Below are 88485 nucleotides of genomic sequence, written 5' to 3' on the forward strand. Positions count from 1 at the left end.
TGCGCGCCCCCGGTTCCAGCCGGGTCGAGCTGGAACGCGCCATCGTCGCCGCCGTGGCACTGAAGCCGGAAAAACACCACTTTACCCATGGCGAGGAGCCCGAGATCCTGCGCTTCATGAACATGACCGGCGGCTAGGCGCCCCCGGCTAGCCAGCCCGACGAGGTATCCCATTGCACACCCAGAATTTCCCCCAGCTGGCCTCCATTGAGGTCATCGAACAGGGCTTTGAGTCCTTTGGCTACATCTGCAGCCCGAAGATTGCGACCGCGGTGTTCCTCGCCTTCCAGCTGCGCAAGCCCATTCTGGTCGAGGGCCCTCCGGGGGTGGGCAAGACCGAACTGGCGAAGACCACTGCCGCGCTGCTGGATGTGCCGCTGATCCGGCTGCAGTGCTACGAGGGCCTGGACGAGGCCAAGGCCCTGTACGAGTGGAAATACGGCAAACAGCTGTTGTACACCCAGGTGCTGAAAGAGAAGCTCGGTGACCTGCTGCAGGGTGCCCAGGGCCTGGCGGAATCGGTGGAGCGTTTGCACCAGTTCGGCGACATTTTCTACTCGGAACAGTTTCTGGAACCGCGGCCGCTGCTGAAGGCCATGCAGCAGGAGCGCGGGGCGATTCTGCTGATCGACGAGGTGGACAAGTCCGACTATGAGTTTGAGTCGTTGTTGCTGGAAATCCTCTCGGACTACCAGGTATCGATCCCGGAAATCGGCACGGTCAAGGCCAGCGTCTCGCCGATGGTGTTTCTCACCAGCAACAACACCCGCGACATCAGTGACGCCCTCAAGCGCCGCTGCCTGCACCTGTACATTCCCTTCCCCAGCGTCGAACTGGAGGAGCGGATCGTACTCAGCCGGGTGCCCGACATCGATCAGCAGCTGCGCCACCAACTGGTGGCGTTCGTGCACTCCCTGCGCGACCTGGATCTGAAGAAAGCACCGGCCATATCCGAAACCATCGACTGGGCCCGCAGCCTGCTGCTGCTGCACGCCCGCGAGCTGGACCCGGAGATCGTCCACAGCACGCTGAACGTGCTGCTGAAATTCGAGGACGACATCGACATGGCCAATGCCGGCCTGCGGGAGCTGTTGCCCCGCCGCACGGCCTGACGAGCCAACAGCAGCCGCCGTGCAAAGCTATCTGGTCAGCTTTATCCGCCTGCTGCGCAGCCACGACGTGCGGATATCACCGGCGGAGACCCTGGATGCGATGGATGTCGCCGCGACCCTGGGCTACGCCCGGCGGGAGCGACTGCGAGACGGGCTGGCCATCGCGCTGGCAAAAACGCCAGCGGAAGAGGCGGTGTTCCAGCACTGTTTTGACCGTTTTTTCGACCAGCAGCTGGCGGACTTTGCCAGTACCCGTGAGGAGCGCAACGCCCTGCAGGATGAGCAGGAGACGCCGCTTGCCTCCGGCCAGGGGGAAAAGCCCGAGGCGGCCGACCGGGCCAGCCCCGATGACAGCCTGCTGGACGCCGCCGCCGAGGACGATGCCGGGCTGCAGGCGCTGCTGGACAGTGAGCTTCTGCAGCAACTGCGCAACAACGACCGCACCGCGCTGAATCTCGCCATGGGCGAGGCGGCCGCAGGCGTCGGCCTGAGCCAGATCCAGATGTTCACCCAGAAAGGCCAGTACCTGCGGCGCATGCTCGACGCCATGGGTGAGGAGCAGATCCGGCGCGCCGTCGCCGATCTGGAGCAGCGCCAGAGCCCGGCCCTGGAGCCTTTGAAACGCTATCGCGACATCCTGCGGGAACAGGTGCGCGACTATGTCGCCCGCCAGTACCTGCTGCAGGCCGAGGGCGACAATGCCCGCTTCATGGATGAAATCCTCAAGACCACCCGGCTCAGCCACCTGGAGCAACGCTATATGCAGCGGGTGCAGGAACTGGTGCGGCGCATGGCGCGCAAGCTGGCGGAGCGCCACGCCCGCAAGCGCCGGCTATTCCGACGGGGACGGCTGGACATGGGCAAGACCCTGCGCCGCGGCATCGCCAATGATGGCGTCATGTTCCACACCTACTGGCGGCGGGTGCGCAAGGACAAACCGCAATTACTGGCGATCTGCGACGTCAGCGGCTCGGTGGCGGCCTATGCCAAGTTTCTGCTGCTGTTCCTCTACAGCCTGCAGGATGTGCTGCCACGCGTGCGCAGCTTTGCCTTCTCCAGCCACCTCGGTGAAGTCAGCGAGCTGTTCAGCCAGTACCCGGTCGAAAAGGCCATCGAGCTGGTGAACTGGCGCTATGGCGGCGCTACCGACTACGGCAGCAGCCTGCAGGATTTCGCGAAACTGGCCCTGGATGATATCAACAGCAACACCACCGTGATCATCCTCGGTGATGCCCGCAACAACAATGGCGAGCCGCGGCTGGACATTCTGCGCAGTATTTACCAGCGCAGCCGGCGGGTCATCTGGCTCAACCCGGAGTCGCGCCGCGCCTGGGGCACGGGGGACTCGGAGATGCTGCGCTATCAAAGCGCCTGTCATTTCGCCGCCGAGTGCAATAATCTTGTGCAACTGGAGCGGGTCGTGGACCGGTTGCTGAAACTGAATCGGTGAACTGGCATGCGCTATCACTGTCGGGAATGCAGTTATCGGGGCGCCAGGGTCGACAGCCGCGGTGGCTGTCCGGCCTGTGGCTCCCTGGATATTCACATTTCAGTGGGCGAGAAAGCGCCGGAGCCGCCAAAGTCGCGCAAGCTCCAACTCAGCGTGCTGGTGCTTCTCTGGGTGACGTTCGCGGCACTGGTGCTGTGGAAGCTGTGGTCCTGAGGGACCGCGCAGTCAAAACGCCCGCGGCGGCTCATCCTCGTCGTCCAGGCTTTCGAGGCTCAGATTGAGGCTGCCATCTGGCGCTTTCAGCCCACCCTCCTTGGCAAACTTGATCTTCAGGCGCACGTTGTTGGGTGAATCCGCGTTGCGCAGCGCTTCGTCTTCGCTGATCAAGCCCTCCCGGTAGAGGTCGAACAAGGCCCCGTCGAAGGTCTTCATGCCGATATTTTCCGACTTGGCCATGACTTCCTTGATGCCGTCGATATCGCCCTTGAGGATCAGGTCCGCAACCATGGGTGTGCCGAGCAGGATCTCGATAGCCGCGGCGCGCTTGCCGTCCACGGTCGGTATCAGGCGCTGGGAGACAAAGGCCTGGATATTCAGCGACAGGTCCATCAGCAGCTGCGGCCTGCGCTCTTCCGGGAAGAAGTTGATAATCCGGTCCAGGGCCTGGTTGGCGTTGTTGGCGTGCAGGGTGGAAATGCACAGGTGCCCGGTCTCGGCGAAGGCGATGGCGTGTTCCATGGTCTCGCGGTCGCGGATCTCCCCGATCAGGATCACGTCCGGCGCCTGGCGCAGGGTGTTCTTCAGGGCATTGTGCCAGTTCCGGGTATCGACTCCGACTTCGCGCTGATTGATGATCGACTTCTTGTGCTTGTGTACATACTCCACCGGATCCTCGATGGTGACGATGTGGCCGGCGCTGTTGGTGTTGCGGTAGTCGATCAGCGCCGCCAGCGAGGTGGACTTGCCGGAGCCGGTGGCGCCCACAAACAGCACCAGGCCGCGCTTGCGCATCATGACCTCGGTGAGAATCTCCGGCAGGCGCAGATCCTTGTAGTTGGGGATTTCGGCGACGATATTGCGCGCCACGATGCTGACTTCGTTGCGCTGCATGAAAATGTTCACCCGGAAGCGGCCGAAACCGTGGATCGAGGTCGCCAGATTCATCTCCAGTTCCTGCTCGAAATCCGCCCGCTGGGTGGCATCCATCAGCTCGTTGGCAATCTCCTTGATCTCGCCAGGCTGGAGCCGCTCACTGGCAATCGGCCGCAGCTGCCCCTGGAACTTGGCACAGGGCGGCGCCCCGGTACTCAGGTAGAGGTCGGAGCCGCCCTCGGTCGCGAGCGTTTTCAGCCATTCGGTAATGCGCACAGTGTCCCCCTTGGGCACCATATTGTTGACGCATCACTCTAGCATTCTGAGCGCACCGGACAAGGAACGACTACACAAAACTCTACTCTGCCAGCTTACTCGAACTAACGAACAGTAGTCACATGCACCCGGCTCCCCTACACTAGGCGGCAACCACCCCGACAGGAGCCGACCCGTGGACAACACCCGCCCCACCCCACTGCTGGAAGACATTGAAGGTACGCGCCACAAGCTGGAACAGTGGTTCCAGGAGCGCGGCGGGCACCCGGTCACCGTATCCAGCCTGAAAATTCCCGAAAGCTCGGGCATGTCCAATGTGACGCTGCTGTTTACCCTGCACTGGGACGAGAACGGCACCTCCCGCGAGGAGGCCTGCGTCGGCCGGCTGCAGCCGGAGATTGCGCGGCCGGTATTCCCCTCCTACGACCTCGCTCCACAATACCGGGTGATGGAGCGCCTGCAGGCACACAGCGACATCCCGGTGCCGCCGCTGCGCGGGCTGGAAACCGACACCGATTTGCTTGGCGTGCAGTTCTACATCATGGAGCACATCCCGGGCCGCATCCCCACCGACATGCCGCCCTACAACATGGACGGCTGGCTGCTACAGGAAACCAGCGAACCAGAGCGCGCCGCCCTGTGGCGGGCTGCGGTGGACACCATGGCCCGTTTTCACCAACTCGACTACCAGGCTCTGGGTTTTACCGACCTGGCGGTGCCGGGGCAAACGCCGCTGCAGCAGCAACTGCGCTACTGGCAGGACTATCTGGACTGGGGTCTCGAGGGTCAGGGCCACCCGCTGGGCCAGGCCGCGCTGGACTGGCTGACCGCCAACCAGCCGGCCGCGGAACCGGTGGTACTGTGCTGGGGCGACGCGCGTATCGGCAACATGATCTTCACCGAATCACTGGACAGCGTGGCGGCGGTGCTGGACTGGGAGATGGCGGCGCTGGGCAATCCGCTGCAGGACCTGGCCTGGTTCAACTACATCGATTCCACCTTTGCCGAGGGCCTGGGCATGCCGCGGCTGCCGGGGCTGCCTACCTACGAGGAGACCGTCGCCCAGTGGCAGCAGGCGACAGGCTTCGATGTCGCCGACTACGATTACTACCTGCTGTTTGCCGCCATGCGTTACGGCCTGATCATGTCGCGGATCATGCTGGCGACCGGCCAGGATGCGGAAGTGCAGGGGAACTTTGCCTGCCAGCTTTTGCGCAAGCATCTGGAACGGATTGGCGGCTAAAACCTATCCTTGACGGTAAACAGGATCTGGCCGCCGCTGACGTCGTCGTCCGTGACAAAGGGAAAGGCAAAATCGACGTGTACCACGCTGCCCTTCTCGGCGCGGCTGGAGTTGAGGCGGATGCCGAACCCGACATTGGCCAGCACGCCGCCATTACTGCCGTTGTCCTCGCTCTCAAACCAGGCCCGGCCGACATCAATGAAGGCCGCGAGGCCGATCTGGACCAGCCTGAACAGGTGCCAATCGGAGTAGTAGCGCTGTTCCAGGTTGAACACCAGGGAGCGGTCCCCCACCTGGTAGTTCAATTCATAGCCGCGCAGACCATTGGCGCCGCCCAGAGTCAGCTGGCGTTCGCCGGTGAGCCCATCGGTGTAATCTGCCCGGAACCGACTGAACAGTGCCCATTGCCGCGATTGCTTGTGGTGGTAACGCGTCTCTGTAGTCCACCAGAGATTCTCGAACTCGCTGCCGTCGACGCCCCAGAAACCGCTCAGGTTGGTATCGAGCTGCCACAGGCGGCGCTCATCCACCAGCAGGGTATTGCCATAGTTGCCGCGCACCACCACCTGGTCCTGACTGGCCCCCAGGGCATCCGACGACCAGCCCAAAGCCCAGGAGAAGCGCTCCCCTACGTACACGTCCTCGGTGCGGCCCAGATAGTTGACGTTGTGCAGCTCGATGAACTGGTCGCGGGTGGATTCGTAGCCGATATAGGGATAGCTGTACTCCCGTTCCTCCGGCAGCTCCGCTGGCGGAATGGGGGAATCGCTGAAGTCAAAGCTGTGGGTTTCCAGTGTGTAGCCGAACAGCCAGCGCCCCACGCGCTTGTCTTTGCGCACATTCGCCGCAATCCCGCCAAACACATTGGCAAACTCGATCTTGTGGTCAAACTCGGCGACCTCATCACCCCGGAACCAGAGCGCTTCTTCCAGCTTCATCCTGTTCAGGTCGACCCCGGCCGCCCAGCTCTCGTACACGGAGAAGAACGGGCGCACAAAACGCACTCCGTGCTCATAGCCGTCGTCGTTGTCCGCCAGGGACAGCCGCATGCGCCAGCGCGAACCCGCCAGCGCTGGATCGACATAGCGGATGGTATTGCCGGAGCGCTCCTCGTCACTGTCGTGCTGGATGATTATCTGCTTGCCGGTACCGAGGAAGTTGGCGTCGCGGAAGCCCACTGCGTACTTGTTCTCGCCGCCACTGCGGCCAAAGGACAGCATGGGGGTGAAGGTCCAGATATCGCGAGTGATGACCTCCAGGTCAACCACGTCGCCGCAGACCCGCCACGGCCGCACGGTGGCATCGTAGATAAAGCCCAGATCGCGCAGGATACGTTCCGATTCATCCACCCGGGCCTGGTTGTACTCCTCGCCTTCCTTGACCAGCAGATGATCCTCGATCACCCAGTCCCGGGTCACGCTGTGGAAGTCGTTGGCCCAGCGAAAGAGGGCCTTGTCCTCTTCCGGGTCCTCGGTGTCAAAGACGGTAAACCGCTGCTGGCGGATGCTGCCGATGCGGGCGCCCGGGGGAACTTCACGGGCAAACTCGTCATGGGCGGGCGATTGTTCGAAGCGGAAGCTGGCGGACTCGTCCTGCAGCGCGACCTCGCGACAGGCCTGGTCATTTTCGTTGGCCGCTGCAGCTGCCGCAACCAGCAATAATGGTGGCAGGCAGACCGTGAGGCGCCTGCGGGCCAGGAAACTGGTACACCGTTTGAGTTTCATTCTCCTAAGATAGCCGCTAGGCCCTGTTCACCACAATAACCGGAAATCTGTACTCGTTCACAATAGGCGGCTAAACTTGGCCCCGCCCTGGCGGCGGAAGACGCTGCCGGCGTACCTGCACCCCCAACAAGGAGTTCCGCTTGACCCCTCATTTGCAGAACCAGTTGCAGACTCTGGCCGGTCCCGGTTACCGCGAACTGCTACAGCGGATACAGCGCGGCCTGGAAAAGGAGAGCCTGCGTATCACGCCGGAGGGGCGGCTGGTGCAAACTCCGCATCCAGCCGGGCTGGGCTCGGCATTGACCCACCCGTCCATCACCACGGATTATTCCGAGGCGCTGCTGGAATTCATCACTCCGGTCGATCGCAGCATCGAACACTGTCTGGAGACCCTGGCCGACGTCCACAGTTACACCTACAGCAAGATCGGCCAGGAGCTGCTGTGGGCCACGAGCATGCCCTGCATCGTCAATGGCGACGACAGCATTCCGGTGGCCGAGTACGGCAGTGCCAATGTTGCGCGAATGAAAGAAGTTTATCGGTATGGCCTGGGCCACCGCTACGGCCGTCTGATGCAGACCATTGCCGGCATCCACTACAACTTCTCGCTGCCGGACGAATACTGGCAGCGGGCCTGGGACGACGCGGGCCGGCCGGAGCCACTGCGGGACTATATAACCAACCGCTACCTGGGTCTGATCCGCAATTTTCACCGCCACTCCTGGCTGCTGATCTACCTGTTTGGTGCCTCGCCGGCGGTGTGCGCCAGCTTTCTCCGGGGCCGGGGCAGCCACGGCCTGGAACCTTTTGACGACAAAAGCCGCACCCTGCACCTCCCCTACGGCACGGCCCTGCGGATGGGCGACCTGGGCTACAACAGTGATGCCCAGAAGGGCCTCAAGGTCTGCTACAACTCGCTGGGCAACTATGTGCAGGCCCTGCGCAATGCCATCATGCAGCCGCACCCGCCCTACCAGGTCTTCCCCGCTGGCCAGGGTGGTGACTACCAGCAACTGAATGACAGCCTGCTGCAGATCGAGAATGAGTTTTACAGCACCATCCGCCCAAAGCGCGTCACACGCCCCGGTGAAGCACCGCTGGCAGCCCTGTGTCGGGCCGGCATCGAATACGTAGAGATTCGCTGTATTGATGTCAGCCCGTTTACACCGCTCGGTATCGACGCCGGCCAGATCCGCTTCCTCGACACCTTCCTGCTGCATTGCCTGCTGGAGGACAGCCCCGCCTGTGGCGACAGCGAACAGGCCATGCAGGCCGCCAACCTTGAGGCGGTGGTCAACCGCGGCCGCGAGCCCGGCTTGCAGTTGCAGACCCCCGGCGGCAGCGCGTCCCTGACAGAGCTCGCAGGTGGGCTGCTGGCAGCCATGACTGGCATTGCCGACCTGCTGGACGACGCTCACGACAGCCGTCTGTACCGGGAGTCACTGGCGGCGCAGCAGGCGCGCGTGGACGATCCCGAGCTCACCCCATCGGCCCGGGTCCTGCGGGAGATGCGCGAGCAGGACCTGCCCTTCTTCCGCCTGGCCATGAACTACAGCGAAACCTGGGCCCGCCACTTCCACCAGTGCGCCCTGCCCACGGACACGGTGCGGCGTCTGGAGGAAGAGACCCGGCAGTCACTGGCGGCGCAGCGGGAGATCGAGGCCGCGGACGAGCTCAGCTTCGAGGAGTACCTGGCACGCTTTTTCGGCCAGTACCGGACGCTGTTCTGAGAACCGCAGCAGGCGGTCCATTAGCGCAGCGCCAACTGTCCTTGCGGGACATGATCAAACCGCCTAACGTACCAGCCCAGGCACCACGACAGCTTCAGTCACGAGGAACCTCTCCGCCATGTTGCAAACCCTGACCCCTCGCCTGGTGTATTTCGGACTCGCGCTGCTGGCATTGTTCGCCATGCTCTTCGCCTGGTACCTGGAATATCAGGTGGGCCTCAATCCCTGCCCGCTGTGCATGACCCAGCGGGTATTCGTGGTCGCCGGTGGCCTGGTCGCGCTGCTGGCCTTTCTGCACAACCCCGCTGGCTGGGGCCGCAGGGTCTACGGCCTGCTGTGCATTGCCAGCGCCGTTACCGGTGGCGCCGTCGCCGCCCGCCATGTCTGGCTGCAGCATCTGCCGCCGGACCAGGTGCCCGCCTGCGGGCCCAGCCTGGAGTACATGCTGGAAACCCTGCCCTTCCGCGATACCCTGAACATGGTGCTGATGGGCGACGGCAACTGCGCCGAAACCCACTGGACCCTCCTCGGATTCAGCATTCCGGAACAGACCCTGATGCTGTTCGTGGTGATCACAGTCGTTAGTCTCTGGCAGACCCTGCGCAAATCCTGACCGACAGCGCCGCCGCGCTTGCGGCGGTGGCGGGCCTGTGCCTATAGTGGTCCCTCAGGAATGGACCCGGGAGTCCGCACACAATGCCGCAACGCAGTAACAGCCCCGTCGAACAATTCAATACCGTGGAGAGCCTGCTGACCAACTGGCTCAGCGAGCGCCGCGCAGTGTTGTCACGCTACACGGCACTGGTCGTTGCCAGTGACGACACTCCCGCCTCAGCGCAGCTCGCCCGGCGCCAGCGCGGGCTGTGCGAGCTACTGGTGGACTACATCTCCGCGGGGCACTTTGAGGTGTTTACGGAACTGCTGAACGAGGCCGAGGTGTTCGGCGACAACAACGCCGCGCTGATCGCCGGCCTCATGCCGGCCATCACCGATACCACGGACGTGATCCTGGCCTACGAAGAAAAATACAGCAGCGGCGAACACTATCCAGAGACCTTGCGGCGGGATCTGTCAGCGCTGGGAGAAATGCTGGAATCGCGATTTGTACTGGAGGACCGGCTGATCGCCGGCCTCCACAATCATCACCGGCGCCGGTTGCAGGCGCCGGAACAGGCAGGCTGATCAGCCCTCGTCGGAGGGCTCGTCTGACGTTTCTTCCGCCGCGGCCTCTGCGTCCGGGCTGGCAATATCGATCAGCTCGACTTCAAACACCAGCGCCGCGTTGGGGCCGATCAGATTGCCGGCACCGCCGGGACCATAGGCCAGATCAGACGGGATATACAGGTTCCACTTGGCACCGGGCGCCATCAGCTGCAGGGCCTCGGTCCAGCCGGCAATAACCTGGCTAACGCCGAAGGTGACTGTCTCGCCGCGCTTGTAGGAAGAGTCGAACTCGGTGCCGTCCACCAAAGTACCGCGGTAGTGCACTTCAACGGTATCTTCCGGACCGGGGCTATCACCCTCACCGGCTGCAATGACTTCGTACTGCAGGCCGGACTCAGTGACCACCACGCCCTCGCGCGCAGCGTTCTCCGCCAGGAAGGCCTCTGCGGCCGCCTGGTTGGCTTCCGCCGCCGCTGCTGCCAGCTCCTGCTGCTCCTCCATGGCTTTCTGCTGGTACGCGGTCATTTCCTGCTGAATTTCTTCCTCGGTCATGCGCGGCTCGGCGCCTTCCAGGGCATCCTCCAAACCGGCGGTGAACGCGGGCACATCCATTGGCACACTATCGGCTGCCATGCGCTGGCCCAGACCGTAGGCGATACCATAGCTCAGACGCTGGGTGGAATCCTCCAGCATGACTTCGTCGGCGGCGGCGGTGTCGGTGTCGGCTTCGGGAGCGGATTCCTGATTACAGGCTTGCAGGGTCACTGTGGCAACCAGGGCAAGCGGGAGTGCGAATTTCTTCATGATGAGTTCCATTGCTGTGTAAGTGAATAAGTTACAGGAGGCAGATCATACTACCCGCAGGCGCCACTGCGCCACCCCTGGCCGGCCACCCTATTTCAGCAGCGTTAGCAGGCGCTGCAGCAACAGCCGCTGCTCGCCAGTATCCTGCATGGGAGCGGACCCCAGCAGGAAGGCCAGCGCCCGCGGCAAACTGTCTGCCCGGGCCGGTTGCAGCACCTGCTGCCGGTGCCAGGCGAGGATTTGCGCCTGCTGCGACTGCTCCGCCGCCAGTTCCAGCACCTTGACCTGCTCACGCAGGGCCGCAGCGGCGGGCAGGGCTCGCCAGTCACGGCGCAACGCCCGCAGGGGTTGAACGACCCTCTGCCGCCATTCCGCCACGCTGGCGGCCAGCGCCCGCCATTGATTCTGGTCCAGCTCAAGGCCCTGGCGCGCCAGCCACGCCGCGTACAGCAGCAGGTTAACATCCGCCGCACAGCAATCCTGGGCCTCGATGCAGGCCACGGCCACTCCGGATCGAGCGTAAAGCGCAAGCGAAAACTCCCACAGCGGATTATTCATGATCGCTCCGGCTGGTTACAGATAAAGGCTGCGAGTAGAATGCGCGGCCTGATGATCATATTACGCGATATCGAACTGCGCCGGGGCAGCAAGCTGCTGCTGGAAGGTGCCAATGTGACCCTGCAGCCGGGCCAGAACCTGGCGCTGATCGGGGCCAATGGCAGCGGCAAGTCCAGCCTGTTTGCCATGTTGCTGGGGCAACTGCAGGCGGATGCCGGTGCCATCGAGGGCATGAACAACCTGCGCCTGGCACACATGGCACAGGAAGTGGCAACCACTGATGAGACCGCGGGGCGCTACGTCATGCAGGGCGATGCGCGGTTGGCACAGCTGACCGCGGACCTTGCGGCGGCGGAAACAGAGGGCGATTTCCAGCGCGCCGCGACCCTGCACACGGCAATGGAAGATGCCGATGGCTACAGCGCCGAGCGCCGGGTGGGGCGTCTGCTGCAGGGCCTGGGGTTCGCCGACGATGCCGCCGGGCGCCCGGTGAGCGACTTTTCCGGTGGCTGGCGCATCCGCCTGAACCTGGCGCGGGCGCTGATGACGCCCTCGGACATGCTGCTGCTGGACGAACCGACCAACCACCTGGACCTTGACGCCACCCTGTGGCTGGAACAGTGGTTGCAGAGCTACCCCGGCACCCTGCTGATGATTTCCCACGACCGGGATTTCATCGACGCCACCTGTGAGCGCATCCTCAGCATTGAGGGCGGCCAGCTCCAGTCCTGGAAAGGCAATTACTCAGACTACGAACGCCTGCGGGCGGAGATGCTGGCCAATCAGCAGGCCAGTTTCGAGAAGCAGCAGGTGAGGATCGCGCACATCGAGGACTTCGTGCGCCGCTTTCGCTACAAGGCCACCAAGGCGCGCCAGGCCCAGAGCCGGATCAAGGAACTGGAGCGGATGCAGCAGCTGGCGCCGGCGCACATCGATTCGCCGTTTGATTTCGAGTTTCCCCCGGCGGGGAAAAGCAGCGACCCCCTGCTGCGGCTGGATGAGGCGACCCTGGGGTATGCGGGCACGCCGATCCTGCGCGATGTCAGCCTGATGCTGCGCCCCGGTTCCCGCATCGGCCTGCTGGGCAAGAACGGCGCCGGCAAGTCCACCCTGCTGAAAAGCCTGATCGGCAAGTTGCCTTTGCTGGCGGGCACCCGCGCACCGGGTGAGCACTGCCGCGTAGGCTATTTCGACCAGCAACAGCTGGAGGCCCTGGACCTGCGGGCCAGCGCCGCCCTGCACATCCAGCGCCTGAGTCCGGAGGCCCGGGAGCAGGAAATTCTCAATTTTCTGGGCGGTTTCAACTTCCGCGGCGACTTCGCCACCAAGGCAATCGCCCCCTTCTCCGGCGGCGAGAAAGCCCGCCTGGCACTGGCGCTGGTGGTCTGGCAGCGGCCCAATCTGCTGGTACTGGACGAACCGACCAACCACCTGGATCTCGACATGCGCAATGCCATGGAGATGGCCCTGCAGGGCTATGAGGGGGCCCTGATCCTGGTCAGCCACGACCGCCACCTGCTGCGCAATACCGCCGATGAACTGCTGCTGGTGCACGACGGCCTGGTAGAGGAATATGAAGACGACCTCAAGGCCTATGAAAAGTGGATCCTGGCCAGCTATCGCAGCAGTGACAAGCCCGCCGGCAGCGCGGCCCCGGCGGCGGAAGTCAGCCGCAAGGAGAAGCGCCAGCAGGCCGCGGCCCAGCGCGCCAGGCTGCGGCCCCTGCAGCAGGACGTCACCAAAACGGAGCGGGCCATGGCCGCGGCGGAGCAGGCCCTGGCAAAGCTGCAGGAGCAGCTCGCCGACCCCGAACTGTACACGGACAGCGGCAAGACAGAGCTGGGACGACTACTGAAGAGGGAGGGTGAGCAGAAAGCACAGGCAGAACAGCTGGAAGAACACTGGCTGGAACTGCAGCAGGCGCTGGAGGAGCTCAACGCCGAACTGGCAGCGGAGTAGGCCCTGCCACATTCTCCCGCAATTGCAACTTGGCGCTTCGCGGCAAGCGCTTGATCGCCGCCTCCCGCTGCTGGGCCGCGCCGCGGTCCGCCGCCGGCTCCCACCACAACAGCTGCACCGGGCGCCTGCCGCGGGTGTAGCGCGGGCCGCCGACGCGCTCGCCGTTGTGCTGCGCCAGGCGGCGCTGCAGGTCGAGCGTCACGCCCGTGTACAGGCTGCCATCGGCGCACTGCAGCAGGTAGACCGCCCACTGCGCCGCCGTTGTCACCGGCTCAGCCACGCCAACGCGGCCGCTGCGGGGAATAAGGTCATAGCTAAAAACTCCTGGGCGCCGGTTGTACCCAAATCAGCCAATGGTATCATTGCGCCTTTATTGCACCCCGCCAACTGGAGCACACAATGAGCCAACACATCGTACATGTGAGCGATGCAAGTTTTGACGCCGATGTCCTCAACTCTGACATCCCGGTACTGGTCGATTTCTGGGCAGAGTGGTGCGGCCCCTGCAAGATGATCGCCCCCGTGCTGGAGGAAATCGCCACCGAATACGCCGGCAAACTGAAGGTCTGCAAGGTAGATGTGGACGCGAATCCCGACATTCCGCCAAAGTTCGGCATCCGCGGCATTCCCACCCTGATCCTGTTCAAGGGCGGCAGCGCAGAGGCTACCAAGGTTGGCGCACTGTCCAAGAGCCAGCTGGTGGACTTCATCAAGGAAGTACTCTGAGCACTCGCCCGCTTCTACGCACACAGTGCCCGGGCACGGCCAGGTCAGGCTGTGTCCAGCCAGCCTGAGGGATTGCCTGGCGGTACCAAAAAGCGGTAGACGCCCCCCGCACGTCGTGCTACATTTCACCTCGTTGCACGGCCCCGTGCCGCAATAATAACTCTGCCACCCAAAGATTAAACGCTGCATTCACGTCGCCCTGACCGGCAATCCCGGTCACTACGTCCGTCTGCATTGCATTTCTTCCTCGAACAACAACTCAGCACTCTTCTATGAATCTAACTGACCTCAAGACCAAGTCCACGCAGGAATTGATTGATATTGCGAAGGAGATCGGCCTCGAAAACATGGCCCGGTCCCGCAAGCAGGACATCATTTTCGCCATTCTCAAGCGCCACGCGAAAAGCGGCGAGGACATCTACGGCGACGGTATCCTGGAAATCCTGCAGGACGGTTTCGGTTTCCTGCGCTCGGCAGACAGCTCCTACCTGGCCGGTCCCGACGACATCTATGTGTCTCCCAGCCAGATACGCCGCTTCAATCTGCGTACCGGCGACACCATCTCCGGCAAGATCCGCCCCCCCAAGGACAGCGAGCGCTATTTTGCCCTGCTCAAGGTCGGCGAGATCAACTTCAACCGGCCCGAGAACGCCAAGCACAAAATCCTGTTCGAAAACCTGACTCCGCTGTTCGCCGACAAACGCCTGAAGCTGGAAAAGGGCAATGGCAGCACCGAGGATCTTATCGGCCGGGTCATCGATCTGGTGGCGCCGATCGGCAAGGGTCAGCGCGGTCTGCTGGTGGCGCCGCCCAAGGCCGGCAAGACGGTGATTATGCAGAGCATCGCCCAGGCGATTCTCACCAACAACCCCGAGTGCTACATCATCGTGCTGCTGATCGATGAGCGCCCGGAGGAAGTGACCGACATGCAGCGCACCGTCGGCATCCGCGGCGCGGAAGTGGTCGCCTCCACTTTCGACGAACCCCCCTCGCGCCATGTGCAGGTCGCCGACATGGTGATCGAGAAAGCCAAGCGCCTGGTCGAGCACAAACGCGACGTGGTGATCCTGCTGGACTCAATCACCCGCCTGGCCCGCGCCTACAACACCGTGGTACCCAGCTCCGGCAAGGTACTGACCGGCGGTGTCGACGCCCATGCCCTGGAGCGCCCCAAGCGCTTCTTCGGCGCCGCGCGCAATATCGAGGAAGGCGGCAGCCTGTCCATCATCGCCACCGCCCTGGTGGACACCGGTTCGAAAATGGACGAGGTGATCTACGAGGAGTTCAAGGGTACCGGCAACATGGAACTGCACCTGGACCGCAAGATCGCGGAAAAGCGTGTCTACCCGGCCATCAACATCCGCCGCTCCGGCACCCGCCGCGAGGAACTGCTGACCGCCGAGGACGAACTGCAGCGCATGTGGATCCTGCGCAAGCTGCTGCACAGCATGGAAGACGGCCCGGCGATTGAGTTCCTGCTGGACAAGCTCAGGGACACCAAGACCAACGAAGAATTCTTCCTGTCCATGAAGCGCAAATAGAAACTGCCCCGCAGCCGCAGCTGCCGGCGTTGCCGTTGCCCGCGGCGCGTTATACTGTCCCATGCCCGAACCCGGAAGCAAGGACAGCCCGTGAAGTACAAAGACCTCCGCGAATTCATGGCCGCCCTGGAACAGCGCGGCGAACTGGTGCGCATTCGCCAGGAAATTGACCCCTGTCTGGAAATGACCGAGATCGCCGACCGCACCCTGCGCGCCGGCGGCCCGGCCCTGCTGTTCGAAAACCCCAGGGGCAGCCGCATTCCGGTGCTGGCCAACCTGTTTGGCACCCAGACCCGGGTGGCCCTGGGCATGGGGGCGGAGAACGTGGCGGCACTGCGCGAGATCGGGGAAGTCCTCGCTTACCTGCGCCAGCCCGATCCACCCAAGGGCTTGCGCGACGCCTGGGACAAGGCCCCCCTGCTCAAGCAGGTGATGAACATGGGGCCGAAGCTGGTGCGCAACGCGCCCTGCCAGTACCACGCCCGCAGCGGTGACGAGGTCGACCTGTACCAGCTGCCGATCCAGACCTGCTGGCCAGGCGACGCGGGTCCCCTGGTAACCTGGCCGCTGGTGATCACCCGCGGGCCCAACAAAAACCGGCAAAACCTCGGCATTTACCGCATGCAGCTCATCGGCCGGAACAAGCTGATCCTGCGCTGGCTGTCGCACCGGGGCGGCGCTCTCGATTACCGCGACTGGCAGCTGCAAAACCCCGGCAAGCGTTATCCGGTTGCCATCGCGCTGGGGGCGGACCCGGCCACCACCCTGGGTGCAGTGACCCCGGTGCCGGACAACCTGTCGGAATATGCCTTTGCCGGCCTGCTTCGGGGCAGCAAGACCGAGCTGACCGAATGCTACACCCAGGGTTGCCGCGAGCATGGCCTGCAAGTGCCGGCGACGGCGGAGTTCATCCTGGAAGGGTACCTTGAACCCGGGGAAATGGCGGACGAGGGCCCCTTCGGCGACCACACCGGGTACTACAACGAGGTCGAGCGCTTCCCGGTGTTCACGGTCGAGGCCATCACCCACCGGGAGGAACCGATCTACCACAGCACCTACACCGGCCGGCCACCGGACGAGCCGGCGATCCTCGGCCTGGCGCTGAATGAGGTGTTCGTGCCCATCCTGCAGAAACAGTTCCCGGAAATCGTCGACTTCTACCTGCCACCGGAGGGTTGCTCCTACCGCCTGGCCATCGTGACCATGCGCAAGGAATACCCGGGCCATGCCAAGCGCGTGATGCTCGGCGTCTGGTCCTTCCTGCGCCAGTTCATGTACACCAAGTTCGTCATTGTGACCGACGCTGATGTCAACGCCCGCGACTGGCAGGATGTGATCTGGGCCATGACCACCCGCATGGACCCGCAGCGGGACAGCGTGTTTATCGAGAACACGCCCATTGATTACCTGGATTTCGCATCGCCGGTGGCCGGGCTTGGGTCCAAGGTGGGCTTTGACGCCACCAACAAATGGCCCGGAGAAACCAGCCGCGAGTGGGGTACACCCATCGCCATGAGTGACAGTGTGAAAGCGCGGGTCGACGCTCTGTGGGATGAACTGGGCATTACCCGCTGACCAGGTATTCAGCCGTGCTCGGCGGCGCGCTCCGGCAGGGGCAGCTGCGGCAGGCTTTTTTCCCGAAGTAACAACCCCTCGCGAAAGCGGGCGGCGCTGGCCTTCTCATCACCCAGCGCGGCGAGCAGGCGACCCAGCTCGGCACAGACTTCCGGGCTGCGCCGCTGCTTGTAGCTGGCCTCGAAGAAGTCTCGGGCCTTGCCCCAGAGCTGATGCCGGCAGGCCAGGCGCCCGAGACACAGCAGCAGCTGTGGATCCCGCGGATGCGCCGCCAGCCAGGACTCAGCCTGCGCCAACTGGCGCCCGGGGTTGTCCAGCTCGACATAACCATACAGCCGGGCCAGGTCACTGTCCCACTCCTGCTTGAGGGCACGCTGGATGGTCTTGTCAGCGCCAGCATGGTCTCCTTCCCGGATCAACAGGCCCACATAGAGTTGCAGCATGGCCTGGTCCTGGCGCAGGTTGTTGGGCATGGCCTGCCAGCGCTGGTGCAGGTGTGAGCGCCCATCGCTGGCGGCCGCATCCTCCGCCACACTCGCCTGCAGTAGCTGGGTGTAAACCTGGCGCTCCAGTTGCAGCACCTCGTCCTCCGGCAGCACATGGTAGTTGCGCAATTCCGGCAACAACTTCAGCAGGGCCTCCCAGTCCTCGAGCCCGAGGTAGGCCGTGCTCAACAGTTTCAGCACATGCGGGTGCTTGCCGGCGTTGCGACGGGCGCGCTCCAGCGTGGCGACTGCCTGCTCGTACTGCTTGCCGCGCAGCTTGAGCTCAGCCTGGGTCAGCTCCACAGCGATTCCGGCTTCGGAATCCGACTGTTCGGCAGCGCCGAGGTACTCCCGCATCCGGTCGTGCTCGCCCAGCTGGAAACTGGCGCGGGCGGCTACCAGATAGTTCAGCAGCGGCACCTCACTGTGGTCGGCGCCACGCAGCAGCTGGCGCCGCGCAGGCTCCCAGTTGCCTTCAATAAAATTGATCAGGCCGCGGTGGGTGAGCCGCGAAGCGCGCCTCGACTTGCGCTGCTCCAGCCAGCCAGCGAGGGATTTCTGGCCGCTGAAGAGTCTGCGCAACAGGGCAAAGGCGGCATACAGGACGAGCGTGAGCAGCAGCAGCAGAACAATGCCCACCCAGAGGCTGGTCTCTAGCGTGTAGTGGCCATAGGCGATCAACACGTAGCCGGGATGGTTCTCGATCAGGGCGACAACGCCTACGCCGAGTAGCAGCGCGAGCAGGGCCAGCAGCAGCAGTTTGCGCATCGCTTACTCGCCCTCGTCCCGTTGCAGGCGCTGTTCCATCACCGCGTCCAGCTCCCGCAGTGAACCGGAGATATCGGGCAGCTCCACCGCAATCGCCTGTGCCGCGAGATCATCCAGTTCCCGTGTCGCCGCGGTAGCCGCCTCTTCGGCGAGATAGTACTCGGTGAGCCAGCGCCGGGCTCGCTGCAGGCTGGCGTGGTACAGCGGCTGGTTGCCGGACAGCAGCGCCACCTGGGCCTGCTGCAGCAGCATCACCAGATTCTGGCGCAGCAGGGCCTCCCACTGTGGGTCCACCAGGGCCTCGAAGAGCATTTCCCGGCGCCGTACCGTGACGTACTGGGACAGGGTGTGCAGGGCCTCTTCGTAGCCCTGCCGCAAGCGTTGTTGCCAGCCGTCGGCCGCCGCCGCTGCCGGGCCGCTTGCGCGCTCGGGCAGTTCAAAAATCACCAGCTCGGCGACCTGGTCCACGAGTGCCGACAGGCGCAGATAGAGCCCCTCGGTGTCGACCTCCGGCAGGGCCCGCAGGGCGGCAATATCCGCTGCCACAGCGCGCCGGACCGGGTGCAGGGAGGTATCCTCAAGTTGGCGCAGGATGGTGTCGGCGCTCTGCAGCAAACCGCGAGCGGAAACCGCGTCACCCGCCATCAACAGGCGCTGGTTGGCCAGGCGCAGCAGGTATTCGACCTCCGCCAGTAGCCAGGCCTTCTGGTCGCCACCGCTGAGGCTCGCCAGCTCCGTGCGCTGCCCGCGCAACTGGGCCTCCAGGGTCTGCAGGCGCGCAGCCTGCTCCTGCAGGGCCTGCCGCTGCTGCTGTTCAGTTTGCCGCTGCGCCTGCAGCTGCGGTTGCAGGCTGCCAAACTGCCGCTCCAGCGCCTCCACCCCGGCGCGCACCCCACTGACGTCAGCGTCGCTGACCGCAGGGGCTGGAGCCGACCGGTCATCCTCTTCCAGCGCCGCCAGCCGCTGCAGCAGATCCGCCTCACGCTCCTGTGCCAGCCACAGCAACCAGCCGGCGCCGCCGGCCAGGCCCAGCACCAGTAACAGTGCCAGCCAGGCGACCCCGGTGCCGCCGCCAGATTTGCCGGAGGAGGATTGTGCGGCAGTATCCACTGCGGCAGTATCCACGGCGGCAGTATCCACGGCGGCCGCGTCCGAGGCCGGCATCGGCTCGCTGGCGGGCAAGGGCGCGGGTTCGGCCTGTTCTCGCTGTGCCGGATCTTTGTCTTCGTTCACTCACTCATCTCCCGTGTCCGCAACCCATGCGTCCAGGGCGCGCAACATGGCGTTGTCAGAGGCATTGGCCGCAACCAGACAATGCCTGAAGCCCGCCGCTGCCGCTGCTTCCGCCACCCGCGCGGAGGGCAACACCAGGCGTACATTCTGTAAGTTAGAGGTTTCTTCCGGGCTAAGCAACGCCAACATATTGGCCAGCCCCTCGCCGCTGCTGATCATGATCAGCCCGATGTCCCAGCGCGCCAGCGCGGCGGCGAACTCCCCGGGCGCCAGGGCCGGTACCACCCGCCGGTAACAAGCCAGGGTTTCCACCCGCGCGCCGCGCGCCGCCAGTTCCCGCGCCAGAGCGTCGCGCCCGCCTTCGCCCTTGACCAGCAGCACCCGCTCGCCGCCACAATTGCGCAAGCCGGGCAGTGCCAGCAGGCCCTCGCTGGTCATCTCGGGGCCGGGCGTCTGCGCGGTCACCCCGAAAGCAGCCAGCGCCCGCGCAGTGCCGTCGCCGACCGCATACCAGTTGAGACCCAGCGGCAGTTGCGGCCAGAAATTCTCGATTACCGGCATACCGAAACGCACCGCATTGGCGCTGATGAAAATGATATGGCGGAATTCGTCCAGTGCCAGCACCCGGCTGCGCTCCGCGGCGGGCAGCTCGGTGAGCGGCTCCAACACCAGCAGCGGCAGCTGCTGGGCGCGAAACCCGCGCGCGTTTATACCCTGGCAGAGCGCGTCCCCCTGCCCTGCCGGGCGCGTAACCAGTACGCTCCTAACTGCCATACACCTCCGCCAGAATGGCCCCGGCGCCCTGTGCCAGCAGGTCCTCGGCCAGCGCCACCCCGAGCGCCTCGGCCTCCGCGACCGGCGCCCGCCCCTCAGCCCGCAGCAGCAGGCTGCCGTCCGGTCTGCCCACCAGGCCGCGCAGCCACAGTTCAGTGTCACTCGACTCCAGCTCGGCGTAGCAGGCAATCGGAACCTGGCAGCCGCCTTCCAAACGCTTGTTGAGGGCGCGCTCGGCGGTGACCCGGAGGGAGGTCGGTTCGTGGTGCAGCGCCTGCAGCAGGGCCAGCAGCTCGCTGTCGCCACTGCGCAGCTCGATGCCCACCGCGCCCTGGCCGCCGGCGGGCAGAGAGTCGGCAACGGCCATCCGCTGGCGGATGCGGCCCTCCATCTCCAGCCGCACCAGGCCCGCGGTGGCGAGCACAATGGCGTCGTACTCGCCAGCGTCGAGCTTGCGCAGGCGCGTGTTGACATTGCCGCGGAGAAAACGGATTTCCAGGTCCGGGCGGGCGGCCCGGAGCTGGCACTCCCGACGCAGGCTGGAAGTGCCAACCACACTGCCGATCGGCAATACGGCAACGCTGTCGAAATGATTGCTGACAAAGGCGTCCCGCGGATCCTCGCGGGCGCAGATCACGCCCAGGCAAAGGCCCTCGGGGAAGGTCATGGGCACATCTTTCATGGAGTGCACCGCGATATCCGCGCTGCGGTCCAGCAGCGCCGTTTCCAGCTCCTTGACGAACAGGGCCTTGCCGCCCACTTTCGACAGCGGCACATCCAACAGCTGGTCGCCGCGGGAGGTCATGCCCAGCAGCTCAACCTGCAGGCCTGGATGTGCCCCTTGCAGGGCGTCGCGGACAAATTCAGCCTGCCACAGGGCAAGCGGGCTTTCTCGGGTGGCAATCGTGATGGTGCGAGGCATGCGCAACGGTTCCTTGTTCTGAACCGGAATCATAACAGCACCCTCACGGTGCGGCGACCTCGCGCCCGTGTCAGGGTACTAGCCTTGCTGCAACCGCGCCTTGACCGCGGCCAGATGGCGGCGGCTGACCTGGGGCCGGGTGGCCACGCCGTCCAGTTCCACCCACCAGGAACCGTCCGCCTCCCGGCGCAGGCGCCGGATGTGGGCCAGGGCCACCAGCGCGTTGCGATGGACGCGGATGAAATCCGCCGCCAGTTCCCGCTCCAGATCCTTGAGCGCATCCTGCAGCAACAGCTCGCGGCCCGGGGCGATGGCGGTCACATACTTTTGCCCGGCAAGAAAACAGCGCACCTCGGCGATAGCCAGGGATTCAACACCCCGGTGGCCGTTGCTGCTGACCTGGCTACGCCCCGGCGCATCGCCGCCGGCCAGGGCCGCCAGTTGCACCCGGTTCACCCGCCCGGCGCCCGCCAGTGCCCGGGCCAGCTCCGCCTCCCGCACAGGTTTCAGCAGGTAGGCGACGGCCTGGTGCTGCAGGGCTTCCAGCGCATATTCATCGTAGGCGGTGCAGAAGATCACGGCCGGAGGCTGTGGCAGCCGGTCCAGCTCCGCCGCAACTCCCATCCCGTCCATCCCCGGCATGCGGATGTCCAGCAGCAGCAGGGAAGGTTCTTCCCGCGCCAACAGCGCCAGCGCCTCGTCGCCGGAAGCCGCCTCCAGCACGGCCGCGTCCGGGCGCAACTTGCCCAGCAGCCGCCGCAGGCGCTCGCGGGCCAGCGCTTCGTCGTCCACCAGCAGGATCTTCACGCCGACGCTTCCAGGGGATAGCGCAGCTCTACCCGGAAGTATCCCGGGACCGCCACCCGCTGCAGGCTGGCCCCATCCCCGAACAATGCCTGCAGGCGCTGCTCAATGTTATTGAGCGCCATCTGCTCACCGTTGCTGGCGCCCGGGCGTTCCGGTACGGGATTCTCAACCACCGCAAGCAGCTCGCGGCCCTGCCGCGTCAGGCGCACGCTGACCGTCCCGCCCGCGGGTATCAGCGACACGCCGTGGTAGACCGCGTTCTCCACCAACGGTTGCAATACCAGGCCGGGCATGGGCAGCGCTGCCAGGCCCTCCTCGATTTGCCACTCCAGCCGCAGGCGCTCACCCAGACGCAGCTGCTCGATGCCCAGGTAAAGCTCGCACAGGCGCAGCTCGTCGGCCACTGTGGCGTCCCGCCCGGACTGGCGCAGGCTGGCCCGGAACAGTTCGGCCAGATCTTCCACCGCCTCCTCGGCACGCTCGGGATACGACGCAATCAGGCTGGCGATGCTGTTGAGGGTATTGAACAGGAAATGCGGGCGGATCTGGGCCTGCATGGAATCCAGCCGCGCCTGCAGCTCGGAGCGCTCGCGCAGGGTCAACTGCTGCTGCAGATAAAAATAGCGCAGGGCGATACCCGCCACCAGCGCCGCCACCAGCAGGTTGCGCAGCAGCCACCAACGCTGCTCCCCTGCACCCAGCCACTGGGGGTAGAAGCGGATGACCAGTTCGCTGGACAGGGCCGTCACCAGCAGCACCAGCACGATGCTGCCCGCAGCGGCCACGGCCAGGCTGCGGCGGGCAAACCAGCTGCGCAAGGCACACAGCAGCGCCGCGCTGGACAACACCAGCCACTGCACCAGCAGCGACCCGGTGGCAAACACCGTCCAGTCGAAGATCGGCAGCTGGCTGACCGCCAGGGTGTGGATCAATACCACCAGTTCCGACAGCAGCACCAGAAAAAATACCGGCCGTGGTGCGCAGAGGTCGGGAATAAAGAACTCGCCGGAAGCTCGCGCACCCGCGGCTACTGCCTGCTGTTCCCTCGCATCCCGCATCTGCACAATCCCTGCCTTCGCCGATGGTATACTTGCACCCTTGCGCGGCGGGAACAAGCGCCAGCCATACCGCAATCGCACGCCTCCGGGCCCCAGGGACAACAGACAGGACAGCATGAGCAAGCATACGGATACCAGCAAATTGTGGGGCGGACGCTTCACCGAGGCCACCGATCAGTTCGTCCAGCGGTTTACCGCGTCGGTGCAGTTCGACCAGCGCCTGGCGGAGGAGGACATTCGCGGCTCCCTGGCTCACGCCGACATGCTCTGTGCCGTCGGCGTACTCAGCGAGGAGGAACGACAGCAGATTCACCAGGGCCTGGGGCAGATACGCGAGGAAATCGCGGACGGCGAGTTCCAGTGGTCAGTAGAGCTGGAAGATGTGCACATGAACATCGAATCGCGGCTGACCCAGCTCATCGGCAACACCGGCAAGAAGCTGCACACCGGGCGCTCGCGTAACGACCAGGTGGCCACCGACATCCGCCTGCACCTGCGCAGTGCCATCGACCTTATCGGCGCCGAACTCACCCGCCTGCAGCGCGGCACGATTGCGCTGGCCGCCGACAACTGCGACACCATCATGCCCGGCTTCACCCATTTGCAGACCGCGCAGCCGGTGGTGTTTGGCCATCACCTGCTGGCCTGGAACGAGATGCTGGAGCGGGACCATGGCCGCCTCATGGACTGCCGCGCCCGGCTCAACCAGTCGCCGCTGGGCGCCGCGGCGCTGGCAGGCACCACGTACCCCATCGACCGGGAGCTGACCGCCAGGGCGCTGGACTTCGACCGCCCCACCGAGAATTCCCTGGACTCCGTGTCCGACCGCGACTTCGCCATCGAATTCTGCGCTTTTGCCGCGCTGCTGATGACCCACCTGTCGCGAGTCTCGGAGGAGCTGGTCCTGTGGACTTCCGCCCAGTTCAATTTCATCGAGCTGCCGGACCGCTTCTGCACCGGCTCATCGATCATGCCGCAGAAAAAGAACCCCGACGTGCCGGAACTGGTGCGTGGCAAGGTAGGCCGGGTCAACGGCCACCTGGTGTCCCTGCTGACCCTGATGAAGAGCCAGCCGCTGGCCTATAACAAGGACAATCAGGAGGACAAGGAGCCCCTGTTCGACACCATAGACACGGTGCTGGGCAGCCTGCGGGCCTTCGCCGACATGGTGCCGGCGATCCGACCGAAAGCCGAACCGATGCGCGAGGCGGCGCGGCGCGGCTTTTCCACCGCCACCGACCTGGCCGACTACCTGGTGCGCACAGGCCTGCCCTTCCGCGATGCCCACGAAGTAGTGGGCAAGGCCGTGGCCCACGGCGTGGCCAGCGGCACCGACCTCGCCGACATGAGTCTGGCAACACTGCAGGGATTCAGCCCGGATATCGGCGCCGACGTATTCGAGGTACTGACGCTGGAAGGTTCGGTAGCCGCGCGCAATCACCTGGGAGGCACTGCGCCGCAACAGGTGGCGGCCGCGGCCGGGCGCGCCCTGGCCCGGGTGGATGCCCGGAGCTAGCGCGGACGGTAGCGCAAGCTGGCCTGGAAAGTCACGTCCGGCGCAGTCTCCACCCGGATGTCTTCGGCAAAAGCGAGGTCCAGCGCCCAGTCCGGGCTGAAGCGCCAGCGCGCGCCTGCGGTCAGCAGCAGGGCGGTTCCGCCCAACGCGGTCAGGCCGCTGTCCAGCGGTGCGCTGTGGCTATCAACCTGCAGCAGCAGGGACAGCGAATCCAGCCAGGCCCAAGCCACTCCCACGCCGGCAAACCACAGATCCCGCTCCTGGGCAGGGCCCAGCAGGCCCGAGCGACCCGCGCGCAGGTAACCCGCCTGCCCCTGCCAGCCAAGGCGGCTGCCGGGCGCTGAGCGCTGAGCGCGCAACACCACGAAGGCGTCCTCTGCGCCGCTGCCGAGGAAATCCCGCTCCCGGCCGCTGGCAAATTTGTAGCCGGCCCCGGCGCTGAGCTGCCAGCTGTCGTCGCGGTACAGGGCGCGGTGCAGCGCCAGGGTGATATCGCCGATGCCGCCGGAGGAATCCTGCAGGGCAAAGCTGCCGGAGGCCGACCCGTAGCGATAGTCCAGCAGGTCCCGGGCTACGTCCTTGCGACCACCGTCCGGCATGCCCCAGAGATCGTGCCAACCGTCAATCAGGCCGTCCAGGGAGCCGCCATCCTGGCTCAGCACGGGCAGCTCCAATTGCAGTTCCCAGTGTTCAGCCAGGCCGTAGCGAAGGTCGAAAGCGAGGCGCCAGGTCTCGCCGTCCAGGTTCACCGCCTCGCGGCTGTTGCTGTCCACCGCGAACTGGCTGGCGATGCCGGCGTGGGCGGCGAACTGCCAGCCGCCGGGTGTGGCGAGTTCCACCGCTCGCGGCGACGGCAGCCCGAGCAGGCCGGCAACCGGGCTGAGGTTCTTCGCGTATAGCGGTTCAGAAGCCGCGGCGGGAAATGGCAGAGCCAGCAGGCACCCCAAAAGCCCGGCCAACTGCCGTTTCTGCTCGTACATCCATGCTCTCCCCGACTGTTTTATGCCCGGATAGTACAACGGGCAGGTGACAGATTCTGCCGCAGATTCAGGTATACTGCGCCTTTTTTGAAGCCGGACTAAGCTCCCATGCGCACCCTGTTGCCCACTACTGCTCTCGCCCTGGCGCTGCTAGCCGCGGCGGGCTGCGGCCAGACCGGGCCCCTGCAACTGCCGCCCGGGGAAGCGCCGGCACCAATTGCTGAGCCACAGCCGCAAACGGATGACACAGAAGCTGCGCCCGCGGCGGCAGCGGACCGCAACGGATAATCCAGATCATGAGCAGCTTCCACTATCGCGACGGCGTGCTGTACGCCGAGCAGGTCAGCGTCGACGACATCGCGGCCCGGTTCGGTACACCCTGCTACGTCTATTCCCGGGGCGCCCTGGAGTCGGCCTTGCGCGCCTACCAGAACGCGCTGGCGGACTGGCCCCACCTGATCTGCTACGCGGTCAAGGCCAATTCCAATATTGCTGTGCTGGACGTGCTGGCGCGTCAGGGCGCGGGCTTTGACATCGTCTCCGTGGGCGAACTGGAGCGGGTGCTGGCCGCGGGCGGCGACCCGGCCAAGACCGTTTTTTCCGGTGTCGCCAAGACCGCGGAGGAAATGGCGCGCGCACTGGAGCTGGGCATTCACTGCTTCAACGTCGAATCCGCCGCAGAGCTGGAGGTACTGAATCGCGTCGCCGGCAACACGAACAAGCTGGCCCCTGTATCCATCCGGGTCAACCCGGACGTCGACGCCCGCACCCACCCCTATATCTCCACCGGCCTGCGGGAAAACAAGTTCGGCCTGGGCGTGGCCGACGCCCTGCCCCTGTATCGCCGGGCCGCGACGTTGCCGCACATCGATGTGCTGGGCCTGGACTGCCATATCGGGTCCCAGCTCACCGAATTGAACCCCTTTATCGACGCCCTGCGGCGCCTGCTGCTGCTGGTAGACGAACTGGCAGCGGAGGGCATTGCCATCCGCCATCTGGATCTGGGTGGCGGCCTCGGGGTGCGCTACCGGGACGAGGAGCCGCCGGCGATCGCCGACTACATCGCCGCCATTCGCACCGAACTGGGTGAGCGGCAGCTGCCGCTGGTGTTCGAGCCGGGCCGCTCGATCTGCGCCAACGCCGGCCTGCTGCTGACCCGGGTGGAATATCTCAAGCAAACACCGGAGCACCACTTCGCGCTGGTGGATGCGGGCATGAACGACATGATCCGCCCCGCCCTGTACCAGGCCTGGCTGGACATTCGGCCCAGCCACCCGGCCACTGAAGGGGTGTCGGCGCTGTGGGACATTGTCGGCCCGGTGTGCGAGACCGGGGATTTCCTCGGCAAGCAGCGGCAGCTGACCCTGGCCCAGGGCTCCCTGCTGGCAGTTTTTGGTGCCGGTGCCTACGGCTTCAGCATGAGTTCGAACTACAACAGCCGGCCCCGCGCTACCGAGGTCATGGTCGACGGCGCTGCCGTGTACCAAGTGCGGGCACGGGAAACCCTGGACGACTTGTTGCGGCTGGAAAGCCGTCTCCCGGCCTGAACCGGTGGTGTCGGAATGCTGCTGAACTTCACCAAGATGCACGGCGCGGGCAATGACTTTGTGGTCATCGACCTGATCAGCCAGCGCTACCGGCCGCGGGAGCAGGATATCCGCCTGCTTGCAGACCGCCATTTCGGCATCGGCTGCGACCAGGTGTTGCTGGTCGAGCCCCCGGACAGCCCGGATGTGGATTTCCGCTACCGGATCTTCAACGCCGATGGCAGCGAGGTAGAAAACTGCGGCAACGGCGCCCGCTGCTTTGCCCGTTTCGTGCGCGACAAGCAGCTCACCGGCAAGCGCGTCATCCGCGTCCAGACTGCGGGCGGCGTACTGGAACTGCGGGTGCGTGACAAGCACCGGGTCGAGGTGGATATGGGCGTGCCGGTGTTTGCCCCCGCCGCCATCCCGTTCGCCGCCGCAGCGCAGGCAGATCACTACCCCCTTACCGTCGCCGGCCGGCTGCTGGAGATCGGCGCCCTGTCCATGGGCAACCCCCACGCTGTACTAACGGTGGATGACGTGGACACGGCGGCAGTCGCCACCCTGGGGCCCGCCATTGAGCGCCACCCGGATTTTCCGCAGCGGGTCAACGTCGGTTTCATGCAAGTAGTCTCTGACACGGAGGTCCGCCTGCGGGTGCATGAGCGCGGCGCCGGCGAGACCCTTGCCTGCGGCACTGGCGCCTGCGCCGCGGCCGTGTACGGGATACTGCGCGGCTGGCTGCGGGATACCGTGACAGTGCAGCTGGCCGGCGGTAAGCTTGAGATCACCTGGGCCGGTGCGGGCCATCCCGTCACCCTGACCGGGCCCACCGCCGTCGTGTTTGAAGGCAGTATAAAAATCTGACGCCGCGCTGCGGCCAGTGGAAGCGGAGAGATAACAGACCATGCCAGCGAGAAAGGAAACGGCAGTCCCCTTGGCCAGCCCCGAGTTCAGCGATGAGGCGGTGCGGGAGTACCTGAAAAACCACAGCGATTTCCTCCAGCGCCATCCGGACATGCTGGACTTCCTGCATGTGTCCCACGCCTCCGGCAGCGCGGTGTCGCTGGTGGAAAAACAGGTCAGCGTGCTGCGGGAACGCAATATCGAGATGCGCCAGCGCCTCAATGTTCTCACCGCCAACGCCCGCCACAACGACCGGCTCTATGAGCAGACCCGGCGCCTGGTGCTGGCGCTGCTGGACGCACCATCCCTGCCCGCCCTCTGTGCGGCCTTTACCACGGCCATGCACGAAGACTTCGAGGTGGAGCACGCCAGCATCATCCTGTTCGGCGACAGGCACCAGGCTCCAGAGGGTGTCCGGGTCGAAAGTGCCGAGCGCGCGCGCATCGAAATCGGTGCCCTGCTGCGCGGCCGCAAGGCGCTGTGCGGCCCGCTGCGCAAGGAAGAGCTGAAGTACCTGTTCCCCGATGCCGGTGCGGTCGGCTCCGCGGCGGTCATGCCCCTGGTCGGTGGCGAGGAGCTTGGCGTAATCGCGGTGGGCAGCTCCGACGCCCACCGCTACAGCAGCAGCATGGGCACCCTGTTCCTGCAGCACATCGCCGAGGTGCTGGTGCGCCTGCTGCCACACCTCCGTGCCGACTCCGGCGACTGATGCCCGGCGCGGCCATGCTACTGGCGGATGCCAGCGCTGCCTTCATCAGTTATTTGCGGGATGTGCGGCAACTGTCTCCACATACCATCAGCAACTATCAGCGTGACCTGCTCTCCCTGGTGGACTACTGCGCCGCGCGCCGGTGCGATGATGCCGGCGCCATTCACGAGGCCGATATCCGCGGCTGGGTGAGCCAGCTGCACCGCCACGGCCTCGCTGGCAGCAGCATCCAGCGGGCGCTGTCGGCGGCGCGCTCCTTCTTCAACTACCTGGGCCGGGAGCAGGGCCACAGCCGCAATCCCGCCGCCGCGGTGCAGGCACCGCGCCAGTCCCGGCGCCTGCCCAAGACCCTGGATGCGGACCAGGTCAACAAGTACCTGCAGTTTGCCGCCGACGACCCCATGGCCCTGCGCGACAGTGCGATCGCCGAGCTATTCTATTCCTCCGGCCTGCGCCTGGCGGAACTGGTGGCAATCAATCTGGATGATATCGATCACCCGGCGCAACTGGTGACCGTGACCGGCAAGGGCCGCAAGACCCGCACCATCCCCGTTGGTTCCGTAGCCCTGACGGCAATCGGCCACTGGCTGGCGGTGCGCCCACCCAGTGCCGAGCCGGCCCTGTTTACCAGCAACCGCGGCCAGCGTATCAGCGTGCGCAATGTCCAGGCGCGGCTCAAGCTGCAGGGCCGCCGCGCGGGCATGTACCAGGACGTGCATCCACACATGCTGCGCCACTCTTTCGCCAGTCACATGCTGGAATCCAGCGGTGACCTGCGCGCGGTACAGGAACTGCTGGGGCACGCCAATATCGCCACCACCCAGATCTACACCCATCTGGACTTCCAGCACCTTGCCAAGGTCTACGATGCGGCCCATCCGCGGGCCAGGCGCCGCAAGGCCAAGCCGGACTGAGACCTTGAAGATCGCCGTCATCACCTTTGATCTGGACAACACGCTCTGGGACGTGGAGCCCGCCCTGCTTCGTGCGGAGCAGGCCCAGCGCGAATGGCTGCTCCGGTATCGCCCCGGCTGCATCGAACACCACGATCACGACAGCTTGTGGGAGTTCAAGAAAGCCGTGTGGAAACGCCACCCCGAGCTGGCCCACCACGTCAGCCAGATGCGTATCCGCATGCTCGGGGAACTACAGCGGGCCGCGGGATACAGCGAGGCGGACAGTGAGCGCGGCGCCCTGGGCGCCTTTGCCGCCTTCCTGGAGGAGCGCCACAAGGTGGAGCTGTACGAGGAAGCACTGGACATCCTGCGGCAACTGGCCGGCAGCTACCGGCTCGGGGCGCTCACCAACGGCAATGCCGATATCTACAAGACCGATGCCGCCGAGTACTTTGATTTCGCGTTCCTGGCGGAGGAGATTGGCGCAAGCAAGCCCGCCCCGGACATGTTCCGGGCGGCACTGGCGAAAACCGGGGTGGAGCCCGGGCAGATCGTACACGTGGGGGATAACCCGGAGCATGACATCGTGGGAGCCAGCCGCGTTGGCCTGCGCACTGTCTGGGTCAACCTGCAGGGAGCTTCCTGGAACCGTGCCGACATCGCCCCCGATGCAGAAGTTCTGCGGCTGAGTGAGTTGCCTGCGGCCATCCGCAGCATTGACAGCCCCGGAGCGTGAAAAACAAAAAAAACGGAGGCACATAAGTACCTCCGTAAAGGGGAACCGTTAAAACCTGTGTTTAGTTGGGCGCGTGCTCGGGCAGTGCCTCCAACGCTTTCTCATCCATATCAATAGTGAGCGTGATGTCATCGCCTTCAACGACGCGATCCATCTGATCCCAGTCAATGGCGACATTCCGCTGGCCGCCACCCTTCATGTCACTGCGGCTCACCAGGATCGCAGTGACATTGCCGTCCTTGTCGATCACCAGGTTGGACACTTGGCCCACCTCCTTGCCACTGCGACGATTCTGGACCCTGTGGCCGATGAGGTCAGCAGCGTAAAAGCCGGACCTGGACTTGATGGCGGGATATTCATGCTCGCCTCCGCCACCTGACTCGTCACCGACAACCGGATCTGTAACCACGGCCCCACGATCAGCCTCGTTCCCGGGCACCTGTGCGGCGGCAATCCCGGAACCCAAAAAGGTCACCGAGGCGACCGCTGCGGCCAGTGCCAGGTCAGTAAATTTTTTCATTGCAGCTTCTCCTTGTCCCAGCATGCCACTTTGCACGCCAGACAAACCTGACGGGGAAACTACCCTTCCAATCAAGAATGCAGGGGCCATCATCTACCAGGCGCATGCTCGCGTCTGTGCGGCAGCGTACCGACTGATACCGGGATCACACCTGACTATAAGCCCTCTGCGCAGCACCAACTTTGTATCTGCGGCAGTAGGGCAGTGACTCAAACTGCATCCGGCAAAACCCACCAAGAGTTTTATACATGAATATTTCAATGAAAAGTTTTCCGACCTTCATCCTGGCCGCAATGCTGGCACTGCTGGTCGGCTGCGCATCTACCTCTGACCAGGAAGGCACCGGCGAATATTTCGATGACACTGTGATCACCACCAAAGTGAAGGCTGCAATCTTCGCCGATGACAACCTCAAGAGTGCAGAGATCAACGTCGAAACCTTCAAGGGAGTGGTCCAGCTGAGCGGCTTCGTCAGCTCACAGGCAGACATTAACCAGGCCGTTCGTCTTGCCCGGGACGTCGAGGGTGTAAAGTCGGTTAATAACGATATGAAACTTAAATAGGTACATCAACCGGTGTCTCTCCCGGGCACGGACAGCCTGGGAGCTGACAACCGGGCTTGTTACCAACCGGGAGAATAACATGCTGCAGGCATTCACCGGCACCAACACACCACCCTTGAACGGGACCAACAGCCTGACGGCAGACAGCCTCGTTGGTTGTGCGGTATTCAACTACCAGAATGACAAGCTGGGAGTCATCAAGGAAGTCCTTATGGATGTGGAGCATGGCAACATTGCCTGCATTTTCCTGTCCTATGGCGGCTTTCTCGGCGTGGGAAGTCATATCCTCCCGGTACCTCGGCCCGAATTCGCATTTCACATCACTGAAAAATACTTGCTTCTGGACATGGAACTTGAAGATATCAGATTGAGAGAGCCTGCAATGAACCGGCTGTTCATCGGCCCCGGTTTCAGATAGCGTCTTCCCCGGTTTCACCGGTGCGAATTCGGATCACCTGCTCCATCTCCGTCACGAAAATCTTGCCATCACCTATCTTGCCCGTATTGGCGGCCTTGATAATGGCCTCAATTGTCGCGTCGAGCTGGTCTTCGCTGACGGCAATTTCCAGTTTCAGTTTCGGCAGAAAGTCCACTACATACTCGGCCCCGCGATAGAGCTCGGTGTGGCCGCGCTGGCGCCCGAAACCCTTGACCTCGGTCACGGTAATGCCCTGCACCCCGATATCTGACAGGGCGGCGCGCACATCGTCCATCTTGAAGGGCTTGATAATGGCAGTGACCAGTTTCATCGCGATGCTCCAGCTCGTTCCAAAAAGAACTCATTATGAAAGCCGGGCGCAGAATCGCAAGGGGCGGACACAAAAAAGGGGGCCCGAAGGCCCCCAAAGCACGCATTGCAGCAATGCGCCCGCAAGACGGTGACTATTTCTGGGCGACGAACTCCGGGTAGGCTTCCATACCGCACTCGGACATATCCACCCCTTCGTACTCCTCTTCCTCAGTGACCCGGATACCCATGACAGCCTTGAGGATGCCCCAGGTAATCAGGCTGGCGCCAAAGACCCAGACGAAGATGACCAGCATGCCGACCAGCTGACCCATGAAGGTCGCGTCAGGATCCGACAGCAGCACCGCGAAAATGCCCCAGATGCCGACCACGCCGTGGACGGAGATGGCACCAACCGGATCGTCGATCTTGATCTTGTCCATGGCCACGATGCTGCCCACCACGATCGCACCACCGATCGCACCGATGATCATCGCCAACAGGGGCGAGGGGTCAGCCGGTTCGGCGGTGATGGCTACCAGGCCTGCGAGTGCGCCGTTCAGGGCCATGGTCAGGTCCGCCTTGCCAAAGACGAGGCGAGACAACAGCAGGGCTGCAATCAGACCGCCGGCGGCGGCGGCATTGGTGTTCAGGAACACGTTGGCAACTTCGTTGGCAACCCCGATACCGCCCAGCTTGAGGGTGGAACCACCGTTGAAGCCGAACCAGCCCATCCACAGGATGAATGTGCCCAGGGTCGCCAGCGGCATGTTGGCACCGGGGATGGCGCGTACCGACCCGTCGGCAGCGTACTTGCCTTTCCGTGCGCCCAGCAGCAGGACACCGGCCAGGGCCGCAGCAGCGCCAGCGAGGTGCACGATTCCGGAGCCGGCGTAGTCGCTGTAGCTCAGTTCACCGATAAAGGGTACCGGCTTGCCACCCCAGGTCCAGCCGCCCTCGATCGGGTAGATGACACCGGTCATGACTACCGCAAAGGCCAGGAAGGCCCACAGCTTCATGCGCTCGGCCACGGCACCGGAGACGATGGACATGGCGGTGGCGACAAATACCACCTGGAAGAAGAAGTCCGAGGCGCCGGAGTACACCGAGTCGCCGTCGAAACCCGCTTCCGCGGAATCCGCCAGTACCGCGGCAATCGCCGCTTCGTCCATCTGCGCTACCGTGGTCACGCCGGACAGGAAGAAACCCCCGTCGTACATGAACTGGTACCCGCAAATCAGGTACATGGTGCAGGCCACCGCGTACAGGGCCACGTTCTTGGTGAGAATTTCGGTAGTGTTTTTGGCACGCACGAGGCCCGCTTCCAGCATGGCGAAGCCAGCCGCCATCCACATCACCAGCGCGCCGCACACCAGAAAGTAGAAGGTGTCCATCGCATACTGTAATTCAAAAATCTGGTTTTCCATGGGATTTACTCTCGTCTGTTAGTCGCGTTGGTTTCAGATGGCGTCTTCGCCGGTCTCGCCGGTTCGAATCCGTATCACCTGTTCCAGTGTCGACACGAACACCTTGCCGTCACCGATCTTGCCGGTGTTGGCCGCTTTGGTTATGGCTTCGATGGTTTGCTCAGCCATGGCCTCGGCGACGGCCACTTCGATCTTGACCTTCGGGAGGAAGTCGACGACATACTCGGCGCCGCGATACAGCTCGGTGTGGCCTTTCTGGCGACCAAAGCCCTTGACCTCGGTCACAGTGATGCCCTGCACACCTATCTCCGAGAGCGCTTCGCGTACATCGTCCAGTTTGAATGGCTTGACGATAGCCGTGATTAATTTCATGCAAATCTCCTGGTTTCAACAGGGCGCCCCGGAGGGCGCCATTGGGGTCGATCCCGACGCGCTCAGAAGCTCTTCGAGATGGAGAACACGACGCGATCATCGGCGGCATCGACATCGTCGAGGTCGGTACCGATGAAGGCGAGGGCGAAGTCCAGCTCGTAGGCGCTGTAGCCCAGGGTGATACCGTAGTCCATATAGGTATCGGCACCGTCCTCCCAGAAATCGTCCTGGTCGGTGTCGGTGTAACCGATATTGAAGCCGACGCTGAACTGCTCACTGAGGCTCATGGAGTAGCCCGCGGAGTAGTAGATGTAGGTGGGGCCGCCATCGCCGAACTCATCGGAGTAGTTGACGCCAACGCTGAAATCCGCGTAGCTCAAGCCGAGCGCAAACTCGAGATAGTCGAATTCCGGCTCGTTCTCGTAGTCGTAGTAGATGAAACCGATGTCGTAGCCCAGGCCGCCGCCGGTTTCGCCGGCGAACCCGCCGTAGTAGTCCATCTCGGTGGAGGCGTCGCCGCCAAAGTTGATATTGGACCCCCAGATGCCAGCGTACAGCCCGGTCTCACCGGCCCAGTCGAAGCCGCCCTGGATGGCCCCGCGCTCGCCGGTCTGGGAGATGCCGCGGAAGGTGTAGTCCGTTGCCAGGGTCACGTTGGCGCCGATCTCGGCCTGGGCAGAAGCAGCACCCAGCAGCACGACAGCGGCGATGGAAGCGGGAAGCAGTTTCTTGTGCAACATGTTTCATTCTCCTTGGGTTGGTGTCCGGAAGCTGCAGGTCCTGGCCTGGGATCACTTCCGTGACACATTTTTCAGATTCGCAACAGGCCTTAAGCAGGCCCTGTGCCAGGAGAACAAAAATCTATTAAAAACATTGGGTTGGATAAACATCGCCGGCTTGTCTGTGCGCTGGCAGACGCTACGAGCGCAAGTGGCGCGCACCATTTCAATGCATTGCCCATCATTGGTGCACAGAGATGATCTGTGCCCGACCCGGCAATTGCACTACACTGGTCGTGCTATTACTGCTTCGAGGACACGCGCGCCATGGCCCTGAAACCCCCACCGCTGGGCGACATCCTGCAACAGATGAACGGCCTGGCCCAGTCGGCACTGGGCAAGCTGGAGATGGTGAGCCGGGAAGAATTCGATGCCCAGGCGGCCATCCTTGCGCGCACCCGGGCACGGGTCGCGGACCTGGAGGCGGAGCTGGAAGGCTTGACCAGGGAATTCGAAGCCCGGCAAGCAAACAACTAACGGTCAGCCCCTGCGGGGCGAGCTCAAGGATGAGCCATGGAACTGTCAGTTATCTACAGCCGCGCCGGGGTCGGCATTGCCGCGCCCCTGGTGCAGGTGGAGACCCATCTTGGCAATGGCCTGCCTGCGTTCAACATCGTCGGGTTGCCGGAGACCGCGGTGCGCGAGAGCCGTGACCGTGTTCGCTGTGCCCTGCAGAATTCCCATTTCGAGTTTCCGGACCGGCGCATCACGGTGAACCTGGCGCCGGCAGACCTGCCCAAGGAGGGCGGGCGTTTTGATCTGCCCATTGCTCTCGGCATCCTGGCCGCCTCCGGCCAGCTTCCCGCCGCCAGTCTCCCGGGCCACGAATTCATCGGTGAACTGGCTCTCGGCGGCGCAATCCGCCCTATCCCCGGTATCATCCCGGCAGCCCAGGCCTGCACGGCCGCGGCACGCAGGCTGGTGACGCCGGCAGACAACGCAGCCCTGGCCGCAGTGGTGCCGGGCAGCCGGATCATCGGCGCCGTGGATCTGCTGACCCTGTGTGCGCATCTCAACGGCCGCCAGCCGCTGCCGCCGACCCCGCCCACCAACCCGCTGCGGGACTCTGCGGTGCACTACCCCGACCTTGCGGACGTGGCCGGCCAGAGCCTGGCTCGCCGCGGGCTCGAAGTCGCCGCCAGCGGCGGTCACAACCTGCTGCTGTGCGGCCCGCCCGGGACCGGCAAGACCCTGCTCGCGAGCCGACTGCCCGGGATCCTGCCGCCACCGGACCCGGAGGAGGCCCTGACCTGCGCCGCTCTGCACAGCTTCTATGACAGCACCAGCCTGGAGCATCTGGGGCAGCGCCCCTTCCGCAGCCCGCACCACAGCGCGAGCGCCGCGGCCCTGGTGGGCGGTGGTGCCCGCCCCCGGCCCGGTGAGGCCAGCCTCGCCCACGGCGGGGTACTGTTTTTGGACGAGCTGCCCGAATTCAGCCGCCAGGTGCTGGAGATGCTGCGCGAGCCAATGGAGGCCGCCGCCATCACCCTGTCGCGAGCCAACCACAAGTTCACTTACCCGGCCCGCTTCCAGCTCGTCGCCGCCATGAACCCCTGCCCCTGCGGATTCCACGGCGACGACCAGCAGCCCTGCCGCTGCAGCCCGGACCAGATCCAGCGCTATCGCCAGCGCCTGTCAGGACCGCTGCTGGACCGGATTGACCTGCACGCGGAGGTGCCGCGACTGGATGCCGCAAGCCTGCTGCGGGAGAGAACGGCGGGGGAAAGTTCAGAGTCGGTACGACTGCGGGTTATCGCGGCGCGCAGCTGCCAGCTGGAACGGCAGGGCTGCACCAATGCCGTGTTGTCCGATGAGCAGTTCCGGGAGCTTTGCCGCCTGCAGCCGGCGGCGCGGCGCCAGTTGGAGCAGGCCGCCGACGCCATGCACCTGTCGGGGCGCGGCCTGCACCGCAGCCTGCGGGTCGCGCGCACCCTGGCGGACATGGCCGGAGTTGCCACCATCGACTGCGGTCACATCGCCGAGGCACTGGCCTTCCGGCAGCAGGCCGCGCGGCCCTGAGGCAGGACACTCAGGCCGCTGGCGCCACCCCCATGAACTTGCTCTGGACGATGCGGAAGCGGTTACTGACGAAGGCGAGGTCGGCGAGACAGGCATTGCCCGCCGGGTTGAGCCCGGTGACATGGAAATCGGAATAGGCCGCGGCAAAATTGATCGGCATGCCGGTCAGGTTGCAGGCCACCGAGGCGCCGGCGGCGTGATAGGCGTCCACCGCCCGGCCCAGAAAGGCCGGGTCCGTGGAGTAGACGTGGGAGGTGATGGCGCCGCAGTCGCGGGCATTGCCGGTGGCGTCCGCCAGGCAGGCCTCCAGGCTGTCGTTGGCGATGATGAATGACACCGGGCCAAAGACTTCCTGCCGGTACCAGTCCCGGTCGGCCTCGGTCGCCGCGATCACCAGCGGGGTGGCAGTGCGCGCCGCGGGGAAGCCCGGATTGTCGTAGGGCGCAGAGTCACGCAGGATCCGGCCCCCCGCCAGTTCGCGATAGCGATCCACATTGGCCTGCACTGTGGGGTCGAACAGGGTGCCGCAGAGTGTCGCCGCCGCGCGCGGCTCCGCCAGCCAGTGGTCCACCGCGGCACAGATGGCCTGCGCCACATCCGCATGCGAGACGGTCTCACCCCCAACCTGGATGCCCGCCGCAGGGATGTGGATATTCTGCACGCTGGTACACATCTGCGCCGAAGCCTGGCACAGGGAGTGGGCAATCGCCCGGGCGGTGGCGGTGAGGTCGTCGGTGGACTCCAGCACCACCGAGTTGCAACCCGCGGTCTCGGTGTAGACCAGCTTGCCCGGGCAGTTCTGCTCCAGCCAACTGCCAAAGCGGGGGCTGCCGGTGAAGTCGATGATGGCGGTGTCGGGATGCTGGACCAGGGGCAGGGTCGCGGGCTCCGCCCGCGTGTCTGCCGCCAGGGTCACCAGGTTGGGGTCAAAACCCGCCTCCGCCAGCACCTCGCGACAGACCTTTGCCACCATGGCCACCGGCAGGGTTGCCGCCGGATGCGGCTTGAGGATCACCGGATTGCCGGTAGCCAGCGAGGCGCAGAGTGCCGGGTACGTGTTCCACAGCGGGAAGGTGGCGCAACACACCACCACGCCGATGCCCCGCGGCAGCAACCGATAGCGTTTCTCCAGACTGGCCACACCATCGCGGCCGAACTGCCGTTCCCAGTGCGCGGTGGCGGGTACATCCTGCATCGCCTTGTGGGCATAGGCCAGCGCTTCCAGACCCCGGTCCAGAGCGTTGGCACCGCTGCCGGCAAAGGCCATGACGTAGGACTGGCCGGAGGTGTGCATGGTGGCATGGGCATTTTCGAACAACTGCTCGCCACAGCGCTGGAGAATTTCCAGGCACACCCCCACCCGTGCTTCCGGGCTGGCCGCGGCCCAGCCAGGGCGCGCGACATTGATGGCAGCGAACAGCCCTTGCGGGTCCATCTGTGGGTAGCGCACGCCCAGTGGCTCACCGGTATAGGGCGAGACTTCCTCGCCGACACGGCCGATCTCGCCTGGCTGCAGCAGCGGAAAATGCTGCCCCAGCAGGCTCTCGAAGCGCGCCAGACCGGCGGCGGGCTTTTCCTCGCCGTGGATCTTGCTGCTGGGGTTCTCTGGCCAGCCGCTCCAGGCGTAGCGGTGGGCACAGGCGTCCAGGGCCTTGGTCAACAGATCCTGGTGTTTTTGCAACAGGGCAGTCATGCGGAGTCTCCAATGGTGAAATCGACGTGATGGGCGCGCAGCTCTTCGCCGCAGTGGTTACAGACCACTTCGCCATGCAGGTTCTCGCCGCAGAGGGTGTGGGTCAGGCACATGGGACGGCCGGCACCGGTGGCATCGCACCATTTATCGCCCCACTGCAGCAGGGTCAGGAAGTAGGGAAACAGATCCCAGCCCTTTTCGGTCAACTCGTAGGCATAGCGCACCGGGCGCTGCTGGTAGGGTTGGGTGGCAAACACACCCTTGCGCACCAGGAAACGCATCCGATCCGAGAGAATATTGGTCGCCACCGGCAATTCCTTGTGAAACTCGTCGAAGCGCTGCAGGCCGTGAAAGGCCAGGGCAATCACGTTGGCGGTCCAGCGGTCGCCGACCAGGTTGATCAGGTTGCGGTAGACGCTGTGCTCACCGGGCACCTCGATGGCAGACAGGGACGAGCGCCGGCGCACCTTCTTGTCGCGGACATCCCGGGTGGCGCCGGGACCGGGGTGATAGCTGACGTCCCGGCCATGTACGTCGCGGCGGCAGCTACTGCAGCGCAGGCGCGGCTGCAGCGGCTGGCCACAGCTGCGATGCAGCAGATACACCTTGCCGTCTGGTGGTGGCGGGTGATGTTTCTCCTCCCACACCACGGCCATCAGGGCATGCTGATAAAGATCTATCGACTTGCGGGTCAGATGATACACAGGATGGCGAGGGTCCCCACCCGCGGCGCGCTTGCGCAGGCAGTCCACGGATTGCAGCCACTTGAGGCGGTTGGAGAGCACTCCCCGGGAAACTCCGGTCGCCTCGAGCATGCCGCTGAAGGTGTTGATGCCCCAGAACACCTCCTGGATGATCAGGATGCACCATTTGTCACCGATCTGGTCGAGGGCCCGGTTGATGGAACTGGCGCGGGTCCTCAACTGGTGCATGGCGGCCCCTCCTGCAGGGCAAATGGAAGCTCTGTAGGCACGCTTTCAGCTACAGTTGAAGTGGAGCACCAGGGCGGCGTCCAGATCGCGCGACTGCCCCAGACTGATGCTGCCAGCGCCGCGCAACAGGAGTTCATCGCGATGCACGAAGACGGCATCGTCGTCGTCCAGATACACAAAAGTACCGTTGGTGGATGCGTCCGCCAGCACGAAAAAACCGCGCCGGTATTCGAGGGTGGCGTGGTGGCGGGAAACCCATTCGGCCTCCACCACCACGTCCGCCGTGGCATCGCGCCCCAGCACCAGCGGCTGGCTGAATTCGCCCAGCGTTACCGTGTGATCGCGGTAGTCCAGGGCCAGCCGGGTGTCGTGGCGGGTTTCGGCAAGGGCTGCCGGGCCCTGAAAGCTGGTGACGTTGGTCGTGTCGTCCTTCCAGACAATGTCGACGATATCCAGTAACTGCCGTTTGCCGGGCATCCGCGCCTTGCCCAGGCTACGCGCCCGGACAGTGTCAGGGCCAAGGCCGCGCACGGACTCCGCGGTGGTAATGATCTGCTCGCGCTTGGCCAGGCTGGTCATGCGGGCGGCGATATTCACCGCCACGCCGAACACATCGTGCTCTTCCTGCAGCACGTCCCCATGGTGCAGGCCAATGCGCAGGGCCAGACGCTCACGGCGGCAGACTGCCTCCCCACTGATGCGACGCTGCATCTCAATCGCCGCCGCGACGCCCTGGTCGGCACAGGAAAAGGTGGCCATGATCTCGTCGCCGATAGTCTTGACCACTTCGCCATGGTGAGCTGCCACCACCTCCGCGCACACGCTCAGCAGCGTCTGGATCATCTCCCGCGCCACCTCATCGCCTCGCTGTTCAAACAGACGCGTGCTGCCGCTGATATCAGCGAAGACAATGGTGAGGGGTGCGCGATTCATTGACGCGGATGATAGGCGAAAGCGGGACTCACCTCCACCGCCCCGGCGGGGAGGCAACCCGGCAACCCGGGCTGCCTCGCGGCACTTCAAAAACTTTTGGTCACGGTGACACCGGCAGTGCGCGGCGGCATGTAGTACTCCGAGGTCACGCCGGTGGGATCGACGATGCGGTTGGTAATCTGCAGTTCATCGTTGAGGTTCTTGCCCCAGAGATCCACCGCCAGGGAACCGTCGGCACTGGTCCAGCTGACACTCGCGTCGATCAGCTCCACGCTGCCCTGGCGCTCCACCGGCCGGTTCTGGGGGCCGGTGTAGTACTCGTCTTTCCAGCTATAGCTGAGCCCGAAATCCACTGCGCTGCCATTGCCGAGATTGACCCGGTAATTGGCGCTGCTGGTGAGTGAACCCTCTGGCGCAAACGGCAGTTCGCGGTCTGCCAGGTCCACGCCATTGGAGTTGATGAACTCACTGAAGGTGGCATCGCTCCAGTTGTAACTGGCACTCAGGGTGAAGTTCTCGAAGGGCACGACATCAAAGGATGCCTCCACCCCGCGCGATTCGGCCTGGGCGTTCAGCAGCACCAGCAGGAAGCGGCTGTTGAGCTCAAACACCTGCAGGTCCTTGTAGTCCATGTCGTAGTAGGACAGGTTGAACTGCAGGCGCTTGTCCCACCAGGAGGACTTCATGCCCACTTCGATATTCTCGACGGTTTCCGGATCTACCGGCTCCGCAGCCACACTGGCAAGGTTAGTCTGGGACTGGAAGGCGCCGCTCTTGAAGCCTTCCGCGTAGGTGGCGTAGAACATCAGGTCATCGCTGGGCCGCCAGGCCAGGGACAGCTTGTGGGTGACCTCGGACCAGGAGTCGTCTGCAGACACCGGCGCCGCAAAGGAGGGCAGGATCAGGGGCACACCGGACGGTGTGGTATCCAGCAGGTCGATGGAGTTCTGGGTGATCTCCTTTTCGTCCTCGGCCCAGCGCACCCCGTAGGTCAGCGTCAGCTGTTCGGTGAGGTCATAGTCCGCCTGGCCGTAGACCGCGTAGCTGGTAGTGGTGTTGTCCTGGGTGAAGAGCACGTCGCCGACACCGGCCAGCCCCAGGCCCTGCAGCGGCGTGCTGTACTGGGTGTAGAACTCCTCGGCCCGCTCCACATCCTCTTCCATGAAGAAGGCGCCGGCCAGCCAGTTCAGCCGCTCGCTGTCGCCGGCGAGACGGAACTCCTGGGAAAATTGCGAGGCCTCTTCCTCGGCACCGTTGACCACGTTGCCGGGCGCGGTGAAAAAGCCCGGGGGCAGCGGCACGCCGGGAGGCGAAGGCGCGCTCAGGTTATTGAGGGGGATACCGGTGAGATCATCCACCCAGTTGTAGTCGCTGGAGCGCCAGGCGGTGATGGAGGTCAGGCTTGCCCAGTTCAGGTCGACTTCAAAGCGGCCCATCAACCCTTCGACCACCCGCTTCTGCGAGGTGTCGAACTGCGATGTACAGTTGCGATCATCTTCCATGTAGCGCTCGGACATGCCGATGCGCCAGAACGGGGCCAGGCCGGCAATCGCCGAGTCCACGTTCTGGATGTGGCGGCAGGGGCCGTTGGTTTCGTCGCGGGCATAGTCCGCCGTCAGCAGCAGGTCCACGCGCTCGCTGATGTCGAACATCAGCTGGCCCCTGGCGCTGACCGCGCGGGCGTCGTCCATCTTTTCTCCGGAGTTGCCCGCGCCAAAGCTCTCGCCAATGATCGGGCTGTTGGAGAAGTTTCCGGCCGTATTGATATCGGCGGGGGTGATCACGTTGCGGCCGTAACCTTCCCGGTCACGGAAGGAATAGACCAGCTTGCCGGCGACCTTGTCGGTGAGGCCGCCGCTGGCCAGGCCCTGGAAGTGGCGCAGATCGTCACTGCCGCCCGAGACCCGCACCCGCAGTTCGGTTTCCTGGGAGGGGCGCGAGGTGACGATATTGATCGCGCCGCCATTGGTGTTCTTGCCGTACAGGGTGCCCTGGGGACCGCGCAGGATTTCCACCCGCTCCAGGTCAAACAGGTCAAAGCCCACGCCGCCGGTCCGGCCGATGTAGACCTCATCCAGAAACACGCCTACCGCCGGGTCACTGCCCGCCGAATCCGAGCTGTTGCCGATGCCGCGAATGTAGATGCGCGGCTCGCCAATGCTGAACTGGTTGTAGGTGAGCCCCGGGGTACGAAAGGCAATATCGTTGAGGCCGCTGATCTTGCCGACCTCGATGTCATCACCGGCCAGGGCAGCTACAGACAGGGGCACATCCTGGATACTCTGGGCGCGCCGTTCGGCGGTCACCACAACCTCTTCCAGCTGTTGCTGGGCAGAGGCCATCATGGGCAAGGCCAGTGGGAGTACTGCGAGGGCGTGAATGGCGGCGCGGAGTGTATTGGTGGTCATAGAAGCCTCGAGCAAAGTTATCAGTTATAGTGACTTGCATTAATGAACCTAGTTTATCGCAACATTGGCGAAACACAAGGCCGCTTACGCGCGGTAGAGGTCCTCCCCCCGCGCCCAGGTGGCGTGAAAGCCGAAGGGCACCCGATGCGGCATGAGCACGCGCGCTACGGGCCCCCGTTCGATATCCGCGGCAGCGAACACCAGGCAGTGTGACTGCCAGCTGTTGCTGTCTGTCACCAGGGTGATGACATAGCCGTCGTCTTCGCCGGAGTCGGCGGTGGCACCCCGGCGCGGCGCGAAGACCGCCTCGCTGCCGAATACGCCCGCGCCATAGTCCCACTGCCAGCGTCGGCCGGTTTCGTTGTCGTACTTCACCAGCCCGGTAAAGCGCAGGGTGTAGCCGCCCTCGTGGTGCTGGGGTATGCGCTGATGGTAGGCGTAGCGGCTCTTGCGCCCGTGATAGAGCGGGTTGGTCTTGTTGAACTCGGTGTTGAGATCATCGATCGGCCCCTCCCGCACTTCGCCGGTACGCAGGTTGAAGCGCCAGCGGTAGTTGTTTGCCTCCAGCCGCATGTAGGCCAGCATGGAGGCCAGCTCGCCCTCGCCGGGCTGGGCGTCGGGCATCGGGTTGGTGGAGCGGCATCCATCCATGATCACCCAGTCACCTTCTTCCCAGCAGTTGCTGGTGTGCAGGATGTAGCAGGGTTCACACTCGAACCAGCGCACATCGCTGCCCGCCCCCCGGCGTGGAATCAGGCCGAAGCGGGTGGGAATCTCGGTGTGGAAAGTCAGCACCCGATAGCCGTGCTGGCGCAGGACATTCATGTCGTGGAAGAACGGCAGGTCGTGCAGAATCGCGTAGTTGGCAGTAAAGCCGATATCGTGGGGCAGGCGCGGCCCCGGCAGGTCAATTGCCACCTCGTGCAGCAGTTTGCCGCTGGAGTCGGCCACGCCATAGGTCATATAGGGCGGCTCGTCGCCGTAATCAAAGAACACCAGCTCGCCCGTGGCCAGGTCGACCTTGGAGTGCGCCGACATGCGCCGCTGCTGGCGCCCCTGCAGGTCGTAATACCCTTTGGTAGAGAGATTATGCGCGTCCAGGCGGTAGGGGTGGCCGGCGTTATACCACAGGCTCATCAGGTCGCCGTTGTAGATGAAGATATCGGTATTCGAGGTGTCCTTGATGCCGAAGGGCGACAAATTGTAGTCGAACGGGCCCATCACCCCGGGCGAGATTGAACGGCCGTCGGCCCGCTCTCCCTGCAATGCCACAGTATCCACGTAGCGGTTCCGATATGCGGCCTGCCCATTGCGGAAGTAAACCCCGTGCACCATGCCGTCGCCGTCAAAGGGGTGATAGCGATTCTTGGGCTTGAATACCGGGTTGGGGCCGTTGCGGAAATAGGCGCCCTCGAGGTCCGCGGGCAGTTCGCCTTCCACCGTCAGACCCGAGACATCCAACTCGTCCGCGGTGGGCGCGTAGACTCCGTGCAGGTAGGGATTGTCCAGGGTGTAGATCCACGGGTGGGTGTTTGAAAACTCGGTGACACCGCCGATGCACTGGTCAACGGAGGGGTATTCACTGACTTTGCTGAGGCTCTGCATGGCGCGCTCCCTGGCGTGGGTTTTGTCCCGATTATAGATACCAAGTATTTTTATGCAAGTTAAAATTTGTCCTCCGTTATTGGCTCACAGGCCGGGCTTGCGGGCTCCGCGAGGCTTGGCTAGAATTCGGGTCTCTTTATAAAAGTAACAGGTGGCAAGGTGGCATCCAGTGGACAGGAACGGGAAGGGGGCCACGGCGACCTGGCGGGCAAGGTCGTCATCGTCACCGGCGCCGGCAAGGGACTGGGCCGGGCCTATGCCCTGGAAATGGCTTCCCGGGGCGCTTGCCTGGTAGTGAACAACCGCTGCCACGCCAGCGACAGCGTGCGCAGCGCAGACGCCGTGGTGAGCGAGATCGTGGCGGCCGGTGGCAAAGCCGTGGCCGACTACAGCGACGCCGCGGACCCGGATTGCGGCGCACAGTTGCTGGCGCAAGCCCTGGAAAGCTTCGGCCGCCTGGATATCGTGATCGCCAATGCCGGGGTCTCGGAAGCCACTTCTTTCCACAAGCAGCCCCTGTCGGAGTTCCGCCGCATCGTCGACATCAACCTGATGGGGACGGCGCACCTCCTGCACCCCACTTTTTCCCATCTGTACCGTCAACACAGCGGCGCTATCGTGGTCAGCAGCTCTGCCGCCGGGCTGTATGGCGAACATGGCCTGCCGGCCTATTCCGCATCCAAGGCGGGCATCATCGGGCTCTGCCACGCGCTGGCCCTGGAGGGTGCGCCCCACGGCGTGCGGGTGAACACCATTGCCCCCTTTGCCAGTACCGCGATGACCCGGGAGAGCCTGCCGCCAGCCCTGCGGGAGAGACTGAGCCCCGCAGACGTGGCGCCGGTGGTGGCCTGGCTGGTCAGCGACAGCTGCCCCCTGAACGGCGAAACCCTGGTGGCGGGCGGCGGCAATATTGCCCGGGCGCGACCGCTGCTGAGTGCCCCGGTTGCCGCCGGCAGCACGCCCGCGGAAGTGGCTGCGGCCTGGTCCAGCCTGAGCGCACCGGACCGGGACTCCACCTCGGCGGTGGCCATGTTCATGGATTTTGCAAGGAGCCTGCCATCGTGATGGAACTGCTGTTGCTGTTGGTAACTACCCTGGGCGTGGCCCTCTGCGCCGCCATCGCACTCTGGCTGGCAAGCATCCCCCTGCGGGACATCAGCATCATCGACATGTTCTTCGCCCTGATTATCGTCGCCATTACCTTGACCAGCCTGCTGCTGGCGCCCGTCACCGGACCCCTGCAATGGCTGCTGCTGGCGCTGGTCCTGCTGTGGGCGCTGCGGATTACCGCCTACCTGATCGCGCGCAACTGGGGCCACGGGGAGGACCCCCGCTACAGCAAACTGCGCGGCTGGGTGAACGACGAGCGCGCCTTTATCTGGCTCAGCCTGCGCAAGGTATTCCTGCTGCAGGCGGTGGTGCTGTGGCTAGCAGCACTGCCGGTACAGGTCGGCATGCAGCTGGGTACTGGCGCGCCCGGCTGGCTGGCAGTCGCCGGCACCGGCCTGTGGCTGTTGGGTCTGGTGACGGAAACCGTCGCCGACCGGCAGCTGCAGCACTTCCGGGCAGACCCGGCCAACCAGGGTACGGTGCTGAGTACGGGGCTGTGGCGCTACTCCCGCCACCCCAACTATTTCGGCGAACTGTGCGTGTGGTGGGGCATCTGGCTGGTCGCCTGCGAGGCGCCGTTCGGCTTCCTGACCATTATCGGCCCGCTGGCCTACAGCTACCTGATCGTGAACGTCACCGGCCAGCGCACCCTGGATAAAAAGCTGGCGCGGGAAAAGCCCGGTTACGCCGAGTACATGGCCCGCACCAGCGGGTTGATTCCGCTACCGCCGCGACGGCAGTAAGCGGGAACAGCCCGGGGTCTACATGGCAACAGCCTTGCCTGCGACCCAAAAGGGCTTTACCATAACGGTCTTTTAATACAAGTGACTCTGGATATCCCCATGCCCCGCGACCTCTCCCGGCTCCGAATTCCCGTCATCCAGGCCCCCATGTTTCTGCAGTCCGGCCCGGAGATGGTTATCGCCAGCTGCAAGGCCGGGATTGTCGGCACCTTCCCCTCGGTCAACGCCCGCACCACTGAGGAGCTGGAACGTTGGCTACAGCAGATCACCGCCGCGGTCGGCGGCGAGCAGGACGGCCCCTGGGCCATCAACCTGATGATGCACCGCTCCAATACCCGCCGCTTCGAGGATCTGGCGCTGGCGGTGAAGTATCGCGCGCCGCTGGTGATCTCCGCACTGGGCAGCCCGAAAGAGGCGATTGACGAGGTTCACAGCTATGGCGGCAAGGTGTACGCCGACGTCATCGATACCCGCTTTGCCGCCAAGGCAGTGGAGGCCGGGGTGGACGGCCTGGTGCTGGTTGCCGCCGGCGCCGGCGGCCACACCGGGCAGCAGGCGGGTTTCGCCTTTGTCGAGGAAGTGCGCCAGTTCTGGAACGGCGATATCGTGCTGGGTGGCGGCATCTCCAGCGGCCGCGGTGTGCGTGCGGCGCAGGTATTGGGCGCCAACTACGCCTACCTGGGCACCCGCTTCATTGCCACTGAGGAGAGCATGGCAGTGCCGGAATACAAGCAGATGGTAGTGGACGCCACCGGCGCCGATATCATCTGCTCGGACGCACTGACCGGGGTCAAGGCCAACTGGCTCCGGGCCAGCCTGGTTGCAGCGGGCTACGACCCCGCTAATATGCCCACAGGCGCCACAATTGATATCGCGGCGTCCGCCAGCGATTCCAAGCGCTGGCGGGACGTATGGTCAGCGGGCCAGGGGGTGGGCGCCATTCACGACATTCTGCCAATTGCCGCGCTGATCGACCGCCTGGAAGCGGAGTACCGAGCCGCCTGCGAGGGATAGACCATGCAAACCAGTTCAAGCGCCCGGATCCGGGCCCTGACCGAAGCCGGCTACTGGGGCAATGAAACCCTGCACGGCATCCTCGCGGCGCGGGTGGCGGACCGTGCCGACAGCATCGCCCTGGTGGACCAGCCGAACAAGGCCGAACTCACCGACCTGCCCGTCCGCTGCCTCAGCTTCCATGACCTGGACACACTCAGCGACAGCCTGGCAGCACAGCTGCTGGGACAGGGCCTGCAACACGGTGACAGGCTGCTGGTGCAGCTGCCAAATATCAGTGAACTGGTGCTTTGCTACTACGCCGCCAGCAAGCTCGGGGTGGTGATCTCCCCCATCCCCATCCAGTACGGCGGCCACGAAATCGCCCGCTTCGCCGCGACCCTGCAGCCGGCGGCGATGCTGACCCTGGGTCGTTTCCGCGATATCGAGCTGGCCGCACAGGCCCGCCAGGCTCTTGCATCGGTGCCGGTGTGGACCTTCGGCGTCGACCTGCAGTGCGAACCCGTCACTGACCCGGTGCTGCTGTCCAACTACCAGGAGCACCGCGAGCGCCACCCGGACGATGCCAACGCCATCCTGACCGTGGTCTGGACCTCCGGCACCACCGGCACCCCCAAGGGGGTGCCCCGCTCCCACAATATGTGGCGGGCGATGGCCCGCAACACCATGGCCGCCGGAGATTACCAGCCCGGGGAAACCCTGCTGGTACCGTTCCCGCTGGTGAACATGGCCGCTTTGGGGGGGTTCCTGTTTCCCTCTGTAATCAACGGCTGCAAGCTGGTGCTGCACCAACCCATGGATCCGACGATGTTCCTGCGCCAGATCCAGGAAGAGCAGGTGAACTTCACCATCGCGCCGCCGGCCCTGCTGAACCGGCTGGCGCAACAGCCCGCCCTGTGGGCGCAGTGCGACTTCAGCACGATCCGCGCCTTCGGCTCCGGCTCCGTGCCCCTGTCCCCCGCCATGATCGCGGTGATTGAGGGCGAGTACGGCAAGCCCATCATCAACTTCTATGGCTCCAACGAGGGCATCAGCCTGTTCTCCACCCCGGAGGTGGCGCCGACACCGGAGTACCGGGCGCAGATGTTTCCCCGCTTCGGGGTGCCGGACATGCCCTGGCAGGGCCACGCCCACGAGTCCATTACCACCCGCGTCATCGACCCGGAAACCGGAGCGGAAATTACCGCAGCCGGGGTGCCGGGCGAACTGTGCATAGCCGGCCCGGCGGTGTTCGACGGCTACCTGGATCACGACGGCGAGGGCGTGTTCACCGCCGACGGTCTGTTCCGCACCGGCGACCTGGTGGAGATCTGCGGCGAGCCGCCCAACTACTACCGCATCGTCGGCCGCTGCAAGGACATCATCAACCGCGGCGGCATGAAGATATCCCCGGCGGAGCTGGACATCCTGCTGGAGGGCTTCCCCGGTCTGGCAGAGGCGGCGGTGTGCGCCTACCCGGACCCGGATCTGGAAGAGAAGATCTGCGCCTGCGTGGTGCCGGTTGAAGGGGAACCGGCACCTGAACTCAACGCCCTGTGCAGCTGGCTGCTGGACAAGGGCATTGCCAAATTCAAACTACCCGAGCGGCTGGAAGTGTTCAGCGCCCTGCCCCGCAACCCGGTGGGCAAGGTGGTGCGCGGCGAACTCCAGCAGCAGGTTGCACAGCGAGGACTCACTTCATGAGCCAGGTCTACCTGTTGGGCGGCGCCCAGACCGACTTCAGCCGCAACTGGGCCCGCGAGGGCCTGGAAATCTACGACATGTTCTCTGAGGTGCTCGGCGACGCCATTGCTGACGCCGGGATCGAGCCCGGGCAGATCGAGGTGGGCCACGTCGGCAACTTCGTGGCGGAGCTGTTCGCCCGCCAGGGCCTGCTCAACGGCTTTTTCGGCCAGGCCTACCCGGAACTGGCTTCGATACCGACCTCGCGCCACGAAGCGGCCTGCGCCTCCGGCTCCATCGCCATGCTCAGCGCCATGCGCGACATCGAGGCCGGCCACTACGATGTCGCCTGTGTGCTGGGCCTGGAATACATGCGCAACGTCGATGGCAGGACCGGTGCCGAGTACCTCGGCAGCGCCGCCTGGCAGGGCCACGAGGCCACAGACTGCAACTACCCCTGGCCCCATCTGTTCGACCGCATCACCCGCGAGTACCAGCAGCGCCACGGCATCGACAGCGAGCACCTCGCGCGCATTGCCGAAATCAATTTTGGCAATGCCAGGGCCAATCCCAACGCCCAGACCCGCGACTGGAAGTTCCCGCCCGGGTGTTTCAGCCAGGATGATGAGTTGAACCCGGTGATCGAGGGCCGGGTGCGGAAAATGGATTGCGGCCAGATCACCGACGGCGGCGCCTGTGTGATCCTCGCCAGCGAAAAGGCAGCGCGGGAACACGCCGCCAGGCAGGGCCTCGCATTGGCGGATATCCCCCGGATCAAGGGCTGGGGTCACCGTTCCGCGCCCATCCTGCTGGAGCGCAAGCTGCAATTGAGTGCAGGCCAGCCACTGCTGTTCCCGCATATCCGGGCGATGATGGAGGATGCCCTGCGCCGGGGCGGTTTCCAGCAGGTGACGGACCTGGATGGCCTGGAAACCCACGACTGCTTCTCGGTCACCGAATACATGGCCATCGACCACAGTGGCCTCACCGCGCCCGGCGAGAGCTGGAAGGCGGTGACGGAAGGCCGTATCACCCGGGACGGGGACTTCCCCATCAACCCCAGCGGCGGTCTGATCGGCCTCGGCCACCCGGTGGGGGCCACCGGGGTGCGCATGGCGCTGGACTGCGCCCGCCAGGTCAGCGGTCGCGCCGGCGGCTATCAGCTGCCCCGGGCCGAGAACATGGCCACCTTCAACCTCGGTGGCAGCGCCACCACCTGTGTCAGCCTGATTGTCGGAGTCGGTGCATGAAGCCCGCATTTATCTATGACGCCCTGCGCAGCCCGCGCGGGCGTGCGAAAGAAGGCGCCAGCCTCAACTCCCTGACCCCGCAGGCGCTGTTAAAGCAGCTGTACGCGGCACTGGTAGAGCGCACCGGGCTCACGCCTGCGGAAGTAGACGACGTCATCCTCGGCTGCGTCACCCAGCAGGGCGAGCAGGCCGGCAATATCGCCAAGAGTTCAACCCTGTACGCCGGCTGGCCCGGCTCGGTGCCGGGCCTGACCGTTAACCGCTACTGCTCCTCCGGCATCGACGCCATCGCGCTGGCGGCACTCAAGGTCGGCGCCGGCCAGGCTGGAGTGACCGTTGCCGGCGGGGTGGAAATGATGTCCCGGGTACCGATGCTCTCAGACCAGGCCCGGGTCTTCATGGACCCGCAGTTTGCCGCCCAGTGCCGCATACTGATGATGGGTAACGGCGCCGATCTTATCGCCACGATCCACGGTGTCAGCCGGGAGGACGCCGATGCGGTGGCCCTGGCCAGCCAGCAGCGCGCCGCTCACGCCCGGGAACAGGGCTGGTTCAGCTCCATCGTGCCCATCACCCTGGAAGACGGCAGTAGCGTCAATGCCGACGAGTGCATCCGCCCGGCTACCACCACCGCCCAGCTGGCGGCAATGCCCGCCGTATTCGCCAAGGCCGGTGCCGCCGGCATCGACGCCTTCCAGCTCGCGGGTTACCCGGAGTTGCAGCAGGTGGAACATATCCACACTCCGGGCAACTCCCCCGCCATGGCGGATGGGGCGGCCCTGGTGCTGATTGGCGACGAGGCCTGGGGCGAGCGCAACGGGGTGCGTCCCCGCGCCCGTATCGCGGCCGCCGCCACGGTCAACGCCGATCCCCTGCAGGTACTGAGCGGCTGCATCGAGGCCACCCGCAAGCTACTGGTGGATCAGAACCTGAGTACCGCGGACATCGACCTGTTCGAGATCCACGAGGCCTTCGCCGCCATCAGCGTGGTGGCCATGCGGGAACTGGGCATCGCCGACGACAAGCTGAACGTGAACGGCGGCGTTATTGCCCTCGGCCACCCCATGGGCGCCACCGGCGCCATCATGGCGGGCGCCCTGCTGGACGAGCTGGAGCGGCGCGACCTGCAGTGGGGCATCGTCTCCGCTGCCGGCGCCGCCGGTACCGGCAGCGCGCTGCTGCTGGAACGGCTGCGCTAGACCTCCTCTGCGGGCAATAGAGTGGCGAGCCTGGTGCTGATTTCACCCACCGGTTTCGGCGCACGCCCGCCGCCCGCCCCCGCTACCCAGGACAAACTGTTGCGCGCCTTTCGCACCCCGGTCGTCGGGAAAGCGCTCTACCGGCAGGTGCGGGTGCCCACCCTGGTGCTCTACGACGAGGATCCACACATTTCCTTTGCGCGCCTGCCGGGCGTGCTGGAGGACTGCCCCAACTCGCGGGATGCGCGGACCTTGAGCCGCAGCTCCCGCGGCTGCAGATTCCACATGGCGGGCAGGCAGCCAGGCTGCTCCCCGTCCAGGTCAATAAGGCCCGGAACCGCCGCCGTAGTGAGACGCACTGACACCTGACGGGCGTGATGACAACTTATCCGTGCATCCTTCACATGGGTGCCGCGATAAATCCTGGGCAACAGCCCCGGTAGCTGCCACCGGGGTAGATCGCCCAGTACGACTACCTCGAACTGGCCATCGTCGAGGCTGGCACCGGGCGCAATCCACATACCGCCGCCAAAATATCCTCCGTTCGCCACGATGAGCCCGAGCATGCGGCCGCGTATTTCGACACCGTCGTCGAGGCGAACCGCCATCTCGAGGTTGCTCCAGGATGCGAGGGCGCGCAGCGAGGCGAGGAAAAAGCTCAGCCGGCCGCCGCCACCCTTCCAGCCCCGATTGGCGAAATCGACCACCCTGCCACTGAAACCGGCGCTGGAAATATTGACGAAGAAGCGGGTCGCGAGTTCACCCCGATGATCGAGATAGCCGATCTGGCCGAGGTCGACGTGGCGGGTCTCGCGCCCAGCCAACATCTCTACACCCTGGCGCAAGCTGCCTGAAAGGCCGATGCTGCGCCGGAAGTCACTGCCAGTACCCAAGGGTAGCATACCCAGTACCGCAGCACTGCTTAGCGCTGGCGGAGCCGATGCCCGGCGGCTGATCCAGCCCTCCTCGTCAATGCGATAACAGCTGTGCGGATCGGACTGCTCGCAGAAGCCGTTGATAACCTCGTTCAGGGTGCCGTCGCCACCTACGGAGACAACCATCTCCCACCCCGCGCGCAAGGCCTCCCGTGTCAGCAGGGTGGCGTGCCCCGGCGCTTCAGTAAAAGCGTAGGCCAATTCCGGGATCGTCGAGCGTAGCAAGCGATCAATCAGCTGCCATTGCCTGGCGACGCTGCCCGCGCCCGCGGTCGGGTTGACGACAACAAAGGTGCTGAAGTGTCCCGCCATCCCGGTAAGCCATCGCGTTAATCAGGCGCCTATCTTGCCACCATCTTCCCGCGTGATCACCACCGTCGCCGAGCGCGGCACAGCCTTGCCGCCCGCGGGCCAGTGGCTGTCGATCTTGCCGGCCGCGAAATCCTGTGCCGAGGTGCTGGCACCCGGGTGCTGCACGTTGATGAACATCGTGGTCTGGTCCGGCGTAGTGATACAGCCGGTGATTTCGGCGCCCGGCGGGCCGGTGAAGAAGCGCCGCAACTCACCGGTGTCCGGGTCGGCCGCGAGCATGGCGTTGTTGCCCATGGCCTGGTAGGGCTCCTTGTGCAGGTCCAGGTCCGAGATATCGGTCTGTATCCACAGGCGTCGGTCGGCGTCGAACCAGAGCCCATCCGGGTTGGCGAAAAGATTCTCGGCGCTCAGCGCCGTGCCCTGCAGGTCGCGCCCGGAATCGGCGTCACCCGCCAGCAAAAACAGTTCCCAGGTGAAAGCCGAGGCGGCGTGGTCATTGCCGGCTTCGCGCCAGCGCACGATCTGGCCCATGGCGTTCTGTGCCCGGGGATTGACACCCTCCGCCTGCCCCTCGCTACGGCGGGTGTTCTTGGTCAGGGTGAAATACACCAGCCCGGTACCGGGGTCGATGGCGCCCCACTCCGGGCGGTCCATCGGCGTAGCCCCGGCCACATCGGCGGCGCCGCGGGTATTCAGCAGGATATCCGCCAGGGTGGCGAAGCCGCTCTCCGGGCCGAGGCCGTTGGCGCCGGGTACCAGCGCCAGCCACTCGCCGTTGCCGTCACTGTCGAAGCGCGCGGCATAGAGCGTGCCCTCATCCAGCAGCGCGCCGCTGGCGCTGGCGGGGTGGTAGGGCTGGGCGGAGACAAACTTGTAGATGTATTCGAACATGGAGTCGTCGCCGGAATAGAGCACCACCGGTTTGCCCTGTCGCGCCGGCGCGAACACTGCACCCTCATGGGCGAAGCGGCCCAGGTGGGTGCGCTTGACCGGGGTATTGGCCGGGTCGAAGGGATCGACCTCCACTACCCAGCCAAAGGCGTGGGGTTCATTGCGATAGTCCTGCTGCGGGCTGTCGGCGCGCGGCGTGGCGTCAAAGCGTGCGTACTGGTCCGCGGCCTCGCCGGCATTGGCCGCAGCGAGATGCCAGCGCCAGGCGTTGAGCGGGCCGACGCCGTAACGGGACAGCGAGGCGGGGATCTCACCCTGCTCACGCACAAAGTAGTAGCGCCAGTTCTCCTCGCAGGCGAGGTAGGTGCCCCAGGGGGTGACCCCATTGGCGCAGTTGTTCAGCGTACCGCGCCCGCGCGTAGCGTCCGGGCTGTAGGCAGTCTGCAGGCGCGGGTCGCCGCGCAACGGGCCGCTGAACTCCATCGGCGTCAGCGCGGTGATGCGCCGGTTCAGGGAGTCCCGCAGCGGCAGCCACTGGCCGTCGTCATCGCGGCGGATACGCACAATGCTGACCCCGTGCGCATGCATTTCCTTCAGGACCTGGTCCGGATCGCGGCTGCCGTCCTCGCGCAGGGGCACATCGAAACTGATCAGCCCCAACCCCGCGGCGGCCCTGTGCATCAGGCGCGGCTCGGCGTATTCGTGGTTGACTACCAGCAGACCCTCGCGAGAGCTGCCGGCGAAGGGGAAAAAATGCATGCCATCGTGGTGGGCACCCATCTGCATGGCCTGCTCGGCGCCGGTGTTGTCGGTAGAAAATGCCGGATAGGTACCGGTAATCGGCTCACCCCAGGGCAACAGCACCTGTATCCGGTAACCCGGCGGCACGACTGCGGTGTCCGCACGGCTGACGGGAACCGCCTCGAAGCCCAGCAACCCTGTGGCCCCATTCGAACCCCGCTGGCGCGCCAGCACAGGGCCCGGCAGACTGCCAAACAGGCTCGCGATTGCCAGCCCGAGACCACCGCGGAGAATGGCCCTGCGCGGGTAGCGAGCGCTTGCAACCGTCTCAAAGTCGGGCTGCGCAACCGGTGTCCGGGCCGGTTCTTCGTTACTGATAAACTCCACATCGGCGGGGCCGGGGATGGCGGTTTCTTTCATTCTCGATCCTGCAATCTTGACTGCGCACCCTAGCAGACTCTAGCGCTTTATTATGACCAGCATGTGACTCCCTGCGCCACCGCCGCGGTCACAACCGGTGGCAGCACTTGACAGCCTGGCTCCGGAAGTCTAAAGATAGTAATCAATTACTTCTTTTCTTGAGAACAGCAATGCCAGCCAAGACTTATCTCTCCGCCGACGAGCGTCGTGCACGCACTGTTGCCGCAGTCGTCGATATCTGTGCCAGGGAAGACCCTGCCCGCATTACCACCGGTAATATCGCCGAGCATATGCACGTCACACAGGGCGCGCTATTCAAACATTTCCCCAGCAAGGACGCGATCTGGGAAGCGGTTGCCAGCTGGACGGCAGAGCAGGTGATGTCTCGTCTCGAAGCGGCCGCCGCCGGCGCCGGGGACCCCATCGCGGCACTGGAAGCGATGTTCCACGCCCATATCGATTTCATTGCCCAGCACCCCGGGGTGCCCCGGTTACTCGTGGGGCAACTGCAACATGACCGCCAGACGCCGGCCAGGCGGGTAGTTCGCTCACTCCTGCTGCGCTACCGCGAGTGTGTCCGGGACAGATTGGCTGAGGCCAACCAGAGCGGCCTGTTGCGACCCGGACTCGATATCGATGCCGCCGCCACCCAGTTCATTGGCACTGTCCAGGGCCTGGTCATGCAGGCACTGATGCTGGGGGACATGGCGCGCATTGGCGGCATGGCCGCGGGGGTGTTTGCCATCTACCTGCACGGCATCCGCAAGGACCCGGGGAGCACGCGATGAAGCTTCCGCTCCCACACGCGTTACGCCGCTCCGGCATCCTGCCTGGCCTGGTGGCGGGGCTGGTCCTCCTGGTCCTCTTTGTCGCCCTGCGCCAGCCACCGGTGCGGGATGCAGCCGCCACCGCGGCAACCCCCGTCAACATCATTGTCGCAACCGCCCTGGAGTTCCAGCTCGAGGCGCGGGGCCACGGTATCGCGCGCCCCGCGGAGACCTGGCGGGCGGCAGCCAACGTCGCCGGCCGGGTGGTCGAACGGCATCCCGATCTGGAAAACGGTGCCCTGCTCCCCGCGGGCACACTGCTGCTGGCGCTGGACCCGAGCCGCTACCAGCTGGCGATCGCCGAAGCCCAGGGCCAACTGGGCAGTCTCGCCGCCGAGTTCGGGCAACTGGAGCGGGAGGAAGACAACACCCTGCGCCTGCTGACCCTGGAGCAGGAACGCCTGGTGCTGTCCGAAGAAGAACTGGCCCGCATTGAGCGGCTCGCCGCCAGCGGTTCGGTTTCCAGCTCGCGGCGGGACGAGCAGCGCCGGAACACGCTGGCCCAGCGGCAGGCCGTCACCGTCCTCGAGAATACGCTGGCGCTGCTGCCGGCGCGGCGCGAGATACTGGAGGCACAGCGGGACCGGAGCCAGACCCGGCTGGAGCAGGCCCGGCGCGACCTCGAAGACACCCGGTTCGTGGCCCCCTATGACCTGCGCCTGGGAGAAATCCACGTTGAGCTGCACCAGCACGCGGCCCAGGGCCAGCAGCTGTTCCAGGCTGACAGCCTGCTGGCCGCGGAAGTCGAGGCGCGCATTCCCATGTCCTCGCTGCGGCGCCTGCTGGCCAGTGTCATCGTCCCCGACCCGCCCGACAATGCGCTGGATCTTGGCGAGCGCGTCGACTTTTCCGCCATCAGCGCGGAGCTGGCACTGGCCGGGGCACCGGAAGTGCGCTGGAGCGGGCGGGTGGTGCGCGTCGCCAGCGGCCTCGACCCCGCCACCCGCACGGTGCGGGTAGTGGTGCGGGTGGCCCATCCCTACCGGGACGCCATGCCACCCGACCGACCACCACTGCAGCGCGACATGTACACCCGGGTCAGGCTTGCCGCGCTGAGTCCACAACCGCGCCTGGTGGTACCGGCAACGGCTGTTCACCAGGGCGAACTGTACCTGGTCGACAGCGACAACCGCCTGCGGCGTCGCACTGTCGATGTTGCCTTTGAACAGGGTGACCTGGCAGTGATTGGCGAGGGCCTGGCGCCGGGGGAGCGTATCGTGGTCGATGACCTGCCGCTGGCGATCGACGGCACACTGCTCGCGCCCCAGCGGGACGAGGCCCTGGAGACGCGTATCGCAGCCGCTGCCCGCGGGACCCAGTCGTGATCCGCTGGTTTGCCGGCCACCCGACGGCTGCCAATCTGCTGCTGGTACTGTTGATCGCTGCCGGCCTGTTTGCCGCACCGCAACTCAAGCGCGAAACCTTCCCCGACTACCGCCCGACCGAGGTGTCCATTGAGGTTGTGTATCGCGGCGCCAGTGCCGCCGACGTCGAGGATGCCATATGCCGGCGACTCCACGATGCGGTAAAGGGTGTCGACTTCCTCGACGAGCTGCGCTGCGTTGCCCAGGACAATCTGGCCAGCGCCACCGCGACGATGACGGCAGGTGGCGATGTCCTCCGCTTTCTCGATGAACTGCAGACCGAAGTGCGCGCGCTCGACACACTGCCAGACCGCGCGGAGGCGCCGGTGATACGCGAACTCCACCGCAGTGACCTGGTCGTCGCGGTGGCCATCGCCGGGGACCTGCCGCGGCGACAGCTGGAAGACTATGCCCTGCAGCTGGAAGAGCGGATCATGGCGCTACCGGGCGTGGCCAACGTGACCCTGCGCGGCCTCTCGCAACGCCAGTGGCAGGTGGAAATCCGCCGCGCTGTACTGGGACAGTACGGGCTTTCCGCCCGCCAGCTGGCGGAGAGAGTCGCGCGCCAGAGTCTGGACCTGCCGCTGGGCACCCTGGAAACCGCCGACCGGGACATCCAGTTGCGCTTCACCGAGCAGCGCCGGTCACTGCGCGAGCTGGCCTCACTGGTAGTGATCTCCGAGCCCGAGGGTGGCGAGCTGACACTGGGTGATATCGCCACCCTGCGGGAGGTCGGGGAACGCCCCGAGGACAAGCTGCGCTTCAACGGTGAAACCGCGCTGGTTCTGGAAGTCAGCAAATCCCTGCGCGCTGATGCCCTGTCGGTGAAGGCCGCACTGGAAGTGCTGTTGGCAGAGGAGCACGCGCGTTTCGACGGCCTGCTGAGGCTGAGCCTGACCCAGGACATGACCGGCATCGTCCGCGATCGGCTGCAGATGCTGGTGGCCAACGGCATCATGGGGCTGGCATTGGTCGTTCTGGTGATGAGCCTGTTCTTCCGGCCCCGGCTGGCGCTGTGGGCGGTGCTGGGGCTGCCCGCGGCCTTCATGGGTGCATTCCTGGCAATGGCGCTCACCGGGCTGACGCTCAACATGATCACCCTGGTGGCGCTGTTGATGGCCATCGGCATCGTCATGGATGACGCCATCGTCATTACCGACAATATCGCGGCCCACGCCAGCGACCAGCGCTCGCCGCTGGATACCGTCGTCAGCGGGGCGCGGCAGGTGATCCCCGGCGTCCTGTCCTCGTTCCTGACCACCGTCGCCGTATTCGCACCGCTGTCGTTCCTGGCCGGGGAGATGGGCGCGGTGCTGGAAGTCCTGCCAGTGGTCTTGATAGCCGCCCTGGCCGCCAGCCTGATCGAGGCCTTCTGGATTCTGCCACACCACCTCAAGGGCAGTATCGCAACCTTGCGCGAGAAACAGGCCTCCCGCTTTCGCACTGCCTTCGAAGTGCGTTTCGCGCAATTCCGGGAACGTGTGGGGCAGGTGGCCGACCGGGCGATACACTATCGCTATCCAGTGCTGGGGGGCGTACTCGCTGTCCTGCTGGGTTCAGCGGGCTTCCTCGCGGGCGGCCATATCGGCAGCGAAGCCATGCCCGCCATCGATGGCGATGTACTGGAAGCGCGCATCCTGATGCCCCAGGGCACTCCCCTGCAGCGCACCGAGGCAGTCGCTGCCCAGGTCGAAGCGGCCATGGCGCGACTCGACGCTCGCTATTCGCCCGGGCAACCGGGGGCAGCAGCGCTCGTCGAAGCCATACAGGTGCGCTTCAACCATAACCCCAGCGCCCGTGAATCCGGTGCCCATGTGGCCACGGTGATGGTCGACCTGCTGACCGCAGAGCGGCGCAATGTGACTCCGGATGAGCTCACAGCGGCCTGGCAGGAGGAAATCGGCAGCATTGCCGGACTCGAGCGGCTGATCATCCAGGAGCCGGGCTTTGGCCCCGCCGGCATACCGATCGAGCTGCGCCTGCAGGGCGAGGACCTGGACAGCCTGAAGCGGGCGGCCACTGAACTCGGCGCCCGCCTGGCCAGCTATGCCGCCGTCTACAATGTCATCGACGATCTGCGCCCGGGCAAACCCCAGCGCACCTTTGCCCTCGCGGAAGGCGCCTACGGCCTCGGCCTGACCGGGGAGGACGTTGCTGCGCAGCTGCGCGCGGCACTGCTGGGCGAAATCGCCGACACCCTGCGCATCGGCGAGCAGGACGTCGAAGTTCTGGTCAGGCAGGACCTCGCTGACCGCGACAGCCTTGACGACCTGAGCGACCAGACCATCGTCCTGGCCAATGGCAGCCGAGTGCCGCTCGAAGTGGTCACCAACATGACCGAGCGCAGGGACTGGGCCCGCATCACCCGCATTGATGGCCGGCGCACGGTGACCGTGGAAGCCAACGTCGATACCCGCCTTGCAACCGGACAGACCATTATCAACGACCTGCGCAAGGCGTGGCTGGGTGAGTTCCAGCAGCGCCACCCCGGCGTCACCGTGAGCATAGAGGGACAGGTAGCCAACTCTGCCGAAACCGGTGGCTCCATCGGTCGCGGCCTGTTGATCGGTCTGGTGGGCATTTTTGTGGTCCTGTCCTTCCAGTTCCGCAGTTACGTCGAGCCGCTGATTGTCATGCTGTCGATTCCGCTGGCCTTTGTCGGTGCCATCTGGGGCCATGTATTGATGGGCTACTATCTGTCCATGCCCTCGCTGATTGGCGCTGCATCCCTGGCGGGCATCGTGGTCAACAATGCCATTCTGCTGATCCATTTCATCAAGAGCCACCGGGAGGCCGGGCTCGACAGCATTGCCGCCGCCGGCCAGGCCAGCCGCGACCGCCTGCGCGCCATCCTGATCTCCTCCACCACCACCATTGCCGGCCTGCTGCCACTGCTGGCCGAAACCAGCACCCAGGCGGATGCCATCAAACCGCTGGTTATTGCCGTGGTGTTCGGTTTGCTCAGCGCCACAGTGCTGGTACTGCTGGTACTCCCGGCGTTGTATGTCATTCTCGATGATCTGGGTTGGGCCAGCCCACCTGCAGGGTAACGAATCCTGCTACACTGCCCGCCCTGATTGACGGCACCCGAACCCAGGCAAATGACCCAACTCAACCCCCGCCAGCGTGAGGCTGTGCGCTACATCGACGGCCCCCTGCTGGTGCTGGCGGGCGCCGGCAGCGGCAAGACCAGCGTCATCACCCGCAAGATCGCCTACCTGGTGGAGCAGTGCGGCATCCAGTCCCGTCGCATCGCCGCGGTCACCTTTACCAACAAGGCGGCGCGGGAGATGAAAGAGCGGGTCGGCACCCTGCTGGGCGCAAAGGCCGCCGAGGGGCTGACGGTCAGCACCTTCCACCAGCTGGGACTGAAGATCATCCGCGAGGAACGCAAGGCGCTGGCAATGAAGGCGGGCTTTTCCATCTTTGATGGCGAGGACACGCGCAACCTGATCCGCGACCTGCTGATCCAGGAACACGGCGCCGAGGGCGACCAGGCCCAACTGATCCAGCAGCGTATTTCCAACTGGAAGAATGACCGGGTGTTGCCGGAGGAGGCGCTGGCCCACGCCAAAAGCCCCGCCGACATGCTCTTCGCCCAGGCTTACCAGCGCTATCGCAAGGCCCTGCGGGCCTACAACGCGCTGGATTTCGACGACCTGATCCTCCTGCCCACCATTCTCTTCGAGCACCAGCCCGAGGTCCTGACCAAGTGGCAGGAGCGCCTGCACTACCTGCTGGTGGACGAATACCAGGACACCAACGCCAGCCAGTACCTGCTGGTGCGCCAGCTGATTGGCCTGGGCGGCGGCCTTACCGTGGTGGGCGACGACGACCAGTCCATCTACGCCTGGCGCGGCGCGCGGCCGGAAAACCTGGCCCTGCTACAGGCGGATTTCCCCGGCCTGAAGGTGGTCAAGCTGGAGCAGAACTACCGCTCCACCTCGCGCATCCTCAAGGCCGCCAACACCCTCATCGCCAACAACGAGCACGTATTCGACAAGCGGCTATGGAGTGAACTCGGCGCCGGCGACCCGCTGCGGGTGGTGCGCTGCACCGACGAGCAGCACGAAGTGGACCAGGTGGTGGCGGAGATCCTCGACCACAAACTGCGCAAGCGCACCCGCTTTGGCGACTACGCCGTGCTCTACCGGGGCAACCACCAGTCGCGGCTGCTGGAACTGGCCCTGCAGCAACAGCAGGTACCCTACCACTTGAGCGGCGGCACCTCGTTTTTCGCCCGCAACGAGGTCAAGGACATCATGGCCTACCTGCGCCTGCTGGTGAACGAAAACGACGACAACGCCTTCCTGCGCATCGCCAACGTGCCCCGGCGCAAGCTCGGCCCCTCCACCCTGGAGGCGCTGGGCGCGCATGCCACCAGCCGGCACTGCAGCCTGAGCCAGGCCCTGCAGCATATTGATGCCGGCGCCCTGCCCGAGGCGGGCTTGCGCCGGCTGCGTGAGTTCTACCACTGGCTGTCGGGCCTGCGCCGCCAGGCCGAGGGCGGCAACGGCATCGGCGCCATCCGCCAGCTGATCCGCGACATCGACTATGCCGACTGGCTGCTGCAATTGAGCTCCAGTGAAGACGTAGCCGAGCGCCGCATGGGCAATGTCACCTTCCTGGTCGACAGCCTGGAGCGGGTGATGCGGGACGAGGAGATCGGCCTGGATGAAGCAGTCAGCCGCCTGCTGCTGCGCGACCTGCTGGAGCAGCAGGAAGAGGAGAAGGCCGGCCCCGACAGTGTCCAGCTGATGACTCTGCACGCCTCCAAGGGCCTGGAGTTTCCCCATGTATTCATCATCGGCATGGAAGAGAGGCTGTTGCCGCACCGCGCCAGCATCGAGGAGGACAACATCGCCGAGGAGCGGCGCCTGGCGTATGTCGGCATCACCCGCGCCCGGGAAACCCTGACCATGACCATGGCCCTGAAGCGGCGCCAGTACGGCGAGATCATCAGCTGCGAACCCAGCCGCTTTCTCGCCGAGCTGCCGCCGGAGGACCTGCAGTGGCAGGGCGGCGACGCCGACACCGCCGAGGCCAACGAGCAGCGCGCGACGGAAACCCTCAGCAGCCTGAAGTCACTGTTCGCTTGAACCCTCCATGTAGGAGCGGACTCCGTGCGCGATCGCCCGCGGAGCGGGCTCCTACGGGGTCAGGCCCAGGCGCCGCTTGATGCGCTCGCGCAGGGTCTGGATGATGGCGTAGAAGCCGGGGATGAAGAAGGTGCCCACCAGCAGCGCCGCCAGCATGCCACCAAACACGGTGATTCCCAGCGAGCGCTGCCCGAAAGCGCCGGCGCCGGTGGCGAACACCAGGGGCAGGATCCCGAGAATAAAGGACACCGCGGTCATGCTCACCGCGCGAAACCGCAAACGGCCCGCGTCCGCAGCCGCTTCCAGTATTCCCTTACCACCCTCCTCCCGCAGTTGGCGGGCAAACTCCACAATCAGGATGGCGTTCTTCGCCGCCATGGCGATCAGCAGCACCAGGCCAATCTGGGCGTAGAGGTTCAGCGCCTGACCGGTCAGCAGCAGCGCCAGAATGGCGCCGCCGATCGCCATCGGCACCACCAGGATGATTGCCACCGGAATTGACCAGCTCTCGTACTGTGCCACCAGAAACAGGTAGACGAACACCAGCGCCAGCGCGAACCCCAGGGCCGCGGTATTGCCCGCCTGCCGTTCCTGGTAGGCGGCGCCGGTCCAGTCGATACGGTAACCCGCCGGCAGGCGGCTGGCGGCGGCCTCGAACGCGGCCATCGCATCTCCGCTGCTGTAACCGGGAGCGGCGTTGCCGCGCACCGTCGCCGCACGGTACAGGTTGTAGCGCTGCACCGCGTCGGGGCCCAGCATCAGACGGCTGCTGACCAGAGTGCTGAGCGGCACCATCTCGCCACCGCTGGCTTTGACGTAGAAATGCTCCAGCCCTTCCAGATCGGCGCGGAACGGTGCATCCGCCTGCATGGTGACCTGGTAGGTCTGGCCGAACTTGTTGAAGTCGTTGATGTACATGGAACCCAGCTGGGCCTGCAGGGTCATGAAAATCTCGTTCAGCGGCACGCCGAGGTTCTTGGCCTTGACCCGGTCCACGTCGATGAAGTACTGCGGCACATTGGCCCGGAAGCTGCTGAACACGCCGGTCAACGCCGCCTGCTCGTTGCTGTCGACAATAAAATTGTTCAGCACTGCGGCCAGTTCGGCAGGGCTGCGGGCCAGGGTATCCTGCAGCATGAGTTCCAACCCGCCCACGGCGCCCATCCCCGGCACCGCCGGCGGTGCGATCGCCACCACCTGGGCTTCGGGCACCTGCATAAATGCCTGGCCGTTGATGCGGCGAGCCACATTGAACACCAGCTGTTCCGGCTCGGTACGCTCGTCCCAGTGTTTCAGCACCACGAACAGGGTGCCGGCATTGCTGGCCATGGCCCCGGTGAGGATGGAGAAGCCACTGATCTCGGTCACACTCTGCACCGCCGGGTCGGCGAGGATGATGTCGGCCACCTTGCGCACCGCATCCCGGGTACGCAGCAGCGAGGCGGCATCCGGTAACTGTACATTGACCAGCACCGCGCCCTTGTCCTCGTCGGGCACCAGCGCCGTGGGGGTACTGAATACGCCCAGCGCCAGGGCGCCCATCCACAGCAGGAAAATCAGCCCGACCACTACCAGCTTGCGCAGCACCCAGGCGACGCCGCGGCTGTAGCCATCGGTGACCCGGGCAAAAAACCCCAGGAACGCCCGATACCAGCCGGCATCGCGCTGCCCGCCCTGGCGCAGCAGCAGGGCGCACAGGGCGGGGCTCAGGGTGAGTGCATTGAGCGAGGAGAACACCACCGCCACACAGATGGTGACCCCAAACTGGCGGTACATCTCGCCGCTAATACCGGGCAGCGCCGCCACCGGAACGAATACCGCCAGCAACACCAGAGTCGTGGCGATAATCGCACCGCCCACCTCCCGCATGGTGATCAGCGCCGCTTCCCGCGGCGCCAGGGAGGGGTCCTCGCGCAGGTGGCGATCACAGTTTTCTATCACCAGGATGGCATCATCCACCACGATGCCGATCGCCAGGATCAGCGCAAACAGGGTCATGGTATTGATGGACATGTCCAGCAGGAACAGGACCGCCAGGGCTGACACCAGCGACACCGGAATGGTCACCGCCGGCACCAGGGTGGCGCGCAGGCTGCCGAGGAAAATGTAGGTAATCAGGATCACCAGTGCGACCGCCATTGCCAGCGACACCAGCACCTGGGATACGGCGGTGGAGACATAGCGGGTGGTGTCGTAGTTGATCTGGTAGGACATGCCCGCGGGGAAGCCGGTGGAGACCTCCGCCAGCAGCGCATTGACCGCGGCGCCGACCTGCAGCGCGTTGGCGTCCGAGGCCTGGTACAGCGCCACATTGACCGCCGGCCGGCCGTTGATCTCACCGAAAAAGGCGTAGTCGGACTGGCCCAGTTCGATGCGCGCCACATCCCGCAGGTAAATTGCCGAGCCGTCGGGCCGCGCCCGCAACACGATATTCTCGAACTCCGCGACTTCCTGCAGCCGGCCCTTTACCCGCAGGGTGAATTCCGTTTCCATGCGCCGGTCAAAGGGCGCGCCACCGATCTTGCCGGCGGCGACCTGCACATTCTGCTCCCGCAGGGCGGCGTGAATATCGGTGACCGACAGGCCGCGATTGGCCATCTTGTCCGGGTCCAGCCACAGGCGCATGGCGTAGTCCGCCTCGCCGATTACGTTAGCGCCGGAGATTCCGGGCACCCGGCTCAGCGCGGCCAGGACATTGATCTTGACGTAGTTGGAGAGGAACTTGTAATCAAGCGATTCGTCCGGGGAGGTAAAGCTGACGATCTTGAGCATGTCCGGAGCGCGCTCGACAATCGTCAGGCCACGGGCCGTGACTTCCGCCGGCAGGGAGGGCTCCGCCAGCTTCACCCGGTTCTGCACCCTGACCAGCGCCATGTCCGGGTCGGTGCCGACTTCAAAGGTGACCGACAGCGAGTAGCTGCCGTCATTGGCACTCTTGGAGGACATGTAGATCATGTCCTCGACCCCGTTGACCGCATCTTCGATCGGCGTGCCGACCGCCGCTTCCACCACCTCCGCCGCCGCACCCGGGTAGAAACCCGACACCACGATATTGGGTGGCGATATCGGCGGGTACTCGTTCACCGGCAGCAGGGTGATAGCGAGCGAGCCCAGCAGCGTGAAAACAATGGCGATGACCAGGGCAAACCTGGGGCGCGTAACAAAGAACGCACTGAACATCGCCCTATGCTCCGTTGTCGGCGGCGTTTACCGTCGCGGTTACCTCTACCGGCATGCCGGGGCGCACCTGTTGCAGGCCGCGCACGATAACCCGGTCGCCGTCCTCCACACCCTCCTTTACCAGCACCAGGTCGTCGAAACGCTCGCCCAGCTCTACATTCTGGCGGATTACCGTGCTTTCGGTGCCCACCACGAGCACGAATGTACCCTGCTGATCCGCCTGCACTGCCGCCAGCGGCAGGAACAGGCCCTCCAGTAGCTCGGTGTCCTGCAAGGTCACCCGCACATACTGGCCCGGCACCAGCAGGCCGTAGGGATTGGGGATTCTCGCGCGGGCTTCCATGGTGCCGGTAGCGGCGTCGATCCGGTTGCCAAAATAGTCGATCTGGCCCACTTCCGGGTAGACCACACCGTTGGCCAGCTCCAGCGTCACCTCCACCCCCTTCAGGTCGGCGACGCTGGGGTTGGCGGTAACACGCTGGGTGATCTGCGCGATATAGGTGGCCTCGGACACCTGGAACAGCGCTTCGATAGGGTCCACGCTGACCAGGCTGGTGAGGTCGCCGCTGTTGGGGCCCACCAGATCGCCGGGGCTGACCTGGCTGCGACCGATGCGCCCGGCAATCGGCGCCTTGATGATGGTGAAGCCCAGATTGACCTCGGCGCTGGTGACCTGGGCCCGGGCCGCCTCGATGTGGGCATCCGCATCCAGCTTCTGGGCGGTGAGGTTGTCCATTTCCACCTGCGAGATCGCCCCCCGGGGCAGCAGCTCCTGGCCGCGCTTGTAGTTGCGCTCGGCGTTCGCCTGGTTGGCGGTCGCCGCCGCCAGTTCCGCCCGGGCCTTGGCCAGAGCCGCCGCGTATTCCGAAGGGTCGATGCGATAGAGCACATCCCCGGCCGCGACCTGTTCCCCCTCTCTGAACTCCCGCGACAACAGGTAGCCGCTGACCATGGCCCGGATAGTAACGTCATCCTTGGCCACCAGGCGTCCGACATACACGGACCTGGGCTGATAGGGCTCCAGGCGCACGCTGTCCACGACGACGCCCACCACGGGCTGCGGCGCTGGCTCCTCCGTACAGGCGAACAACAACAGCGCCGTTGCCAGCACCCCCAGGCAAAGTGTGACCGCTCTCATGGATGACGTCCCCTCATCTATAGTCACCATCATAGTCACAAAAAAGGCCGCCGTGCGTGCGCAGGGCGGCCTTTTAATCCTTGCTGGTGCTTACTGGCTTTCTTCCACCATGTAGTCCACCGCGGCTATGACTTCCTCATCCGAGCAGTTCATGCAGCCGCCCTTGGCCATCATACCGGTGCCGGCAACACCCTTGACCCCGCTTTCATGCAGCACATCCATGCCCTTGGCGATGCGCTCGGCCCAGGCCACGACGTCTCCCACCACCGGTGCGCCGCCGGCCCCGGTCATGTGGCAGGCCATGCAGGCTGCGTTGTACACCTCTTCACCGTTTCGGGCCGCCACTGCAGCGCCCGCCGCTGCCGCGCCGCCACAGCTGGCGTCCCCGTGCAGGCAAACCTCGCCCACCGGCTTGATGCGCGCCTCGACTGCGGCCCGCTGCTTGTCAGTAAGGTCGATGGCGCCCGCCGCCATGGCAACGCACAGGGCCGCTACACTCAATACAATTCGGCTGATCACAGCTGTATCCTCTACAATTTGGCCGCGCATTATAGCCAGTTCTGGCCCGGGGTAAAACTCGCCCTCATCCGCGCTGGCCGCGCCCCTGGATTTGCCCTTACCATAGGGCTTACGTCACCTGCCACGGAGCAACTCAATGATACTGTACACCTACGACCCCGCCCCCAATCCCCGCCGCCTGCAGCTGTTCCTGGACTACAAGGGTATCAAGGTCGAGACGGTACAGATCGACATGCTGAAGCAGGAACAGTTCGGCGAGACCTTCCGCAAGCTCAACCCCCTGTGTACCGTGCCGGCCCTGGTGCTGGATGACGGCACCGTACTGACCGAGGTCATCGGCGCCTGCGTCTATCTGGAAGCCATGTACCCCGAAAAACCGCTGCTGGGCAGTACTCCGCTGGAGAAGGCCCAGGTGATCAGCTGGAATCACCGCCTGTTCAACAGCCTGCTGCTCGCCATTGCCGAAGTATTCCGCAACGGCAATCCCGCCTTTGCCGGCCGCGCCCTGCCTGGCCCGGTGGGTGTAGAGCAGATACCGGCTCTGGTGGAGCGCGGCCGGCAGCGCATGGAAGCGGCCTGGCGCATGGTGGACCGCGCCCTGGCCAAGAGCCCCTTTATTGCCGGCGAACACTTTTCCATGGCCGACATCGACCTGCTGGTCTGCGTCGACTTCGCCGGCTGGGTGAAAGGCGCGGTGCCGGAGGAGTGCAGCCATGTTCACGCCTGGCTGCCGCGAGCGCGGGCTGCCCTGCCGGGGGAATAACTCAAAAATACCAGGCGAGCTGGGCGAACAGGGCGGGGCCGGTAGCGAGATCCTTATCCTCCCCCGCCCGGATACCACCGTATTCAGTGCCGGCGGGCCCCAGCGGCAGGTTCAGTGCCCCCAGCAACTGCCAGTCCTGGCGTATATCCCAGCGCAGGGACAGCTGGGCCAGGGCCGAGCCATCCCCCAGGTTGGCGAACAGGGTGGGGGTCAACTGCAGCAGCGGGGTCATTTCCACCAACAGGGATGCGGCCAGGTAATGGCGGCCGAGAGTGAACAGCTCGCCGCGCTGCAAGCGCGCCCGCAGGGCCTCTTCCCGCGTCAGGGCAGCAAAGCTGTATTCCGCCTCGCGCAGGCCGTGGCCGTTGAAGAAGTATTCCAGCACCCCGCTCATATTGCGCCCACCCCACGCCCAGGACCAGGCAGCGTTCACCACCGCGCTGCTCACCCAGCCCTGCGCGCTGTCCGCAAACAGTACATCCCCGCGCAGCACCGCGTCCCCCAGGTTGGTGCTGGCACCCAAGGCGAACAGCAGCTCGTCGAAATGCTGCGCCAGCATCAGGTCGTATTCCCGCTCGAGACCGAAACCGTGAAACTTGAGCGCGGTTGAACTGGCCGCGCTGGTCACCCGCCCCTGCTCGTCCCGGCGCTGCACCTGCACCAGTTGGAAGTCACTGCCCGAGGACAGCAGGTACTGGCCGTAGAGCATGTCGTCACCGGTCTTGTATTCAGTGTCGATGGCGGTGGGATCAAAGGGATTGAACACGTCGACCGGATTGAACAGCAGGCCGTTGCCCCAGCTCACTGCCTGCCGCCCCAGCCGCAACACTACGCGTTCACTGCTATAGCCGATATGCAGGCGATCCAGACGCTGCAGGGTGAGTGAGTCTTCACTGCGGTCGATCTCATGGCTAAGATCCCACCAGCGGCGGCCGTCGTCGGGGAGCGCTGACTGCCCCGCGCCGCCGGCCAGAGGCAGCGCCGACGCTTCCCGGTGGCGGGTCAGCAGCTGGTAGTCCGCAGCCGCTTCCCAGCCCCCGGCGCGCTGTTGCCAGCGCAGGCGCAGTTCGGCGCCGCGGTCGAGGTCACTGCCCTCCATGGCTGTGCCCTGTAGCTTGGCATGGCCGCCGACAAAGCCCGGGATCTCGGCCCGGGCGCACAGCACCGGCAGCAGGGTGGCCAGCAACAGGCAACGCAACCATGGCCGCACCAGCTTAGCCCTCGCTGCCCACGGATGGCCGCCCCACGGATGGCCGCCCCACGGATGGCCGCCCCGAGGGCTGCTGCGCGACATCGTCAATGACGCGGCCGTCCTCCATCCGGACCAGGCGCCGGGCGTAGGCCATCACCCGGGGATCGTGGGTCGCGAGCACGAAGGTCACGTTGCGGTTGCGGTTCAGGGCCTGGAACAGGTCCATCAACTGGGTGGCGCTCTGGCTGTCGAGGTTGGCGGTGGGCTCGTCCGCCAAAACGAGTTGCGGCTCACTGGCAATGGCCCGTGCCACCGCGACCCGCTGCTGCTGGCCACCGGACATTTCCGCCGGGCGCCGCTCCTCCAGCCCGGCCAGGCCCACTTCCGTCAGCACCCCCGCGGCGCGCTCGCGCCGCAAGGCGGGCGCCAGGCCCTGGACCTGCATCACGAATTCCACGTTCTCCCGCGCCGACAGCACCGGGATCAGGTTGTAGGCCTGGAACACAAAGCCGATTTCCCGCAGGCGCAGGTCAGCCAGGGCGCCGCGGGAGAGCTGGTCAATGCGGCGCCCGCCCAGGGTGATACTGCCGCTGTCCGGGGTATCGAGCCCACCCATTGCGTTGAGCAGGGTGGTCTTGCCGGAGCCGGAGGGCCCCGACAGGCACAGCAGCTCCCCCGCCTCGATGCTCAGCGACACCCGGTCGAGGCCGATGATCCGCTGCTCGCCCTGCTCGAAGGTCTTGCACAGGTCCTGGCAGACAATTGCACTCACGGTTGGCTCACTCCTCTCTGCAAATTCGCAAAATCAGTGCCTCGCCAGGGCCCGCACCGGGTCCAGCCGGGAGGCGCGCCAGGCGGGCAGCAGGCTCGCCAGCAGACCCAGGGTCAGTACCACCGCCGTCGACATCAGCATGTCGTCAAGGGCAAGCAGGGGGTACAGGGTCGTGCCCATTTCCATCATCTCCATGCCCTCCGCCACCGCCGAGATATCAACCCCATCGCGCAGCGGCAGCAGGGTCGCCAGGGCCAGGCTGTTACCCGCCAGCAAACCCAGCGCGAGCAGCAACAGGCTTTCCAGCAGCACCTGCAGCAGGATCAGCGCCGGGCGCATGCCCAGGGCCTGCATCAGGCCCAGCTCCCGGGTGCGCTCGAACACCGCCATCACCAGGGTGTTGATCAGGCCGAAGGACAGCACCAGAAATACCACCACCATGAACACCAGCACGAAACCCTCCTGTACCGCGAGCATGGAGCCGAGGAAAGTGTGCAGCTCGGTCCAGCCCAGCACTTCCAGCTCCGGGGAGGCAGCGGCCTGTAGCGCCGGCAGCCAGGCGTCCACCGCGGTGTAGTCCGAAGCGGACACCGCAATTTCCGTGACCCGCTGCTCCAGCCCCAACAACTCCTGCAGGGCGCCGCGGCCGACATAGGCAAAGCGCTCCTCATCACCCTGCAGGCGCGCCCGATAGATACCCACTATCCGGACCCCGCGATCGGCGACGTTGTTCGCCGTGTCCTGGGTCATCAGCACGATGCGCTTGCCGAGGCCGGTTTCCAGCCGCGCAGCGAGGCCCGCCCCCAGCAGGATGCCGCGGTCATCGGCGCCAGCCAGCATGCGGCCCTCGAGCAGGGTCTCCGGCAGGCTCCCCAGAGCGTCTTCCTGTGCCGGGTCCACCCCCAGCAGAGTGACCCCGCGGCTGGCATATTCACTGGCCAGCACAGCGGGCACGCGCAGGCGCGCGGCCCAGGCCGTAATCGGAGCGCTGTTGAGCTGCTCCAGCAGGCGGCCTGCCGGCATCGGCATGTGGTTGACCACGCTGGGGTCGAGCAGGAACTCGGGGTGGTGAATTTGCGCCTCCCCGGGCAGGGTGGCGAGACCGTTGCGCACCATCTGGTCGGTCATGCCGCGCATCAGGGCGCTCATCACAATCATCGCCCAGACGCCCAGGGCAATCGCCAGCAGCATGATCAGGGTGCGGCGGTAGTTGCGCCACAGGTTGCGCCAGGCCAGGGTCAGCAATGAACCCAGGGGCCAGTGCATCAGGTGGCCCTCATCGCGGCAACCGGTTGCAACCCGAACAGGCGCAGCGCGGGATAGACCGCCGCCAGCAGGGCGCCCAGAAACACGGTGAGGGGCCCCCACAACAGCGACGCCAGCGTCACCGGCGGGTAAATCCGCTCGGGCAGGTTGAAGCGGGCATTCATCTCCTCCATGCCGGGGAAAGTGAAACCGGCCTGCTGCAGGTAGAGCGCCAGCAGCGCTCCCAGCAGCACCCCAAGGCCCAGCCCCAGGGCGGCCAGCAGGGCGGTTTCCAGCCCCACCAACCGCGCCAGCCGGCCGGGGCTGACGCCCAGTGCGAGCATGACCCCGAATTCGCGGGTGCGCTCCAGCACCGACATCAACTGGGTGTTGAGCACGCTGAAGGCCACCAGCAGGATCAGCACCCCGTACATCACCCAGGCACTGGCCATGTCCGAGCGGATGGCCTGCCGCAGGCCAGGCTGCAACTGGTCCCAGTCCAGCACCACCAGCTCCGGGTGTTCAGCCCGCAGTGCCTGCAGGGTCGTTACCGCCAGCGGCACCTGCTCCAGGTTTGGCAGCCGCACCACCACGCTGTGACCGTGATCGCCCATGCTGAAGACCGTCTGGAACCAGGGCAGGGACACCTGGGCCAGGGCCCGGTCCAGGTCCGGAATTCCCGAATCGACAATGCCCACCACGGTGGCAATGGCGGCGGCAAAGGAGCCGTCGCGGCCGCTGCCGAGAATGGTGATCTCGTCCCCGGGCGCCACCCGCAGGTTGCGCGCCAGCAGGGCGCCGACCACGATCTCGCCGTCGGCGCCGGACAGGTAGCGGCCCTCCCGCAGCAGGCCCGGCAGGGTCGACACCCGGGGCTCCCGCTCGGGCTCGACCCCGGTGACCTGGATGCCGAAAGAACGCTCCTCGCTGGAGGCCAGGGCGTAGGCAATGCCGCGGGCAGCCACCGCCTCCGCGCCGAGCAGCTCCTGCACCTGCCGCGCGCGCTCCGCGACCGCCGGCATGCTCTGGCGGATGCGCTGCTCCTCGTCAAAGCCCTCGTGCTGCAACTGCAGGTGTCCGGTGAATGCACCCAGACTGTTGTCGATCATCATCTGGTAGGAGCCGAGCTGAACCGAAATCAGGAAGATCAGCAGCATATTGCAGAACACCATGGCCCCCACTGTCAGCCAGGTGCGCCGCCAGTGCCGCCACAGATTGCGCCAGGCGAGGCGCCAGGTAATATTCACTGACGCGGATTGCGCAGGCTGGAAAGGGTGAACAGGCTATCCGCCAGCTCGAGGTCGAATTCCACCGCGTGAGTGCGCAACTCGGTGTACTCCTCGGGCGCGTCTGTTTTGGCCATCCGCATGACTGTGGCCACCGGCCGCCCCGCCATCTCCTCGATCGCCAGGGCGGCAAGGGTTTTCACCAGCTCGCCGTCCTGGCTCCAGAACTGCTGCTCCAGCAATACCCAGTCGTCGCGGATGCGCAGGACCTCCTTGCCCCAGACCACCGCCGCCTCCTCGTGGGGCACCGACTCGACCACCCAGACCTGATGCCCTTCGTGTTCCTCTGTCGCCAGCAGGGTGTGGTCGTACTGGCTGACAATGTCCGCACTCTTGCTCACATCCTTGTTGGAGAAATCACTGCCCATCCAGTTCTGCCCCATCATCGAGGAGGGCACCTTGATGACGCGGTTGATACTGGGGCTGAAGGTCCACATGTTGCTATCCACGGAGAGGGTGGCGTTGCCTGCGTCCTTGCGCGGCTCCGTGACCCGCACCAGGGTTTTCTCGTCACCGGCGGTCCAGGCCTGCATGCGCATGCTGCGCTCCCAGTCCGGCCGATGGATGATCATGGTCATGTCGGCGCGCGAGCTCTGGCCCCGGTAGTGGTCCATGGCCTGGCGCACAATGGTAGCCGCATCCAGCGCGCATGCGGGCGCGGCAATGGCCAGCAGGCAAAACAGTGTGGCGAGCAAACTGCGAGTGCGGGACATGGGAACCTCCTGCGCCGGGCGAGCAGCCATCATAGCGTCTGCGGCGCTTTTGGTCATACCGGGAGCGCCATACGGCGGCCGCATTGGATCGCAGCGACGGGCCGGAATTTGCGTTATAACATGGCCGCATGAACAGCCCCACCCAACCCGGCCCACGGCTCGCGCGGGCACTGCCACTCACCCTGTGCCTGCTGCTGGCAAGCTGCGGTGGCCAGCAGCCGGATGCGGCGCTGGCCCGCTATCTGGAGCGGCTGGAGCGCACCCTGGACCAGCCCGCCCCGGCCGTGGAGCTGCCGGACCTGCCGCGTATGCCTCCCCGCGGTGAGCTGCGGCTGGACCTCGAGCGCAGCAACCTCGGCACTCTGGACTTCCTCGCCCTCAGCGGCTGTGAGGTGCAGATTACCATCGGCAAGCGCAACTCCAGCCTCGGGCTGCTGGCCAGCCCCTCCCAGCGCCTGCTGCTGGAACTGGAATTCCTGCGCCTGGCCCCGGCCTGTATCGACCACATGCGCGCCACGGAACGCATCCATTTGGCAGAGCTGCTGCAGGACGCCCACACCCTGAAGCAGCAACAGCTCCCGGCCCTGATTTTCAATGCGACCCTGGGCGGGCCGGAATACCGCAAGCTCTGGCAACCGCCGCAGCGGCTGGGCAGCTACCCCGCGCAGACCAGCAGCGTGCCCCTGACCGCGCTGGCCGGGATCAACGCCAGCGCCCGCCGCTGGTTGGCGGGAGACTATGCCGCAAACAATATGGAGTTCGAAATTCAGCTGAGCGAGGTGGCAAAGGCCGACGGCGGCGCCCTGCTCAAGGCGCTGGCACTGCAGGCGGGCTGGCTGGAAGCGGGCAATGCCCTGCTGCGGGCGCGACGCCAGCGCGGCCCGCTCTGCAGCGGCCCGATCCGCCCTGCGGCTGCCACTACCCTGCGCAACGTCATCGGCAAGTTCTTTGTCGGCGAGGTACAGCCCTGGTCAGCGGCCCTGGGGCGGCGCCAGCATGAACTGCTGCCGCTGGTGGCGGCGCTGGAGTCCGGGCTCCACTCCGACCTGCCTGGCATCTATACCCGCTGGCAGGGCCGACGCGACAACCGGTTGCAGCAGTGGGCCGGGGCCCCCCGGCGCCACGTGGAGGAATTGCAGGCGGTGCTGGCACCCTGCGAGCAGGACTGAGGCCCCGCCATCACACCCGGGCGCAATCACGCTACACTGGGAGTGGAAACTTGTTTCCACAGGGCAGGTCTGAGCAGGTAGCGGCACCGGCGCCGACCGCTGCCCACCTACTGGAGAAAAACATTGTGAAACACCCATTGCGCACTGCCCGGATAACCCTCATTGCCGCCGCCGCTCTCCTGTTGAGCGCCTGTGCCAGTGGCCCGCCGAAGCCCGACGTGGACTACAAGGCGGATCACGACTTCAGCCAGGTGCGCACTATTGCGTTCTTCGAGGAGTCGGGCACCGTCAAGGGGGACAACCCCCTGCAGCTCAGCGACATGCAGAAAGACCGCATCAACACCGGCATCCGCTACGCGCTCGGGCAGAAGGGCTTTACCCTGGTGGCCGACCCGGCCGCCGCCGACATGCTGGTCAGCTGGCACCTGGTCACCCAGTTCAAGACTGACGTCCAGAGCCACGACACGGGTTTTGGCCTGGGCTGGTATCACGGCTACAACCGCTACAGCATGTACAACTGCTGGAGCTGTGGCCCGCGCACCGAGGTGACGTCACGCAACTACACCGAGGGTACCTTCATCGTCGACATGATCGACCCCAGGCTGGAGCGCTCGGTCTGGCGCGGCGTGGTTCAGTCCCGCTTGAGCGGCAAGCAGATGCAGGACCAGGCGCAGTACAACGAGGCCGCCGAGGCGATTTTCGCAGCTTTCCCGCCCGGCCCCTGACAACCAACAGCCGACTCAGCCGCCGAACTGGTCGGCGACAATAGCGTTTAACTGCTCAAAGGGCACATAGCCCGGCACGATCTGGTCACCGATCAGCATCGCCGGCGTGCCCCCCAGCCCCAGAGTCTGGAACACCGCCATATTCTTTTCCACCACCTGGTTCGCAGCGGCATCCTGCTGCAACAGGGCTTCCGTGCCAGAAGCCTTTGCAACCGCGGTCAGGGAGGCGCGGTCATGCATGCTCCGGTGGCCCATCAGCCCGGCATGCACCTCGGCAAAGGCCTCGCGGTCCTCACGCCACACCCCCAGGGCCAGCTGAGCCGACCCTGTCTGCAGACCGGCAACCCCGGGCTGACGCAGGGGGACATAGACATGCACGATTGCCAGATCGGGGTATGCGCTATGCAGTTGCTGCAACACCGGCTCCAGCTTCTTGCAATAGGGACAGTTGTAATCATTGAATACCACCATGACCTGGTCGGCCTGCGCCGGGCCCAGGCGCGGGTGTACCGCCTCCTCGAACAACCAGGAGTGATGAGTTGCCATGGCTTCCTTGCGGGCTTGCTCCTGGACCAGGAACTGTTGCAGGGAAGCGTACAGGTCGGGAATCAGGTCCGGGTTCTCCTTCAGCATGGCACTGATGCCATCCAGCATCTGCTGCTGATTTTGCCCGGCGGGAAGCCCCTGCGACCAGGCCGGGCCCGCCAGTGCGAGGCATAAAGCGAAGACTACAGTCAGTTGTTTCATTCAGGTTTCTCCTGTTCAGGTAAGGTAGGTGAAGGTTCGATCTCTGGCGAGGCCGCGCCGAGCAGGCCGGACATCCAGAGACGCAGGGAAATACCCGGGGGTGTAGTCACGCCACTGGTCATGGAGCGTATCTCACCGCGATGTACCACGGCGAGCGTCGGGGTCACCCCCACACCCCAGGCGCGGCTGATATGCCCGTCCGGGTCATTGACGATGCGAAAGCCGAGTTCGTGCTCGGCGGCATAGTCTGCCACCTGCTCCGGCGTGCCGGAACTCATCGCAATGGAGACCACGGGATGGGTATCCCGCAGCGCATCCACCGACGGAGAGACCAGCCGGCAGATCGGGCACCAGGTGGCCCAGAAATACACCAGCACCGGCTGGTCCCGGCTCATCTGCTGGAGATCCAGCCGGGTCCCGTCGAGCTCGAGCAGAACCTGAGGCGGCAGCGTGTCGGGCGCGTCGCGATGCCGCCACTGGTCGATCAGCAGCGGCACCGCGACCAGCGCGACCAGCCAGAGCAAAGCCGTCACCCAGCCGGGCAGCGAGCGCCGCGGCGCTGGGGAAGAAGTCATGATTTTGTCTCGTGTAGCCGCGACCCCGGAAGGCCAGCGCGAATAACTTGAGTTCTCTCTGAGTAGCAAAGAGCCCTTAAGTTTCATGCAACGCGAATCTATTGAGCGAAGCGGGCAGCTCTGCTACTATCGCGTCCCCTTCGCGGCTGTGCTGTCGTCCGCGAAACGTCCAAACCGCCCGTAGCTCAGCTGGATAGAGCGCTGCCCTCCGGAGGCAGAGGTCAGAGGTTCGAATCCTCTCGGGCGGGCCATTAAAACCTTCGGATTCAGCCAGTTAGCCTGGCACTCAAGACCTCCGAAGTCCCAAAGTCCATGTTTGTCACAGCCTTGTCACAGAGGCACGACACATGGCTACCATTCGTAAACGCTCAGGCCGCTGGCAAGCAATGATTCGTCGGAGTGGGCACGCTCCGATCAGCAAGACCTTCAGTACCAAATCAGACTGCGTTAAGTGGAGTCGCCAGCTGGAAGCTCAGATCGAACGCGACCTGTACCTGCCCAACCACAGCCATGCGCACCTGCCCCTATCTGATCTGTTGGATCGCTATCGCGTCGAGCACTTACCCAAGCTCCAAGGACGTGTGTCTGAGGGCTACCGGCTCAAACTGCTACGGGAACGTCTGGGCCAGCTGAAACTCTCTGAGGTCCAACCTCACGCGCTTACAGCGTATCGGGATGAAAGACTGGTACAGGTATCCCCAGCATCGGTAAAGCGCGAGGTGGCGCTTGTGCTGCGTGTGCTGCGCATTGCTCAAATGGAATGGAACATTAGTCTCCCCTGCGGCATCCCCAGTGTGAGGCTCCCCAAAGTCGCCAATGGCCGGAATCGGCGAGTGACCGACCATGAAATCCAACAGATTATCGAGAACACTACCAGCACCCTTGCAACCCGAGCTATCGAGTTCGCGCTTGCAACCGGAATGCGTAGGGGCGAGATCGTCAGCGCCAAATGGGAGAATGTGAACCTCACAGAGAGAACAATCTACATACCCCGTACGAAAACAGATACCCCGCGATACATACCAATGACTGAAAGGGCGATGAATGTTATACAAATGGTCCCCCAAAATGGTGACGATCTGCTGTTTCCGATGGAGCCTAACAGTCTCAGCCAAGCATTCAGACGCGCCTGCCAACGCGCTGGCATCGAGGACTTGCACCTACACGACGTGCGGCACGAATCAATCACTCGATTTTTTGAGATGGGCTTGAGTATTCCGGAAGTCGCCAGTATCTCTGGACACCGTGACTACAGAATGCTGGAGCGCTATACCCACATCAGCAAGAAGCATCTGAGCGAGCGTATCGACAGCCTGAATCAGCGTTGAGTTAGACCGCTTTCCCCTTGCGTGGGTCATGCTTAGAAGGATTTGGCATGCATCCACCCCCACCGCTTCATATTGTGCCAAATTTTTTTGGCAATATCCTTATAGATGGGCTTAGCCAATAGTCACACTAAAGTTGCCGATTGACGAACCTCTTGCAACTGAGCTAGCATCCCAACAGCTGGGCGAGGAGTGATCCCGCCAGCGAATGATGACGACACATCTACTTTACTGATCGCTGGTCCCTGTCTTCTGAAGGGTCCACACCTCAAATACTACTACGACTAAAAATTTGTCACCGTACTCTGACTTGGTTACTCCAAGCACACAGAGACCGGAGGCATTCCCGTCGTAGTCTTTCGCCCCGTGACCCTTCTGTCCCAGCTGCCAACCCAACTGAAGACAGGAGCAACACAATGATCGCTGACAAACACTATAGTGATTTCGCGACCCGCCGAGTGACTGGCGGAAGATATTTGACAGATTCGGACTTCGCTGACGAAGTGGAAGCCGGGGGCAGGTACGAGTTCCCCATACGGGAACACCCTTCGGAACCCGTTCTGAGTCTTGAAGACGTCATGCCTTGGTACCGGGCATGCGAGCGACGAACAAACTTCCCTCTGGAAGAAATATACTCTTGCGAAAAGCGCAGAGTGGCCTACTGCCACATGCAGCTAAAATTCAATCTGGCAGGAGCACCACCACCAGCATTCCGCAATTTTCAGCCTGCTCTACCTGCCAAGGGCCTAAACAAGTGGCAACGACTCGCAAGCAATGACTGCAAGGTAATCGACCTTCACTGGCTCTATTGCTCGCACAACCTACTCATTGAACTCGGCGTGCCAAGCGGCACTTGCGGCAATGTCTGGGGCGAACTTCAGATCGGAGATGGCGGCCACGTCTTTTACATTGATGAGGATGCATCCGGTGAGTTTTACTTTGATGGCGCAAGCGAGTTAGCAAGAATGAAATGGACCTCCGAGCATATAGCCGAGAACTTGCTGGAGCTGAGTCACATACCGCAGCTATGCGTGAAGTCACTACGCACCAAAGCAATGCGCGAAAAATTCCGGCAAGCCAACAACACAATGAAGCGTGTTCGAAAACAGATGACGGATAGAGCCAACTCACGCCGCAGCAGGCTTACTTTAGCCGACATAGACCAAAGGGTACGAGCAGCGCGCGTTCTCAAACTCGCCGAAGGAAGCCCATCTACGGCCGTTGCTCTGGAACAGCTCATCGACGCTGTCCGCTACGATGAAGCCAACCGACGCGACAGAGTGAAGCGTCTGTCTGGCTTCAAACGTGACCTAATTGACCTGGGCTTCACGTTCTGAGCCACTACCATTCCGACCCCGCTCGGGGTCGGATTACATTCCGGATGTCAATGCGTCCAACATCATGAATTTAATAGAGAAATTCCGAAACCCGTTCCGCATAGTTATGTAGTAGGTAGTGAGTAAATAATAATAGACGAAAGACCCATGCCTAACGGCGGCCTCCGGCCACCGTCTGCGGCATGGGGTCTTTCGGTGGTTTCCGCAGCATCAATCTATGACACGGGAAATATAATGACTAGTAAGAATACTCTATAGGTTGCGGGAGATTCCGAAGAAAAGAAGTCTATTAGAAAAAAGTGGGATCGCTCATTAGCCAGGCGGATGATTACAATTTCCTCACACGTAATTAAATGAGAATGAATTATCACGGATGAGAAATCACACTGCCCTTCCTAAAACCTTTGGCTTGGTGGAATCCAACATTGAAAAAATGCCGTCTACGATGCTGTCCTTCCCAACAAACATTTCATCGGGGCCACCGGCATGCGAGAAGACCATGGCCCTGAAGCGCTACGATAAACTAAGCACCATCTCGTGTCTTATACTTAGGTCCGTAGCCAAAAAATCCGTCAATAAAATTTCTTAGTTTTTCGGATAAATCTGCCGGATTTTCCCAAACGATATGATAAAACTGCCGTGTATCAAAGTGTACACGGTCGAGTTCATCTGAGCGCACGCTCCATATCACCGGTATGTCTAATCCGTGCGCATACCCAGCTTCGAAGTATACGCCTGCCTTTTGCTCGGTCACATCGGCGACAATAAATCTAGATTTACGAATTTCCGCGATGATTTTCGCGTCTATGCGATCTAAATGGAGATCATGGTCAACCCTGTACGGTCTGTAGCCAATAGACTCAATGGCCGGTTTAATCGCTTCCGCAAAGACCGGGAGCATCAAACCCGAGAATGACATTGCGACGAAAACTTGAGCTGATTTCTCCGGGACAGTGGAGTTCTTCTCGAAGGCTTCCCAGCCAGCTGGTGACAAAAAGACTATCGGAGGCGTACCATCGTATGTCTTCGAGCCAATTGGTGTAAGCAATCCCCGACCAATGAGTGCATCCACGTAGTAGCCAAACTCTTGCGAGCTTTTCGCCCACGCTAGTACCATGTCAACTTCTGGTTCTAGTCTTATATGGTCTCCGGGATACTTTGAAATAGCTGCCAATGACGCTAAAAGATAGCTCTGTTTCTCACTGACTGAATATTTCGGGAGGTTTTGACATATCTTCGCCAAGCTATTGCTATCCAATATAGCTGGTCTGCCCCCTACAATATTCCAGTCGCGCAAGTAGGCAGAAAGGTCCAGATGCTGACCAGTGTGTGCCAACTGTGCCTTTGCCGTCCCTGAAATTTCATAATCACCGCACCTCCTACAATGCACCAATTCCTTGTCACCGCCGACAGGCTCTTCAAGAAGATTAGTGCCCTCCTCGAGTCCGCATATGTAACATTTCATCGGCCTAACCTCTCATGGGGTGATTTTCTACGACCGGGCTCATTGATTCGAGCGCAGCAAATATCCCGTCCACAACGTTCTTCCTACCCGCGAACATGGCGTCGGGCCCGCCACCGTGAAGGTCGCTGAAGGGGGGCTCGTAGAGCGCGGGCGCCTCCATCACTCCGCGTGATGTCAGCTGGTCGATGACCATCTCTATGAATCTGATTTGGGGTGGGGTCAGGCTGCGGTCCGCCAGAAACGTTGAGAACACCGCCTGCACTGCGGCTCGATCCATGCCCACCAGACTTCGAATGAAATAGGCCAGCGAGGGTGCGCCGCTGCGCGTCAGCAGTCCTGACAGCAGGGTATCCCCATCCTCTTCGCCAATATCTGCCAGCGCCCTCTCCAGCCCCTCCAGATCGGTCTGCGTTAGAGGTTGGTTGGTCCTGAGGCGGTGGATGACGAGGTGGTCCAGGTGGCTACTCAGGTACTCCTTCACCTTCTTCTCATACTGGGCGCCGGTCATCTTGGGCATACTCACCATCAATTCTGGCCGCACCCCCAAAATCTCGTCGTTGAAGTCGGTATACACTATGGTGCGTTTTTTCTTGTCGAGGAAGGGCACCAGTCCGCGCACCCGCAGGCGCATCTCCTCCAGTCCAGCCAGGCCGATTCCATCCCAGAATCCAGTATCCTGTATCGCTGCCAAATATTCGAGCTGCGCCTTCACCGCTGGAATCGCGGCCTTGTCTTCCAGCAACATAGCGATCTCCACAACGCGGTTCCGGTATGTTTCGTAGATCGCCGTATCCCCTTCTACGTGAGCCAGCTGCATGCGTAGGGCGGTCAAGTCGAAAAAGCGGGACTCTATATCATCGGTTTCCAGTTCACTGGGCAGTCCCGCTACTTCCCGTTGCAGGGTCTCGCGGTCGGCCTCGGTGAGCCGATTCCAGACAGCTCGGTCCTTGAAGCGTTCCACGGGTTGTAGGTGCATGCGTACGATGAAATTGTCCGAGTTCATCCTCGCCACCTCCCCGTGCAGGCCAGTTGCCAGCGCCGTTTTGAGTCCGGCATCCGGGTCCAGCTCAGGGGTGCTCTGTATGTAGCCCAATAGTTCCACCCGGGCTCGAAAGAGTCGCGCACTCAATGGAGCGGCATCCCCGGCCTGGATGCCCTCGGGGTTCTCACGGAAGAAGTCGAAGTTGAAGCAGAAATCGAATACACGGAAGTCCGGCTTGTCCTCGCCAGGTCCGAGTAAGTCAGGGCATAGGCGCGTCCCCCGCCCGATCATCTGCCAGAACTTGATCTTGGAATAGACAGGCTTGAAGAACACCAGATTGGCCACCTCGGGCACATCGATGCCCGTGTCCAGCATATCCACGGAGATAGCGATATGCGGCTCCTTGTCCTTCTGGGAGAAGTCATCGATCAGGCTCTGCGGGTACTTGGCGTAGTTGTCTATAACCCGGGCGAAGTGGCCCTTATAGTGGGGGTAGTGGTGGTTGAACCGCTGCTCGATGAATTGGGCGTGATCGTGATTGCGGGCAAAGACTATAGTTTTGGCGAGACGGTCACCGCCTTCCACCTTGCGACCATACTCCATCAGATGTTGGAGCACCTTGTCCACGGTATCCCGGTTGAACAGCCAGTTGTTAAGTGCGGTTGATTGCACTCGCTCTGGTATGCCGCGCTCATCCACGTCATCCCCCCAGTCCAGACTCTCCCACTGGGCTTTTTCCTCCTCCGTGAGGTCGTCATAGTTGATCCCCTCTCGGGGGAACTTGAGGTCAACCTGCTCTACCCGTGGGGGAACCAGGAAGCCGTCACGCACTGCCGTTTCCAGCTCGTAGGCATCGGTGGGTACGCCCGGCTCAAGGTCGAAGAGATCGTAGGTGTTCTTGTCCACCTGCTCCCGGGGGGTGGCGGTCAGACCCACCAGCAGGGAATCGAAGTAGCGGAAGATCGCACCGTATTTCTGGTAAACACTGCGATGGGCTTCGTCGATGATCACCAAATCGAAGTGCCCCACTCCGAAACGGGCGGCGTTGCCCTCGGTCTCGTCGATCAGTCCCATCATAGTGGGATAGGTGCACACGTAGACCCGGCCCTCCGTCTGCTTATCGGTGACGAGATTTACCGGACTGGACTCCGGCAGGTGCATTTTGAAAGCATTGGTGGCTTGATTGACCAGAGAGACTCGGTCAGCGAGGAACAGCACCCGTTTCGCCCACCCTGCCCGTTGCAGGGCATCCACCAGCGCTATAGCCATGCGCGTTTTGCCCGTGCCGGTAGCCATTACCAGCAGGGCCTTGCGTCTGGCCTGCGTGAACTGCTCGAAGATACTGCCAATAGCCCGCTTCTGGTAATACCGCTCGACAATCGCGCCTTTCAATTGGGCCACGTCCAGTGCTTGACGTTTAGACCGCCGCGTAATGAGTCGGGCGAGTTCGTCTTTCTTATAGAACCCCGCGACTTCACGGGGTGGGTAACCCCCGTCATCCCACAACCAAGTTTTGTAGCCATTGCTGTAGAAGATGAGGGGCCGCTGCCCGTGCATTGCTTCAAGGCAGTCGGCGTAGAGTTTGGCCTGCTGCTGGCCCACCACCGGGTCCACGGTAGAATTCTTGGCCTCCACAACCCCCAGCGGCTTGCCGTCATCGCCCCACAGTACATAGTCGGCATAACCCACACCCTTGGCATTGGGCATGCCGGTCACTTTATATTCCCGTTCATGTTGCTGGTCCAGTGGCCATCCAGCCCGGTGGAGTTCCACGTCGATCAGGTAGCGGCGGGTGTCGTCTTCAGAATAGTCGTGGGTATCGGGTTCTTGTTCACTGGCAGCACGGACTTCGGCCAGCTGTTCCTTCAGTGCCTGAAGTTCGGCATCGAGGGCATCCCGCTCCTGCTGGTGCTTGAGCGCCGCCTCCATCTGTTCGGCCAGCTGTGCCTCCAACGCCTCCAGCTCTTTGCGGGGTACGATATGCTCGCCACTGGGTGCCGGGGGAACACGCTCATCCTTCCATACGGCTCCCTCCCTTGATGCATTGGGCGCGTAGGTACGGGTCAGCCAGTAGCAGATATGCTGCAGTTCCCTCACCACTTGCAGGGCATCGTACTGACGTATCGGTCTGGGATTGTGAACGGCCTGATTGCCCACCTTCTGGATCACCCGGGCCTTCTGGAACACCGCCTCCGGCAGCAGGTTCTGGAAGGAGGGTTCGTGTAAAAGTGCCCCCAGATTTCGGTCATAGGGCATCCGCAGGGAGCGGTCGTGCCGGTAGAGCCAGTGGACTACCGCCTCCAGAGTGAAACGGGCATGGAAACAGGCTGCGCGAGGATCGCCGTTGATATGGCCTTCTGCCGTAGTGGCAGCCTCAGCGATAGGCTTGAAATCAGTGGACAGAAAGGCGAAGTTGGTCATGGGCGGTCACAGCTCCCCACTGAAGGCGCGGGACTGTAGGGAGGCAAAGAGGGTGTCCAATTCGGCCAGATGAGCGTGGTAGAAAACCTTCTGTTCCTCGACGGATTTAACGATTGCCGCGAAGCGGCCTTGAAGCTCGAGAGGCGGAACGAAGATTGGGATGCTGTTGCAGTTCGTCTTGTTCAGATATGGCAGTGTTGTCTTTGTAGCGCGGCGACGCATCCAAGGCTTACGAAACGGAAGGCAAAAAGCCAAAAACTCTGGATTAAGTCTATCTTCACATTGAAATGCGTGCAGTTGCTGATTTACGACAATGTTACATCCCGCTATCGATGAAACTCCAAGGTCACCAACGCAGCTAATGATCACGCTTCCCTCCGGAATGACGCGGGCTCGGACTTCCTTGATCTCATCAGGACTCAAGCCGATATTTTTCGGTGAGTGGGTTGTATATCCCAAATAAACCAGATCATCTGTCGTTATCCATGGAGTCGAACCTGTGAAAGATTTCGGCTTATCTCGACCCGGCACAATGCAGTCTGTTACTTCGCCCACTGTGCACTCCTCCCACCCCATAGGATTAGTGACAGGGTCGCCGAACATATCGACGAAGGTGGACTGCAGGAGGCTGTCGAGCTGAGCGATGGACTCGCGGCGCTTGGCCCGCAAGGCGTCTGCCACATCCAGTATCCCCGCGATCCGCTTCTGCTCGGCGAGGGGTGGCAGTGGGATTTCAATGTTTGCAAATGCACTCTTCTTGACGATCTTGACGGTCGTTGAAGGCGCATATAGCTCAAGTAGGGGGGTTAGGTTACGCGCAGTATGGTAACCGTAACGCGCATCTACTTTGGCAGTATTAAATACAATTGAATTGATTTGCTGGTTGCTAATGAGTGGAGTACCGGCTACACCTGTCTTGCCGAGTGATCCTATACAACAGACAAGCACGGCCCCTTCAGGCAGTAGTCTCCCGCGAGCTGCACCTTCATTAGTTACAAATTCGACAGCCGTAGTGACAGGCTTTTCAAAGCCAAGTTGAGCGGGTGTTACAAATGGAATCTCACTACCCCAAAACTTAGCGTTGGACTTCGAAGGAGTTGAGCCCGTGATAATCTCCCCACAATCCCCAAGTCGCGCATGGGGGTACAAAGAAGAAGGACAAAGTTTCATTCCAACAACCCTTCCAGCGTCGCACGACCTTTCGCAATCTCTGCCTCCAGCGTGGCCAGTCGTTCCAGTATTACTCGTGGAGGATCGTACTCCACCACCTCATACTCCACCTCCTTGTAACGGTTGATGGACAGGTCGTATTCGTTGCCCGCGATTTCATCCTTGGACACGAAGAAACTGCGGTCAGTGCGCTTCCGTTCAGCCTCAGCCGAACGATTTTGCCAGCGGGTGAGTACGTCTGGAAGGTCGCTCTTATCCGGTTTAGAACTGCGCTTATCGTCCAGAGAAAATCCGTCGGCCTGCATGTCGTAGAACCAGACGTTGTCTGTACCGCCGGAGTTGGTCTTGGTGAATAGCAGGATGGCGGTCGAGACACCCGCATAGGGCCTGAAGACTCCCGATGGCATAGAGATGATGGCATCCAGCTTCTGGTCCTCCACCAGAATTTTTCGGAGGGTCTTGTGTGCGTTAGAGGACCCAAACAGTACCCCATCCGGCACAATAACGGCAGCCCGTCCACCGGGCTGTAGCAGACGCAGGAACAGAGCGAGGAAGAGTAGTTCGGTCTTCTTCGTCTTGACGATCTGCTGCAGGTCCTTGGCGGTAGACTCATAGTCCAGACTACCCGCAAACGGTGGATTGGCCAGAATCAGCGAATACTTCTCCTCATCGCCCTTGGCAGATTCCGCCAGAGAGTCCCGGTATCGGATGTCGGGGTTCTCAACACCGTGCAATAGCATGTTCATGCTGCCTATCCGCAGCATGGTGGAGTCGAAGTCGAAACCGTGGAAGGTGCCCTCGTTGAATTTTCGCCGTGACTCCTCCGTTTTGTAGATCGTGTCTCCGTGGTGATCGCGGAGATATTCCGATGCGGCGATCAGGAACCCAGCCGTCCCGCAGGCCGGATCGCAGATCATGTCCTTGGGGGTGGGGGCGGTCATGTCCACCATCAGCTTGATGATATGGCGAGGGGTCCGAAACTGGCCGTTCTGCCCAGCGGAAGCGATCTTGCCGAGCATGTACTCGTACAGGTCGCCCTTGGTGTCGCTGTCGGACATGTCGATGCTGTCGAGCTGATCCACCACATTGGCCAGCACCCGGGCAGTGGGCATCATGAACAGGGCGTCCTTCATGTGGTGGGAGTAGGTGGAGTCACCCTCACCCTCGTCACCCCCGTTCCTCCCGAGGCTTTTGATAAAGGGGAATACCCCGTCGCGCAATGTGGTGAACATCTGCTCCGGGGCGGTCTCCTTGAAGCGTGACCAGCGCAGGACATCCTGATCCGAACTGAAGATAGGCTCCTCGATGGGCTTTCCCGTCCGTGCAGCCTTATGCTCCCGGAGCGTGTGCAGCTCATCCAGCCGCTTGATGAACAGCAGGTAGGTCAGCTGCTCGATCACTGACAGGGGGTTGGATATGCCGCCAGACCACATGGTGTCCCAGATGCGGTCAATCTTTGATCTAATCTCACCTGTGATCAAGGGGTCTCCTTTCCGATTCATTTGCTACGCATGACATCAGTAGCGCAAGCGATTATATTGACGTCTGAATGTCAGGGCCATGCCTTAGCGCCCGATTCTCATGTGTCCGAAGCTCAAGGATCGAGTACCCCAAGCGATGAAACGTCTTATTGAAGCTTCCCACGAGGAAGCCAAAGCCCACTTCTTGAAGTGCAGCAGCTACTTCAACGGCGACTTCCCTAAGTACATCAGCTTCGAACCCGTCCTTGCCGGCGTCGCCGCTGTACTGAATGGCGAGCAGTTCACTGGATTTCAGAGCAGTAAACCAGCAATACTCCCCGGAGTGAACTACAGTTTTTTAGCCAACAAGGATGGACGTTTCGCTTGGCGGCCCTATGAACTGATGCATCCAGCCATCTATGTATCACTCGTTAACTTAATTTGTACTGAAGAAAACTGGTTTTTCATAAAGGGCCGCGTGTCTCAGTTTGAGCAGGGTGCGGTGACCTGTTGTAGCTCCCCTGTCATTTCGCTCGATCATCAGACTGACCAGGCTACCCAGATCAGAAGCTGGTGGCAAAGCATCGAGCAGCAGTCATTGATCTACTCGTTGGAATACAGCCACGTTCTGCACACTGACGTTACGGATTGCTATGGTTCACTCTATACCCACAGCATCGCCTGGGCACTTCATGGCCTCGAGGAAGCCAAGCAGAAGCCCAACGACAAGTCCCTCCTTGGCAACAATATCGACTTCCACATACGCTCCAGTCGATATGGCCAGACAAACGGAATCTCACAGGGTTCGGTTCTCATGGACTTCATTGCTGAGCTAGTACTTGGCTACGTTGATGAATGCATAACAAGTGCTCTAACCATTTCCGACGATGTACAGATTCTGCGCTATCGCGACGATTATAGGATTTTCGCAAACAGTGATGATCGAGCCGAAGAGGTTCTCAAAATCGCCAGCGATGCCCTACGCGGTGTGGGTATGAAGTTGGGTGTACCTAAAACCTACATGTGCACGAACGTAGTCGAAGGCTCGATAAAGCCGGACAAGCTAGCTGGCATTGAACTACGTGATCTTGGTGACTCGAATGCCAAGACAATTCAGAAGCAGCTTCTTCGCCTCCACGCCTTCGGACGTCGCTTCCCCAACAGCGGTGCTCTACGCCGTCTTACGAGCGAATTCCATAGTAAACTGGCTACCCAGACAGAGCCCCCAGACGATCTGGAAGTCCAGATTGCCATAGCAACTGATATAGCGCTCGTATCGCCGGTAACGATTCCCGTTGTGGCAGGTATGCTCAGCCACCTTATCTCACTTGCGCCACAACAGAACAAGGCGAGGATGTGGGACAAGGTACACAGGAAGATGCAACGTGTTCCCCATAATGGCTACCTGGAGGTCTGGCTTCAGAGGGTGATCGCCCCCAGATCGATAGGGCTTCAGTTTCAGAGTGAGGAGCCGATCTGCCGTATAGCCAATGGCGGTACGCCTCAGCTGTGGGAGAACGACTGGATTTCAAGTGAGGCACTGAAATCTGCTCTCAACGTCGCCAACATCATTGTGGATAACCCCGCCGACATGCAGGAGATCGTCCAACCTGAAGAGGTCGCCGTGTTCAAGCAGAACGCGTGGGAGTACTGAATCTGCCACCAGAACACACCCTACACACTCCACCTGCCAACCACGTCACATTCTTGTCACACTAAGACCCTTTACACCACGCTCGATACTGGTAATCTAAGGCCACCATAGACCACTTAGGCTATTGATTTACATCGACTTTATAGGTCCCGCCCGTAGCTCAGCTGGATAGAGCGCTGCCCTCCGGAGGCAGAGGTCAGAGGTTCGAATCCTCTCGGGCGGGCCATTTTTCAAGGGTCCTTTCCGGAGACATCCTTTACAGGTTATACCGGTACGCCGGCCGCCGGACACATGGTTTACAGTTCCGGTACGAACGGATTGGTGGCGGGCTCAACCCGCCCCACNTTTCAAGGGTCCTTTCCGGAGACATCCTTTACAGGTTATACCGGTACGCCGGCCGCCGGACACATGGTTTACAGTTCCGGTACGAACGGATTGGTGGCGGGCTCAACCCGCCCCACATCCTCATCAAAGAATCCTAGATCATAATCCAAGAAGCTGGGGTCCGGCCTCCCGGCAAGCCAGATCTTGTCTTCAACTTCGTACACTCAATGACCTCCAATCTGCTGCGGGTGCCCAGGTCGGATTCGCTCCAATCGTATACCCAGGCGGAGCCACTAGATCGATAGTCGACTCAGTCCGAAGAGCGCATTGGGAGACGCGAAGGGCAGGCGATGCCGTGCACCTTCAAGACCAGGGCGATTCAAAGGAGAAGTCCGTAGCGCAGCCTGCCTCCGCAATTATGGCCCCGTTAGCTTTCTATGGAGCTATAACCAAAAGTGGTGTTTGAGGGTTTGAAAAAAGGCGGCGTATCTGGTTGATTTGTTATCGCC

The 88485-nt window shown here is 63.5% G+C and carries 78 protein-coding genes and 2 tRNA genes (1 of these 80 cut by a window edge); 41 read left to right on the plus strand and 39 right to left on the minus strand.

Annotated elements, in window-relative coordinates; genetic code table 11:
- The 4 genes in view from moaA to Q6D67_RS08655 are tightly spaced (at most 35 nt apart) and all read left to right on the plus strand, a layout consistent with a single transcriptional unit that may run on beyond the window.
- Positions 1 to 137: the 3' end of a GTP 3',8-cyclase MoaA gene (gene moaA, locus Q6D67_RS08640; protein ID WP_304705276.1), read on the plus strand. It extends 874 nt beyond the left edge of the window; only the last 137 of its 1011 coding nucleotides appear in the window; its start codon lies off the left edge, out of view; it ends in the stop codon at positions 135 to 137.
- A gap of 35 nt (positions 138 to 172) precedes the next feature.
- Positions 173 to 1111, plus strand: a complete 939-nt coding sequence (locus Q6D67_RS08645) for a MoxR family ATPase (RefSeq protein WP_304705198.1) — start codon at positions 173 to 175, stop codon at positions 1109 to 1111.
- Between the two features lie 19 nt (positions 1112 to 1130).
- A complete protein-coding gene (locus tag Q6D67_RS08650; RefSeq protein ID WP_304705199.1) occupies positions 1131 to 2561 on the plus strand; it encodes a VWA domain-containing protein in 1431 nt (476 codons plus the stop codon).
- A 6-nt stretch (positions 2562 to 2567) separates the two neighbouring features.
- Entirely contained in the window at positions 2568 to 2774 is a 207-nt protein-coding gene (locus Q6D67_RS08655; RefSeq protein WP_304705200.1) for a hypothetical protein, read from the plus strand.
- Positions 2775 to 2786: 12 nt separating this feature from the next.
- Here the strand turns inward: Q6D67_RS08655 and Q6D67_RS08660 are convergent, their stop codons facing one another.
- Positions 2787 to 3950, minus strand: a complete 1164-nt coding sequence (locus tag Q6D67_RS08660; RefSeq protein ID WP_304705201.1) for a PilT/PilU family type 4a pilus ATPase — start codon at positions 3948 to 3950, stop codon at positions 2787 to 2789.
- A 154-nt stretch (positions 3951 to 4104) separates the two neighbouring features.
- On the opposite strand from Q6D67_RS08660, the gene Q6D67_RS08665 reads away from it, so the two are divergent.
- Positions 4105 to 5172 carry a phosphotransferase family protein gene (locus Q6D67_RS08665; protein WP_304705202.1) on the plus strand — a complete coding sequence of 356 codons (1068 nt, stop codon included), beginning with the start codon at positions 4105 to 4107 and terminating at the stop codon, positions 5170 to 5172.
- Here the strand turns inward: Q6D67_RS08665 and Q6D67_RS08670 are convergent.
- Positions 5169 to 6896, minus strand: a complete 1728-nt coding sequence (locus Q6D67_RS08670; protein ID WP_304705203.1) for a BamA/TamA family outer membrane protein — start codon at positions 6894 to 6896, stop codon at positions 5169 to 5171. The genes Q6D67_RS08665 and Q6D67_RS08670 overlap by 4 nt on opposite strands.
- Before the next feature lie 140 nt (positions 6897 to 7036).
- On the opposite strand from Q6D67_RS08670, the gene gshA reads away from it, so the two are divergent.
- The 3 genes from gshA to Q6D67_RS08685 all read left to right on the plus strand — a co-directional run bounded on the left by gshA (position 7037) and on the right by Q6D67_RS08685 (position 9808).
- The gene (gene gshA, locus Q6D67_RS08675) at positions 7037 to 8626 is read left to right on the plus strand and encodes a glutamate--cysteine ligase (protein ID WP_304705204.1); all 1590 of its coding nucleotides are present in this window, start codon (positions 7037 to 7039) and stop codon (positions 8624 to 8626) included.
- 118 nt (positions 8627 to 8744) lie between these two features.
- Entirely contained in the window at positions 8745 to 9239 is a 495-nt protein-coding gene (locus tag Q6D67_RS08680; protein ID WP_304705205.1) for a disulfide bond formation protein B, read from the plus strand.
- Between the two features lie 83 nt (positions 9240 to 9322).
- Entirely contained in the window at positions 9323 to 9808 is a 486-nt protein-coding gene (locus Q6D67_RS08685; RefSeq protein ID WP_304705206.1) for an Rsd/AlgQ family anti-sigma factor, read from the plus strand.
- Here Q6D67_RS08685 and Q6D67_RS08690 read toward each other — a convergent pair whose 3' ends face one another.
- Positions 9809 to 10594: an FKBP-type peptidyl-prolyl cis-trans isomerase gene (locus Q6D67_RS08690; protein WP_304705207.1), complete on the minus strand. Its 786-nt coding sequence runs from the start codon at positions 10592 to 10594 to the stop codon at positions 9809 to 9811.
- A 90-nt stretch (positions 10595 to 10684) separates the two neighbouring features.
- Positions 10685 to 11152 carry a TIGR02444 family protein gene (locus Q6D67_RS08695; RefSeq protein WP_304705208.1) on the minus strand — a complete coding sequence of 156 codons (468 nt, stop codon included), beginning with the start codon at positions 11150 to 11152 and terminating at the stop codon, positions 10685 to 10687.
- A 51-nt stretch (positions 11153 to 11203) separates the two neighbouring features.
- On the opposite strand from Q6D67_RS08695, the gene Q6D67_RS08700 reads away from it, so the two are divergent.
- Positions 11204 to 13111 carry an ABC-F family ATP-binding cassette domain-containing protein gene (locus Q6D67_RS08700; RefSeq protein ID WP_304705209.1) on the plus strand — a complete coding sequence of 636 codons (1908 nt, stop codon included), beginning with the start codon at positions 11204 to 11206 and terminating at the stop codon, positions 13109 to 13111.
- Here the strand turns inward: Q6D67_RS08700 and Q6D67_RS08705 are convergent.
- On the minus strand, positions 13086 to 13391 hold the full coding sequence (locus Q6D67_RS08705; RefSeq protein WP_304705210.1) for a GIY-YIG nuclease family protein: 306 nt from the start codon (positions 13389 to 13391) through the stop codon (positions 13086 to 13088). The two genes, Q6D67_RS08700 and Q6D67_RS08705, sit on opposite strands and share 26 nt — an antisense overlap.
- A 119-nt stretch (positions 13392 to 13510) precedes the next feature.
- Between Q6D67_RS08705 and trxA the strand changes: the two genes are divergently transcribed.
- The 3 genes from trxA (at position 13511) to ubiD (ending at position 16953) form a co-directional block, all read left to right on the plus strand.
- The gene (gene trxA / locus Q6D67_RS08710) at positions 13511 to 13837 is read left to right on the plus strand and encodes a thioredoxin TrxA (protein ID WP_304705211.1); all 327 of its coding nucleotides are present in this window, start codon (positions 13511 to 13513) and stop codon (positions 13835 to 13837) included.
- 272 nt (positions 13838 to 14109) lie between these two features.
- Positions 14110 to 15378, plus strand: coding sequence for a transcription termination factor Rho (rho, locus tag Q6D67_RS08715; RefSeq protein ID WP_304705212.1), 1269 nt, complete (start codon positions 14110 to 14112; stop codon positions 15376 to 15378).
- A gap of 90 nt (positions 15379 to 15468) precedes the next feature.
- On the plus strand, positions 15469 to 16953 hold the full coding sequence (ubiD, locus tag Q6D67_RS08720; RefSeq protein WP_304705213.1) for a 4-hydroxy-3-polyprenylbenzoate decarboxylase: 1485 nt from the start codon (positions 15469 to 15471) through the stop codon (positions 16951 to 16953).
- Positions 16954 to 16961: 8 nt separating this feature from the next.
- Here the strand turns inward: ubiD and Q6D67_RS08725 are convergent, their stop codons facing one another.
- From Q6D67_RS08725 to Q6D67_RS08750, 6 genes are all read right to left on the minus strand, one after another.
- Positions 16962 to 18206, minus strand: coding sequence for a heme biosynthesis HemY N-terminal domain-containing protein (locus Q6D67_RS08725; protein WP_304705214.1), 1245 nt, complete (start codon positions 18204 to 18206; stop codon positions 16962 to 16964).
- Between the two features lie 3 nt (positions 18207 to 18209).
- Positions 18210 to 19439 carry a uroporphyrinogen-III C-methyltransferase gene (locus tag Q6D67_RS08730; RefSeq protein WP_304705215.1) on the minus strand — a complete coding sequence of 410 codons (1230 nt, stop codon included), beginning with the start codon at positions 19437 to 19439 and terminating at the stop codon, positions 18210 to 18212.
- Positions 19440 to 20213, minus strand: a complete 774-nt coding sequence (locus tag Q6D67_RS08735; RefSeq protein ID WP_304705216.1) for a uroporphyrinogen-III synthase — start codon at positions 20211 to 20213, stop codon at positions 19440 to 19442. It abuts the gene before it with no gap.
- Positions 20203 to 21135: a hydroxymethylbilane synthase gene (hemC, locus tag Q6D67_RS08740; RefSeq protein ID WP_304705217.1), complete on the minus strand. Its 933-nt coding sequence runs from the start codon at positions 21133 to 21135 to the stop codon at positions 20203 to 20205. The genes Q6D67_RS08735 and hemC overlap by 11 nt, the downstream gene beginning before the upstream one ends.
- Positions 21136 to 21213: 78 nt before the next feature.
- Positions 21214 to 21942, minus strand: a complete 729-nt coding sequence (locus Q6D67_RS08745) for a LytTR family DNA-binding domain-containing protein (RefSeq protein WP_304705218.1) — start codon at positions 21940 to 21942, stop codon at positions 21214 to 21216.
- Positions 21939 to 23000: a sensor histidine kinase gene (locus Q6D67_RS08750; protein WP_304705219.1), complete on the minus strand. Its 1062-nt coding sequence runs from the start codon at positions 22998 to 23000 to the stop codon at positions 21939 to 21941. Before Q6D67_RS08750 ends, Q6D67_RS08745 begins: the two co-directional genes overlap by 4 nt.
- Before the next feature lie 115 nt (positions 23001 to 23115).
- On the opposite strand from Q6D67_RS08750, the gene argH reads away from it, so the two are divergent.
- The gene (argH, locus tag Q6D67_RS08755; protein WP_304705220.1) at positions 23116 to 24516 is read left to right on the plus strand and encodes an argininosuccinate lyase; all 1401 of its coding nucleotides are present in this window, start codon (positions 23116 to 23118) and stop codon (positions 24514 to 24516) included.
- Here the strand turns inward: argH and Q6D67_RS08760 are convergent.
- A complete protein-coding gene (locus Q6D67_RS08760; RefSeq protein ID WP_304705221.1) occupies positions 24513 to 25496 on the minus strand; it encodes a DUF3187 family protein in 984 nt (327 codons plus the stop codon). The two genes, argH and Q6D67_RS08760, sit on opposite strands and share 4 nt — an antisense overlap.
- 108 nt (positions 25497 to 25604) lie before the next feature.
- On the opposite strand from Q6D67_RS08760, the gene Q6D67_RS08765 reads away from it, so the two are divergent.
- The 6 genes from Q6D67_RS08765 to Q6D67_RS08790 are packed head-to-tail and all read left to right on the plus strand — an operon-like array spanning position 25605 to position 30269.
- Positions 25605 to 25784 carry a lipoprotein gene (locus Q6D67_RS08765; RefSeq protein WP_304705222.1) on the plus strand — a complete coding sequence of 60 codons (180 nt, stop codon included), beginning with the start codon at positions 25605 to 25607 and terminating at the stop codon, positions 25782 to 25784.
- 8 nt (positions 25785 to 25792) lie between these two features.
- Positions 25793 to 27043 (plus strand): diaminopimelate decarboxylase, encoded by a 1251-nt coding sequence (lysA, locus tag Q6D67_RS08770; protein ID WP_304705223.1) that lies wholly within the window; start codon positions 25793 to 25795, stop codon positions 27041 to 27043.
- A 15-nt stretch (positions 27044 to 27058) separates the two neighbouring features.
- Positions 27059 to 27889: a diaminopimelate epimerase gene (dapF, locus tag Q6D67_RS08775; protein WP_304705224.1), complete on the plus strand. Its 831-nt coding sequence runs from the start codon at positions 27059 to 27061 to the stop codon at positions 27887 to 27889.
- Between the two features lie 40 nt (positions 27890 to 27929).
- Entirely contained in the window at positions 27930 to 28637 is a 708-nt protein-coding gene (locus Q6D67_RS08780) for a DUF484 family protein (protein WP_304705225.1), read from the plus strand.
- The gene (xerC, locus tag Q6D67_RS08785; RefSeq protein WP_304705226.1) at positions 28637 to 29551 is read left to right on the plus strand and encodes a tyrosine recombinase XerC; all 915 of its coding nucleotides are present in this window, start codon (positions 28637 to 28639) and stop codon (positions 29549 to 29551) included. Before Q6D67_RS08780 ends, xerC begins: the two co-directional genes overlap by 1 nt.
- Positions 29552 to 29555: 4 nt before the next feature.
- On the plus strand, positions 29556 to 30269 hold the full coding sequence (locus Q6D67_RS08790; protein ID WP_304705227.1) for an HAD family hydrolase: 714 nt from the start codon (positions 29556 to 29558) through the stop codon (positions 30267 to 30269).
- Positions 30270 to 30330: 61 nt separating this feature from the next.
- Here Q6D67_RS08790 and Q6D67_RS08795 read toward each other — a convergent pair whose 3' ends face one another.
- On the minus strand, positions 30331 to 30789 hold the full coding sequence (locus tag Q6D67_RS08795) for a PRC-barrel domain-containing protein (RefSeq protein ID WP_304705228.1): 459 nt from the start codon (positions 30787 to 30789) through the stop codon (positions 30331 to 30333).
- A gap of 248 nt (positions 30790 to 31037) precedes the next feature.
- Here Q6D67_RS08795 and Q6D67_RS08800 point away from each other — a divergent pair, with 248 nt between their 5' ends.
- Together Q6D67_RS08800 and Q6D67_RS08805 are read left to right on the plus strand one after the other, a co-directional pair.
- Positions 31038 to 31352, plus strand: a complete 315-nt coding sequence (locus tag Q6D67_RS08800) for a BON domain-containing protein (protein WP_304705229.1) — start codon at positions 31038 to 31040, stop codon at positions 31350 to 31352.
- A 79-nt stretch (positions 31353 to 31431) separates the two neighbouring features.
- Positions 31432 to 31770, plus strand: coding sequence for a PRC-barrel domain-containing protein (locus Q6D67_RS08805; RefSeq protein ID WP_304705230.1), 339 nt, complete (start codon positions 31432 to 31434; stop codon positions 31768 to 31770).
- On the opposite strand, the gene glnK (Q6D67_RS08810) is transcribed toward Q6D67_RS08805, so the two are convergent.
- From glnK (Q6D67_RS08810) to Q6D67_RS08825, 4 genes are all read right to left on the minus strand, one after another.
- Positions 31763 to 32101: a P-II family nitrogen regulator gene (gene glnK / locus Q6D67_RS08810; protein ID WP_304705231.1), complete on the minus strand. Its 339-nt coding sequence runs from the start codon at positions 32099 to 32101 to the stop codon at positions 31763 to 31765. The genes Q6D67_RS08805 and glnK (Q6D67_RS08810) overlap by 8 nt on opposite strands.
- A 133-nt stretch (positions 32102 to 32234) precedes the next feature.
- A complete protein-coding gene (locus tag Q6D67_RS08815) occupies positions 32235 to 33506 on the minus strand; it encodes an ammonium transporter (protein WP_304705232.1) in 1272 nt (423 codons plus the stop codon).
- Between the two features lie 33 nt (positions 33507 to 33539).
- Positions 33540 to 33878, minus strand: a complete 339-nt coding sequence (glnK, locus tag Q6D67_RS08820; protein ID WP_304705233.1) for a P-II family nitrogen regulator — start codon at positions 33876 to 33878, stop codon at positions 33540 to 33542.
- A gap of 62 nt (positions 33879 to 33940) precedes the next feature.
- Positions 33941 to 34618 (minus strand): TorF family putative porin, encoded by a 678-nt coding sequence (locus Q6D67_RS08825; RefSeq protein ID WP_304705234.1) that lies wholly within the window; start codon positions 34616 to 34618, stop codon positions 33941 to 33943.
- Between the two features lie 306 nt (positions 34619 to 34924).
- Here Q6D67_RS08825 and Q6D67_RS08830 point away from each other — a divergent pair, with 306 nt between their 5' ends.
- The gene (locus Q6D67_RS08830; protein ID WP_304705235.1) at positions 34925 to 35134 is read left to right on the plus strand and encodes an accessory factor UbiK family protein; all 210 of its coding nucleotides are present in this window, start codon (positions 34925 to 34927) and stop codon (positions 35132 to 35134) included.
- A 36-nt stretch (positions 35135 to 35170) separates the two neighbouring features.
- Positions 35171 to 36676 carry a YifB family Mg chelatase-like AAA ATPase gene (locus Q6D67_RS08835; protein ID WP_304705236.1) on the plus strand — a complete coding sequence of 502 codons (1506 nt, stop codon included), beginning with the start codon at positions 35171 to 35173 and terminating at the stop codon, positions 36674 to 36676.
- A 10-nt stretch (positions 36677 to 36686) separates the two neighbouring features.
- Here Q6D67_RS08835 and paaN read toward each other — a convergent pair whose 3' ends face one another.
- From paaN to Q6D67_RS08860, 5 genes are all read right to left on the minus strand, one after another.
- Positions 36687 to 38369, minus strand: a complete 1683-nt coding sequence (gene paaN / locus Q6D67_RS08840) for a phenylacetic acid degradation protein PaaN (RefSeq protein WP_304705237.1) — start codon at positions 38367 to 38369, stop codon at positions 36687 to 36689.
- Positions 38366 to 39301 carry a helix-turn-helix domain-containing protein gene (locus Q6D67_RS08845; protein WP_304705238.1) on the minus strand — a complete coding sequence of 312 codons (936 nt, stop codon included), beginning with the start codon at positions 39299 to 39301 and terminating at the stop codon, positions 38366 to 38368. The genes paaN and Q6D67_RS08845 overlap by 4 nt, the downstream gene beginning before the upstream one ends.
- A 45-nt stretch (positions 39302 to 39346) precedes the next feature.
- Positions 39347 to 40234 carry an adenylate/guanylate cyclase domain-containing protein gene (locus Q6D67_RS08850; RefSeq protein WP_304705239.1) on the minus strand — a complete coding sequence of 296 codons (888 nt, stop codon included), beginning with the start codon at positions 40232 to 40234 and terminating at the stop codon, positions 39347 to 39349.
- An 86-nt stretch (positions 40235 to 40320) separates the two neighbouring features.
- Positions 40321 to 42642: a TonB-dependent receptor gene (locus tag Q6D67_RS08855; RefSeq protein WP_304705240.1), complete on the minus strand. Its 2322-nt coding sequence runs from the start codon at positions 42640 to 42642 to the stop codon at positions 40321 to 40323.
- 84 nt (positions 42643 to 42726) lie between these two features.
- Positions 42727 to 44247, minus strand: coding sequence for a carotenoid oxygenase family protein (locus tag Q6D67_RS08860; RefSeq protein WP_304705241.1), 1521 nt, complete (start codon positions 44245 to 44247; stop codon positions 42727 to 42729).
- 159 nt (positions 44248 to 44406) lie between these two features.
- Between Q6D67_RS08860 and Q6D67_RS08865 the strand changes: the two genes are divergently transcribed.
- The 6 genes from Q6D67_RS08865 (at position 44407) to Q6D67_RS08890 (ending at position 51225) form a co-directional block, all read left to right on the plus strand.
- Entirely contained in the window at positions 44407 to 45312 is a 906-nt protein-coding gene (locus Q6D67_RS08865) for an SDR family NAD(P)-dependent oxidoreductase (RefSeq protein WP_304705242.1), read from the plus strand.
- A complete protein-coding gene (locus Q6D67_RS08870) occupies positions 45312 to 46100 on the plus strand; it encodes a DUF1295 domain-containing protein (RefSeq protein ID WP_304705277.1) in 789 nt (262 codons plus the stop codon). Before Q6D67_RS08865 ends, Q6D67_RS08870 begins: the two co-directional genes overlap by 1 nt.
- Positions 46101 to 46199: 99 nt before the next feature.
- Entirely contained in the window at positions 46200 to 47114 is a 915-nt protein-coding gene (locus Q6D67_RS08875) for a nitronate monooxygenase family protein (protein ID WP_304705243.1), read from the plus strand.
- 3 nt (positions 47115 to 47117) lie between these two features.
- Positions 47118 to 48797 carry a class I adenylate-forming enzyme family protein gene (locus Q6D67_RS08880; RefSeq protein ID WP_304705244.1) on the plus strand — a complete coding sequence of 560 codons (1680 nt, stop codon included), beginning with the start codon at positions 47118 to 47120 and terminating at the stop codon, positions 48795 to 48797.
- Complete coding sequence (locus tag Q6D67_RS08885) at positions 48794 to 50026, plus strand: acetyl-CoA acetyltransferase (protein WP_304705245.1); 1233 nt, start codon at positions 48794 to 48796, stop codon at positions 50024 to 50026. The genes Q6D67_RS08880 and Q6D67_RS08885 overlap by 4 nt, the downstream gene beginning before the upstream one ends.
- Positions 50023 to 51225, plus strand: coding sequence for an acetyl-CoA C-acyltransferase (locus Q6D67_RS08890; protein ID WP_304705246.1), 1203 nt, complete (start codon positions 50023 to 50025; stop codon positions 51223 to 51225). The genes Q6D67_RS08885 and Q6D67_RS08890 overlap by 4 nt, the downstream gene beginning before the upstream one ends.
- Positions 51226 to 51395: 170 nt before the next feature.
- On the opposite strand, the gene Q6D67_RS08895 is transcribed toward Q6D67_RS08890, so the two are convergent.
- Positions 51396 to 52472, minus strand: a complete 1077-nt coding sequence (locus Q6D67_RS08895) for a diacylglycerol kinase family protein (protein ID WP_304705247.1) — start codon at positions 52470 to 52472, stop codon at positions 51396 to 51398.
- Between the two features lie 21 nt (positions 52473 to 52493).
- The gene (locus tag Q6D67_RS08900) at positions 52494 to 54524 is read right to left on the minus strand and encodes a PhoX family phosphatase (RefSeq protein ID WP_304705248.1); all 2031 of its coding nucleotides are present in this window, start codon (positions 54522 to 54524) and stop codon (positions 52494 to 52496) included.
- A 170-nt stretch (positions 54525 to 54694) separates the two neighbouring features.
- Here Q6D67_RS08900 and Q6D67_RS08905 point away from each other — a divergent pair, with 170 nt between their 5' ends.
- The 4 genes from Q6D67_RS08905 to rep are packed head-to-tail and all read left to right on the plus strand — an operon-like array spanning position 54695 to position 61814.
- Positions 54695 to 55312 (plus strand): TetR/AcrR family transcriptional regulator, encoded by a 618-nt coding sequence (locus Q6D67_RS08905; protein WP_304705249.1) that lies wholly within the window; start codon positions 54695 to 54697, stop codon positions 55310 to 55312.
- Entirely contained in the window at positions 55309 to 56676 is a 1368-nt protein-coding gene (locus Q6D67_RS08910; RefSeq protein WP_304705250.1) for an efflux RND transporter periplasmic adaptor subunit, read from the plus strand. The genes Q6D67_RS08905 and Q6D67_RS08910 overlap by 4 nt, the downstream gene beginning before the upstream one ends.
- A complete protein-coding gene (locus Q6D67_RS08915) occupies positions 56673 to 59765 on the plus strand; it encodes an efflux RND transporter permease subunit (RefSeq protein ID WP_304705251.1) in 3093 nt (1030 codons plus the stop codon). Before Q6D67_RS08910 ends, Q6D67_RS08915 begins: the two co-directional genes overlap by 4 nt.
- Before the next feature lie 51 nt (positions 59766 to 59816).
- Positions 59817 to 61814, plus strand: a complete 1998-nt coding sequence (gene rep, locus Q6D67_RS08920; protein WP_304705252.1) for a DNA helicase Rep — start codon at positions 59817 to 59819, stop codon at positions 61812 to 61814.
- Positions 61815 to 61865: 51 nt separating this feature from the next.
- On the opposite strand, the gene Q6D67_RS08925 is transcribed toward rep, so the two are convergent.
- The 3 genes from Q6D67_RS08925 to Q6D67_RS08935 form a co-directional block, all read right to left on the minus strand.
- Positions 61866 to 64994, minus strand: a complete 3129-nt coding sequence (locus Q6D67_RS08925) for an efflux RND transporter permease subunit (RefSeq protein ID WP_304705253.1) — start codon at positions 64992 to 64994, stop codon at positions 61866 to 61868.
- A gap of 4 nt (positions 64995 to 64998) precedes the next feature.
- On the minus strand, positions 64999 to 66132 hold the full coding sequence (locus Q6D67_RS08930) for an efflux RND transporter periplasmic adaptor subunit (protein WP_304705254.1): 1134 nt from the start codon (positions 66130 to 66132) through the stop codon (positions 64999 to 65001).
- A gap of 90 nt (positions 66133 to 66222) precedes the next feature.
- Positions 66223 to 66651, minus strand: coding sequence for a cytochrome c5 family protein (locus tag Q6D67_RS08935; protein ID WP_304705255.1), 429 nt, complete (start codon positions 66649 to 66651; stop codon positions 66223 to 66225).
- 136 nt (positions 66652 to 66787) lie between these two features.
- On the opposite strand from Q6D67_RS08935, the gene Q6D67_RS08940 reads away from it, so the two are divergent.
- Positions 66788 to 67414, plus strand: coding sequence for a glutathione S-transferase family protein (locus Q6D67_RS08940; RefSeq protein ID WP_304705256.1), 627 nt, complete (start codon positions 66788 to 66790; stop codon positions 67412 to 67414).
- Position 67415: 1 nt separating this feature from the next.
- On the opposite strand, the gene Q6D67_RS08945 is transcribed toward Q6D67_RS08940, so the two are convergent.
- The 5 genes from Q6D67_RS08945 to Q6D67_RS08965 are packed head-to-tail and all read right to left on the minus strand — an operon-like array spanning position 67416 to position 72622.
- Positions 67416 to 68624 (minus strand): hypothetical protein, encoded by a 1209-nt coding sequence (locus Q6D67_RS08945; RefSeq protein ID WP_304705257.1) that lies wholly within the window; start codon positions 68622 to 68624, stop codon positions 67416 to 67418.
- Positions 68625 to 68628: 4 nt separating this feature from the next.
- On the minus strand, positions 68629 to 69378 hold the full coding sequence (locus tag Q6D67_RS08950; protein ID WP_304705258.1) for an ABC transporter ATP-binding protein: 750 nt from the start codon (positions 69376 to 69378) through the stop codon (positions 68629 to 68631).
- 33 nt (positions 69379 to 69411) lie between these two features.
- Positions 69412 to 70644 carry an ABC transporter permease gene (locus Q6D67_RS08955; RefSeq protein WP_304705259.1) on the minus strand — a complete coding sequence of 411 codons (1233 nt, stop codon included), beginning with the start codon at positions 70642 to 70644 and terminating at the stop codon, positions 69412 to 69414.
- Positions 70644 to 71870 carry an FtsX-like permease family protein gene (locus tag Q6D67_RS08960; protein ID WP_304705260.1) on the minus strand — a complete coding sequence of 409 codons (1227 nt, stop codon included), beginning with the start codon at positions 71868 to 71870 and terminating at the stop codon, positions 70644 to 70646. Before Q6D67_RS08960 ends, Q6D67_RS08955 begins: the two co-directional genes overlap by 1 nt.
- Positions 71867 to 72622: an outer membrane lipoprotein-sorting protein gene (locus Q6D67_RS08965; RefSeq protein WP_304705261.1), complete on the minus strand. Its 756-nt coding sequence runs from the start codon at positions 72620 to 72622 to the stop codon at positions 71867 to 71869. The genes Q6D67_RS08960 and Q6D67_RS08965 overlap by 4 nt, the downstream gene beginning before the upstream one ends.
- Positions 72623 to 72750: 128 nt before the next feature.
- Between Q6D67_RS08965 and Q6D67_RS08970 the strand changes: the two genes are divergently transcribed.
- Positions 72751 to 73791, plus strand: coding sequence for a DUF3080 family protein (locus Q6D67_RS08970; protein WP_304705262.1), 1041 nt, complete (start codon positions 72751 to 72753; stop codon positions 73789 to 73791).
- A 125-nt stretch (positions 73792 to 73916) separates the two neighbouring features.
- Positions 73917 to 74516, plus strand: a complete 600-nt coding sequence (locus Q6D67_RS08975) for a DUF4136 domain-containing protein (RefSeq protein ID WP_304705263.1) — start codon at positions 73917 to 73919, stop codon at positions 74514 to 74516.
- Positions 74517 to 74531: 15 nt separating this feature from the next.
- Here the strand turns inward: Q6D67_RS08975 and Q6D67_RS08980 are convergent, their stop codons facing one another.
- Positions 74532 to 75263 (minus strand): DsbA family protein, encoded by a 732-nt coding sequence (locus tag Q6D67_RS08980; protein ID WP_304705264.1) that lies wholly within the window; start codon positions 75261 to 75263, stop codon positions 74532 to 74534.
- Positions 75260 to 75838: a protein disulfide oxidoreductase gene (locus Q6D67_RS08985; protein WP_304705265.1), complete on the minus strand. Its 579-nt coding sequence runs from the start codon at positions 75836 to 75838 to the stop codon at positions 75260 to 75262. The genes Q6D67_RS08980 and Q6D67_RS08985 overlap by 4 nt, the downstream gene beginning before the upstream one ends.
- A 174-nt stretch (positions 75839 to 76012) precedes the next feature.
- On the opposite strand from Q6D67_RS08985, the gene Q6D67_RS08990 reads away from it, so the two are divergent.
- The 3 genes from Q6D67_RS08990 to Q6D67_RS09000 all read left to right on the plus strand — a co-directional run bounded on the left by Q6D67_RS08990 (position 76013) and on the right by Q6D67_RS09000 (position 78500).
- Positions 76013 to 76089, plus strand: a tRNA-Arg gene (locus Q6D67_RS08990).
- 96 nt (positions 76090 to 76185) lie between these two features.
- Entirely contained in the window at positions 76186 to 77166 is a 981-nt protein-coding gene (locus tag Q6D67_RS08995) for a site-specific integrase (protein ID WP_304705266.1), read from the plus strand.
- 413 nt (positions 77167 to 77579) lie between these two features.
- The gene (locus Q6D67_RS09000; protein ID WP_304705267.1) at positions 77580 to 78500 is read left to right on the plus strand and encodes a hypothetical protein; all 921 of its coding nucleotides are present in this window, start codon (positions 77580 to 77582) and stop codon (positions 78498 to 78500) included.
- 523 nt (positions 78501 to 79023) lie between these two features.
- On the opposite strand, the gene Q6D67_RS09005 is transcribed toward Q6D67_RS09000, so the two are convergent.
- From Q6D67_RS09005 to Q6D67_RS09020, 4 genes are read right to left on the minus strand one after another with little or no spacing between them, the layout of a single operon-like run.
- Entirely contained in the window at positions 79024 to 79965 is a 942-nt protein-coding gene (locus tag Q6D67_RS09005) for a hypothetical protein (RefSeq protein ID WP_304705268.1), read from the minus strand.
- Between the two features lie 4 nt (positions 79966 to 79969).
- Entirely contained in the window at positions 79970 to 83368 is a 3399-nt protein-coding gene (locus tag Q6D67_RS09010; RefSeq protein ID WP_304705269.1) for a DEAD/DEAH box helicase family protein, read from the minus strand.
- A 6-nt stretch (positions 83369 to 83374) separates the two neighbouring features.
- Entirely contained in the window at positions 83375 to 84538 is a 1164-nt protein-coding gene (locus Q6D67_RS09015) for a restriction endonuclease subunit S (RefSeq protein WP_304705270.1), read from the minus strand.
- Positions 84535 to 86019, minus strand: coding sequence for a class I SAM-dependent DNA methyltransferase (locus Q6D67_RS09020; RefSeq protein ID WP_304705271.1), 1485 nt, complete (start codon positions 86017 to 86019; stop codon positions 84535 to 84537). The genes Q6D67_RS09015 and Q6D67_RS09020 overlap by 4 nt, the downstream gene beginning before the upstream one ends.
- Positions 86020 to 86155: 136 nt before the next feature.
- Here Q6D67_RS09020 and Q6D67_RS09025 point away from each other — a divergent pair, with 136 nt between their 5' ends.
- A complete protein-coding gene (locus Q6D67_RS09025) occupies positions 86156 to 87652 on the plus strand; it encodes an RNA-directed DNA polymerase (protein WP_304705272.1) in 1497 nt (498 codons plus the stop codon).
- 149 nt (positions 87653 to 87801) lie between these two features.
- Positions 87802 to 87878, plus strand: a tRNA-Arg gene (locus tag Q6D67_RS09030).
- 187 nt (positions 87879 to 88065) lie between these two features.
- Here Q6D67_RS09030 and Q6D67_RS09035 read toward each other — a convergent pair.
- Positions 88066 to 88200, minus strand: coding sequence for a hypothetical protein (locus Q6D67_RS09035; protein ID WP_304705273.1), 135 nt, complete (start codon positions 88198 to 88200; stop codon positions 88066 to 88068).
- Between the last annotated feature and the right edge of the window lie 285 nt (positions 88201 to 88485).

It is taken from the genome of Haliea sp. E1-2-M8 (assembly GCF_030649675.1).
Lineage (GTDB): Bacteria > Pseudomonadota > Gammaproteobacteria > Pseudomonadales > Halieaceae > Haliea.

What these genes read in the sequence shown, in the direction of transcription:
- Q6D67_RS08655 (WP_304705200.1), top strand. Translation starts at nt 2,568, where the DNA reads ATGCGCTATCACTGTCGGGAATGCAGTTATCGGGGCGCCAGGGTCGAC.
- Q6D67_RS08660 (WP_304705201.1), bottom strand. Translation starts at nt 3,950, where the DNA reads ATGGTGCCCAAGGGGGACACTGTGCGCATTACCGAATGGCTGAAAACG.
- Q6D67_RS08670 (WP_304705203.1), bottom strand. Translation starts at nt 6,896, where the DNA reads ATGAAACTCAAACGGTGTACCAGTTTCCTGGCCCGCAGGCGCCTCACG.
- Q6D67_RS08680 (WP_304705205.1), top strand. Translation starts at nt 8,745, where the DNA reads ATGTTGCAAACCCTGACCCCTCGCCTGGTGTATTTCGGACTCGCGCTG.
- Q6D67_RS08685 (WP_304705206.1), top strand. Translation starts at nt 9,323, where the DNA reads ATGCCGCAACGCAGTAACAGCCCCGTCGAACAATTCAATACCGTGGAG.
- Q6D67_RS08690 (WP_304705207.1), bottom strand. Translation starts at nt 10,594, where the DNA reads ATGAAGAAATTCGCACTCCCGCTTGCCCTGGTTGCCACAGTGACCCTG.
- Q6D67_RS08695 (WP_304705208.1), bottom strand. Translation starts at nt 11,152, where the DNA reads ATGAATAATCCGCTGTGGGAGTTTTCGCTTGCGCTTTACGCTCGATCC.
- Q6D67_RS08700 (WP_304705209.1), top strand. Translation starts at nt 11,204, where the DNA reads ATGATCATATTACGCGATATCGAACTGCGCCGGGGCAGCAAGCTGCTG.
- trxA (WP_304705211.1), top strand. Translation starts at nt 13,511, where the DNA reads ATGAGCCAACACATCGTACATGTGAGCGATGCAAGTTTTGACGCCGAT.
- rho (WP_304705212.1), top strand. Translation starts at nt 14,110, where the DNA reads ATGAATCTAACTGACCTCAAGACCAAGTCCACGCAGGAATTGATTGAT.
- Q6D67_RS08725 (WP_304705214.1), bottom strand. Translation starts at nt 18,206, where the DNA reads ATGCGCAAACTGCTGCTGCTGGCCCTGCTCGCGCTGCTACTCGGCGTA.
- Q6D67_RS08735 (WP_304705216.1), bottom strand. Translation starts at nt 20,213, where the DNA reads ATGGCAGTTAGGAGCGTACTGGTTACGCGCCCGGCAGGGCAGGGGGAC.
- hemC (WP_304705217.1), bottom strand. Translation starts at nt 21,135, where the DNA reads ATGCCTCGCACCATCACGATTGCCACCCGAGAAAGCCCGCTTGCCCTG.
- Q6D67_RS08750 (WP_304705219.1), bottom strand. Translation starts at nt 23,000, where the DNA reads ATGCGGGATGCGAGGGAACAGCAGGCAGTAGCCGCGGGTGCGCGAGCT.
- argH (WP_304705220.1), top strand. Translation starts at nt 23,116, where the DNA reads ATGAGCAAGCATACGGATACCAGCAAATTGTGGGGCGGACGCTTCACC.
- Q6D67_RS08760 (WP_304705221.1), bottom strand. Translation starts at nt 25,496, where the DNA reads ATGTACGAGCAGAAACGGCAGTTGGCCGGGCTTTTGGGGTGCCTGCTG.
- Q6D67_RS08765 (WP_304705222.1), top strand. Translation starts at nt 25,605, where the DNA reads ATGCGCACCCTGTTGCCCACTACTGCTCTCGCCCTGGCGCTGCTAGCC.
- lysA (WP_304705223.1), top strand. Translation starts at nt 25,793, where the DNA reads ATGAGCAGCTTCCACTATCGCGACGGCGTGCTGTACGCCGAGCAGGTC.
- dapF (WP_304705224.1), top strand. Translation starts at nt 27,059, where the DNA reads ATGCTGCTGAACTTCACCAAGATGCACGGCGCGGGCAATGACTTTGTG.
- Q6D67_RS08780 (WP_304705225.1), top strand. Translation starts at nt 27,930, where the DNA reads ATGCCAGCGAGAAAGGAAACGGCAGTCCCCTTGGCCAGCCCCGAGTTC.
- xerC (WP_304705226.1), top strand. Translation starts at nt 28,637, where the DNA reads ATGCCCGGCGCGGCCATGCTACTGGCGGATGCCAGCGCTGCCTTCATC.
- Q6D67_RS08795 (WP_304705228.1), bottom strand. Translation starts at nt 30,789, where the DNA reads ATGAAAAAATTTACTGACCTGGCACTGGCCGCAGCGGTCGCCTCGGTG.
- Q6D67_RS08800 (WP_304705229.1), top strand. Translation starts at nt 31,038, where the DNA reads ATGAATATTTCAATGAAAAGTTTTCCGACCTTCATCCTGGCCGCAATG.
- Q6D67_RS08805 (WP_304705230.1), top strand. Translation starts at nt 31,432, where the DNA reads ATGCTGCAGGCATTCACCGGCACCAACACACCACCCTTGAACGGGACC.
- glnK (WP_304705231.1), bottom strand. Translation starts at nt 32,101, where the DNA reads ATGAAACTGGTCACTGCCATTATCAAGCCCTTCAAGATGGACGATGTG.
- Q6D67_RS08815 (WP_304705232.1), bottom strand. Translation starts at nt 33,506, where the DNA reads ATGGAAAACCAGATTTTTGAATTACAGTATGCGATGGACACCTTCTAC.
- glnK (WP_304705233.1), bottom strand. Translation starts at nt 33,878, where the DNA reads ATGAAATTAATCACGGCTATCGTCAAGCCATTCAAACTGGACGATGTA.
- Q6D67_RS08825 (WP_304705234.1), bottom strand. Translation starts at nt 34,618, where the DNA reads ATGTTGCACAAGAAACTGCTTCCCGCTTCCATCGCCGCTGTCGTGCTG.
- Q6D67_RS08830 (WP_304705235.1), top strand. Translation starts at nt 34,925, where the DNA reads ATGGCCCTGAAACCCCCACCGCTGGGCGACATCCTGCAACAGATGAAC.
- Q6D67_RS08835 (WP_304705236.1), top strand. Translation starts at nt 35,171, where the DNA reads ATGGAACTGTCAGTTATCTACAGCCGCGCCGGGGTCGGCATTGCCGCG.
- paaN (WP_304705237.1), bottom strand. Translation starts at nt 38,369, where the DNA reads ATGACTGCCCTGTTGCAAAAACACCAGGATCTGTTGACCAAGGCCCTG.
- Q6D67_RS08845 (WP_304705238.1), bottom strand. Translation starts at nt 39,301, where the DNA reads ATGCACCAGTTGAGGACCCGCGCCAGTTCCATCAACCGGGCCCTCGAC.
- Q6D67_RS08850 (WP_304705239.1), bottom strand. Translation starts at nt 40,234, where the DNA reads ATGAATCGCGCACCCCTCACCATTGTCTTCGCTGATATCAGCGGCAGC.
- Q6D67_RS08855 (WP_304705240.1), bottom strand. Translation starts at nt 42,642, where the DNA reads ATGACCACCAATACACTCCGCGCCGCCATTCACGCCCTCGCAGTACTC.
- Q6D67_RS08860 (WP_304705241.1), bottom strand. Translation starts at nt 44,247, where the DNA reads ATGCAGAGCCTCAGCAAAGTCAGTGAATACCCCTCCGTTGACCAGTGC.
- Q6D67_RS08870 (WP_304705277.1), top strand. Translation starts at nt 45,312, where the DNA reads ATGGAACTGCTGTTGCTGTTGGTAACTACCCTGGGCGTGGCCCTCTGC.
- Q6D67_RS08875 (WP_304705243.1), top strand. Translation starts at nt 46,200, where the DNA reads ATGCCCCGCGACCTCTCCCGGCTCCGAATTCCCGTCATCCAGGCCCCC.
- Q6D67_RS08880 (WP_304705244.1), top strand. Translation starts at nt 47,118, where the DNA reads ATGCAAACCAGTTCAAGCGCCCGGATCCGGGCCCTGACCGAAGCCGGC.
- Q6D67_RS08885 (WP_304705245.1), top strand. Translation starts at nt 48,794, where the DNA reads ATGAGCCAGGTCTACCTGTTGGGCGGCGCCCAGACCGACTTCAGCCGC.
- Q6D67_RS08890 (WP_304705246.1), top strand. Translation starts at nt 50,023, where the DNA reads ATGAAGCCCGCATTTATCTATGACGCCCTGCGCAGCCCGCGCGGGCGT.
- Q6D67_RS08895 (WP_304705247.1), bottom strand. Translation starts at nt 52,472, where the DNA reads ATGGCGGGACACTTCAGCACCTTTGTTGTCGTCAACCCGACCGCGGGC.
- Q6D67_RS08900 (WP_304705248.1), bottom strand. Translation starts at nt 54,524, where the DNA reads ATGAAAGAAACCGCCATCCCCGGCCCCGCCGATGTGGAGTTTATCAGT.
- Q6D67_RS08905 (WP_304705249.1), top strand. Translation starts at nt 54,695, where the DNA reads ATGCCAGCCAAGACTTATCTCTCCGCCGACGAGCGTCGTGCACGCACT.
- Q6D67_RS08910 (WP_304705250.1), top strand. Translation starts at nt 55,309, where the DNA reads ATGAAGCTTCCGCTCCCACACGCGTTACGCCGCTCCGGCATCCTGCCT.
- rep (WP_304705252.1), top strand. Translation starts at nt 59,817, where the DNA reads ATGACCCAACTCAACCCCCGCCAGCGTGAGGCTGTGCGCTACATCGAC.
- Q6D67_RS08925 (WP_304705253.1), bottom strand. Translation starts at nt 64,994, where the DNA reads ATGTTCAGTGCGTTCTTTGTTACGCGCCCCAGGTTTGCCCTGGTCATC.
- Q6D67_RS08930 (WP_304705254.1), bottom strand. Translation starts at nt 66,132, where the DNA reads ATGAGAGCGGTCACACTTTGCCTGGGGGTGCTGGCAACGGCGCTGTTG.
- Q6D67_RS08940 (WP_304705256.1), top strand. Translation starts at nt 66,788, where the DNA reads ATGATACTGTACACCTACGACCCCGCCCCCAATCCCCGCCGCCTGCAG.
- Q6D67_RS08955 (WP_304705259.1), bottom strand. Translation starts at nt 70,644, where the DNA reads ATGCACTGGCCCCTGGGTTCATTGCTGACCCTGGCCTGGCGCAACCTG.
- Q6D67_RS08965 (WP_304705261.1), bottom strand. Translation starts at nt 72,622, where the DNA reads ATGTCCCGCACTCGCAGTTTGCTCGCCACACTGTTTTGCCTGCTGGCC.
- Q6D67_RS08970 (WP_304705262.1), top strand. Translation starts at nt 72,751, where the DNA reads ATGAACAGCCCCACCCAACCCGGCCCACGGCTCGCGCGGGCACTGCCA.
- Q6D67_RS08980 (WP_304705264.1), bottom strand. Translation starts at nt 75,263, where the DNA reads ATGAAACAACTGACTGTAGTCTTCGCTTTATGCCTCGCACTGGCGGGC.
- Q6D67_RS08985 (WP_304705265.1), bottom strand. Translation starts at nt 75,838, where the DNA reads ATGACTTCTTCCCCAGCGCCGCGGCGCTCGCTGCCCGGCTGGGTGACG.
- Q6D67_RS08995 (WP_304705266.1), top strand. Translation starts at nt 76,186, where the DNA reads ATGGCTACCATTCGTAAACGCTCAGGCCGCTGGCAAGCAATGATTCGT.
- Q6D67_RS09000 (WP_304705267.1), top strand. Translation starts at nt 77,580, where the DNA reads ATGATCGCTGACAAACACTATAGTGATTTCGCGACCCGCCGAGTGACT.
- Q6D67_RS09005 (WP_304705268.1), bottom strand. Translation starts at nt 79,965, where the DNA reads ATGAAATGTTACATATGCGGACTCGAGGAGGGCACTAATCTTCTTGAA.
- Q6D67_RS09010 (WP_304705269.1), bottom strand. Translation starts at nt 83,368, where the DNA reads ATGACCAACTTCGCCTTTCTGTCCACTGATTTCAAGCCTATCGCTGAG.
- Q6D67_RS09015 (WP_304705270.1), bottom strand. Translation starts at nt 84,538, where the DNA reads ATGAAACTTTGTCCTTCTTCTTTGTACCCCCATGCGCGACTTGGGGAT.
- Q6D67_RS09025 (WP_304705272.1), top strand. Translation starts at nt 86,156, where the DNA reads ATGAAACGTCTTATTGAAGCTTCCCACGAGGAAGCCAAAGCCCACTTC.